A 115,343-nucleotide genomic window follows, 5' to 3' on the forward strand; every position below is an offset into this window, starting at 1 on the left:
ATTATTGTAAAAATCAAAGCCCTTCACAAAAACATTGAGGAAGAGTTACAGTAAAGTATTCTGATTTCTAAAACGTGTATCTGAAAGATAAAGCAAACTCATCGCCCCAAAATCCAGAATAATTGATGATGTTGACGGTCGGTTTCCAGTCTAAACTTATCGCCAAAGGAATTGTTCTTACTTTACCTTCCAACCCCAAAATACCATCTAGTCCCAACACGGTACGTTTGTCGCCAGTCAACCAACTTGGTCTGTCGTCACCCCATGTGTAAACGTGACCACCACCACCAATAAACCAGTTAAAATCTCTAGAATTAAAGGCTCTTCCATGCACCTCGTACAAGCCAGTAAGGCCAAATCCACGATAACGGAAAGTACCAATTGCCTCAAATGCTGCATTTTTGTTTACAAAAGTCTTGAAAGTGATCCCATTGGCAGCACCCAAACGCAGACCTAGCGCCGACTTGTATAATTGGGCATTCGAGCGGTAACTAACTGTAGATACTAAAGCAAATACAAGCGCAATAAATAAGAATTTAGTTTTCATAAAAGTAAGATGTTTAAGCAATAAAATTAAAAATGTACAAAAGCTGAGAGCGTGGAATGATGTTTAAATAAGGATTTCAACAACTCCACTTCTATAAAGGATAAATAGTAAAGATTAGTATATAAAATTGAGTATTCGGACAAAACTAACGCTGTAAAAGCTGTTGATATTCCTTTTCTGAAACAGTCAATAATCCTACTTTGGGTAGTCTCTTGGTCATTTCCAGCCAGTTAGTATCTTTTGCGTAAATCTTTTTCAACATGGCCTTTGCTTTCGCAATTTGATGGCTATTCGCCAAAGCAATTGCTGTCCAATATTGCATTTCTAAGTTATTAGGAAACATTTTCATAGCGGCGCCATATTCCTCCATCGCTTTTTTCATATCGTTTTTTTCCACTGCCAAATCTCCCTCATTCATATGCTCGTAGGCTCGTTGCACTTTCAATAATCGAGCTAATTCTACTAGTGGCAAAGCGTGATCATCTACCCTCAAATCGACTTTATGATTATCATCCCAAGGTTTTCCTGTGTCAGTAGCATTTACGACCAATAAGGCAGCAGATTGTTTTCCACGAATATCACCTCCTACTGCCTGAGCCGCTTCCATAGCTTTTAGCACTCTTTCGGCAAGCGGTAAATTAGCACTTGCTTCAAAAGCTTTTGCCATGGCAGCAGGTACTTTATCTGTAAGCATCATATTACTTTGTACTGAAAACTGAGTCCCCTTTACATGACCTGCAAAATCTACACAATTCTTGCCAGTATGTACAGCCACATTTCCGTTTTTATCGGCAATTCCAACCTGACGAACTTCTTTTCCAGCATCGTCAGATAAAAGAATATCAAGTGTTTCTTGAGCTGTTTTACCAGATTTCAACAAAGTTAAACCTCTTATTCCGAAAGACTTATTAACAAAACTTTGTGTTGCAATAGCTCCAACACCTGCTTCGGCCCAAGATACGGTTGTTCCAACACTAAACCAATGGCTTTGAACTCCAACCGCCATATCACCCGTTTGCGGGTCTCGGGCTACTATCGAAAATGTATGTGCGAACGCTTCGTTGTTTTGTGTTTTTTGAGCTATACCAGCCCCGCTCGTAAGGCAAAAGGTAATTAGGTAAAATAGTTTTTTCATTGTTGTCTGTTATTTGAAGTTAATCTAAAATTTGCTTTGCGAAATGAATTGTCACAAGACACCTGATAGATGGAGAACATTGGAGCATAAAAAAGGTTATCAAAACATTATTGATAACCTGAAGTAAATTATTTCTTAAGTCTTTCCACTGCCTCTTTTAAATCCGCAGGTACATCTATTCCAAAACTATCGTATGGGGTAATGGCAACCTTTATTTTGTATCCATGTGCTAGCCATCTCAATTGCTCTAACGATTCTGCTTTTTCGAGAACTGCCATCGGAAGTGAGGTAATTTTGCCTAAAATATCACTTCGGTACGCATAAATTCCGATATGCTTGTAGAAATTATGAGCATTGAGCCATTCACTTGGCTCTATTCCACGCAAATGCGGAATCGTTTGGCGTGAAAAGTAAATAGCCTCATCCAATTCATTGAAAATCACTTTGGGTGTATTGATATTAAATAAAGTTACTTGATCTTCAATTTTTTTAATCAAAGTTGCCAACTCTGTATTTCCATCCAAACAACCAGCTAAAATTTCAATTTGCCTAGGTTGAATAAAAGGTTCATCACCTTGTATATTAATCACATAATCAAATACTTCTTCAAACTCTGCTTCTACCTTCTGCAAGGCTTCAAAACAACGGTCTGTACCACTAGGATGCTCCGTTGAGGTCATCACTACTGCCCCACCAAACGCCTGAACGTGCTCAAAAATACGCTCATCGTCTGTAGCCACTACCACTTTTGACAATACCTCTGCTGAACTTGCTTGCTCATATACACGTTGAATCATTGATTTCCCTCCAATATCCACCAAGGGTTTGGCAGGAAATCGAGTAGAAGCATATCGTGCAGGAATTATTCCAAGAATTTTCATACCACTAGTTTTCAATAAAATGATCTTAATTTTACATTTCTCTCCGTAATTAAACAAGAGTTTGCCTTATTTGTTGTTACTTAAAAAGTCCTTCGCGACTTACAAAAGTATTATTTAAAACAAGATTTATTCAAAGGCAATCATCATATACGTTTTTGGCATCAGAATTGATTATTAGTTGATATTCTAGATGTTTAAAATCGTTTTTCAATCAGGGCTTTAAATTTAAGGAAAGGGTATTGATAAATAAAGTACTTTATCGCTAAAGTCTTAATTTTGTCGGCAGATGGTCGTATTTCAAATCTTGAGTATTTGTCAAAAAAGCCAATACAGACACTGTCTCGCCAAAAATTAGAGGTATATTATTTATACCTAAAACCTTTTTTCTTCGTTAATCAATTACTTGTTTGTGAAAAAACTATTTGCATTTACATTTCAAGAAAAAATCTGGAATATCCAACTTAGTGAGCACCATTTAGTTGCAGAGCTAAGAAATGAAACACTTCGAAAAGTGGAGCTCATCTGCATAGATTTAGTCAATGCAGCATTGATTTGGAAGCAATCCAGCCCGATCAATACATGGTGGCAAAGTCTTGGAAAACTAAACGATGACCTAGTAGAAATCATTGAGTTTTCGGAAGAGACCAAACCTCAAGTTACCCAAAAACATTATTTAAACATACAAACCGGCGAACTATCAGGGCATATACCCCAAGTATCAGATAATTTTTCCAGCCATCCCTATCGTTATTTGCAACCAGTCCATTATACTGAGCAAAACGAGTATTTTCCAGCAATTCATCGATTCCTTTACCGTTTATTAAATGTTGATATTCAAAAAGGGGTAGATTATTTAGAATATAAAGACAAGATTATTATTTCTTACTATCTTTACCAAGAAAATAGACTCTGGAATTACCTTCTAGTGGTGAACAATCGTAAAGAAGTATTGCTCAACGAATTACTTACTGAATCAGAGGGATTAGGTCTCGGCACCTTCACTGTTAAACCAGAAATTTTACTATATGTTAAGAACAAAAGCCAATTACACGGTTATGAGCTCAATTAAAAAATCCTTAAGTGAATTAACATTTACCTGCTTGGTTTTGACAGGTTCAACTGTTGTTGCCGAAGCCAAAGAGGTAGTAAAAGATTCTTTGGGATTGATTAGAGAAGGAGACAAAACTTTTGTTAAATACAAAGTGGACCCTAAGCAAACTTTGTTCTCAATCGTAAAAAGATTTGGTAGCAATGTGCCAGAATATAAGGCTGCAAACCCCGGTGCACCAGACGGTATCAAAGTAGGGGACATTCTAAAAATCCCATACAACAGAACTCTACGTAACCTTGGAGGTTCTCCTGCTGCATCAGTACCCCCTCGTAAGGTTGATCCAGCACCGCAATATCCAACAACGCCACCACAACAAACCAGCCCAAGTAATACTGGCGGTCCTAAAATGGTTACACACCTTGTGGAGCCAGGCCAAAGTCTCTATGGAATTGCATCAAAATATCACATCGCAGTAGCAGATGTTCGTAAGTGGAATAGCCTTTCTTCTGATAATTTAGAAGTGGGTCAAGTACTCATTATCGACCCCACAGAAGCTAGCAAAAGAAACAATACAGAAGCACGAAATTTTATTCAAAAAGTAGACGTTCAGCCCAATTATCCAACTGCTCCGTCTAACCCTCAACCGACGACGCCAGTAAGTACCTCTGAATCAGACGTGAAACTCTCATCTGAAGTAAGTCGCTCGCAATCAGGATATAAGAAAACTATTGAAACAGGCTTGGCTGAGCTTATTGATGTAGAAGACAAATCAGGAAAATATCTAGCTTTGCATCGTACAGCTCCAGTGGGAACTTTAGTCAACGTAAAAAACGTTGCTAATGGACAAAGTATTTGGGTAAAAGTTATTGGCCGACTACCAGACCTTGGTACCGACAAAGTGGTGATCAAATTATCGCCTCGGGCTTTTGAAAAACTCAATCCCGTTGACAAACGAATCAAAGCAGAAATTAATTATATGACTCCTTAATTCGAGCAAGGGATATTTACGGAAGTAACTATCCCTTGTTTGTTTTTATATTATGCCAAGACAAAAAAGACCACTGACAACTGGAGGAATTATTTTTAATATCCTCTATACATTAGCTTTTCCAGCTATTGCTACTTTTGCTTTTTTATATACTGTACTGGTTTGGATTTTCTCCATACCATCAAAATTCATTGCTTTTATAGCATCAAAAATCAAAAAATAGCAAGCGCTTAAGTATTAGTGTAAAACAAAATTGCATTAATTCGCTATAGGCTGTCAGCTTAAGGCATTAGGCCCCAAAGCTGAATTTTATTTTGCCTACTAACTTAAGTAATCGTGCAGAATTAGATTTGAGGTATGTGTTTAGGCACTAGGCAACAGGCGCAAGGCAAAGAGTGTAAAATGGTTTTTAATAACCACATCCATGCTTTTTACTAAGCCCTCCGCCGAAAGCTGAAAGCTGATAACTGAAAGCCCAAAGAACAATCTTAAATTCTATTTTGCCCACTAACTTAATTACTATTTCCTCAGAATGAACTCATTTGTGATAGAACTCTTGGAAGAAAAATTCCAAGAGTTTAACCAACCCAATTTTATACCCAACGATCCTATCTGTATTCCTCACGCTTTTAGTCTAAAACAAGATATTGAAATTATGGGATTTTGGGCCTCCATTCTTGCTTGGGGACAACGAAAAACCATCATCAATAAATGTAATGAACTGATTACTTTGATGGACGGAGCACCACATCAATTTATCACCCAACATCAATCTTCTGACCTAAAACGTTTCCTTAATTTCAAGCATAGAACCTTCAATTCTACCGACACTCTCTATTTTATCGAATGGTTTAAAGAATATTATGCAAAATATGACTCTCTTGAAGATGCTTTTGCACGATTTTTGCACGAGAATGACCAAACAACAGAAAATGCCCTGATTGGCTTTCATCAGCTATTTTTTAGTTTGGAGGACTATCCGCAAAGAACCCAGAAACACATTGCAACGCCATTACGAAAATCTACTTGTAAAAGAATTAATATGTTTTTGAGATGGATGGTTCGCCAAGATGACAAAGGTGTTGACTTTGGTATCTGGAATCGTATCCAACCTGCCCAACTTATCTGTCCATGCGATGTGCATGTCGACCGCGTGGCACGAAAATTAGGCTTGATACAGCGCCAAAGTACAGATTGGCTGACGGCATTAGAGCTTACGGAAAACTTAAGAATGCTCGACAAAAATGACCCTGTCAAGTACGATTTTGCTTTGTTTGGACTAGGCGTAGAAAAAGAAATGTAGATTTCCGCCACATAATCTACCCTAATTTTATTTAAGTAATAAGACGTTATTAGTTAATTGTATATTAGTTATTCGAAGGTATTCATAATCAAAAGGTTATACCTAAATCACACTTCGGATATACTATTAATATAATCTTTCCTATTACTTAAGTAATCGTGCAAAATTATATTTAAGTTTTTATTTTAGGCACTAGGCAACAGGCACTAAGCAATATGCAAGCAAAAGTATTCCTAAGAGAACCATGAATATATTTTTTGCCTAATGCCCACTGCTTACAGCCTAAAGCATAACAATGCTATCGAAATTGACTTCCTATTTAAAAGTAGTTTAACCATTAATTTTTATGACAGTAAATCCGAACTTATTAACTCCTCTGCTACTCTATTTTGACACAAAAGTGATATATCTAGGCACATAGCGCCTTTCCATATTGATTAAAATAGCTTTAACCACACTTGTAGCATCTAACTTTAATACATGAAACTTATTACAGCCTTATTACTGTTTGGTTCGATGTATGCCAGTGCCCAAAGTATCCAACATGTTGATTATAAGATCGATAATGACCAAGTAGTTGTAGATTATGATCTTGTAGATGGTGGGGCACAAAATATATCTCTCCAGTACAGTATCAATAACTCCCTATGGAAAAGTGTACCATTGCATGCGTGTAATGGCGACCTTGGAGTTGTAGAAACAGGTAAAGGCAAACGTATTGTTTGGCTACCACTTACTCACCTAGAAAACCTTTCGGGTCAATTAAAAGTAAGGGTCTACGGTACCAACCTTCCTCAAAGTATCAATACCTCCATGTTGCTAGTCAAAGGAGGCTTATTTCCCATGGGTAATCTTCAAGGTAAAGAAGATGAGAAACCTATTCGGTACGTAAAAATCAACAACTTTTATATTAGCAAATTTGAAGTAACCGTTAGCGACTTTCGCGCATTTGTAAATGCGACTGGTTATAAAACAGATGCTGAAAAAAAGGGCGGTAGCTACATATTTAATGGCGAAAGATGGGAAACAAAAAAAGGCATCAATTGGAGATTTGACCCATCAGGAAGTCCTCGGTCTGACATGGAAGACAATCACCCAGTAGTACATGTAAGCTGGAACGATGCTCAAGCATATTGTAATTGGCTGAAGAATGCTACTGGAAAAACATACCGACTACCAACCGAAGCTGAGTGGGAATATGTGGCAGGAAACGCCGATAAACACACAAAATTTAGCTGGGGAAATTATCAGCCCTTTAATATCCGAGTGAGTAACCTTGCAGACGAAAACACTGCATCAGTCTTGAAATGGACTAAAAGTAGCGATAGGATTTTTTGGGGTTACCAAGATGGATTTGTATTTACCGCACCCGTTGGCTCTTATACGCCTAATGATTTGGGAGTACATGACCTCACAGGCAATGTAGCGGAATGGTGCTCAGATTGGTATTCGATAAATTACTACAATCAGAACCAAAAAGACAACCCCCTAGGACCATCAAAAGGACATAGTAAAATAGTGAGAGGAGGAAGTTGGGAGTCGTCACCCAAAGAAACATTGACCTCAAGCCGAGACTATCACACACCCGATTTTAGATCATGTTTTATTGGATTTCGTATTTGTTATACCGAACACTAAATTTATCTATCAGCTATAGGAAAAACAGAAATAGGATACCGTATTTATTTGATAACAGATGTGAGCTATATTTACTCATTTTGATGTCGTCGCCTATTAAACATTACCTTACTTCCAGTTTATTTTTAGCATTATTCTAAATCATCCTTATCTCATGAGAATACTGATTTGTTTACAAGTTTTATTCCTGCTCATGCTAGGAAAATATGACTCAGAGGCACAAAATATCTCGATTCAGGGCATTAGTCCTGTTCATGCAGTTAATATTACCAAAAAAACCACTAGCAATAAACAAACTACACCTGCAAGCGCGATGCCAGTAACGCCACTGCCTGTTGTAACAAACCAAGTGATGAGTTCTAATTCCTATCTTACCAACACGCCTATGCCTACTAAAGGACGACGTATTGCTTTATTGATTGGAAATGGCACCTACAATTATGGCGGTAGTTTGGGAGAAAACCCTAAAAATGATGTTCAGGATTTGGGTAAAGCATTGACTGCTTTGGGTTTTGAGGTAAAGATCTTGGTTGACGCAAATTTGCAAAATGTCAAACAAGCTATTAAAGTTTTTCAAGAAAAAATTACTGGCGCTGAAATGGCCACTTTTTTCTACGCAGGTCACGGAATGGAAATTGCTGGCAAAAAATATATTATTCCTGTAGATGCACAACTTAAGCGCCCTGAAGATTTGGATGACTTTGCCTATAATATTGATTTTTTGTTTAGAAGACTCAAAACAGGAGGAGCCAAGCATAATTTGATTGTTTTGGACGCCTGTAGAAATGATCCCTTTCAGATTCAAGCTAGAGCCAATATTGAAACAGAAAGAGCATGGAAGGATGCCAATGTCTTTAGCCCTATTCAACTCAACAGATTTAATGCGGGTAACGTATATCTCGCTATGGCAACCGACTGGGGCAATAAAGCGAAAAATGGATACGGTCGCAATGGGGTTTACACGACACAATTATTGAAATTTCTAAAATCTGGAGAACGCCTTGAAAGAGTTTTTGACTTGACAGGAATCCAAGTTAAAAGAGAAACGCAAATGGAACAAAATCCTCAATTTTTCAAAGAGGTATCCATCGCTGATGAGTTTATTTTTTAGATTTTCCCATAATTCAGTGATTTTTGATTGAATGAATAAGTGTATTCTAGTCCTCGAGACGCAATGCTTTGCATTTTTAACTAAGTCAGACATAACATAATAGCCATCAAAAAGCGGTCGAAAATATTTCTCGACCGCTTTTTTTGATGTAGAGATAGGTCATAAGCATACTTTTAAAATTCAAAATGAGAAAAGTTTCTTCATTGCTAAATTTTGAATTTACTCAAAATATTCTTCCTTTTTGATTCCCTGTTGCATGAGTTTTAGGTCTACATTTGTGCAAAACGTTTGCTTTTATAACGCTCAAAATCAATGGATTTAGCTGCATCGTTATTGCATTTATCTGTTTCTATAAATTCTAAATCTCATGACTCAACATACGCACACGTCACATGGTCATACCTGTTGCCATGACGACGAACACGATACGCATAAGCATCAACATCACGAGCACGAGCATGACCATGCGGGTCACTCGCATGATGGAGACGTTTCTTTTCTACCCGCCATTATCTCCTTCGTTCTATTAGTCATTGGGGTAGTGTTTGACCATTGGATACAACCTACATGGTTTACGGGTTGGATACGTATGACTTTATACTTCGTAGCCTATATTCCAGTGGGCTTGCCAGTTATTAAAGAAGCGTGGGAAAGTATGTTAAAAAAAGACATTTTCTCTGAATTTCTCTTGATGAGTATTGCCACAATCGGTGCTTTTGGTATTGGCGAATACCCTGAAGGAGTGGCAGTAATGCTGTTTTATGCTGTTGGCGAAAGTTTTCAGTCTATAGCAGTAAAAAGAGCTAAATCCAACATCAAAAGCCTCCTCGACCAGCGTCCCGATACGGTGACCATTTTGATAGATAATCAGCCTATTGTCAAACAAGCCATTACTGTTTCAGTAGGAGAAATCATCCAATTAAAAGCAGGCGAAAAATTAGCCCTAGATGGTGAGCTTATTTCTGAAACTGCCACTTTCAACACCTCTGCCTTGACTGGCGAAAGTAAGCCAGATACTAAGAGAAAAGGTGAACCCGTATTGGCTGGAATGCTCAATCTAAACTCGATTGCTTTGGTAAAAGTTACTACAGCATATCAGGATAGTAAATTGAGTAAAATTTTGGATTTAGTGCAAAATGCCACCAAGCAAAAAGCGCCTACGGAGCTATTTATTCGAAAATTTGCCAATATTCATACACCTATTGTGGTCGGTTTGGCGGTAGCGATTACACTACTACCCTATTTGCTCGTTGCTGAGTATCATTTCCAAGAATGGCTATATCGTGCGTTGATTTTCTTGGTTATTTCTTGTCCATGTGCTTTGGTCATATCTATTCCACTAGGGTATTTTGGTGGTATTGGTGCGGCCTCTAAAAATGGCATTTTGTTTAAAGGGAGCAACTTCTTAGATGTCCTAGCGGCTATTCAACATGTTGTAATGGACAAAACAGGCACGCTCACCGAAGGCGTTTTCAAAGTACAGGAAGTCATTATAAAGGATAATTTTGACAAAAATCAACTTTTACAATTGGTAAATGCTTTGGAAAGTAAAAGTACGCATCCTGTAGCCACAGCAATCCATGAATATGTTGGCCCAATTGATTATAGTATCGATATCCAAAATATAGAAGAAATTGCAGGGTACGGTCTCAGCGCGACAATAGAAGGGGAAGAAATTCTTATTGGCAATTTTAAATTATTAGAAAAAAAGGGAATTACTTATGATATTGACCCATCTCAAATAGTTTATACCGTACTCGCAATTGGCTATGCTAGTCAGTTTGTAGGCTATATTACTATTGCAGACAACATCAAACTTGATGCCTCTCTGGCAATACAACAACTCCATAAGTTGGGCGTAAAAACAACCATGTTGAGTGGCGACAAAAATACAGTGGTACAATATGTTGCCCAACAAATAGGTATTTCGACTGCCGTTGGAGACTTGTTACCAGAAGATAAAGTCAATCAGGTAAAAGCCATAAAGACACAGCATGAAACGGTGGCATTTGTCGGTGATGGTGTAAACGATGCTCCCGTAATTGCCCTAAGCGATGCAGGAATTGCGATGGGTGGCTTGGGCAGCGATGCCACCATAGAAACTGCCGATATTGTCATTCAAGATGATCAACCTTTCAAAATAGCTACTGCTATTATCATCGGAAAAGAAACCAAACGTATTGTATGGCAAAATATCACGATGGCCTTTGTGGTAAAAGCCTTTGTTCTGGTACTTGGTGCTGGTGGATTAGCTACGATGTGGGAAGCGGTTTTTGCGGATGTAGGTGTGGCGTTGTTGGCTATTTTGAACGCTATTAGGATTCAGCGCATGAAATTCCAATAGATTTGGTGCTTTAAAGTGACTCTCTTAAATTTGCTTTCTGGTCTTGTCCTAGACCAGAAAGCATCCTTTTTACTTACCTTAAAGTAGGAACAGTATTCTTGAAGGATATAATCCATCAACCCTGCTTACTAACTATTTCAAAAACTCTCATGAAAATCACCCAAAGTACCTTTGGACTATTCAATGAATATGTTCTTCAAAACCCTTCTACCAACGAAGCTGTACACATTTTACCAGAATTAGGAGGCATTATTCATCAATTAGTCTTAAAAACAGAGACTGGTTTGCACAAAATCATCAACTGTGGTAATACTCCTGAAGAACTACTTTCGAGCTTATTATCCTATCCTTCTACTCATTTGTTTCCTTGGGGAAATCGTGTGAAAAGTGGTCAGTATGAATTTGAAGGTATTAGTTATCAATTGCCCCTCAATGAAGTGGGTTTGAAAAATGCGCTTCATGGCTTTGTGTACACTTCTCCTTTCAAAGTGTATGAAACTACCGAATCAGAAACTGAAGCTGTTTTAACCTTAGAATATCTTTATAAAGGCGGTTATGTAGGTTATCCATTTCCATTTCAATTATTAATCAAGCATACTTTAAATACGAAAGGGTTAACACTTAGTTATACAATTAATAATATTGGTGCAGGAAACCTCCCAGTTAGCTTGGGCTGGCATCCATATTTCAGCATTGAAGGTGAAACCAAAAATGATTGGACTGTTAGTTTTCCGTCGACGCACCAATACTTACTTGATGATCAAATGTGTCCAGTAGATAGAACGCCTAAGCATTATGCAGAAGGTTTTAATTTGGATGGGCAGGTTTTAGATGCAGTTTTTGCGGTAGAAAAACAAGAAATCGTAGAGGTTGTTCTTCAATCTAACAAACAAGATTTGTCGATAAAAGTATGGCAACAAGCAGGAGAACAACAATTTAACTATAGCGTCGTATACACACCACCAACAGGCGACCGCATTGCGATAGAGCCAATGACAGCCCCAACCAATGCACTAAATTCGAAAGAAAATTTGTTGATAATCAGTGCAGGAGAATCTTACACCGTGGAATGTGGAGTAATGGTGTTTTAAAAAATTGTGAGTTATGAATTGTGAATCACTCACAATTCATAACTCACAATTCACAATTATTTGTCTCTTTTTCTATTCTGTATTTTTTCGTAAACCATCTGGATAATTCCATCTTTCAATCCTAAATCTGGAACGATAATACTTTTGGCCCCAGCCCATTTCATGGCGTTCAGATAAATTTCGGCCGCTGGTACAATTACATCGGCACGGTCAGCATTCAAACGAAGTTTGTTAATTCGTTCTTCATAAGTAAAACCAGCTACATATTCTTTAATTTTTGTCAATTCCTTCAAACTCATCGACGTTTCGGTATCGTGGTTCGAAGCAATATTAAAGAGTTTGTTTATATTACCTCCAGTACCCACAGCAGTTACCTGAGATTTAGATGGGTCTACGTGCATTTCAATCCACTTACGCATTTTTTCCCAATCACCTTCACGCTCTTTGTGCTCAAGTAAGCGCACAGAACCAATTTTGAATGAACGAGACGCTACTTTCTGACGATTCATGTAGATATTCAACTCTGTAGAGCCACCGCCTACATCGATATGTAAATAATTACTATCGTCCAAAGCTTGAACCACCACATCATTAATCAACTCAGCTTCTTTCGAACCATCGATGATATTAATTTTCATATCCAAAATTTTATGGATACGCGTGATAATAGCCTCAGCATTTCCAGCTTCACGCATGGCAGAAGTAGCACAAATCATGTAATCTTTTACTTCATGTAAGTCCATTAATAACTTGTAGGCATTCAATAATTTGAAAATACGCACCTCAGATTCGGGGCTAATTTCGCCTTCATTAAATACATCATGTCCAAGACGAAGCGCAAAACGAACATATTCTACCTTCTTAAAACTAATTTTTCCGTCATTCTCTAATACCTTCGAGATTTGCATTCGGGCGGCATTAGAGCCTATGTCAATCGCTGCAATTTTCATGCTTTCTTCTTTCTATGCAGTAGCTTTTTGCTTATTTATTAAAAGTAAATCCATTTCCATCCTCCTCAAAATCAAGCTCTACGCCGATTAAGTACATAAGGTGGTGCTTGTTGATAATGAGTTGAATACCATCTATTTCGTATAACTCATCGTGATCCTCTTTTTTATCAAATCCAATCAGATAACTTGCACTACAGGCGCTTCCTCTTAAACCTACTCTCAAGTAATAATCCTCAGGAATTCCTTTGATGGTAAGTGCTTTTAGAATTTCTTGTTGAGCAATTTCAGTAATCGTAATTGGAATTATTGTTGGACTATTCATTATTCGTGTCTAAAAACAATTCGGTTGATATGACTGACTTTGTACACAATTTGCTTCTTCTCAAACGAAGCTATACAGTTCAGGGCGAAAATACTTATTTTTGAAAGATTTTCCACAAAACAACGTTAATAACCCTACATTACAAAATGTATTTAATCATTTGTAAAACTGATGAAGCTCTTGGCAGAAAGTATTACAGATAAACCCCAACTTTATGGAAATAGTTGCCGATTTAATTAAAGTATTAGTACCTGCTAGTTTAGTCCTTTGGGCTATGTACTTGACATTGAGTTCTTTTTTGAGAAAAGAATTTGCACAAAAAAATCTTGAACAGCGTTTGGAGGCTCAAAAAACAGTATTACCCATTCGCTTAGAGGCTTATGAGCGCATTTGTTTATTGCTCGAACGTATGTTGCCCAACAATCTACTCATTCGTTTGTCTAATCCTGAGTTTAATGTTGTAAGCTTTCAACAAGTATTAATTGCCGAAATTCGTGCAGAGTTAGCACATAATTTTTCACAACAATTATACATCAGCGACGACGCGTGGTTGAGTGTAAAAAATGCCTTGAACGAAACCATTTCTATGATTAACCTTTCCGCTCAGGAACTGGACCCGAATGCCCCATCAATTGAATTATCTAAAAAAGTAATCGAAAAGGTCTTACAAAATCAACATTTTAGCACTGAGTCGGCTTTAAATTTTGTCAAAGACGAAGCTCGAAAATTATTTTAGCATATTGTGCATCCATTCTTCCTTTGTAACTAGCAAAGGAATTGCTAAATTAATGTATTGTAAAGAGTAGTATTCAAGCCGAGTTTCTCTTTATGAAGAACAACATATAATCAAGTCCCTAAACTATGCAACAAAATCTTTCTCAGAAAACCAACTTACAGCATCTTTTTAGTATCCCTGTGATTGTAGCCGCCTTGGGCTACTTTGTCGATATTTATGACCTATTGCTTTTTGGCATTGTACGTGTACCAAGCCTTCAAGATATGGGGCTTAGTAAAGAAGAAATCGGTGTTATTGGCAAAAATATTCTTAACTGGCAAATGGGTGGTCTATTATTAGGAGGTATCTTATGGGGTATCTTAGGTGATAAAAAAGGTCGTTTGTCAGTATTATTTGGTTCTATTCTTACTTACTCTTTGGCCAATATTGGTTGTGGTTTTGTCAAGGATCCTACCACTTATGCCCTATTACGCTTTGTAGCAGGTATTGGCTTGGCTGGAGAGCTTGGTGCAGGTATCACTTTGGTGTCTGAAGTATTACCGAAAGAACTTCGTGCTATTGGTACCTCGATCGTTGCTGGCGTAGGTTTGTTTGGCGCCGTGGCAGGATATTTTACTGTTGAGTTGTTTGGTGGCTGGCGCACAGCCTATTTTGTAGGTGGTGGCTTAGGAGTGATTTTGTTATTACTTCGTATTAGTGTTTTCGAATCAGGTATGTTCGAGAATATTAAGCATCAAACAGGGGTAAAAAAAGGGAATTTCTTTGCGCTTTTCACCAATGCCGATCGCTTATCTCGTTACCTCAAATGTATTGCGATTGGGATGCCAACGTGGTTTGTGATTGGCATTTTGGCAACATTTGCTAACGAATTTGGTGAAAAATTAGGCATTGCTGAAGAAATCAAACCTGGGAAGGCTATTATGTTTTGCTATATAGGTTTGGCGATTGGCGACTTGGCCAGTGGGTTTATTTCTCAGTTTTTAAGCTCTCGTAAAAAAGCCGTTTCTTTATTACTTGTCCTTACCTTAATTTGCAGCATTTATTACCTTTACGCAGGGATGAACTCTGCACAAGAACTATATACTGTTTGTGTGTTTGCAGGCTTTTCTGTAGGTTACTGGGCCATGTTTGTGACCATAGGAGCCGAACAGTTCGGTACCAACCTCAGAGCTACAGCTGCTACAACTGTACCCAATATGGTGCGTGGCACTGTGATTGGAATGACATCGATGTATGCTGGTCTAAAACCAAGTTTAGATGTCTTCAATGCCGCAGCCATCGTAGGCATTATTTGTTTTGTATTCGCATTTTATTCAATTTTAACTATTCCAGAAACACATAACAAAGATTTGGACTATTTAGAAGAGTAAAATGAGTGTAGAGTTTTGAATGCGGAGTAAATGATTTAGTGAATGGTGGTTGAGTGATTTAGTGATTATTTCAAAAATCTATATTTCACTAGTAGAGACGCAATGCTTTGCGTCTAAAAATATAGTATCAAAAAGGCGTTCGAAATGAGTTTTTCGAACGCCTTTTTTGATTAACTGTCGAGATATTTCTAGGAAGGTATCTAGGAATTATGTTTGATTAATACACACTATTTAGACGCGAAGTATTGCGTCTCTACAATTAAAACAATCACTAAATCACTCAACCACCATTCACTAAATCATTCACTCAGCACTTCCTAGATTTCTAAGGCTGTTTTGGATTTTATTTCACTCATCACAAATGTACTATGAGTACTACCGATATTATCAAGCGAGGCAAGCCGATTCATCAAAAAGCTCTGATATTCACGCATATCTTTTACGACAATTTTCAACATAAAATCGTATTCACCTGAGATGTTGTAACATTCCATAACCTCTTCTAATTGAACCACATCACGCACAAATCGAGCTCCAGCTTCTTGGGCATGTTCTTTTAAACGAATATTACAAAATACCATTAGGTCTTTCTCTACTTTTTCTCTGTCTACCAATGCCACATATCCTTTGATGACTCCCTCTTTTTCAAGTCTTCTTACCCTTTCATACACAGGTGTAGGCGACAAGTTGAGTCGATTCGAAAGTTCTTTAGTTGTCAGATGAGCATCTTCTTGTAGATTTCTAAGAATTGCTTTGTCAATTGAATCGAGTTTCATAGCCGTTATTTTTTCATTTTTCTGGTAAAAACACTTCAACATTTAGATAAACTCTCTAAAATATTTTTATTTAAAGATAATACATCTAATTTAAAAGAAGCAATAAACAAATATTATCTTTTGATGTAACTTTGTAGAAGTAGATTCGAGTTGTAGGCTTTTAGCTAGAAAAATAAAGTAATACAAGGAACCTATTTCAGGAAAGTATATTCTAAAATAGTCATTCTTTTAGCTTGGAGTTTATTTGAAAACACATTACCGATAAAATTATAATTAACCAGAAAACTGATGCGTCCGAACATCCGTGAAATCTTAAAAGATAGAATCCTTGTACTAGATGGTGCGATGGGTTCTTTGATCCAACAATATAAATTGACTGATGCTGATTACCGTGGTGAAAAATTCAAAGATTTTCCACACGAAGTAAAAGGCAACAACGATATGCTTTCGATTACTCGTCCTGATGTAATCAAAGAAATTCATGCCATGTATTTCGAGGCTGGTGCTGATATTGCTGAAACAAACACGTTCTCGGCAACGTCTATTGCTATGGCTGATTATCACATGGAAGAATATGTGTACGAACTTAATTACTGCTCGGCCAAAATTGCTCGTGAAGTAGCTGATGAGTTTACGGCAAAAAATCCTGCTAAACCTCGTTTCGTAACAGGTTCTATCGGACCCACTAACCGTACTTTGTCTCTTTCTCCAGATGTAAATGACCCTGGTTTTCGCGCAGTAACATTTGATGAATTAGTAGAGGCCTATACCGAGCAAATTCGTGGTTTGGTGGATGGTGGCGCAGATGCATTATTGGTAGAAACAATTTTCGATACCTTAAATGCTAAAGCTGCCCTATTTGCGATTGATTTATTCTTCAAAAATCATCCAGAAAAAGAATATCTTCCTGTAATGGTTTCAGGAACGATTACGGATGCTTCGGGTCGTACGTTGTCGGGACAAACAACTGAGGCATTTTTGACTTCTGTTTCGCACATGCCATTGTTATCGATTGGCTTAAACTGTGCTCTCGGTGCCGATTTGATGCGTCCTTACGTACAGACACTTGCCGTAAATGCTCCTTTCATGGTTTCGGCTCACCCAAATGCAGGTTTGCCTAACGAAATGGGAGAATACGACCAGTCGCCTGAGCAAATGAGTGAGATTGTGGAAGACTTCTTACAACATAGCTTTATTAATATTATCGGAGGTTGTTGCGGAACAACTCCAGCGCATATTAAAGCTATTGCAGATGTTGCGGCAAAATATCCTCCTCGTCAGCTTCCAGCGCTTGAGCCTGTTCAAAAACTTTCAGGTTTGGAGCCTTTGAAAATTACCAAAGAAACCAATTTTGTGAACGTTGGGGAGCGCTGTAATGTAACTGGTTCGAAAAAGTTTGCGCGTTTAATTCGTGACAATAAATACGATGAAGCGATTGCCGTTGCACGTGAGCAAGTAGACGGAGGCGCTCAAGTAATAGACGTGAACATGGACGAAGGGATGATTGATGGTGTACAAGCGATGACCAAATTCATGAATCTCTTGATGGCAGAACCAGATATTGCTCGTTTGCCAATTATGATTGACTCTTCGAAATGGGAAGTGATTGAAGCTGGGTTGAAATGCGTACAAGGAAAGTCTATTGTAAACTCGATTTCATTAAAAGAAGGCGTTGAAAAATTCAAAGAATCTGCTGAAAAAGTTAAACGTTATGGAGCTGCTGCGGTAGTTATGGCATTTGACGAACAAGGTCAGGCAGATTCGTACGAACGTCGTATCGAAATTTGTGAACGTGCCTATCGAATCTTGGTAGATGAAGTAAATTTCCCTGCTGAAGATATCATTTTTGACCCTAATATCTTGACAGTTGCAACAGGTATCGACGACCACAACAATTATGCTGTCGATTTTATCAATGCAACTCGTTGGATTAAAGAAAACCTTCCTTATGCTAAGGTATCGGGAGGTGTTTCGAATATCTCATTCTCTTTCAGAGGAAATGAACCTGTAAGAGAGGCAATGCACACGGTATTTTTATACTATGCAATCAAAGCAGGTATGGATATGGGGATTGTAAATGCTGGTCAATTAGGCGTTTATGACGATATCCCAAAAGATATGTTGGAGCTTTGCGAGGATGTATTATTAAACCGTCGTCCAGACTCAACGGAGCGTTTGGTAACATTTGCCGAAACAGTAAAATCAAAAGGTAAAGAGCAAGTTGTAGATAATAGCTGGCGCCAATTGCCAGTAGGCAAACGCTTGGAGCACGCTCTTATCAAAGGACTTACCGAATTTATCGACCAAGATGTAGAAGAAGCTCGTCAGCAAGTAGAAAGACCTTTACAAGTAATTGAAGGTCCATTGATGGACGGTATGAACGTAGTAGGCGACCTGTTTGGTGAAGGAAAAATGTTCCTACCACAAGTAGTAAAATCGGCTCGTGTAATGAAAAAAGCGGTGGCTTATCTCCTTCCATTTATTGAAGAAGAAAAAGCAGGTGGCGAGAGTACCAGTGCAGGTAAAATTTTGTTAGCAACGGTAAAAGGCGATGTTCATGACATCGGTAAAAATATCGTTTCAGTGGTATTGGGTTGTAACAACTACGAAGTGATTGACTTAGGTGTAATGGTGCCAACTGACAAAATCTTGGCAGCAGCCAAAGAGCATAATGTGGATATCATTGGGTTATCGGGATTAATTACTCCTTCATTAGACGAAATGGTTGGAGTTGCCAAAGAAATGGAACGTCAAGGTTTCACTATGCCATTGTTGATTGGTGGTGCTACCACGTCTCGTATCCATACAGCGGTAAAAATCGACCCACATTATCATGGTCCAGTAATTCATGTATTGGATGCTTCTCGTTCGGTTCCTGTGGCGGGTCGTTTGATGCAAAATGAAAAAACCCACCAAGAAATTTACGACGAAATTAAGACAGAATACGCTCGTCTTCGTGACGAACATGCGGGTCGTAAACGTGATAAAAATTATATTTCTATTGATGCCGCTCGTGAAAATAAAACAGCGATCGATTGGAGTAATTTCCAAGGTACAAAACCTAAATTCTTAGGAACAAAAGTATTTGAAGATTATGATATTGCTGAAATCGCTAAATATATCGACTGGACACCATTCTTCTCAACTTGGCAATTATCAGGAAAATATCCTAAAATATTTGAAAACGAAGTAGTAGGTGCAGAAGCGAAAAAGCTCTATAATGATGCACAACAAATGCTTCAGAAGGTAATTTCGGAAAAGAGCCTCAAAGCACGTGCAGTTATTGGTTTTTATCCTGCCAACTCTATCGAAGATGACATTGTTCTTCATCATTTTGAGGAATATGAGTATGATGCTGCAGGACAAGGCGCATTAAAAGCTAAAGGATACAGAGTGTTGAGTAATACCGCTGTAAATAGCGAAGGAGAATTGATATCTCCACAAGCACAAACGGTATTACATCATTTGCGCCAACAAGGACAAAAAGCTTCTAAGTTGCCAAATATCTGTTTGTCTGACTTTATTGCTCCTGAATCTAGTGGTAAAGAAGACTATATTGGAGCATTTGCTGTTACGGCAGGTTTGGGCATCGAAACATTGTTGGAGCAATACGAAAAAGACCATGACGATTACAATTCGATTATGCTTAAAGCCATTGCTGACCGTTTGGCAGAAGCATTTGCCGAATTGATGCATGAAAGAGTTCGTAAAGAGTTTTGGGGATATGCCAACGAAGAAACCCTCTCGAATGAAGAGTTAATTTCGGAAGAATATCAAGGTATTCGCCCTGCGCCAGGCTATCCAGCTTGTCCAGACCATACCGAAAAACGAGCTCTATTTGATTTATTACAAGCAGAAAGAATTGGCATCACGCTAACAGAAAGTTTTGCAATGTATCCTGCTAGTTCAGTTTCAGGATGGTATTTCTCACATCCAGATGCCAAATATTTTGGTTTAGGTAAAATCGCCAAAGACCAAGTAGAAGACTACGCCAAACGTAAAGGAATGGATTTGGAAACAGCCGAAAAATGGCTAGCTCCAGTGCTGAATTATGAATAGATAGGGTTAATGAGTGAATGGAGATTGAGTGAATGAGTGATTATTCCTTAAATCTAGGTTTCATTGGTCTAACGACATGTTACCATCCAAAGCGGTCGGAAAGTAATTTCTGACCGCTTTTTAATGTTACGGGGCGATGCCTGACTTGGCTTAAGACGTAAAATATTACGTCTCTACGGCTAGAATAATCACTAGATAAAATTGAAATTCCTAGTTCAAGACTTAGTCTTGGACTTACGTTTTTTTCAGTTTAAAACTGTTAAAATAAAATTGACTAACGAAATCAAAACTACTGAATGCTTTTAGTCGTTTTGTCCAGTAATCTCAACTACGACACACTTTCCTTCTAATTATGTGTCAATACAAATAACTGATATACTGTTAGCGAATAAATTTTTCACTCGAAAAAATAAAATGAATTTTTATTCATTATCCTTGAACTCAAATTCACTTTATTTTGTCTGTACTTAAGCGAAGTAATAATTCGTCGATAGCAATGCTTAAAATCAAGTAGTTAAAACTTTTATTACTGAGATATCGAACTCTTTCTCTATGTTACAAAAACTTAAAAAAATGATTATTTACGTATTGGTATTTCTAGTTGTTGTTGCGCTAGGAATTTATATATTTATGCAACAAGCACAATTTGGACAAGAACCACAAGGAAAAAGACTTGAACGTATTCAACAATCACCGTATTACAAAGATGGTGCTTTTCAAAATTTGAGCCCCACTCCGGCTTTAGCTGAGGGAGTTTCTTACTGGGATATCATCAAAGCTCAACTCCAAACTATCCCCAATAAAGAACCGCTACAAACTATTCCGTCTGTAAAAACTGATCTTAAAAACCTATCGAACGATAGCACACAAATTATTTGGTTTGGTCATTCTTCTTACTTGATTCATACCAATGGAAAAAATATTTTGGTCGACCCAGTATTTAGTGGTAATGCTTCTCCTGTTTCATTTTTTGGTAAAAACTACAATGGAAGTAATGTGTACAGTGTAGACGATATGCCCGAAATTGATATATTGTTGATTACGCATGACCACTACGATCATTTGGATTATCCAACGGTTACCGCTTTAAAACCTAAAGTTAAGAAAGTCGTAACGTCTTTAGGTACTGGTCAGCATTTAGAATATTGGGGTTTTAATCCTGACAATATTATCGAACTAGAATGGTGGCAAAATACACAGCCTTTGGAAGGTTTCGAAATCACGTCTACACCTGCCAGACATTTCTCTGGACGTAAGTTTACACGTAATTTGGCTCTATGGTCATCCTATGTTTTAAAGACTCCTACAGAGCAATTATATTTGGGGGGTGATTCAGGATATGATTCGCATTTTAAGCAAATTGGAGAAAAGTTTGGTAATTTTGACTTAGCAATCTTAGAATGTGGTCAGTATAACTATTTCTGGAAATACATTCACATGATGCCAGAAGAAGTAACTCAGGCGGCAAAAGATTTGAATACTAAAGTCCTCATGCCTGTGCACTGGAGTAAATTCACTTTGGCATTGCATCCATGGAAAGAACCCATCGAGCGTGTAACCAAATCGGCTAAAGAGCTAGGATTACCATTTACCAATCCAAGAATTGGCGAACCAGTCATTATAAACGGTTCATTATTACAAAATCCTTGGTGGAAAGAGGTAGAGTAAACCATTGAGTGATTTAGTGTTTGAGTGAATGTGTGATTATTTTTAATCGTAGATACTTAATGCTTTGCGTCTAAATGATGGGAACACATTAATATCAAAAAAGGCGTTCGAAAATCATTTCGAACGCCTTTTTTGATGAAAGCTTTTCTGCCTAATGTCTAGGGCTGACAGCCTAAAGCTTACCCAACATACTTTTCAGTAAAAATACTACATACGTACCTGTACAAATCCATAACCCACAAGCCTCACGGGCTAATTCTTGGTTCATGGTTTTCATCGAAATCCCCTCCCCTTCTGAGAAAAAGCCTTCCCAAGCTGTCATCTGCAACCAAGTATTGAGTCCTGCCACAAAAGACATAATCGTTAGCACTACCAACAACTCTGTATTATATTTTCCTCTAAAGGCTTGTACACATACATACACAGGTACCAAATACACAGGAATCCACAGTATGGGATCAGGATCATTATATTGCCAACCAGCGAATAGCAAAAAAATCAAGGCAAAAAGCAATGCTAAATATTTCATTGTTTTAAGTAAAGGGATATTTGTGAAAATCAGATAGTTTACAATTACACCACATTCATCGACACTTATTGTTAATGATTGTTAAGGACTTTAAAATTAAAAAGATTCCCCTCATATTTCCGAAGAAAAACGAACACAATTTCGTTATAAGAGTAAATTATCATTTTTTAGAATGACACAGCCCATGGAAGTTCAATCTCAATCAGCAACTTTAGCTTTATCTATAGAAAAACCAAACTATGGATATTATCGCTTTATACTTTCGGCTTTACTGATTTTAGTAACGAAAACACTCATTTTTTCGCAGAATAATCAACTCGAAACTGACAAAGGGCTTTTGCAATCTATTGCTCCTTACAGCTCTGAGGTACGTCAATCGATATTGATGGCTAGTCAAAATCAAAATGTTTTAGATAGAGCACAACAAATCCGTACTCGTAGCCAAAAATCTTTTCAAGATTTAATAAAAGGTTTTGGTCAAAAAGAACAAGGGTATTTCTATGAAGTAACTCGCTATCCAAACGTTTTGAACACTTTTGCCACAAACACTAATCTTCGCCGTAATGATGTTGAAGATTTGGTGTCAAATACTAGCTCAATTCTCAAGGATAATGCTTGGTCATTATATCGCAGCAACCGTGATGTGATTGTTCAAATTTACCAGCTCAATCAAAATGCTGACCAAGAGTATCAGCAAATGATTCAAAGCCTCGACCCTAGTACACAATCGGCTTTTCGTCAATTGGCCAATTATCCCGATGTAATGTCATTAATGTCTGATAATAGAGAGTTGACTGCTCGTTTGGGCGAACGCTATACAAACGACCGTGAAGGTTTGAACAAAGAATTAGCCGAATTACATGACTCGATGGTGGCACAACGTCAGTATGATGTGGCTGAATACAAGAAAAAGCTCAATGATAACCCAGATGCAGCCAAAGAACTAGACCAAGCTGCTGAGGAATATGCACAAAGTAATAATTACGTTTTGCCCAATCGTGATCAAGACGTTTATATTACGAATAACTATTACAACACCAATCCTAGTCGTGTATATTATTCAAATCCTTACTCATACTGGTGTGGTTATCCTTACTGGTACACAACACCACTTTGGTACCCAAGCTCTTACTGGTATGATTTCAGATTTTCATTTGGCATAGGAAGCGTTGGGCTTTATGGATATGCCTCTTATGGCTTTGCAGACTGGTTCTATTATGGTGGCTATTATCGTCGTTACCCTGTTCTTTATGGCTCGTTTGGTAATTATTATCGTAATTATGTAAACTATTATTATGGACGCCCTAGTCGTTATTACTATGCTGGTCGCCCTATGCCATACCGCAATTATGACCGTGATAGATATTACAGCAATAACGGTCGCTCAAACAACGGTTATTATCGCAATTCAAACCCAAATTATGGAGGGGGTAACCGTGGCAATGATTACAATTATGGCAATCGTGGTAACTACGGAAACAATAGTCGCTCAAACGGAGATTATAACAATGGCAGAGGTGGAGGATACAGCCCACGCAGTGGAAACGCCGAACGTCCTTCTGATGGTAATGTAAATAGCTGGAGAGACTACAGTAACAATGGTGGCAGTCGCGGAGGAAACAACCCTGACAGAGGAGGAGGTTCTTACGGAGGAAGCAATAGTGCCAACAACGGAGCCTATAATGGCAATGGAGGGAATCCTTACAACGGAAACGGTGGCGGACGTTCAGGCTCAGAAGCTGGACGTGGCAGTGGCGCATACAATGGTGGTGGGTCGTTTGGTGGTGGCGGGAATGGAGGTCGCTCGGGTGCAGAAGCTGGTCGAAGCGGTGGTTCATACAACGGCGGTGGTTCGTTTGGTGGCGGGAATGGAGGTCGCTCGGGTGCAGAAGCTGGACGTAGTGGAGGTGGATCTTACAACGGTGGTGGATCTTTTGGTGGGGGCGGAAATGGAGGCGGTCGTAGCAGTGGCGGTGCAGGAAATGGCGGTGGCCAAAGCTCGAATGGCGGCGGAGGTGGTCGCTCACGAGGACCAAGATAGATAACTGATTAATTGTGAAAAGGCATAGAGGTTCAGAGTTGAAGCATTATTTCTTACTTCAAAAATGAATTTCTATGCCTTTTATTTTTCTCATTTTCATACATTATTGGGCAAAATAAAATTTAAGATTATGCTTAGGGCTTTCAGGTATCGGCTTTCGGCGGTGGGTTTTGGAAAAAAGCATGGCTGTGGGCAATAAAAAACATTTGAACACTCTGTGCCTTGTGCCTGTTGCCTTATGCCTAAAACACAAAAGTCAAATCAATTTTGCACTATTACTTGTTCTACAATAAACCTCTGATTGATAACCTTTATATTTACTCTAAGCTCTTTTAATAGTTCGATATTACAATTTAACAACCTAATAACTGATGAAAACTCCTATTCTACAAACGCTTTCGAAAATGCGTACAATCGCCATTTTCTCCGTTATTTTATCGCTCATTTCTACCTGTCAAAATTGGTCTATTGCTCAAAATGACACAACTTCTGTCGTACTGAGACCAGAGAAAATCTTATTCCAGCTTAACAAAAAAACCTACATTGCTGGAGAGGACATACAACTGGAAGCAACGATTTTTGATGCGGAATCTCTTCAAGCCTCCTCGCTAAGTGTTCCTTTGTATATTGATTTGGTTTATCCTAAAACTGGAACTGTAGTTGACCGATGGATATTCAAAATTAAAAATGGTCAAGTAAAACATACACTTAAAACAGATGCTAAATTGGCCTCAGGTATTTACACGGTTAGAGTGTATACCAATTGGGCCAGAAACTTTTTCATCCCACAGCAAAACCTAACCATATTGAATATCAACTACGAAAAGGATATTTCTACGACCAAGATAGATACCAATATTCGCTTTTTTGACCAGCCCATTGCCCAAACATGGAACAGAATCGCATTTGAGGTAAAAGATAACTTTGGCAATCCCATCGAAGAAAAGGTATGGCTTATGAGCAATCAAAAAGATACTCTAATGGCTATCCAGACCAATAAACAAGGCATTGGCACAATGGAATTTCAGCCATTACTTCAAGATATTTACCAACTTAAATTGGGTAATAAAGTCCTGCCATTACCTCCAACCCTTGCTAGTGGCAATACCATCTTGGTTGATAAAATACCTGAAAGTGACTTGCTTAAAATCAGAGTACAAAATGTAAAGCCTGTTAGAGACAATCTACTTTTACTCATTCACCAGCAAGGGAAAATAATTAATCAACTTTCTGTATTTTCTCCAAAAAACTCTACAAGAATAGATTTCAATACCAAAGACATAGCGCCAGGTATTATCAACTTCTCCCTTGTTGATGCCAACATGGAAGTACTGTGTCAGAAAATGTATTACCTAGAGCAACCTAGCATTGATTCCACAAAGAAAAAATGGTTACTAGATACAGAAACTGGTAGTAAGTTGAGCCATTTATCCAGTGACGATATCAATCTTCAACTCCTCACGCTTGAAAATAAGCTTTACAAAATAGACAAAAACAAACATTATCAATATTTCCCTCAAGATAATATCGAAGTAAAAGGGAAGTTACTATCAAACCCTAAAGTCAACCCCAAAAAGCTTAGTGTAACAATGCTTTTGGAAAGTAATGACATACCTGCGTCCTTTACTTCAGGGATTCATTTTGCAGAAATGGAAGAAAGCGGTTTATTTACCTTTCACCATTTAGACTTTTATAATCAGGCGACTGCTACCATATCTGTTCAAAATCAAAAAGAATCGATTCCCTTTAAAATTGATGAAGACTATATTGCTCCTATCCAGATTGAGGCGCTAGAAATTGATTGGCGCTTATTCAAAGCTCCCAAAATCCAAGAAGAACTGAAGATTGCACAGAAGGAGACTTTTGAGAAGCTTCAAAAAGTAGATATAGAAAAATCTACGGAGTTAAAAGAGGTAATAGTTAAGGGAAAATCCAATACTAAAAAATATGATATGAATCTCTTTTCGAGAGAACCTACACAATCTATTGATATTCAAAAACGCTTTTTAGGACACAGTTTTATGGGCAATTATTATAGACAATTTATAGGACCACACGCTACCAAATATATGCCCAATTTGATTATCAAGTATTTTTTAGATGGATTCGAAATTGGTCCTGATATGCTCGACCAAACTACGCTCCCAATGGGTCATATTGCACGTATGGATGTTTATGATGGCTATGATGCTTCTATTTATGGAGCTCATATAGTGGTTGCCTTCAAATCTAAGGATGGTTCTCAACCAGTAGCAACTACTTCATTTTCAGAAAAAAACAAACAAAATAGGTTTACCGTACAAGGTTATACAAAGCTTTCAGAAACAAGATAAAAGTAGATGACCTGTATTTGTATTGGATTTGGTTATCATAAAACAAGCGATGATTTGATAGAGAATAGTGCATAATTGTATTGCACTGTTCTCTATCAAATCAGTAATCTTCATTTATAGAACCTAAACTATGTTAACAATAAAAACTTCCTAAGATTTTTACCCTAATATGACTATGAAAAATTGTATTTTATTGTTGGTATTTTTACTAACATCTACCCTCGCTATTGCCCAAGGAAAAGTTGAATACAAAAATTTTCCACCCGAAAAAGTCCTGATCAAAGTAGATAAAAGAACTTATGTTGCTGGCGAAACACTTCATTTTTCAGCCTCTGTATATGATGCCAGTAGTTTAAACCCCTCTGCAATGAGCGTTCCTTTGTATGTAGATTTTATCGAACCTAATTCTGGAACAATTCTCAAAAAATGGATTTTAAAGCTCAAAGATGGAAAAGCTCAATTTGACTATAAAATTGATGTCAACCTCCTCACAGGCGTATATGGTATAAGGGCATACACCAACTGGTCCAAAAATTTCACCATTCCCTTTCTGAAGTTTGATGTGTTGGGACTGTATTATGACAAAGAACTAGTCAAAATAAAAGTCGATACGATTGTCAAATTCTATCAACAACCTATTGCAAAAGTCTGGAATCGAGTTCCTTTCGAGGTAAAAGATAATTTTGGTAAGCCTATCAAGGCTACCACTTATCTTGTCAATAGTGCGAACGATACAATTCTGGTTAGCCAAACAAATCAATTGGGAGTTGGCATAATAGAATTGAACCCTTCTTTACATGACCAATTCCAATTAAAGATAGGCTCTAAAACACTAAGCTTTCCTCAAGCCATAGTTGAAGGTTCGCAGCTACTTATTGATAAAGAGGACTCTACCAATACCTTGAGAATTAGGGTGCAAGATACTCATATTATCAAAGACACTTTAACACTTTTAATTCATCAGCGTGGAAAAATGATCAATAGGCTGAAGATTTTTCCACAAAAGAATTCAACTAAAATTAACTTGGAAGTAAAAGATTTGGAGGCAGGCATCATTAATTTTTCTTTGATGAACAAATCAAGCGAAGTTATTAGCCAAAGTATGTACTACAACGATAAATTACTTCTCGACTCTCTACAAAAAGAGTTATTGCTCGACTCAGAAATAGGCGAATCTATAAGTAATGCGAGTGTTGAAGATATTAATCGGAAATTACTTATATCAGAAAATAAAATTTATAAAACTTGGAAATCATCGCACAAGTTTGCCCCACCGCAACAGAGCATTGAGGTATCAGGAAAACTAGACTTACCAAGAAAAGTTAATTTAAAACAGGTAAAAGTATTGCTCCTACTAGAATATCCTGACTCAACGCTTTCAAAGGTTTCAGGAGTTCATATCGGTTCTGTTGAAAAGGACGGGACGTTTTATTTTTCTGATTTAGACTTTTATGACCCAGGAATTTCTACCATTTCGGCTGAAGTTTACAACTACAAGATTCCTCTAACATTGAATCAAGAAATTTCAGAACCTTTTCAAGCGACTGAAAATCTTATCGACTGGCGTTTATATTTAACACCAAAAGCACAAGAGGAAATTGAAAAAATTAGAATCGTTTCTTATGAAGAGTTCAGGCACATGAATATGCAGCAATCAAAGCTTTTAGAGGAAGTTACTATAAAGGCTAAACGAGACCCCAAACCCATGCCAATGGGGCTTTTTTCGGTTGAGCCAGCTGTAATGATAGATCTTACAAGAAGATTTTGGGGCAATAGTTTTTGGAATAATCAATATTATAGAGTTTATGTCATTCCTCGACTATGGCAATGCACCCCGACATGCGTTATGAAGTATTATTTCGATGGCATGGAAATACCATTGGACAATGTAGGAGATATTAATATGTTTACAATCCAAAGAATAGATATCTATGATACTGCCCAAGCCGCAGCTTTTGGAGCTAATATTGTCATATCTTTTGTTTCAAAAGGAGGTACTGGAGGATACAGACCCTCATTTAGCCAATTTAATCGAAAGAATAGATATGTTCTTCAAGGATACTATAAAGCCGAAAAGTAATTGATAGTCAATACAACAAACAGGCACAAAGCATCTGTTATAAGACCACAGATGCCTTGTGCCTGTCCTCTGTTTGACTTACTATTATTTACAATAAGTCTCCAAAGCTGTCTTCGCATCAGCATAACCTAAGCGATTTGCTTGTTTGAGATTCATGCAACTTGCGTCAGAGTTTCCCAATTTTTGGTAGGCTAAGCCCAAACCATAGTAAGCTTTTGCAAATTGAGCATCAATTTTTACGGCTTCAGTAAAATCCTTAATGGCATCTTCTAACTCCGCACTTTGAAATTTGATATTCCCTCTGTTATACAATGCATTGGTATCTTTAGGATCTATTTCAAGCGCCTTATCAAAATCATGAATTGCTTCGTCTGCTTTTTGTAAAGCCGCTTCGATGATACCTCTTTTTACGTACAACTCTGCTTCTTTAGGTGCAAGCTCTATTGCCTTAGTACAATCTTCATAAGCACCTTGCCAGTTGGATTGCTCCATTTTAATTGAGGCACGGTTAAAAAATGGTTTGTAATTGCTAGCATCTAATTTGATAGCTTGCTCGTAATCCAAAAGAGCATTGGTGTAATCTTTCAATTCGAAATATGCAGCACCACGCATATTGAAAGCAGCAGCGCTTTGAGCATCTTTATCAATAGCTTGATTGAGGTATTCGATAGCTTCTTTAGCCTTTCCTTTTTGTAATTCTCCCTTTGCTTTTTCTAAAAAAGCCTCCGCCGAACCTGTACAAGCAGTCATCCAACCCATCAAAACAGGAAAAATCATCGACAAAGCGATTTTTTTTATTACTTTTTTTCTCATTGTAATATGTTATTTAAAAAACTGGTAATCAAACCGTAATAGAACATTTAACTGTTTTTACTCAATTTTTGATAGAAAAATTTTAACAAATTTGCCACCAAGGTTTTGAAAAAACAACAAAACCTGCCATATTTGCACTGGCAAATTACCAGCTCCCTCCGAATCCCCCAGGTCTTGATCGAAGCAAGGGTAGGTTGGTTGAGCGGTGAATTTGCCATTTTTTTTTGCCCTTTCTTAAAGTAATCTTCACAACTGTTCTATACTGTTATAGATAAATCAAAATATTCCTTCTTTTCTTGCCAGCTTTTTATAATTTTGTACTCGGAAAGCTTTATCCCTTACTCTCATGCCAGAGGGTAGCCAAAAATCATAATCAAAAACAGCTATGAAGTTTTTTATTGACACAGCCAATCTCAAAGAAATCCAAGAAGCACAGGATTTAGGCGTATTAGACGGTGTAACTACCAACCCTTCATTGATGGCCAAAGAAGGTATCAGTGGTAAAAACAACGTGTTGAAGCACTACAAAGCTATCTGCGAAATCGTAGACGGCGATGTTTCAGCAGAAGTTATTGCGACAGATTTCGAAGGTATGATTCGTGAAGGCGAAGAATTAGCTGAATTGGATGATAAAATCGTTGTGAAAATCCCAATGATTAAAGATGGTGTGAAAGCACTTCGTTATTTTTCAGAAAAAGGTATCAAAACGAACTGTACTTTGATTTTCTCAGCAGGTCAAGCGTTGTTAGCTGCTAAAGCTGGAGCATCTTATGTATCTCCATTTATCGGTCGTTTGGATGACATCTCTTTCGATGGTATCGAGCTTATCGAACAAATCCGTACAATCTATGATAACTACGGTTTCGATACTGAAATCCTTGCGGCATCAGTACGTCACCCTATTCATATCATCAAATGTGCTGAAATCGGTGCTGATGTAATGACTGGTCCTTTGTCTGCTATCACAGCGTTGTTGAAACACCCATTGACAGACATCGGTTTGGAGAAATTCTTGTCAGACCATGCTAAAACAAATGCTTAATATTTGAAAGCATTTTGATTTGATACTTTCAAAAAGGATAGGCTACGGTCTATCCTTTTTGTTTTATCTGACCATATACCAGATAAGCCTACACAAATAAACCAACCAAAAAGGCTTTTTTGTATATTTGAAAAACAAACCAAATCAACTCGATATGTTCAACGCAGAACCTGTAGTATCCTTACAGAATGCTTTTATCTATCAGAACGACAGAATCGTTTTGAACGATGTGAATTTTACAATCAATAAAGGTGAATTTGTCTTTTTAATTGGTCGCACGGGTAGTGGCAAAAGCTCCCTTCTCAAAACCTTATATGCCGATTTGTGGCTACAACAAGGCACAGCCAAAGTTGCGGGATACCAAATCGAAACTATGAAACTATCTGAACGCCCCTTCTTGCGCCGTAAAATTGGCGTAGTGTTTCAGGACTTTCAGTTGTTCATGGACAGAAATGTAAATGAAAATTTAATGTGGGTATTGGAAGCTACTGGCTGGACAGACCGTGCCAAAATGAAAACCCGTATTGCGGAGGTACTCATGCAAGTAGGCTTGGCTTCTGCTAAAGATAAAATGCCGCATCAACTTTCAGGAGGTGAGCAACAAAGGGTGGTTATTGCGAGAGCCTTATTGAACGAACCGCAAATTTTGTTTGCCGATGAGCCAACAGGCAATCTCGACCCTGAAGTTTCGGCTCAGATTTTGCAACTTTTCAAGGATATCAACAAAGCAGGTACTGCTATATTGATGGCTACGCACGACTTTGACATGATTCGTCAGTTTCCAGCTCGTATTTTGAAATGTGATAACGGATATGTAAAATCTGATGATTTATAGTCATCCTTCATTTAGTGAATAGAGATTGAGTGAATGAGTGATTATTTTTAAAATTTACGGTTCACTTTGCCTCGTTCTTGACCAACGATTCCAATTAGCGGGTGAATTTATTCACCCATGACAAAAAGTTTCAACTATTTATCAAAAAAGCGGTCGAGAAGTAATTCTCGACCGCTTTTTTGATAAATAGTTGAAACCATAAATTAGGAATGACTCATAACTATTTTGCTGTCAAATACACAAACGGAATAATACATTCCTCCAACGAAACCCCTCCATGCTGGAAGGTATTACGATAATGGCTCACATAATGATTATAATTGTTTGGATATGCAAAGAAATAATCTTCCATAGTGAACACATACGTTGTAGACACATTGATTTTTGGAAGGAAGAATCTTTCTGGTTTACGGCAAATCAACACGTGGTCATCTGAATCCCAGTTCAAGTTTCGGCCTTGCTTATATCTCAAGTTGGTATTTACAGAACGGTCACCAACAATTTTGACAGGGTTTTGCACACGAATCATGCCGTGGTCAGTAGTAATAATCAAACGACCCTTTTTCTCCGAAATCTTTTTCACTAAATCAAACAAAGGCGAGTGTGTAAACCAGCTTGCAGTGATACTACGATACCCCGACTCATCTGGTGCTAATTCCTTAATCATGGCCATGTCGGTACGCGCATGCGAAAGCATATCCACAAAGTTATACACAATTACATTCAAGTTATTTTGCATCAAACGATTGAAGTTATCGACCAATGACTTTCCTTGGTTATTGTGAATAATCTTGTTGTATGATGTTTTGTAGTTTAGACGGCTCTTACGAATTTGCTCTTGCAAGAAAAACTCCTCATGTTGGTTAAAGCCCTCTTCGTCTTCATTATCGCCAAGATCTTGCACCCAGTGTTTTGGATATTGCTTTTCGATTTCGGAAGGCATCATACCAGCAAAAATAGCATTACGAGCATACGCTGTTGTAGTAGGAAGAATAGAATAGTACGAGCTCTCCTCTTCTACGGTGAAGTAATCCTGAATTAATCCTTCCAAGATTTTCCATTGGTCATAACGTAAGTTGTCAATCAACAAGAAAAACAAAGGTGAACTTTCATTTACTAATGGAAATACCTTTTTGCGCATCAATTGGTGCGACATCAAAGGTTTGTCAGCACGCGGGTCGTTCAACCAATCTTCGTAGTTTTCTTCAATAAATCTTGAAAAGTTTGAATTAGCTTCAGACTTCTGCATATTCAACACCTCTGCCATTGATTTATTCTCAGTACGGTCGATTTCTAACTCCCAGAATAGCAATTTCTTATAAATTTCTGCCCATTCTTCGTGGTTGATACGATCTTGGTATTGCATAGCCAATTGGCGGAATTCTTGTTGATAAGAAATATTGGTTTTTTCTTCTTCCAAACGTTTTTTATCAAGAATCTTTTTTACCGAAAGTAGAATCTGATTTGGATTAAGAGGCTTAATTAGATAATCGGCAATTTTTGAGCCGATAGCCTCTTCCATGATATGTTCCTCTTCAGATTTAGTAATCATGATTACGGGCAAATTGGGCTTCATCTGCTTGATTTGAGGTAAAACCTCCAAACCAGTCATTCCAGGCATATTTTCATCAAGAAAAACTACATCAAATTTTCCTTTCTCTACCTCTTCTAGTGCATCGGCACCTGAGTTCACAGGTGTAACATCATAACCTTTGCTCTGTAAAAACATGATGTAGGGCTTCAACAAGTCGATTTCATCGTCTGCCCAAAGTATTTGGTATTGCATATTTCTCGTCTCTAGGATTGTTTCTATAAAGATAGTAACGGCAAGCAAAAGTTTATTGTTGCCTCATACTAATTGTATAAAAGGTTTTTAACTTTTTTTAACGTATAACCTGAAAGTATTCATGACGATAGGCTAGTATTGGAATAGAACTTCAAACTATTCCAATATTCAACATCAGAAATCCGAAATTGATAACTTTTCATATCATTCGGACACTATTACATCACATTTTCAAATCTTCAAATTACTAAAATACCCACCTTATTTGTGCTTTTACATCACTCCTATGTGGAACGGGTATCTCGTCAAGACCGCTTCCCACCGTTTCTTGGTTAATATAGTCAGTTCTTGACCATCTTAGCCAAAATGTTAAGTTTTTATTTATATCATACGACAAAACACTGTAATAGCGCCAACCTCGCCCATAATAAGCAGGAAAGGAAAAAGCATATTGTACGTCTTGCTCATAGGTATATTGTCGATTATCGTAATCCTGTGTCGAAAAATAGGCTATTCGCATAGCAAATGACCAAGCTCCCTTGTTCCACTTAGCATCCTGCGATACAGCCCAACCATTGGTTGCATTCTGTTTTTGAAACTTAAAAGCACTCCCCGAAACTCTGGATTGAATAGAAATATTACTGGTCAATTTATGGGTATAGTAACTATTAAAAGTCCAACGATATCGTGGGGTTACTTCGGTAATGGTACGAGTTTTAGTTTTGTTATTTTCGATATAGCTTTCTTTCCAGCTAAAATTTTCTTCTTTATTTTCCAATCTTAATTGCCCTGAAATTCTTGATAATTTAGAAGGTTGATAACTCAGTTTGAGTAATGTTTCAAAGCCTTGTGTACGAGGTTTATCGACTAGATATTTGTACCAAGGAAAATAAAAATAATCAACATAGGCTGTCCATTGCCAACGACGACTAGGCATAAATTTTATGCCCCAATAAATGCCCGTCTCATTGATATTCCGTGTATTTTCAGAAAAAGCATTACCGTAAAAAGAATGAAAATCGGGCGTAAACTTCCGAAAAAGCAAGGACATATCCCAGCGGCGATTAAGGCTACCTAGAGCCCCAAGTACGGCTCCATAACCCCCACTACTAGAGCGAGTTATCTCACCAAAAACTTGAGCAAATGACAAGGTGTAATTGTAGTAAAAACTCAGCAAAATATTTTGAAAACCTGCGAACTCATATTGATTATACGTTTTATTTGCTTTCAGTAATGATTTATCAAAATAGGTGTAATGAAGCATCATTCCCACTCGTGAAAACTCAGATTGATAGCTAAATCCACCTCCTAAGTTTGTTTCGAGTAAGGCATTTCTATCGGCTATTTCTGAAGTAGTTCTATGAAAACCAGAGGTTTGAAGCGAAGAGACATTCACTACGCCAAGTGAGTCAGGCTCTAGTTGATTAGCATCTCTCGATACACGAGATATAAAGCTTAGACCTTGCCATTTTCGCCATTGAAAATTAGTGAGTACTCCTCTAAAAAAGCCAGATTCAAGCGTGGATGTATACGGGCGACCTCCCAGAGTAGGCTTACGGGTAAATAATATCGTTTCGGCACTTTTTCCTAAACTAAACCCTCCTCCTGTGGCTAGTCCTTGCCCCATTTGAAGTTGATAATCCCCTGCTATAAGATTTTTCAGGATACCTTTATTTTGTATTTGCACATGAAATGATGTAAAATCAGTCCAATTGTTTTCTCCTTCATCTTTTTCAATGGTAAAACCAATACTTAAATTCTTGGGGTTGGCGTATTTGTATCGGAGTAAACTTTTGACTGGACTATCCGCATAGCGAACGATAGAAGTCTTAGTGGGTGGGCTAAAGCCTTTCTTTTCTTCCAATGTTTGACTAATACGGAGTAAAACCCAACTTTTAGCCAATCTTAAATCACGCCCGATTGAATTAATTTCCTGACCACAAGTAACAAAAGGTGCTAGTTTCTTCAGCACTTCGAGGCTCAATTCTGGAATAGATTGTAATTCATAAATAGAAACAAAAGGACCGAAGGATTTTCGGTAATCAAAAAATGCCTTTAATTGGATAGTTGATAAGATGCCAAGCCCCGACAGAAACTCATAATCCACGCGATTAATATCAATTGGATTGGACTGGATTTGAAGCCAATTTTCAAAGGTTTCCTCAGAAACCCCTTCGGCTGAAGTACCCAAAATATCCTCATTGGACACCTGTGCTTGTAACTTAGGCGCAATAATGCCTAAAATGAGCAATAATATTACTTGTTTCATGGTGTAGACTCAGTTTTTAGAGCCCCAAAGGACTCATTTAGGAGTAGTTTTCTAAAACAAATATACTATTTTACTCAAAAAAAAAGCGAGAATTATCTCGCTTTTATAAACCTTGGAACTTACGCCCCACTATTTCTAAAAAGTCATTCGCTTCTTCAGCAGCCATTACCCAATTAAATTTAGGTGCTAAGACTTTATTCATTATATTTTTAGCCTCTAAATAACTAGTGCATCTATCCAAATCCTCAACTGCTCGAGTGTAAGCATTAACATCTCCTTCAAACAACTTACCAATAAAGATAAACTTCTGATTTAAGCTAATAGCGTCTGCAATGCTTTTAATTTGACGATTAAAAGCCAAATCTGACAGCGGTGTGCCTTGGCTAATGACCTCTTTTCTTAGCAAATCATTGACAGTCGGTAATTCATCAGTAAAGGCATCATTCAATTTTGAAGGAATACGAATATCAGCAGGCGTACCTTCTTTGTCAATCTGTGCTTGGATGGCTGCTACAGTTGGTAGCGGCTCATGTTCTTCCTCTTCGTTTACTGTTGATACTTCTGGTTTAGCATCATCCTCGTCTTCATGTTCAACATCAAAAAATGACTGTGTCAATCGAGGACTAGCTACATTTGGTGCCGTTACTGTGGCAGATTTCTTATAAAAATCATCACGCTTAAATGCCAAGGTTGCATTTAGCATTTCCAAGTATTTATCTGGATTTTCAAAATCGTGATGATTGGCTAAATCATTCAACCAACCCAGTGCTGTCGTTACATACACGTGGTTTTCATCAGCTATTTTATCTTTCAATCCTTTAGCAAAAACACTGTTAATTTTAGTGTACTTTGCCAAGGTTATTATACGGTCTTTTGTTAGGGTAAACTCTGGTGACTCACGAACAAAGTCATCAAAATACTTGCTTGGATCTAGTAATAGACCGATAGTATTTTTTACAGCATTGATCAACAAGGGCTCAAAATGTTCTCTATCCACCGAAATATGATGAGATACAGTATTCATATAAGCTTGTAGGGCTGCCTTTACCTCTTCATTCTCAAAGTTAAAATAAGGGCTTTTGAAAGATTCTGTATTAGATTTCCAAGTTTCGTACAAATCTCCAATCACAAATGTATTCACCTGAGCAACGTTGCTCAGTTTCATAATTTGTTGGCCTGAAATTGTATTATTTCTATTAAAAAAGTCGTCACAAACTTTGGCAGCATACTGTTTAGCGTATCGTTCTATTGCCTGAAAGTCTAACTTCATATTTTTATGGTTTGGGTTGAAACTTCTAGTTATGAATGTACGAAAGTAAAAGGATAAAAAAGAAATCTTCCCGTGAAAAGTATTTTAACTACCACTAAGAACGCAAATATTACACCAAAGATTATTCTGATGAATGAATAAAAAAAATAAATCGATGTGATTCTCCTTGAAACTTTTCAATTTGCGGTTTTCCAAGATTCTCATTGAGCAAGATGATCAGAAATTGTATTCTTCGAATATTGACTAATCAAATGATAGGCCTCAAAATTATCAAAAAAATAGATGAAGTATGCTATGACAAAAACGGCCTAAGCAGGAATATCGTGCTTAGGCCGTTTTTGGGAACCCTTGGGTTTATTAACTAATTTCTAGTTTTTCACAAGCCTTCATCGCGGCAGTTTGTTCTGCCTTTTTCTTTGAATATCCCTGACCTACCGCAAAAGAATCATCGTCAACATAAATGGTGGCGGTAAATTCTTTATTATGCTTGGCACCTTCTTCAGAAATGTCAAAGCGAATTTGTTTACCTTCACGTTGTGCCCACTCAATCACAAGAGATTTGAAATTAGGGTTATTTGACACAACTGTATCGATATCAAAATGCTGTGTAAGAATAGATTTAACAATAAATTTTCGAGTAAATTGAAAACCTTTGTCGAGATAAATAGCACCAATTAAAGCCTCTAGTGCATCGCCATACATCGATGTACGGGCCAAAACAGTGCGACGATTCCCATCGTATTCAACGAGCTTATCCAAACCAATCTTACGAGCTACTCCATTTAAGGATTCACGGCTAACCATTCTAGAACGAATTTCTGTCAAAAATCCCTCGTCTTTGAATGGGAATTTTTTGAAGAGGTATTCTGCTGTTATCATCCCTAGAACCGAGTCTCCCAAAAATTCGAGGCGTTCATTAGATTCTTTGTATCCCTTTGCTACCGTTTCCTTCGACACTGAGGAATGCATAAATGCCAATCTGTACAGCATAATATTGGAAGGCTTCTGACCAATGATATGTTCTACAGCTTTCTTCAGCTTTTTGTCTTTCGGGTCGCTGGAAAAGAATTCTAAAATGGGTGACAACATATATTCGAAACAAAATCAAACATGCAAACTTTCGTTGTATTATTAAGCAAGAACCTCACAACGAAAGTTTGCAATATTATTCAGATTAGATTTTTCTAAAAATAACTGTGGCATTATGTCCACCGAATCCAAAGCCATTACTCAAAACGACATCAATCTTACGTGACTGAGCTTGATTTAAAGTAAGGTTCAAACGATTATCAACCGTTGGGTCTTCTGTAACGTGGTTGATTGTCGGAGGAACTAGTTGATGTTGCATAGCCAAAATAGACGCTACTGCTTCAACTGCACCTGCACCACCCAACAAGTGACCAGTCATTGACTTAGTTGAGCTAATGTTCAAGTTATAGGCGTGTTCGCCAAATAATTCAACAATCGCTTTCAATTCTTGAGGGTCGCCAAGTGGAGTTGATGTACCGTGCGTATTGATGTAGTCAACTTCTTCTGGCTTGATATTAGCATCATCCAAAGCATCTTGCATTGACAACAAAGCACCATAACCTTCTGGGTGTGGAGCTGTGATATGGTAAGCATCAGAAGAGAAACCACCACCAATCATTTCAGCATAAATTTTGGCTCCACGAGCAACAGCGTGCTCATATTCTTCCAAAATCAATGCTCCAGAGCCTTCACCTACTACAAAACCATCACGGTCTTTGTCATAAGGACGAGAAGCCGTTTTTGGATCATCGTTACGCTCAGACATAGCACGTAAAGCAGTAAAACCACCTACTGATGCAATTGTTACTGGCGCTTCTGAACCACCTGTTACACAAGCTTTCAAACGACCCAAACGGATATAGTTGAAAGCATCGATAATAGCATTGTTTGCTGACGAACAAGCCGAAACAGTTACGTAGTTTACACCACGGAAACCATGACGAATAGAGATAACTCCTGAAGCAGAGTCAGCAATCATTTTAGGGATGAAGAATGGGTTAAACTTTGGCGTACCGTCACCTTTCGCAAAATTGAAGCATTCATCCTCAAAAGTGCGAAGACCACCAATACCAGAGCCCCAAATAACTCCAATTTTATTTTTATCAACTTTTTCTAAGTCTAAGCCCGAATCTTTGATAGCTTCATCAGATGCAACAATTGCATACTGAGCAAAAGCATCCATTTTACGTGCTTCTTGACGTGGAATAAAGTTGTTAACATCAAAATTTTTAATCTCGCAAGCAAAGCGAGTACGAAACTTCTCAGCATCAAATTTAGTGATATAATCACTACCACTAACCCCATTTTTGAGACCTTCCCAATACTCTGGTGCTGTGTTTCCAATAGGAGTCAATGCTCCTATGCCAGTAACTACTACTCGTTTAAAGCTCATGTGGCGAAGTTGAGTTTCAAGTTCTATTAAAAGTGAAGATATTGTTAGGCGCTATTGGTGCAAAATCACCCTGAAAAAAGCATCTTGAAAGAGATAAATTTCCAGTGGCCTTGTTCACTCGAATTTCAAATATAGATGATTTTATAAATCAAACGAAGAAATATATGAATTAAGTTATAAAATCTCGCAGACGACTTATTGATAAAAGGTTTGGAGATGGCACTTAATTACGCCTTTCAAATAAAAATGTGCTAATCTGAACAATGATTTGAGGAAAAACCATCAAACCACTCTCAAATTAGCACATACTGAAAAGTCAATTACTTAGCATGTTCTTCAAGATATGCAATAGCGTGACCAACTGTTTGGATGTTTTCAGCTTGGTCATCTGGAATTGTTACGTTGAATTCTTTTTCGAATTCCATAATCAATTCTACTGTATCCAAAGAGTCAGCACCCAAATCGTTTGTGAATGAAGCTTCTGGAGTTACTTCTGCTGCGTCAACGCCTAATTTCTCGACGATAATGCCTTTTACTTTTTCTGCAATTTCTGCCATTTTTAGAACGATTTTTGGTTAGAAAAACGGTGCAAAGATGATGATTAAAAATTAGATTGTCAAAAAATATTTCTAACAGATATTCCTAATCCTAGAATCTTTTATACTTTTTCTAGAAAGAATAAAATAATTCTTTTACTTGCTCGTTTTCCAAACCCATTTTTAAGGGAATTTTATATTTAGCCCACAAATTTAGACGTTTTTTGCCATTCTTCGAGGCTTGCTTATAGTTAATTTTTTGTACTAGAAGCACAATGAAGCTGCTCCTAACAAACCTGCGTCGTTACCCAAGGTAGCGCGCTTGATTGTTAAATCGCTTGCATGGTACTTTGTCAACCACTGATTTAGCTTGCGTTTCATGCTTGGTAAGATGTAGTCAAACGATGCTGAAAGACCACCACCAATCAATATCAAATTGATGTCAAGAATAGCTACTAAGTGACAAAGGTTTTCGCCTAACAACTCTCCTACTCTTTCAAATACTTGTAGCGCGAGTTTGTCATTTGCAGCAGCGGCAGCCACTAATCCTGTTGTTGAGATAGAACCATCATCTGGCAATTGTGTTTCGCCAGTGTATTCTTTTCTCATATTGTTAGCCAAATCCAACAATTCATTTTTACCGATGTTACGCTCTAAAACTTTACCATTAGCAGATGGTGTATGCCCTGGCTCCATAGCATTACCACGACCACCTGTAAATACTTTTTTACCGATGATAGCAGCGCCACCAACACCCGTTCCTAAAGTGATAAAAATATAGCTTTCGTCGATACGTTCTTCACCGAAATAAAATTCACCTAATGCTGCTGCATTGGCATCGTTTTCAAGATAGAAATTTACTCCTACAAATTTTTTCTCAAGCAAGTCTACCAATGGTACACGGTCAAGCTCAGGAATAGCCGTAATCTCGATTGGAGTACGACGAGTAGAGTCAATCATACCTGGCAAACCAATACCTACCTTCTTGATATGCTTGTGATCAAGTAATTGAAGGGCAATAGCCTCGGCAAGGCGGTCTTCGAAATGACCTGATTTGCGCCAGCTAACAGTATCATGACTGTAAAAATTTGAAATTTGACCAGTTTCAGAGTTAACGATACCCATTTTTACGTTCGTTCCTCCAATGTCAATACCTAAATACTCTGCTGCAGCCATCTAGTAAAATTGTAAGTTTTAAAGTTATATGTATGATTAGTAATTGGGATTACAGTATATTAAAATTTTTTCAAAATTACAGAAAAGTTTGTTTTTTCTATGTTATAACGAAATATTATATAGGTTTCTAGCATGTATTTAATACTAAATCAGTCATTTATTACTTAAGTGTCAATATCTCGTTTGGGGAATACGTAATTTATTACATTAAGTCCTAAAACAGCACCACTTCTGTGAAGATGTTGTTATTTTTAGAAAACAATATACTTACACGATTTTGAGATTTTTCAATTGTTCTACAATTTCAAATACGGCAGGACATACCTTCGTATTTTCGAGCGTCAACTTCATAATGCCTGACATATTTTTACGGTCGGTATGTGGATATTCTCTGCATGCTCTGGGTCTTACTTCATAAATTGAACAATAATTATCTGCTCCCAAAAACGTGCATGGCGAACTATTCAGCACATAGTCTTGGTCTTTGTCCAAATGCAAATACTTATCGATTAACTGTGCAGGACGCATGCGCAAGTGTTTGGCAATTCTTTCAATATCTATATCTGTAAAAATTGGACTTGTCGTTTTACAACAATTGGCACAAGTCAAACAGTCAACTTCCTCAAAAATCTCTTCATGACGAGGATGAAACAATTCGTCAAGGTTTTTTACTTTTTTGGTTTTTAATCTTTCAAAAAACTTTTTGTTTTCGGGATACTTATTCAATGAAGCATCTCTAAACTCGGTGATGGTATCTTGATTGTATAGCATATTCTACAATTTTATCTGACTACGGCTATTTTGCCCATTAATGCCTGATTGCCTTCGTCGGTACTTGTCATTACATAATATATTCCTGTCGGAACTTTGCCTCCTGTTGGATATTGTCCATTCCACACTGCCCTTGAGCCATTTGATTTGGTTTCATAAATCAAGCGACCCGCTACGTCTGTTATTTTTACTACTACATTTTCATATAATCCATCTATGGTAATCAAACCTTCATATTCTGGTCGAACAGGGTTGGGATAAATCAAGGCTTTTCCTGAAATATTGTCACCTGCTTCCATGGCTGTTCCTTGATAAGAAACCATTCCTTGGGAAGTTCGAATATATACTTCTCCTGTAGAAGGCTCTATGCCTATGTACGAAATTTGATTGCTCGGAAGTGGCGAATTTTTGACCGTAAAATTATTCACTAATTCGGTGCCATCTTCGGAAAATAAAAATACCCCATTATTGGTTCCCATCCATTTTCGATTACCCCCATCAATGGCAATGGTCGTGACAGTTTCGTTGGCTAATAGTCTTCTTTTTTCAAAAATTGGTGTATAGGCATCCAAATTACGTCCTGAAACCACACTTGCAGGGTCGTCAAAAACGGCTACACCTGCGGTAGTGCCCACCCATATTTGTCCATATTTGTCCAAAGTCATACTGGCAACCGAGGCACTTGGAAGGTTACCTTGCCCCTTACCAGTGTATAGATAGGTTCGCTTTTGGGCAGGAGTCTCTACCATGATACCTTGATAAGCGCCCAATCGTGTCCAACGATTTTTGTCAGAGTCAAGAATAATAGAATCTTTACGGTATTGAAAAAGTGTATCTTGACTCGTAGGGCTGTAGGATTTGTATGTACCAGAAATATTACTCACTAACCCATTCGCATAATCGGCTATCCAAAACTTTTGTTGACTATCCCAAAAACCATCTTGCAATTGTAAAGCCAAAGGCTCTGTCAGGCGAGAAACTGATTCGTCGGAGGTTTGGTAAACTCTCAGTACTGAGGCATTTTTAATCAGTAAATGTTGTATATCTAAAGCAATAAGTTTGTCGATGCCAGTGGCAAATTTTAGCGTCGAAAGTAGCTGTCCGTTAGTATATCTCCATAAATCACCCTCAGTACTTCCTATCCACAACTGAGTACCTGTTACGCACAGGGCACCTTTTAAGGCTGTTCCACTCGGAGATTTTAGGGTAGTCCAATTACCAAAATACTGCAAATTGACTTCATTACTGAGCGTTGCCTGACGTATTCCGATGGGTGTGGAGATATACAGGATATTTCCAACCACCACACTTTGAGATACTCCTAAAGCATTACCATTTTCACCCAAATACAAATAGGTTTCTTTCACTTCCTTTTTATCCAAATCCAATACCACTAAGCCAAAATCATAAGACATGAAGGCGGTATTTTGGTAAAAACTAATATCTGAAACTTTCTTCGAGTTGAGAATAGTAGTATTTTCTTCGATGAATTTGAGTGTTGTAATCTGAGAAGTTGGTTCAAACTGACTATCTAGCTGTACCAAATCTAAGGCTCCTGAAGTGTATCCAATGATTAGTAGTTTGAGAGAAGTATGAATCTTAATTTGGGCGATTTGGTTATTGCTCAAACCATCTAGTTTGGTCAATATATTAGCCTCATTAGCAGATTTGTCATAATAAAAAAGTCCTTGCTCGGTGGCACAATAAATCAGATTACCTGCTTGTGCCAGCGCTTTTGCTTTTTTATAATTAAAATGCGTCCTCCAAGTGCCAACTGGAGTGGAGAGCTGTGCCATTGCGTTGGTTACAGTCATCTGAACCACGCAAAGAAGCATGAGAAGTTGGAATAAAGCCTGAGAAGCTGTCATTCCAACTTCGTTAGTTTTTTTTATGTATGAAAACATTTGCGACATCTTGCTTCATAACTATCGGTTTCGCCCAATAGTACTTGATTTTGTGCAGGAATTTTACGGTAGGAATAATTGGCAACATCACCACAAACAACACATACCGCATGCACTTTGGTTATATACTCAGCAATGGACATAAGGCTTGGCATTGGCCCAAAAGGCTTACCTTGAAAGTCCATATCTAAACCTGCTACAATGACTCTTTTGCCAGCATCTGCCAATTGATTGGCTACATCCACGACTGATTCCTGAAAAAACTGTGCTTCATCAATACCAACCACATCGCAGTTTCCCGCCAATGAAAGCATTTCTGCTGGATCTTTTAAGGGTATCGAAGAAATAGAAGAGGCATTATGCGAAACGATATCTTCGTTATGATAACGAGTATCTACCGCGGGTTTGAAAATTTTAACGTCTTGCTTGGCGATTCTGGCGCGGTTGAGGCGACGTATCAATTCTTCTGTTTTTCCAGAAAACATTGACCCACAAATTACCTCTACCCATCCAGTCCGCTGACCTGTTTGTTGTTGATTATGATAAGGTTCGATGAACACGATTAAAAAATTTAGTCTAAAAATTACAATTTGAATGAGTACATCAGTAAAAATAGGAGTATGTTTAAAAATTTTATTTCCCTCTCATTAGAAAAACGAAATTGCCTTTCGCCACTTCTTACTTTTCTTGTCTTGACACAAGAAAAGTAACAAAAGAAAGTCAAGAAATCCTAAACTCGCCTACGGCTCAAACAACAGGATTTCAGAAAAAATAAGTGCTCTTTCTTTCTAATGATTAATTAATTTTATACTTATTACTCTGAGTTAATTTTAACTGCAATAAGCCCTAAGCTATACACTGTGAGCTAAAAGGATAAAAGTATTTCTAACAAAATCATAAATACATTTTTTGCCTAATGCCTACTGCTTGCAGCCTAAAGCCTCCTGTTAAGACTGCGAAGATACGACATTTTAGGCTTTCTTGTAGTTTTGAATTTTGTCCATAATGTCAGGGGTAAAACAAATTAGGAACTTGGTGTATTTTCATTTGTAAAGAAGAAATTTGAAATATGACCAGCGACTTTTTTACTTTTTTTATTATATTCGTAAAAAATCACTATAAGCTTTTGATAATTAGGTGATTTTAGTCTTTCCGCTCTAAATGTTAGTACCGACTTTTATCGAGTTTTCATCGACAATATTTTTATACTCGGATAGTACGGTTACAATCAGTCATTTATCATAAAACAATCTTCTTAATCCTTTGAATCATTCGCTCCATCGGAGTGATATTTTCTTGTTGAGTCATTTTGATTAAACAAGGTAATCTTATGCTTCTACCCTTTTAGAAATCAACATTCCAGTATTAAATATAAAGCCTAAGGGCTTGAATGATTATTTACTAGAAACAAAATCCAAACCATAAATTAACTAAGATTACTTAATTCCTAAAATCACTAACACGTTATGAAGACAATTTATCAATGGTTATCAGAGTATGGCGAAAGTCACCAAAACGCCACTAACAAAGCTGTACACTCCATTTGTGTTCCACTCATCTTTTTTAGTATTGTTGGTTTTTTTTACAGTGTAAAACTACCCTTTTTCAATGTGCTGGGGGTTGAGGGGAATCTGGCTATGTTGATGCTAACTTTTACCACGTTTTATTACTTTGTATTATCCAAATCTCTATCCATTGGGATGTTTGTCTTTTCTCTTATCTGTTTACTTCTCTGTTTAGCTATTGAATCTTCTGGCATTGCACCACTTTGGCAATTTTGTTCTACCATTTTCATTTTTGCTTGGATTGGTCAGTTTTGGGGGCATAAAGTAGAAGGGCGCAAACCTTCCTTTTTCAAAGACTTACAATTTTTAATGATTGGACCAGCTTGGTTGTTAAGTTTTATTTATCAACGTTTTGGCATTACGTTTTAATATCATATAAGTTTTAGACACTCTGGCATTCGCTAATGCCATTCATCATATTCGTGAACAATACAGCACCAAATACGCTTATTTGGTGCTGTATTATTTTATAAACCAATCACTTAAATTTAAAAAACATGATACTGATGATTTTGGGGTTAATGTTGTTCATCGCAGGATATATGTTCAACAGTCCCAATGCTAACCTCCAACGTATAGCTCGTCCACTTTCCATTGCTGGCGTTATCTTTTTTCTTATTGGATTTTCAACCTCTGTGATTCGAAAGGTAGGTACAGGTGAAGTAGGAGTTCCTTCGCTTTTTGGTGAAGTTCAAAACAAAACTTTAGAAAGTGGTTTGAATTTTGTTAACCCGCTAGATGAGGTGACAATGTTTGATATTAAAACGCAAAATTATACCATGTCTGCTTCGCATGATGAGGGAGATAAAGAAGGAGACGACGCCATTCGGGTATTGACAGCCGATGGCTTAGAAGTGATTATTGACTTAACGGTGCTTTATCGGATAAGTCCTGCACAAGCACCTGCTATTTTGAAACAAATTGGTGCTGATTACAAAGACAAAATCATTCGCCCGATTACACGTACTAAAATTCGTGACAATGCGGTCTATTATGATGCTGTAGCGTTGTATTCGACTAAAAGAGATGAATTTCAAAATCGTATTTTCAAAGCTATTGACATCGATTTGAAGAATAGAGGGATTGTTTTGGAGCAACTTTTGATTCGAAACATTAATTTACCAGCTTCGGTAAAACAAACGATAGAATCTAAAATCAATGCTGAACAGGAAGCACAAAAAATGCAATTTGTCTTACAAAAAGAAAAACAAGAAGCTGAACGTAAGAGAGTTGAGGCACAAGGGATTGCTGATTATCAGAAGATTATTTCGACAGGTCTGAGTGATAAGCAATTGCAGTATGAAGCTATTAAAGCACAAAGAGATTTGTCGTTATCGCCCAATGCCAAAGTGATTATTATGGGAGCCAAAGGAAATACCCCAATTATCTTAAATTAATTTGAGGATAGGCTAATTTGAAGATTTGAAAATTTGTTTTCAGTGTATCAAAAACCCATTTTCAAATCTTCAAATTGACAAATCTTCAAATTAAAAATACTATCCTTTCAAAATGTTATGTCCCATTTTGTCACGCTTGGTTTGCAAATAGCGCTCATTATGCGGATTTGGTGCAATTTCGATTGCAACAGTTTCTACGATTTCGAGACCATAACCAAAAAGAGCCGCACGTTTTTTAGGGTTATTCGAAATCAATTTGATTTTGCTAACGCCCAAATCACGTAAAATTTGTGCGCCTACACCATAATCTCTTTCATCCATTTTAAAGCCTAATTCCAAATTAGCCTCCACGGTATCACGACCTTGCTCTTGAAGTTTGTAAGCTTTGAGTTTGTTAATCAAACCAATACCCCTACCCTCTTGGAACATGTACAGGACTACTCCTTTCCCAGCTTTTTCGACCATTTCCATCGCATTATGAAGCTGTGCACCACAATCACAACGGCATGAGCCAAAGATATCACCTGTTACACATGAGCTATGAACACGCACCAATACGGGTTCGTCTTTTTCCCAAGTACCTTTTACCAAAGCAAGATGACTTTCGCCTGTGTTTAATTGCTTAAAAGCAATCAAGTCAAAATGTCCATGTTCGGTAGGCATATCAACTCCGATTTCACGCTTAATCAAAGATTCTGTTTTTAGGCGATATTCAACCAAATCCTTGATCGTCACAAGTTTCAAATTGAACTTATCAGCCATACGTCTCAAGTCAGGAAGACGAGCCATGGAACCATCTTCATTCAACACTTCGATAAGTACACCTGAAGGCTTGAAACCAGCCAATTTGGCAAAATCCATAGCAGCTTCTGTGTGCCCAGTACGACGCAAAACACCTTCTTTACGAGCCTTCAACGGAAAAATATGTCCCGGACGACCTAGCTCTTCAGGACGGATATTTTCGTCAACTAATGCCTGAATCGTTTTGGCACGGTCAGGAGCCGAAATACCCGTAGTACAACCATGACCCAATAAGTCTACCGAAACGGTAAATGGCGTCTCGTGTGAGGCAGTATTATTACCAACCATCATTTCGAGACCCAGTTCATTACAACGTTCTTCGGTGAGGGATACACACATTAAACCACGACCTTCACGAATCATAAAGTTGACCATTTCGGGAGTGATTGCCTCAGAGGCACAAATCATATCTCCTTCATTTTCTCGGTCTTCATCATCAGCAACAATGATTATTTCACCATTTCTGATTGCTTCTATAGCCTCCTCAATACTATCTAATTTAATAGCTGACATCTTGTTATTTTTTTGGGGCCGAAACAAAAGCATTAGCAGAGTTTCACGTAGTCATAAACAAGTCTTGTTTTTCAAGTAACCTATTTAGAGCTTTATCATTTGAGAATGTTCTTGCCAACACTTTCGTGTCGAATCAATATCATAAATTTGTATTTCATTTAAAACTCCAAAGTTATACTATTTTGTTCCGAGTCAGTGCAGGCTTACTCACAAAGGTGATATTTTTTGTATATTTATCATAAAATCGCACCTCATTCGTTGATAGATTATCTTCCTTTTCTCCCCTATCTATTTACGCTTATATACATAATTAGCATAGTTATTGCTACTACCTTTATTTAATCTTATCCTAAGTTGATTTTTGAAGATATTAACCATTATGATTCATTCATTTACTACATACTTTACTCGAAATATCTTTTTTCTTTTTCTACTGGTAACTTTTCATGAAGTTGCTTTAGGACAACAATGTCCGAATGCGCCTAGTGGTGACGATGGTGGTAGATTTAGCATTAATAATCACCCCGAAATCATTAAATCTGATGGAGATGGCGCTCTCAACGTTAATAACATTCCTTCTAATTTTTGTAGAGGTGAACAAATAACCTTAGAAGACTTGGTAACAGGTGGAGGCTCACGCTCTTTTGAAATTACTCAAAATGCAACTGTTCTTTCTACCTCCAACGCAATTCCTGTACCTAGCAACACAAACTCAATCACCACAACTTTACCGACTACCCCAGGCATTTACTTTATCAAAAGTTTTGGTAGTAGTGGCGGTTCAGGCTATTATGCTTGTAAGGTTATTCAGATTGTAGATTTTGAAAAACCAAAATACACTGTAAAATTATGTGATGAGCCGGGAACTACTACAATGAAAAAAGTTACTATAACTCTGTTAGATGTCCCATCCAATAAATTGTTTGATTCTTACACTTATTCTATAACCCCTTTTGGTGCCTCCCCTAGAAGTTTTAATGTTTCTACAAGTACTTATCCACGTGAGATAACACAAACTATAAATAGTAGTATTTTGGGTTTCGATTTTGTCATAGAAGGTAAAAGTCAATATGGTAAATGTTCTGAATCTGACCAAAAGAGACTCACCACCGTCTCAACTCCTATAGTCCCCATTATATTCAATGTTGTTATTGATAATGGGATTTCATTAAATGTAGCAGCGACTGCTGGAATAGAGCATAAAATTTGGATGCGTGATCCTATAAGCGAATCAACCTATAATACAACTGGTACACCGGTTTATACTTACACACCTACTGCCTCTCTAGTAGGTGAAATACAAAAATTCTCTGTCCCTGATCCAACCAAACAATATTGCTTTAAAGTCAATGCCTTTGATATTTGCAATGCGAAGACTGTTGAAAGTACCAACGAAATTTGTACCACACCACTCAGGGGCGATACCAAGCAAGGAGGTAACACCATTATTTGGTCAGTAGCACAAGGTAACCTACTTGGCAACACTTTTCGTTCATACGATGTATTCAAAGTAGATGCATCTGGCACTGAATCACTTGTAAAGACCATTACGAGTATTGGTAGTAATTTGTATGATGATACAGATGTTATTTGTGGAGAAGAATACACCTATAAGGTCGTAACTAATTACCAATCCAAATCCATTTCCAATTTACTAAAACTAAAAAACACTTCCGTTCCTCCTACACCTCTAGGTAAGTTAGTTAGTACCGTCATTGGTGGACAATCGATTCGTGTAACGTCTTTGGAAAAAGAGGGAAATGATTTACCAACATTCACAGCTTTCAACTACTACCGTGCCAACAGCATCAATGGCAATTATACTAAAGTACATTCGGGTACGAGTGCTTTTTGGGATGATACTTCGGTCAACCCAAGCGCTCAGCAGTATTGTTTCTATATGACATGGACAGGTGGCTGTGGCGAGTCTCAGCCATCTTCTAAGATTTGCCCCATTTTTGCTCAAATGCAAGGCTCTTCATTAATTTGGTCTCCCGAAAGCTCTTTTACAGATCCTATCATAGAATATAAAATTTTCAGAGTAAATCCCAGTACAGGGCTTCCCATTAATACATCAGGGTCTGGTTTGCCTTATACAAGCACCAAAAATTCGCTCAACCTTACTAACTTAAATATTCCAGAAGCAGAGGGACAAACCATTTATTTAGCAATAGAAGGCTCTACTGGCAATATTCCCACCACGCTTTCTAACTATATAGAATATCAACGTCCTTCGTTGGCGCTTTCAGCACAAGCATTTACGCCTAATGGCGATGGGCTCAATGACACCTTCTATATCCAAGGCCGATTTATCAAGGCTACTAAAATGTCTATTTTTGACCGTTGGGGTAATTTGATTTCATTTATAGAAAACACCAACTATCAAAGTAATCCACAGTTAGGTTGGGACGGAACAAGTTCAAATGGCAATAAAGTACCAGCAGGAAGTTATGTCTTTCAGATTCAAGTCGAAGATCTTTCTGGCAATATCATCACCAAAGAAGGAAGCATTGTGGTAGTTTACTAAGCGGTTTCATTTAGTAACGTTTTTGGTGACTTGAGGGAAGAATTGTAACTTGCAAGTCCAAATGAGCGTAGACTCATGAACTAATTTTTGATTATCCAAAACAAAGCAAATAAGTTATGTTCGACATGATGGGAATGCTTGGAAAGGTCAAAGACCTTCAAGCAAAAATGAAAGAAGCACAAGAAACATTGGGAACAATCGTTGAAACTGGTGAAGCTGGTGGTGGTATGGTAAAAGTAACTATCAATGGCAAAAAACAATTGCTAAATGTTGAAATCGATGAAGATTTATTAAAACCTTCTGACCGTGAAGTAGTACAAGATTTGATTGTAGCAGCTACAAACATTGCCATGGGTAATATCGAAGGCAAAATCAAAGAACACCTACAGCAAGCTACCAATGGACTTCTCCCGAATATCCCAGGTTTAGATTTAGGAGGAATGTTTTCATAAAACATGCAATAAATGAGTGGTTGATTAGTATGTAGAATCAAGATCTGTACTAGTCATTTTACCTAAATTTTTTGTGAATAAATTCACAAAAACACTCATCAATCATTCAACAATACGCTAGAATGTCTATCAAAATTCAAAATCTTACCAAAATTTACGGACAGCAAAAAGCTGTTGACAATATTTCTTTTGAGGTTAATCAAGGTGAAATAGTTGGTTTTCTCGGACCTAACGGTGCAGGAAAATCCACTACCATGAAAATCGCGACTTGTTATATACCTGCCACTGAAGGTTCTGTAGAAGTATGTGGTTATGATGTACAAAAGTCGTCAAAAGAAGTGCGTAGAAATATTGGTTACCTCCCTGAGCACAATCCGCTTTATTTGGATATGTATGTCAAGGAATTTTTGAGTTTTATTGGGGGCATTTACCAAATCAAAGGCCATCAACTGACGCGCAGAATTGAAGAGGTGATTGAGTTGGTGGGTTTACAAATTGAGCAAAAGAAAAAAATCGGTCAGCTTTCAAAAGGCTACCGTCAGCGTGTAGGGTTAGCCCAAGCCTTGATCCATGACCCAAAAGTTTTGATTTTAGATGAGCCTACAACAGGTCTCGATCCCAATCAGCTCGTTGAGATTCGTCAGGTTATCAAAAATATTGGAAAAGAAAAAACAGTGGTATTCTCTACACACATTATGCAAGAGGTAGAGGCTATCTGTGACAGAGTCGTGATTATCAACAAGGGTAAAATCGTAGAGAACCAAGCACTATCGACATTGGTACAAAACGGACAGTCGTTAGAGGATACTTTCCGTAAATTAACGATTTAAGAAGGTTAAAACCTTTAGGGTGGCCAAATTTAGTGATTTAGTGATTGAACATAATCACTAAATCACTAAAATAAAGATGATACATCTTTATTTTAATCAAATATTTCAAATTTATCTGCATCCAAATAGGCTGGAAATTGCGTTCTAAAAGTATTCAAATCTTCTTTTGATAGTGTAATAGTAACGGTAGCTTCTTCATTACTTTTTTCAAAAAGATATTCTCCTTTGAAATTCAACACTGCCGAATCTCCCGAAAAAGCATAATCATTACCATCTTTCCCCACTCGGTTTACCCCAACTACATAGCTTTGATTTTCGATGGCACGAGCTACAAGCAAAGATTTCCAAGGATAAGCCCTCGCAGCAGGCCAATTGGCAACATATATCAGCACATCATATTCTTGAGCAACATTGCGCGACCATACAGGAAAACGTAAATCGTAGCAAATCAAAGGACAAATCTTCCAGCCTTTTAACGTGGCTATTAATCGTTTGTTACCTCCTTCATAGTGGTTATGTTCGTTGCCCATTCTAAACAAATGACGCTTATCATAGGTCTGAAATTGTCCGTCAGGTTGCATCCAAATCATACGATTAAAGACCTTCTCACCCTCCCGAATCATCACACTACCCAGAATCACAGCTTTTGTTTGAGCAGCTTGTTGTTTCATCCACTTGAAGGTGGTCAAATTCATGGGTTCTGCAAGCGTTGTATTCATCGCGAAAGAGGTGCTAAACATTTCTGGTAATACAATCAAATCCGTGTCCTCTTCTATTTGCGCTATTTTTTCTTCCAACATAGCCAAATTCGCTATGGGATTTTCCCAATATAGTTCTGTTTGTATGAGCGTAACTTTAAGGTCTTGCATTTTCTATTTAGATTTGGAATGGGAAACTCTCTTCTTCTTTTTACCGTTGTATTTTCATGCAAAAAGTACTCAAATTTAAAGGAAGTAACCTTGAATCATGACGATATTGGGGAATACTTTTGTGGTAAATGAGTAAAAAAATCTATTTTTTCGGTTTATTGAGAGGAAGATTTAAGTATCCAATCATCAGTTTTAGAGCATAAAAGCGACTTTTCAAAAAATAAGTGTTTTCAAAAACTAACAAATATCAGCTATTTGAGGTTTCTTGAATAATGTTACTGGCTTAGTTGCTAAACCCGCTTGTCTGTTCCAATATTCTTGCCTAATTTTACAGACAGTTTTTTAATATAACAAGAATCTAATTTTTAACGCATAGCGTCCTAAATATCCTAGAATTATCTTAAACAAATGAGAGAAATACAATTCAGAGAGGCTCTTCGTGAAGCCATGAACGAAGAAATGCGTCGTGACCAATCAGTTTTTTTACTGGGAGAAGAAGTAGCCGAATACAATGGTGCTTATAAAGTTTCGCAAGGAATGTTGGATGAATTCGGGCCAGACCGAGTAATTGACACGCCAATTGCCGAGCTAGGTTTTGCAGGGATCGCTGTAGGTGCTGCCGCTAATGGTTTGCGTCCTATCGTTGAATTCATGACATTCAACTTCTCATTGGTAGCTATTGACCAAATTATCAACTCTGCTGCCAAAATGATGTCAATGTCAGGTGGTCAGTATTCTTGTCCAATGGTTTTCCGTGGACCTACAGGTAATGCTGGTCAATTGTCTTCACAACACTCTTCAAACTTCGAAAACTGGTTTGCTAACACGCCAGGTTTGAAAGTAGTTGTGCCTTCTAACCCTGCTGATGCAAAAGGACTTTTGAAAGCTTCTATTCGTGATAATGACCCTGTTATTTTCATGGAGTCTGAATTGATGTACGGTGACAAAGGACTTGTTCCAGATGGCGAATATCTTATTCCTATCGGAAAAGCAAACATTGTGAAAGAAGGTACTGATGTTACAATTGTAACTTTCGGTAAAATGTTGCCACGTGTAGTTATGCCAGCAGTTGCTGAATTAACTAAAATGGGTATCAATGCTGAAGTAATCGACTTGAGAACAGTTCGTCCTATCGATTATGAAACAGTTCTTGCTTCTGTGAAGAGAACCAACCGTTGTGTAGTAGTTGAAGAAGCTAACCCTATTGCTGGTCTTTCTTCTGAGATTGCTTACAATATTCAACGTTGGGCATTTGATTATATGGACGCTCCAGTAATCCGTGTAAACTCAAAAGACTTACCTCTTCCATATGCACCAACGCTTATCGATGAGATTTTGCCAAGCGTTCAACGTACAGTTGATGCAGTAAAGGCAGTACTTTATAAAAACTAATTCCTAAGGATAAAATTAAGTTCGGTAATTAAATTCACTAACTGAATTTTTATTCATAGAATTTTCAAAAAATCTTAGTCTTCGCAGGCTAAGATTTTTTTGTTTTAATACTATTGCAATTATATGTAACAACAGATACCGTTCTGCGATTATAACTAATTTTCATTCACTCATAATTATTTAATACTCTCATACAAAACTACTTTATCATGTTCAACAGACTCTCTATCAATAAAGTGCAAATTTTAAAATATGATTTATATCAATCATAACCATTTTTGAGCACTAATGTATTTGGAATAGTGATTTTCAATGTCTATTTTAGAGTTACAAAGCCCATAAAATTTTATACTCATGAAAAATCACTATCTATTTATTATTCTGCTATCCTCCGTCTTTTTGTTTACACAATGTAGCGAAGACCTATCGATGGAGCCATCGAGCCCTGAGCACAATGGTCTAAAAATTGACCTAAGCTCTATTTACAGAGGGGTATATCTCGACAGTTTGAAATACATTGTCGGCGATCAAGGTAAGGAGAACGCACTATTACAATGGTGCCAATACAACAACTTCACTACGGTAACTTGCTACGATTTGTACACGTTATTAGCAACATCGGCGGGGTATCCCAAAGTAGCGGCGTTTATTCGTAAAGCACGTACACAGTATGGCATCACTACCGTTACCGCCTGCATGGGTTCGGCTAGTGCTTTTACAACGACTATCAATAATTATAATGCTAGCCGTACAGATGCCCTCGAAAAATTTGATTATGCTAACTTGGAACTTGAATGGTGGAATAAAGCTGCAACCTTTAAAAGCTACCTAAAAGAATTACAGGGAATCAATGCTTGGGGAGATGCACAAACAACCCCAGTACCTACTGAAACCTATATTGGATGGTTCCAAAATCCTACGGGTCAGGAGTTGACACAAGCAACAGGAATTGTTACAAATACAGATCGCGTATTAGTCCACGATTATCAAACCACTCCTACTTTTAGCTATATGCAGAGCCGTTTGCAATGGTTAGGAAAGGCCGCTAAAGCCCAAAACAAAATTCAAAAAGTGGTATTCTTATTTAGTGCTGAACCAACATTCTCATTTAACTATTTTGTCAATAACAGCTTTGATAACACCTACTTAAAAGTACTAGGTGAATATCAAGCTGCTTCATTCACAGGAAAAGAAAATCTTGAGATTATTGGTTATCAAATTTTTGCCCAATCAGAAGGACGTGCCGCACGGCCAATGATGATTCAATAGAATTTGAGTATCAATGCTGAATGATGAGTGGTGAATTGTGAATGTAAATTTTTAATTATCAATATTTCACATTTAGGGCAATTTCAACTCTTAAGATAAGATACTGATAAATAACACTTTACATTCACAATTCACAATTCAAAACTCACAACTCTCTAGGTAAATATAAGCTTCAGACAAGCAATTACTAGTCCCAATGCCAGCATATATCGTAAGGTCGGGATATTGAATCTATGACTACCGTAATAAGCCCCAACGGTACCTCCTACTATAGTTGCCATCACTGCATAAATCAAATCTGGCTGAATCACCAACGTTCCTTTTGAGATAGCTCCGATCAATCCCGAAACGGAATTGACAAAGATAAATAATGCCGACACCGCAGCCGTTTGTTTGAGTGTTGCCCAGCCCATTACTAGCATTACAGGACTCAGGATAATACCTCCGCCAATACCAATCATTCCAGATAAAAGTCCAATCACTGCACCAGTCAACAAGGCACCAAACAATGGGATTTCCTTTACCTCATGCTCAGATTTTTCGAATTTCACTAGCATTCTTACAATTGAGATAAGAATACATACGGCTAAGATTTTTTTATAGATACTATCAGGCAGTGTATAAGTTGCCCCTAAAAATGACATTGGGATACTGGCAACAGCGAAAGGCCAAAAAAGCTTAATTTTGAAATGACCCGCACGATAGAAACCAATAAAAGAAAACAATGATACTGCCAAATTCATAATCAGTGCAGAGGATTTCATCAATGCTGGAGCAAAACCCAACAATGCCATCACAGCAAGATACCCACTCGCCCCGCCATGCCCTACCGAAGCATATAAAAAAGCCACTGTTGCCAGCATCGCCAGCATTAAGATCATTTGGGAAATATCCATGAATTCAATTATAAGTTGTAAGCAAGCTTAGCCGTTTCGAAAAATTCTATTAATTTTTCACGGTTACTCGTTTCGCTATTTTTGTAAAAATATAACGTATGGATTAAAAAGACAAGACTTGAAGAAATATAAATGAAAAATGAGACTTGTAGCTAAACGATACCTAAGATGTGACTTTTTTGATTGAAGGCTTCTGTTTCTTGTTTCAAAAAATCTTTAAACCTTTGTTGCAAAGCTTTATATTCGACAATAGCTTTTACTCCTTCATCTGTGACTACTGCCCCACCTCCTCTTTTTCCACCCACTTGGGTAATCACAAAAGGCTTAGAAGACTGGACATTCATCGAATTAATCAATTCCCATGCTCTTTTGTAAGACATATTCATGGCTTTGGCTGCTTGTGAAATGGAGCCATGTTCGATGATCAATTCCATCAACTGGATTCTTCCTTTTCCTAAAAATCGGTCGGTGCCATCAGATTTTTCAATCCAAACAGCCCCCACAACCTGATAAGATTCTTTTTCTTGACTCATATATTGGGTATTAAGTATTAGTGCTATTCGACGAATTATGAATTTGTCGTGTACCTAGCATTTTAAAATCATCCATTGGGTATCAGTACTTTATGAAGGATTATAAAAACTGTTTATATCGGATGTTGGATTTCGGAAGTGTAGTTTTCTATTTTTTGCAAAAAACAAAGGTATTTCACTTTATTTCCGAAATCAGAAATTCCAAATCCGCAATGGCTTACAAATTTTGTTACAGTCCTACTTCACTATTCATCAAAATCACTATTTCATAAATGTATAGGTATTTTTTGAGAAAAATATCTTTTAAAAACACCAAATTATCTTTACAAACTATTATAAAACATGAAAAAAATTACAACTGCTTTATTGTGTTGTTTTCTAGCAACGGCATCCATTTTGGCACAAAAATATGTGCCTAGTCCCGAAAACCTCAAAGCTCGTCAAGAATTTGATGAAGCTCGCTTTGGAATGTTTATCCACTGGGGCGCATCAAGTGTTTTGGGCGATGGTGAATGGGTTATGAACAACAAAAATATTAAAATAAAAGATTACCAAAGACTCCAAAGAGCTTTTAATCCAGTTGATTTTGATGCAAAAACATGGGTCGGTATTGCCAAAAACGCTGGTATGAAATACATTACCCTCATTACTCGCCACCATGATGGCTTTAGTAATTTTCATACGCAATATTCTGACTGGGGCATTGCAAACACCCCTTTTAAAAGAGATATTGTTAAAGAAATCGCAGATGAATGTCATAAGCAAGGTATCAAAATATGTTTTTATTATTCGCTATTGGATTGGTATCGCACCGATTATCCTTACGAAACTGGTAAAACAGGTAAGGGTACTGGACGTACCGAAAAAAGTAACTATGCCAGCTATTTACAGTTTATGAAAAATCAGCTTACCGAGTTACTCACCAAGTATGGAGAAGTGTCAACTATTTGGTTTGATGGACATTGGGACCAGTTAGACAACGATCATGATAAAACATTGCAATCTAAAATAGACTGGAAATACGATGAAATCTATTCGCTGATACACAAACTTCAACCACAATGTTTGATTGGCAACAACCACCATTTGTTACCAATTGATGGTGAAGATTTCCAGATGTTTGAGCGTGATCTTCCTGGCGAAAACAAATCGGGTTTATCGGGACAAGAAATTGGTAAATTACCTCTCGAAACCTGTGAAACACTCAATGGCTCATGGGGATATAATATCAAAGATAACAGTTACAAAACGCCAAAAGAATTAGTTGATTACTTGGTAAGAGCAGCAGGCTATGGTGCCAACTTTTTGTTGAATGTTGGACCAATGCCAAATGGCGAAATACAACCAGAATTTGTCGAAAGGTTAGCCAAGGTAGGTGATTTCATGAAAATATACGGCTCAACGATTTATGGTACGCAAGGCGGATTTGTTCGTCCGCAAGATTGGGGTGCTGTAACCGAAAAAGGCAATAAAGTATATCTTCATTTACTAAAACAAAAAGAAGATAAGTGGATGATTAAAATACCTGTAGCATTCAAAACGGCTAAATATTTTAAATCTGGGGCACCAGTGAAGTTCCAAAAATTAGATAACAACTTCGTTGTTTTTGATATTAATCCAGCTCAAAGAGATGAATTAGACACGGTGATTGAGCTGGAAAAATAAAATTACCTTGTCACATTTAAGCGTTTGATTTTATAGGGAATGGTGTTTTGAGCGCCATTCCCTATTTTTTTAACACAATTAGAGAAAGTATTGTAAAAAGTAGAGCATTTTGATAGATTTTTTTATTTTTACTACAAACTTTTAGTTCTTAATCTATCAAACACCTTATAATGATGCAAGAAGCCTTTTTACACCATGTTTGGCAATTCCAAAAATTCAGTAGCCTTTCTTTGGTAAGCACACAAGCAGAACCAATTCAAGTATTGAAAGTGGGCTATCACAACACTCACGCTGGAGCGGATTTCTTAGAAGCTCATATCCAAATTGGTGTTGTCGAATGGATAGGAAGTGTGGAAATACACCTTAAATCCTCCGACTGGGAACAACATACGCATCAGCATGATCAGTCGTATGGCAATGTTATTTTACACGTAGTTTGGGAAAATGACCGTGAGGTATATCGCCACGATGGCACCATAATGCCCACTTTGGTTGTAAAAGACCTCATTGATGTACGTTTGTTACAATCCTATTCAGCTTTTATGGCAAGACCCACTCAAATTCTCTGTCAGGGACAATTTGAAGAAGTTCCTTTTATCCGAAAACTAGGAATGCTAGATAAAGCCTTGTTACTGAGACTTGAAAAGAAAGCTCATCATATTATGGAGCTTTTTGCTAAGTGTAATCAAGATTGGGAAGATGTAGCTTACAGATTATTGGCTAAAAACTTTGGCTTTGTGGTCAATGCCGAACCTTTTATGAGATTAGCCGAAAATTTACCCCTCAAATGTATTCATAAGCATCGAGATAACCTTTTTCAGATAGAAGCCATGGTATTTGGGGTAGCAGGTTTACTCGAAGTAATCGAGGAAAATGATGATTATCAACAAAGTTTGAAGCAGGAATTCAAATTTTTGTCGGCCAAGTATCAACTCAAACCTGTGATTGAGAGTCATGAATGGAAGTTTTTGAGAATGCGACCTGCCAATTTCCCGACAATTAGGTTAGCGCAATGGGCAGCCTTAATTGGGAAAAATGCGAATCTTTTTTCCTTAATGATCTACTTTAAAGATACCCAAACTATAGAATCACTTTTCAGTATCAACACTTCTCCTTATTGGGAAAATCATTATCGCTTTGGAAAATCTACTGAAACAAGAGTAAAAAGTTTTGGAAAAAGTTCTTTTGAAAATATCCTTATCAATACCGTTGTACCATTGATGGCAGGATATGGCAGATATAAAAACGAGCCAGTATTAGTCGATAAAGCTATCGCTATGTTGGAAGAAATTAAACCCGAGAAAAACCACATTTTAGCTATTTGGCAAGAGTTACACTTACCAATCAAAAATGCGGCTGACTCGCAGGGAGCTTTAGAATGGATGAAAAGTTTTTGCCATACTAAGCGCTGTCTCTCGTGTGAAGTTGGCTTATTTCTTCTTCGCTAGATTCGAGTGCTCTTGATTTGAGTACCGTCTCACGAATAATATCATCTAATTGTTGAGCACTGATTTTAAGCATTTCGACCAATACTTGAATACTGGGTGGAATAATTTCATTTTCTAACAAATCCACAGCCCCAAGGATATTAGCCACAGGATGCCTGATTACATGTGATTGGGTATAGGCAATCTCTTTGAGTTTGGAGTTTTGGTCAATAATAATCTGCTCACGCTCTTTTACTTTACTTATGTCTTGAATAATTGACCAAATACGAGGTTTGCCATGTTTATCAATAACAAGTCTTCCATTTAATAGAATCGGAATGGTATGTCCATCTTTATGGATATATTCTTTCTCATAAGGGCCATAACTTCCTAAGTTATGCAAACCCCTAAGCTGTTCTTGTTCCTGTTCTTGATAAGATTGAGGAGTTAGAGTCCAATAGTCTATCTTCAAAAGCTCTGACTTAGAGTATCCTGTCATGTTAGATAAGGCGGTATTTACTTCCAGAAAATGCCCGTCCATCGAATTCACGGCAATACCTACAGGCGATAACTCAAAAAGGCTACTATATTTATTTTGATGTTCAAGCAACAAAGCATTCATGTTGATAGTTTGCTCGTTTAACTCCTCCACATGGGTGATATCGTGTCCTATACAAAGAATCTCCAGAGGTTCTTTGTTGTCATTTAATTGTAGTGAAAACTCCCATTGTGTCCAAAGAAAACTATTGGCAATATGAGGTTTTCGCAATACTACAGGAAAGGGCTTTTCAGGCTCAGCAAAACATAGCTGAATCACCTCAGCACATTTTTGATGATCATCAATATAGACCGTATCAAGACTAAATACCCCCACCAAATTTTTACCTAAGTACTCAAATCGTTTTTGAAAATATGGTGATACATATGTAATAAAACCCTCTAGGTCTATTTTTACCATGTACAGATAGTTAGAGTTTTTAATAGCATCAACAATGTTAGACATAATATTTCATGTGTTAGTTCTGGTCTTCTATCAAGATAGAAGTGTAAGGCAATTATAATTCATCAATAACATTAGCGGTAGTTTGAAGCTGAGTTGGGAGTGGTTTGTTTTTATAAAAATAAATCTTTCTAACAAATAGTAATACAACCACACTCATTTTCGTGTGAAATATACTAATTAATCAAATTTTTTAGGCAATTTTAGCTCCTTCGCATAGTAAGCGGTAGCATATTGGTAGTTATACTGTAATAATAAATTAAGGTTTTCCAGAAAATCAAACTGTTCGTCGGGGTGTAACTTCTCTACTTTTTTAACTACAGCCTCTGTTCTTTTGGCTAAATATTGTAACAACGCATCTGCATAAGAACTGTACTTTTCAACAATATAAGTATTGTGCTCAAAGCACCCCTTGATGAGTGCCATTGTAAGCTCTACTTCTCCGTATTTGTCCTTCGTAATTTTTAGATGTCGTGTAATGGCACTGCTCATTTTTCGAATTTCATAAAGCAATGCTTTGGGAGATGTTATATGCGAATGATACATCATTTCGAAGGCTTCATGTAAATCTGTCCTGCGTTCTTGCAAGGTTTCTCCTGCTTCTAGTAATTCAAACTCGAATTTTTCAATCAATAACTTATCTTTTCCAATCAAGCGAATCAAAAGTTTGTCTTTTTCCTTTTGGGGTAAATCAAGAATAGCTTGCTGGAGATTTTTTTCAATTTTAGCCATGAAAATACAATTAACTTTACATTTGATGTTTGTAACAAAGTTATAGTCTTACTTGTTTAACCCATATGAACTCACTCAAAAATTATAAAGGTTTATATTATGCCGCACTGATTTTACTCTTGTGGGGTGCAAATCTTTGGTATTTTCTACATTATTCGGTTCGTTTCGATGACCCTTTAATTTATTTGGGGCTATTGATCCAAACACATCTGTATACTGGTGTATTTATCACTGCACACGATGCCATTCATGGTGTGGTAATGCCTCATCGCCCAAAGGTCAATTATGTGATAGGCTGGCTTTGTGCTACGTTGTTTGCCTTCAATAATTACAACAAACTGAGCTCGAAACATCACTTGCATCACAAGCATGCAGCAAGTGAACAAGATCCAGATTATTATGCAGGTAATTTTTTTAGATGGTATCTTAAGTTTGCCTTAGAATATGTTACAATATGGCAAATTGTTCTGATGGCGGTTACCTATAATTTACTCAAATTAGTATTCCCGATGTGGAATCTAATCCTGTTTTGGGAAGTACCTGCTATTTTGAGCACTTTGCAATTATTTTATTTTGGTACATACCTACCACATAGAGGCGAACACGACCCAAGCGATAAACATAAAGCTCGTAGTCAAGGCTTAAATCATTGGATTGCCTTTTTCACTTGTTACTTTTTTGGATATCATCATGAGCATCATGCTTATCCCTATTTGCCTTGGTGGAAATTGGCAGAAGCCAAAGAAAAGACTGAATCCAAGTAGCTGATTTATCCTTGATTGAGTGATTGAGTGATTATTATTGACAGATAATCAAACATGAATCATCCCGAACTTTGGGACTAGTAATATTCTCCATGTTTTATCAAAAAAGCGGTCGGAAAATATTTTCCGACCGCTTTTTGGTACCTCCATGCTAGATATGACTCGGCTTAAGACGCAATCATTGCGTCTCTACAAGTAAAAATCATATAAAAAATAATCACTCATTCACTCAACCACAATTCACTCAACGAAAACTTGTCTATTTAGCTCTTTCTATTGTAAACTGTACTAATCCCGCTAACGATGTACGATAGATAGATTCTGGAAATGATTCCAATATTGCGAGTGCTTCGCGAACAATATTTTGCATTACTTCGGTTGCATATTGCAAGCCACCAGATTTTTTTACAAAATCAATTACCTCAGCTACCTTTTTAGGATTCTCAGAATCATTTTTAATCGTGTTGATTACATGACGCTTAGTACTCCAATCTGCTTGATTAAGGGCATATATCAACGGCAAAGTCATTTTCTTTTCCTTAATGTCAATGCCTAATGGTTTACCTATTTCGGCATCTCCATAGTCAAAAAGGTCGTCTTTGATTTGAAAAGCAATACCAACTTTCTCTCCAAACAATCTTGCTTTTTCTACCGTTTCGGCATTAGCACCAGCCGAAGACATCCCTGCTGCACAACAAGCAGCAATCAAAGTAGCCGTTTTTTGACGAATAATTTCAAAATAAATATCCTCAGTAATATCCAACTTGCGAGCCTTTTCAATTTGCAAAAGTTCACCTTCCGACATTTCACGAACGGCTGTTGAAACGATTTTCAACATCTCAAAATCCCCGTGATCGATAGACAATAGTAAACCTTTTGAAAGGAGATAATCGCCAACTAAAACCGCAATTTTATTTTTCCAAAGCGCATTTACAGAGAAAAAACCACGGCGATAGTTAGAGTCATCTACCACATCGTCGTGCACAAGCGTAGCTGTGTGAAGAAGTTCGATAAGTGCTGCACCACGATAGGTTTCTTCAGTGATTTTGCCAAACACTCCCGCCGACAAGAATACAAACATAGGTCGGAGTTGTTTCCCTTTGCGTTGGACAATATAATTCATGATTGTGTCCAACAGCATCACTTTCGTTTTCATAAACTGGCGAAATTTGCCTTCAAAGGCATCCATTTCGGCAGCGATGGGAGCTTGTATTTCCTTGATTGATAAAGACATTTGTTCAATTGCTGGGCACCTAGTTTGGGTATATTTTATGACAAAGACAGGTACCGTTCTTAATTCCGACGCAAATTAGTCGATTTAGATAAAAAACAGGTCATTTAACCTGACTTTATAACATAAAAACTGTATTTTAGTTTGTTGGAAGTATCTGTTTTTTTCCTTCAAAAACTCATTTGCTATGGTATTTTTCTTGAAAAAAATCATCAGTAACGACAAATTTATTTTAAAAAAACAACAAGTATCCTATTGATTATTAACAAGTTTAGTTATCATTGTTAATTGAACAGAATGAAGCTTTCTCGGTCAAAAACGATTACATTTCCCTATATCCAAAGTTAGCTAATTATTTAACTATGAACCAAGATTATTGAAACACCACTATGAGTAAAATATTAGTATTGGCAGGTGGTTCTGTCAAAGGGGCTTATCAAACAGGAGTTGTGCGTGCGGTATTTGAATCTGGTTTTTATCCTGATGCAATTTATGGCGTTTCGGCAGGCAGTATGAATGCTTCCTATTTGGTAAATGCTATGGGCAGACAAATGCTTGAAAATGGCGTCGTTGACTATACAGAAACAGCCTTAGATTTATGCCAATTTTGGTCAAATAATATCGTAACACCCGATTCTCTGGCATTACGACGAGGTACGTACGAATTAGGCTTGAGTGCTATTCGAAGAAACTTTGAAGGATTATTAGATACAACGCCCCTCAAGGAAATTCTTCATAACAATATTCACCTTCGTAATCTCAATGCAAGTCCTGTACTATTAAAAGTTGGGGCGGTCGATATTATCAACGGTAATATGGTTTATGCCGATCCAAGCTATGAACATTTCTTGGATTATGTGATGGCATCGTCGGCTATTCCGATTTTGATGCCTGTGATCAATATTGGTGATCACAAAAAAATGGCTTTTCTCGATGGCGGTATGCGTGATGTAGCTCCTGTCAAAAAAGCTATTGATGATGGAGCCGATGAAATTGTTTGCATTGCCTGCCATACTCGTAAGCTTGACGGCGGGTATTTTCCTTATGGCAATTTGCTGGCGCTGGTAGACAGGGTGATGGACATTGCTGTAAACGAATGTCTCAATGCAGATTTGGATTGGGCAGAGTTTAGAAACGAATGTTTGCCTGAAGATGGAAGTTGTGCCACTTCTGGCATTTTGAAAGGTCAAAAAAGAATCAAACTCAAAATCATTCGCCCAAAACAGCCCTTGAATATCGACATTCAGTCATTTGATAAAGACGATATAGAAAGACTCATTCTGTTGGGCTATCAACAGGGCAGAGATGAAATGAAGAATTATTAAGAAGAGGTTATTTGTGGATACAGAAATAGCTTTCTCACAAAGAAATGAATCACGCCCAATTGAGTGATTGTTGAATGATTGATTTAGTGATTATTTTAAAATCTTCATTTTACCTGTAACCACGCAATACTTTGCGTCTAAAAAGTGTCATTTGGTAGTATCAACCTGAATCGTCGCTAATTTTAAGATTGGGATTATCCTACAAATTTTCGTAAAAAAGGGGTCGGAAAATATTTCCCGACCCCTTTTTTAGGCTATCATACTAGATTTAATTGGTTTGATTCGCAAAATTTTAACATTATCACTCATTCGCTCAATCACTAAATCGCTAAATTAGGGATGACTCATGTCTAAACAATAGCTTGTCTCACACGTACTAATTTTTCAAGTAAGGCCTCCAACTTGTCTAATGGCAACATATTGGCTCCATCAGATTTAGCGATAGCTGGACTTGGGTGTGTTTCGATAAACAAACCATCTGCTCCCACTGCAATAGCCGCTTTGGCGATAGTCTCAATCAATTGAGGCTTACCACCCGTTACGCCAGTTCCTTGGTTGGGTTGTTGTAATGAGTGCGTACAATCCATCACCACTGGAACACCATGAGCTTGCATTTCAGGAATATTGCGGTAGTCAACCACCAAGTCACCATAGCCAAAAGAGTTACCACGGTCTGTTAAAAATACCTGAGCATTAGGGTTTTCGTGCAATACTTTCTCTACAGCAAAACCCATAGATGGCCCCGACATAAATTGTCCTTTTTTGATATTAACTGCTTTACCTGTCTTGGCAGCAGCAGCCAACAGGTCTGTCTGACGGCACAAAAATGCTGGAATTTGTAATACATCCACATAGGGAGCTGCTATAGCCGCTTCGTCGGACTCGTGGATATCAGTAACAGTTGGAAGGTCATAAAACTCGCCCACTTCTTTCAAGATTTCCAAGGCAGGAATATCCCCGATACCTGTAAAAGAGTTTAGTTTAGTACGGTTTGCCTTACGGTATGAACCTTTAAAAATAAAAGGAATCCCAAATTGGTCAGTAATACCTTTTATTTTTTCAGCAATTTCAAAAGCTAAATCACGATTCTCGATGGCACAACTTCCTGCCATTAAGAAGAAATTATTTTTATCTAAGTTTTTTAATTTGGGAATATTCATGTTGGATATTTGTTTTTGGGAGAAAAACTTTGATTGAGTTCTATTAGTGATCGTATCGTTATAACACTTAATCTTATATAAAATTCACTTCTGGATGTAGCAAAATACCGAATTTTTCGTTAACCGAATCCTGAATTTTATAGGCTAATTCTTTGATAGCATTGCCATTGCCCCCACCATAATTGACTAATACTAGGGCTTGTTTGGCGTGTACTCCTATTTGTCCATCTCTGAATCCTTTCCAACCAGCCTGCTCAATAAGCCAGCCAGCGGGTACTTTAATTAGCTCTGGATTTACACTTGGGAATGACACGATATGTGGAAATTTTTCTTTCAATATATCAAACTGTGCTTTGGGTATTTCTGGATTTTTGAAAAAACTGCCCGAATTACCTATTTCAGCAGGATTAGGCAATTTACTTTGACGAATATGAATCACCGCATCGCTAATGGCTTTAATGCTAAGTTGTTCGATACCCATTTCTTTCAATGTATCTTTAATAGCGCCATATTCGATATGAAAGTTGGGTGTTTTACTAAGTTTAAACGTTACATTAAGAATAACATATTGGTCTTTGTGAGAGTTCTTGAAAATACTTTCTCTGTAACCAAAATGGCATTGTTCTAGAGTAAAAACCTCTATTTCAAGCGTTTTCAAATTGAGTGCTTCGAGTTTTTCGAAAACATCTTTGATTTCAATTCCATAAGCCCCAATATTTTGCATTGGTGCAGCGCCTACCGTACCAGGAATGAGCGAAAGGTTTTCTACGCCCGCCCAGTCATTGGCAATACAGTGTAATACAAACTCATGCCAGACTACTCCTGCTCCTGCTCGCAAATACACATGATTTTCGTTTTCATCGACCTTCTCGATTCCTTGAATATCTATTTTAATCACCAAGCCCTCAAAATCTTTTGTTAGTAAAATATTGCTTCCGCCACCCAAAAACAATTTTGGGGTATCTTTGAAAGTTTCGAGTGATAAAACTTCTACCAATGCTTCAACTGTTTTGACTTCAGTAAAGTATTGAGCCGTAGCATCAAGCCCGAAAGTATTAAAGGCTTTTAAAGAAATATTTTCTTGAATATTCATTAGGTTGTTGTTGGAACGAATGAAAATTTAAAATAAATGTGAAGCAAAGTTACAATGAGTAAAGTGCTTTTCAATTATTTTAATAAAATTGTATCTTTGACAAGACTTCCGTGTGAGTTATCTCTTGCTATTCAGACTCTTTATTTCAATCTTAGGCGATATCGGTAACCTCTCGCAAAAATTAAGTCATTATAATCCTGAGCAAATTATATGAAAAAACACATCGGAATAATAGGTTTTTATGGCATACTGTTGCTGACTTCAGCTTGTGCTTCGCAAAGTCCAACCGCTTCGACCCAAACGGGTATTGCGAGTAGTAAAACCAAAAGTGGAGAAGCCAGTCGCAATGAACATCATGTTTTCCAGCAAGATTTGTCTAGCTTCCGTCCCAAATTCAAGGATCAAGATGACGCAAGTCAAGTGGTAAATTCGGCCAAAGCCTCTAAGATTGTTTTTGACAATCGAGATGTACCCTTATATATCAACAAGCGCTTAGACCCTATTTTGGATACGATTGCTTCGCAAAACAAGAATATTAAGTTTGCGAATGGGTTTCGAATCCAGATATATGTAGGAAATGACCGTAAGTCGGCCGATGATGCCAAGGTATATACTTATCAGACCTACCCAGAAATTTTTCCGTATTTGACATTTCAACAGCCTGTTTACAAAGTAAAAGTAGGAGATTTTTTGAACAGAATGGATGCTGAAAGATACTTTGCCTCTATCAAAGAGACGTATCCAAGCGCCTTAATTTTACCAGATAAAGTAGAAATCAAAAAAGGGATGTTTGTAAAATAAGGTTTTAGGAAAGAACCATATTAGCTTTTTAAAACCTATTTAGTTTCTTAGAAAAGTACTATTTTGTTAGTGACAAACAGATTTTAACTACGTATAAATTTTAACCATCTACTAACCAGTAAGTAAAAACTTTGAGATTGGTGGATGGATTTATTATTTTTGCAAAATGCCTAAACGGCAAATGGCAAAATTGAAATAACGTATTCTAATTTTATAAATGAAAAAAGCCCTAATTACAGGTATTACAGGACAAGACGGAGCCTATTTGGCAGAGTTGCTCCTCTCGAAAGGTTACGAAGTTCATGGTATCAAACGCCGTAGTTCGTTGATAAATACGCAAAGAATCGACCATTTGTATGAAGATTTACACAAAGGTGATGTAAAATTTATTTTGCATTATGGCGATTTGAGTGATTCTACCAATATCATTCGTATTATTCAGGAAGTTCAGCCCGACGAGATTTATAACCTAGGGGCCATGTCGCACGTAAAGGTATCATTCGACGAGCCAGAATACACAGCTCAGGTAGATGGTATTGGTACCTTACGTATTTTAGAGGCTGTACGTTTATTAGGCTTGACAAAGAAAACTAAAATTTATCAAGCATCTACTTCTGAACTTTACGGCTTGGTCCAGGAAGTACCACAATCAGAAAATACACCATTCTATCCTCGTTCGCCATATGCTGTTGCTAAATTATACGGCTACTGGATTACGGTAAACTATCGTGAAGCCTACGATATGTTTGCAGTGAATGGTATTTTGTTTAACCACGAATCTCCTTTACGTGGCGAAACTTTTGTAACTCGTAAAATCACTCGTGCTGTAGCTCAAATTGCTCTTGGTCAACAAGATAAATTATATCTTGGAAACTTGGACGCTCAACGTGACTGGGGACATGCTAAAGATTACGTAGAAGCTATGTGGTTGATTCTTCAGCAAGATACACCAGAAGATTACGTAATTGCGACAGGTATCACAACACGTGTACGTGAGTTTGTACGCATGGCATTTGCTTATGTTGGTATCGAAGTAGAATTTACAGGCGAAGGCGTTGATGAAAAAGGTATCGTTAAATCTTGTTCAAACCCTGCTTACCAAGTAGCGATTGGAACTGAAGTTGTAGCGGTAGATCCACGTTATTTCCGTCCAACAGAAGTAGAATTGTTGATTGGTGACCCAACCAAAGCTCAAACAAAATTGAACTGGAAACCAAAATTTGATTTGAATGCTCTTGTAGACGACATGATGCAAGCAGACGTTGCATTGTTCTCGAAATAGCGTTGAACAATATATTTTAAAAGCGGAAATCAAGAAATTGATTTCCGCTTTTTTTGTTTTATATGCTTGAATGCTACTATCTCACAATTCACCACTCACAATTCATCATTTTTACTTAAACCGCTACAGGAGCTTTAATCGCTGGGTGTGGGTTATAGTTTTCCAACGTAAAATCTTCAAACTTGAAAGAGAAGATATCTTTTACTTCTGGATTAATTTTCATGGTTGGTAATGGACGAATCTCACGTGAAAGTTGTGTAGCTACTTGATCGTAATGGTTTGAATAAATGTGCGTATCGCCACCGGTCCAAATAAAATCGCCGAGTTCCAAATCACATACTTGTGCTACCATCATTGTCAGCAAGGCATACGAAGCAATATTGAAAGGTACACCCAAAAATACGTCAGCACTACGTTGGTACAATTGGCACGAAAGTTTGTTATCTGCAACATAAAACTGGAATAGCGCATGGCAAGGCATCAAGGCCATTTGTGATAACTCACCAACATTCCATGCACTAACAATGATACGACGTGAATCTGGGCTTTTTTTCAAGGTATCAATCACCTCTTTCAATTGGTCGATTACTTTACCATTTGGCGCTGTCCAGCTTCTCCACTGTTTGCCATATACAGGGCCTAAATCGCCGTTTTCGTTGGCCCATTCGTCCCAAATGCTCACACCGTGATCTTTAAGATATTTGGTATTGGTATCGCCCTGAATAAACCACAACAATTCGTGGATAATCGATTTTAGGTGTACTTTTTTGGTAGTTACCATCGGAAAACCTTCTTGAAGGTTAAAGCGCATTTGATAACCAAATACACTTTTTGTTCCTGTACCAGTACGGTCTGTTTTTACCGCACCGTTGTCCATAATATGTTGGAGTAAATCGTGATACTGTTGCATGTGATGATGAATATTTATAGCTGATATTGAAGTCAACCACTATCAGAAGTGCTTTAATTCAATATTTCTAGAATAATTTCTTGTAAATCTTTTCTCAAAATAACCCCAAAATTAGCACAAAACCCTTGCTTGACCAAAGTCAAACAAGGGTTTTGTCGATGGTATTTTTAAGTTAGTGATTCAACTATTTGGCTTTCGGCAAAAGCATATCTGTAGTTGTTAAAACTCTTTGCCTATTGCCAATGCAAACAAGTTAAATCTATTCTGCAAAATCGATGCTATAAGTATGCGTAATAGTAGCCGAAGGGCTCAATTGAGCTGTTGCAGAGCAGTATTTTTCCATAGACAATTCAATAGCCTTTTGAGCTTTTGCCTCAGTGATATTGCCTTTCATAGCAAAATGGATATTGATACTACGGAATGGAGTCATTTCAGTTCCTTCGATTTTGACACGTTCGCCCGATACCGAGATTTTTAGGTCGTCGATACGTTGGCGTTGTTTTTTCAAAATCAAAATTACGTCAATAGCAGTACAGCCACCCAAGCCCATCAATAAAAGTTCCATTGGGCGTGCGCCTGAGTTGGTACCACCAATATTTTCGGCTGCGTCGATATGTACTGGTACTCCTGACATTCCTGATGCCTCAAAATGAAAAGCATCATCTACTCTAACTAATTCTACTTGCATGATTCTCGATAATTAAATGATGGATAGAATTTTCAAAAATCCTATCTCTTTTTGGTATAACAGAAATCGATACCACTTAGTGCCCCACTGCCTTGGTTGAGAGATATTACAAGCTAAAACATTACTATTTCAGTTCGTTAGCATGAATATCTTTTACCCAAACTTGTGTTCCTTTGGTATCGTACACTGTGATTTTCAAGACTCTGTCTTTCAAAGGCCCTGCTACTTCACAGATTGCAAAGTTACGTTCTGTGTATAATGTACCGTCAACAATTGGCGAATTATTTTCGTCTTTAACTGGTTTTGAAGGACCCGACGTCAATGGCGAAATAGTTAGATCATACAAAGGGTAAAGATTTCCTGCTCTTTCTAATTTTTGCAAACAAGTATGGTGGCGATCACCTGTCAAGAAGAACACGCCTGGCACTTTAGCATCAGCGATTTTCTTGAGAAGCTCTGCTCTTTCGGCATCATAAGTTGCCATATTTTCGAATACCTTTGCTGGATTGATTACTTGTCCACCACAAACGATGAATTTAAAAGTCGCTTTACTACCGATTAGGGCATCAATCAACCAATTGATTTGTTTTTTGCCTAAAAAATCGCGGTCGCCAGTGTGGTTATCATTTGGTGTGCGGAACCAACGGTTATCTACCATAAAAAACTGAACGTCATTCCATTGAAAAGTTCCTGTAGTAGCTTCATTTTCAAAAACATAGTTAGGGTTTGCCCAAAATAGTTTGAACATTTCCAAAGACATATTTTTATTCCAAAAAGAGCGATCGGCATCGTTTGGACCATAATCATGGTCGTCCCAGATAGCATAGTGGTGAACGCTTCCCAACAATGGTTGAATTTCAGGAATACTTCTTGAATGAGTATTACGGTGAATCATACCTGTACGTGTATTCCAGTCTGGCTCACGGTAATAGAAGTTGTCGCCACCCCACATCATAAAATCAGGTTGTTTCTGATAAATTGACGTGAAAATTTCAGGATACCCCCCATAGGCACGACCAGGGCGGTCAGTTTCAGCTTCGTTGATGTAATTACAGCTACCAAAAGCAAACTTAAAATTGGCTGGGTCTTTACGATATTGCCACAACTCTTGCGACTGGAAGGAAAGCGGATAATCGCGAGCAACTTTTTTACCATTTACCCAAACCTCATAATCGTATTTCTTACCCATTGTTACTTGGTCGCAAACTAATTTTGCCACATTACCATCATGTTTATTGGTAGTGATTTCGGCGGTACTGTATTTGATAGCGGGATTTTCCTTGTCCCAGTATACAAATTTCACTTTTGAAGGCTTTTGAGTTTGCACCCAAAGCATTACTTCTTTCATTTCAGAATAGCCCACCATTGGCCCACTCTGAATCTGAGCATTAGTTACAAACTGTACTATTTGAAATAATAAAATGAATAATAAGAATTTTTTCATGAGTGATGTTTTTAGTTGGTGATAAGATTGGGGTATCTTTGTATTTAACTTTTATTGAAAACAATGACAAAATAGTATTCTGTATTTCTATCTAAACGGCATATATGTTTTGTTAATTTATCAAAAAGGCACAAATAGAATTTAACAATAGCAAAAAAATGCATTATTACGACATCCAAGGGATTCAATTAACCGAGTTGGCCGACAAGTTTGGTACGCCTTTATATGTATATGACGCCAACAAAATTATCGAAAAAATAGGCATTCTTCGTGATTCATTCAAAGATGTTAATATAAAGATAAAATACGCTTGTAAAGCAAATACCAATTTGTCTATCCTAAAACTCATGCGCAAGCACGGGGTCGAAATAGATGTAGTATCTCCAGAAGAGCTTCGTTTGGCTTTGATGGCTGGGTACGAGGGATCACAAATTACCTTTACGCCAAGTGGTGTTTCGTTTGATGAAATCGAATTGGCGGCTGAAATTGGTGCTCGTATCAATCTCGACAATTTGGATGTATTGGAAGCTTTTGGACAATTGTATGGCAACAAAAAAGGAGCTTTGATTCGTATCAAACCTCACGTATTTGGTGGTGGTAACGAAAAAATCATGACGGCTCATCCAGAATCTAAATTTGGTATTTCGATTCATCAGAAAGAGCAAATTTTAGAAATCGTGAAAAAGTATGATATGAAAATCATCGGTTTACATCAACATACGGGTTCTGATGTCAAAAATGCGGATGCTTTTACGCAAGCAGCTTCAGCGATTTTGGAAATGGCCAAAGATTTCAAAGATTTAGAAATTATAGATTTAGGCGGTGGCTTCAAAGTGGCTTACAAAGACGGCGATATTACTACAAATATGGCAGAATTAGGAGCAGTTTTGAGTTCGGCATTTTTAAATTTCTGCCAAGAATATGGTCGTCCATTACAATTATGGTTCGAACCGGGCAAATTTTTGGTCAGTGAGGCTGGAACATTCTTGACTACGGCAAATACCGTCAAAAAAGACCCAATCAAGACTTTTGTATGCGTAAACTCAGGCTTAAATCACTTGGGACGTCCAATGATGTATGGAGCTTATCACGATATTTTTAACGCATCTAATCAAGATGCTAGTCAGCAAGATGATTACCGTGTGGTGGGTTATATCTGCGAAACAGATACTTTTAGCTGGTCAGCAGAAGGTCAGCAAAGCGAGCGCCGTATGAATACCGTGAATAAAGGTGATATTATTGCGATGAAGAATGCGGGTGCATATTGTTTCTCGATGTCGTCACAATACAATTCTCGTATTCGTCCAGCGGAAGTTTTGGTCATTAATGGCGAAGCAAAACTAATTCGTGTTCGTGAGAGTTTCGAGGATATTTTACGTAATACCGTAGAAGTAGACGTATAAAATGAAGTAGGAATTTAGAGTGAGGAGCTTGATAATTATAAGTCTCACTCTAAATTTTATTTGTTTATCTAAAACCCGTATCCAACTCCAAGCGATACGGTTGTGAAATTGTTAAAATCTTTGATTTTTTTCAAACTGTAATTTGCTCTCAAATCTACAAACCATCGCTTGTCGAAGCGGTATCCTGCGCCTACAATAGCGCCAACTTCTACTTTATCACCAAAAGATAATCCGCTCAAATCAATCGTATTATTGACAGAAGATGAATTCGTACTTGTCAGATAAGAGGCATAAGGGCCTACTTCTATAAAAAAGCTCTTAGCATCATACCCGAAGCGATATTGATATAGCAAGGGGATATTGAGCGTATTGACATGACTGGTTATGTCATTTTTTTTCGTTGCCTTTGATTGATAATTAATCTCAGGTTGAAAACGGCTTCTTGATGTAAAACCAATGTTAGCAAAAGCACCGATTTCAAAAGTTGGGATTAAATCTGTTTGCTCTCCTTCCAAAAGAATTACCTGCCCTATTCCACCTCTTAATCCAAATCTGTCTGGAGCGATTTCTTCTGGCACACCAAAACGTCCGTTTCTAGTAGACATTTTATTGGCTTTGAATCCTTGCAAATTCGATTGTGGGCCTGTCGACTGCTTTACGCTGACGTTGTTTGGCGTGCTTGACGTATTGCTTTGTGTTGTGGCAGTTTTGGACACTTTACTTGTAGTAGTTTTCTTTTTTTGTTGCCCCAAAACACCAAATTGGACAACCATACATACAAAGCAGGCAGTAAGTAGAGATTTTAATCGATACATAGATTTTAGTTTTGTGTGTTAGTAAGAATTTTTCATCAATAAACATTACATCCTTGCAGATATAATTAGCAATAATCAAGCTAAACTAGCTAAATAAGCAACATGCTGTTGGACTTTTATCAAACTTTTTTAGCTCTCAAAATTAACTAGATATGACAATATGTGAGGCACAAAACACCAATCACGACATTATGTTCGCACAAATCAAGTAAAAAAGAGGAAAAAGCGCCAAAATGTCATCATTTTTTTGATTGGTATAGAACTTGTAAAAAAGTTAATACCACCGCAACAGCGTGGTAGTTCTTTTAAAGTGATTTTTCAATTAACAAAATAAAACATTTAAAGCCATGACATTCGTAAGACTAAACCCAGCAGTAAAAAGAAATTCAACTTTTAACAACGACATTAACAACCTTTTTAAACAATTCGATACTATGTTACCTAAAGCTCATTTTCACAATTCATATTACCAATCTATTCCAGCGGTTAATGTAAAAGAATCAGAAACAGGATTCGAAATTGAAGTAGCAGCTCCTGGCTTGAAAAAAGAAAACTTCAAATTGAGTCTACACGAAAATCGCTTGACAATATCAGCGGTTCAAGAACAACAACAGGAGGAGAAAACTGAGAAATATACTCGTCAAGAGTTTAATTACAACCAATTCCAACGCACATTTACCTTACCTAAAAATGTAGATGGCGAGAAAATTGAAGCTACTTATACTGATGGTATTCTTCATGTAGGTTTGCCGAAAAAAGAGGAATTAAAACCAGCAGTAAAAGAGATTGCAGTTTTGTAATGAGTAAAATATAAAGCCTAAAAGAGACTGAGAGTATAGTCTCTTTTTGAACTCAATTTTGGGGAATATCCCTAACTTTTTTTCAATTTCGAGAAACAGTTGGATGGATATTCCCTTCTTTTTTTCTCTGGCGAAATAGCGAAAGTAACAGAATTCTTAAAATATGTTAAAATGCCATTAATGTGTGCACCTTGAATCTTGATTTTACGTTAAATTAGCGTAGTGAAATCAAAAAAACTCGCTCAGTTAGTTTACTGGCAGGAAGCTCAAAAGTTTAAGCCAAGTGTTTTTTTGAAAAAAACTTTTGCTTGACAAACAAGAGCCAACAGCTACAAATTTCAACAAAACAATCTATTCCACTAGACCGTTTAGGAAATAAAGTACGAGTCTGGTTCACATTAAAAACTCTTTATTTAAAAATGGAAATGAACAATAATTTAAAAACCCTTGCCATCGTTGGTGCTTTGAGCAGTGCGACCACGCTCGGAGCCTATAAGTTATTCATCGAAAAGTCTTCATCCGACGCTGTATTTTCAGATACTCCATCTGCCTTTACTCGTATGGTGTCGAATAGTGGAGCAGCGGCAGGTTCATTAACAGAATTTACTTTCGCTGCAGAAAAAGCAACGCCTGCGGTTGTCCATATCAAAACTAAAATGACCCGTCAGGTAAACCGCCAGATGGTAGATCCATTCGAAGATTTCTTCGGATTTGGAGATTTGGGCGGTAGCCGTCGTCGTCAGCCCGAAGCACAAGAAGCTTCTGGTTCTGGTGTAATTATCAGTGCTGATGGTTATATCGTAACCAACAACCACGTGGTACAAGATGCTGATGAAGTAACTGTAATTCTTGGTGACAAGCGTGAATTGAAGGCTAAAGTAGTAAGTACTGACCCTTCTACCGACTTGGCCGTAATTCAGGTAAAAGCTACGAATTTGCCATTTTTAACCTTCGGCGATTCTGATGCCTTGAGAGTTGGCGAATGGGTATTGGCAGTTGGTAACCCTTTTAATCTTGAGTCAACCGTAACGGCTGGTATCGTATCAGCAAAAGGTCGTCAGAACATTATTGATCGTGACAAAGAAGATGTAAACCCGCTTGAATCGTTTATCCAAACAGACGCAGCGGTAAACCCAGGAAACTCAGGCGGTGCCTTGGTGAACTTGAAAGGTGAGTTAATTGGTATCAATACTGCTATTTACAGCCGTACTGGTCAGTTTGCAGGTTATTCTTTTGCAGTACCTGTAAGTATTGTAAAAAAAGTATCAGCTGACTTGATTAAGTATGGTAATGTACAGCGTGGTTACTTGGGCGTGAGTATCCAAGATGTTTCAGCGAAGGTTGCAGAGGAGAAAGGGCTAAAAGTGAACGAAGGCGTATTAGTTGGCGGGTTTGCTAATAATAGCTCTGCACAGTCTGCAGGGTTAAAAGTAAACGACGTGATCGTCAAAGTAGACGGTATTGAAACCAAATCGAATTCAAAACTAATGGAATTGGTAGGTCGTAAACGTCCAGGTGAAACAGTAGTAGTTACTGTAAACCGTGATGGTTCGACAAAAGATTTCAATGTGGTATTGAAAAACAAAGATGGCAACACCAACATCGTAAAAGGTGAATCGGCTGGTGCTGCTATTGCAAGTGAATATCTTGGTGCAAAAATCGCCAACCTTTCAGAAGCTGAAAAAGCCAAATTGAAACTTTCAGGTGGTGTAAAATTAACTGATGTAAATCCAGAAGGTCGTTTGGGTTACCAAGGTGTTGAAAGCGGTTTGATTATCTCAAAAATCGATGACAAAGCAGTAAAAGATGCCAAAGAAGCAGCTGATTTATTACAAAACCGTAAAGGTCGTGTAAAAATCGAGGGTGTAGATATGGACGGCACTCGTTACTACTACGTAATCGTTCTTTAATATTGCAATTTTGACTGATTGTATATTCCCCTACTTGCTCTTGCGGGTAGGGGATTTTTTTGTTATTCGGAATTTGGGATTAGGAGTGTACGTATGATTCTAAAACTGTTTATTTCGGATATCGGATGTTGGATTGAGGAAGTGTAGTCTTCTATATTTTGTAAATAATAAAGGTATTTTACTTTATTTCGGAAAAAAGCAATACTTACAAAGTCAGAAATTGCTTGAAAACTTTCATAATAATGATTATGAAACTATCACTACCACAGAACTCATAACGAATTTTCTTTTTCTAACAATAGGCACAGAAGTACCTATAAATATAAAAGTTTTCGTCATAGAAGCATGAATAGATTTTTGCCAAATGTGTGTTAATATAACTTTATTTAGGCAAGGACAAAGGACAACTCCTCACTCAAAACTCCCAACTCAGCACTAAAAAAAATTCCCCAGTCGAACAACTGGGGAATTTTATTCATTACTAACATCAATTTGTTGTAATTATATAGCTACGCAAGTTTATTTGATCAAACATTTTCAAATTTACAATAGTTACATAATCACCGTACTATCTTGGACGACCACCGCCTCCGCTTGGCATACCGCCACCGCCTTGAGACTGACCGCCACCATTACCACCGCCGTTATTATCACCGCCATCATTTTTCAAGTCATCGTTACTAACTGATTTCTTGCGTTTTGGTGCGTCAAACGACATTTTACCAATACGATAACTGAAGTTAACTTTGAAGTTCATGTTACGCATGGTATTAGTACTGTTCTGAGTAATGATAGGTGAGTTTATTTCGCTACGAATTTTGAAGCCATTTGGTGTGAAGAAGTTTTCTGCACCAAAACCAATACTTCCTTTCTTATCTTTGAAATCTTTCTTAACACTCAAGCTATAGATACCAAATCCTCCTTGGAAACCTTGTAGCTGTACTTGAGTTGAGCGATAGAAACCAAACGCCTGTAAGCCCCAGTTATTACCCAAATTGTAGCTACCAAAAATACGGTAATTAGCTACCCAACCTGAGTTTGAAGCGTTATATAATGGGTTTGGTACATTGTTAGCCAATTTTGCATAATACACATCTCCACCCAAACCAACGGTTAACTTATTCGAGAAGTTAATATTTCCGAATGCATTCATACCATAAGCATCTTGTTTACCAATGTTTTGGTAAGATGTACGAATAGTATCACCAATTACATCACGAACACTTTCGATACTTCCTGTTGTATTACGTACAAAAGTTGAAACCGTCAAGAATGTACCTTTGATAGACGTATTCAATGTCAACTCGTAGTTGTTAGTGTATTCAGGACTCAAATTAGGGTTACCCGATGAAATATTCAATGGGTTTGAAGCATTGATGTTCGGGTTCAAGAACTGAATTGAAGGACGTTGAATACGACGGTTGAAACCTAATTTCAAGGTACTCACACTACCTAATTTACGAGAAATATTCAAACTTGGCACGAATACTCCATAAGATGGAATTGATAAAGTTTGGTCTCCACTCTTGAAGTTTGCAGAAATATCAGTGTGCTCATAACGACCACCCACTTTCAAGGTATATAATTTTGATAAAGTAGCAGTGTATGATAAGTAAGCAGCAGCAATGTTTTGAGTATAATTAAATACGTTTGATGCTGTTGCTGAGCTTGTTGTTGGAACGTAAGCGCCAGTTGCACCTTGAGCAGTAAAATACTGATAGTCTGAGTTTACTGTTCTGAAAATCCCTTTAGCACCTACTTCAACCAGTTGTGTTTTAGTAATTGGTGTTTGATAATCTGCCTGAACTGTTACTTCTTGGTTGTAACTATCGTTGTTGTTTTTCAAACGACTTGTAACGCTATTATCAGTCAAGTTCAACAAATTATTTACAAAGTCATTCGTACGGTTGTTACGGCTAAACTGAGTCAATAAGCTAAATTCTTGTTGAGGCTTTTTGAACGTATGGGTATAGTCGATGTTAGCATCAATCGTTCCTGACAAATCCTTTGTGTCTACATCACGAAGCGTTTTCGACATCAATGATGAACCAGAAAAACTTTGACTCAACAATTTGTCTTGGAAACTATTTTGATTACGTACACCATAACGAACCGATGCTGTGATTGCATTATACTTGTTGATATCCCAATCCCAACCCAATTGATAGCTACCAAACAAACCATTGCTACGAGTATCTGCACTCTGAGTATTCAGGGTTTGTCTTCCGTTGTTAGTCGTAAGTTGGCTGTTTTCGAATGTACCGTTTACGTTATAGTTTGAACGACCAAAGCCTCCTAAAGAGAAGCCCATATTACCTTTACGGTAATTTCCGTTCAATGAAAGGTTAGCGCCACGAATACCTACACTTGAATCCATGTTCAAGGTCAAACCTTGCAAATTGTTTTTCTTCGTAATGATATTGATAATACCTGAAGAACCTTCCGCATCATATTTTGCAGACGGAGAAGTAATTACCTCTACCGACTTAATCATATCTGCAGGAATTTGCTTCAAGGCATCCGCAATACTAGTTGCCACAATCGTCGATGGTTTGTTGTTGATCAATACACGCACGTTCGAGCTACCACGCAACGACACATTACCATCTAAGTCAACTGAAAGCATTGGTACTTTACGCAATACATCAGATGCATCACCACCTTTTGAGGTAGCATCACGCTCCGCATTATACACCAAACGGTCAACTTTATCTTCAATTACTGCCTTTTGACCTTCTACAGTAACTTCTTGTAATACCTGATTCGACTGACTCAAACGAATTACGCCTAAATCAATCTCATCGTTTTTGTTTTGAATTTTAACTGGGATTCTCTTAGATACATATCCCAAAAACGATACAGAAATCACATAATCTCCTGTGGCAATTTTGTTTAAGGTAAATTTACCTTTTTCATCTGCAACAGTTCCGTCGATAGGTTTATTAGTAGCTTTGTTAATTAAAGCAACACTTGCAAACTCGACTGCTTTAGTTGCAGCAGAGTCAATCACAAAACCCACAATCTTTGCAGAACCTTTTGGTGCAGCTTGTGCTGTACCCGGAATAGCCTGCTGCTGTGGTTGCTGACGCTGTCCTCCTCCCATTCCCATGCCTGCGCCAGGGAACTGCGCCATAGTATTAAACCCGATAAAACTTAATACTGAAAACAATAAAACTTTTTTCATGATGATGTTTTAGAAAGCCCTGAACTTTATGTTCAAATAGATGACAAAGTTGTTGATAAGTTATTCTTTTATAAAAACAAAAAGTATCAGTGGTTCGTAATAAAGATAAGTGGACTACTGTCCAAATGTTAACTAATGATAGATTTACAACACAAAAGTTGCACTGAAAGATGGGACACATGGCCACTTTTCGACCAAACAAAATAATTCGTCGGTGAATAACATTAATCAAAGGACTTGTTATTCTGCCTATGCAAGGTGTTTATTTTCAGGCTATACTATCCTAGAATCTTCAAATTTAATATACTTTTTTTCCTTTTATGTCCCTCATTACAGGGGTATTCTTTACAAAAAAATCACGCTTTGTCTCTTTGATAAGAAATCTTAAATTCATTATTGGTGGGATATAATTTGGACGATTACTAAACACTTTAAGAATATTGACCAGAAACTCTTGAGACATTATAGCTAAATTTGTATTTCACTTTAGCATAAAACGCCATGTCTATTATCCATACCTCCAGACTTCGACTCCAAGCTTTAAAACACGATGATTTATTGATTTGGCATAGGCAAGGAAGAGAGGAACTCGAAAAGCACCTTGGCTTAATACCTTCGTCTTGGCAAATAGAACCTTTTTTTGAAGCCGAAACCCTCGAAGCTCTTGAACATTTCTGGATTCCGATGGCACAAATATTCCCTTGGGATTTTGCTTGGTATTCCAATTGGGAAATTATTCTCGAGGAAGAAAATCGCTCGATAGGTGGTATTGGGTATTCGGGCTTACCAGACGATAACGGCTGTACCATGGTGGGTTATTTCATAGATATGCCCTATCGTAATAAAGGATATGCCTCTGAGGCTTTGCAAGGGCTTATTGATTGGGCAAAACAGGATACAGCACTCATTCAAATTTTGGCAGATACGCCTATTGATAATATTAGTTCGGGAAAAGTATTAGAAAAAAATAGCTTTCAGCAATTTGGGGAAATCGAAGAAGTAGAGCATATAGAAACAATCTTAGTAAGGCATTGGAAATTGAATATTAGTCGTTAGGGCTGTGTGAAGGATTTCGAAAATAAAGTAAAACATCTTTGTTTTTTACAAAATACAGAAGATTACAGTTCCGAAATCCAACATCCGATATCCTAAATAAATGGTTTTAATCCTTTGTACAACACTAACTAGTCGCTAGTAGCGTTTTTCACTAGGCTCTCCTAATACTTTTCAAAAAAAAATCTTTTACTTAGCAATCTGATTCAACCCATCTTTCGTATGTCTGAGTAAATCCAAGGGATTCTAGAATGTGCTTTTTATATTTTTCAAAAAAAATCTAAAAATATTCAGATATACTGTGACTTCTCTCAGTTTCATACGTTAAATGAGTAGTTTTCATAGTAGAAATAGGTTTTGTGAAATAGTATTTCAAAAATCTAATAAGCAAAACTATATTTTGGTGTGTTAGTGATACAATCTTGGCGGGCTCTAGTAGAGTTCGCCAAATTTTTTGCCCCTCCTCCAACTGCTTTTTCGTATTTCTGCAAAAAAATCCTTTAAAAATGACAATAAGCCATTAAAATCAAGGAGTTTTACAAAAATCCTAACGTGATTCTCATATTTAGGAATAACTTTGTAGCTTGAATTCAAGACAATCGCAATGTCGAAGAATTATCTTTCAATCAATTGTTCCATTTAAAACTTGCAACGAACTGCTATCGGATATTTAAAAAATGAGAAACTTCCTTTCAGTTAAAGATGCTGTTGATGTTCAGGCTCTAGTTAAAGAAGCCCTTTTATATAAAAAAACACCTTATGCTGACAAGCATTTGGGCAAAAACAGGACCATGGGTCTCTTGTTTTTTAACTCAAGTTTGCGAACACGCTTAAGTACACAACGTGCCGCTCAAAACTTAGGGTTGGAACTAATCGTAATGAATGTCGGACAAGATAGCTGGGGGTTGGAGTTTGAAGATGGTGCAATTATGAATGGCAACAAAGCTGAGCACATCAAAGAAGCTGCACCCGTAGTAGGTCAGTATTGTGATATTGTTGGTATTCGTAGTTTTCCTGGCTTGGTTGACCGTGAAGAAGATTATTCTGAAAACGTGATGAATCAGTTTGTAAAACACACTGGTCGTCCGATTTTGAGCTTAGAATCTGCTACTCGTCACCCATTGCAATCTTTAGCAGACTTGATTACCATCGAAGAGCTAAAGACAAAACCTCGTCCAAAAGTGGTTTTGACATGGGCACCTCATGTAAAAGCGCTTCCTCAAGCAGTACCAAACTCGTTTGCTGAGTGGATGAATGCCGCTGATGTAGATTTTGTAATTACTCACCCTGAGGGCTACGAACTAGCTCCTGAATTTGTGGGTAATGCCAAAGTAACTTACAATCAAGAAGAAGCTTTTAAAGATGCAGATTTTATTTATGCTAAAAACTGGTCATCTTATTCTCAATATGGTCAAATTCTAAACCAAGACCCATCATGGATGGTAACTATGGACAAAATGAACTTGACAAACAATGCCAAATTTATGCACTGCTTGCCAGTTCGTCGCAACGTGGTAGTTGAAGACGCCGTATTAGATTCACCCAATTCGGTGGTTGTACAGCAAGCAGGTAATCGTGTATGGTCAGCACAGGTTGTTATCAAACAAATGCTCCTGAGTATTATTCGAGAAGAAAGCCCGTACTTATTCTAATGGTGATTGAGTGAATGAGTGATAATCATTTTCGCCCACTCTTCCACTACTCCATCAATCTATCATATTTTCGAATGTACAGGTCTTACGGTCTGTACATTTGTTGTTTAATAGCGCTATCTCGCCAAAAGGCGAAGGCAACATTTCTGTTTAACCAAATCAAAATAATCTTTATGAAGCTCACTGTTGTGAAAATTGGGGGTAATGTAATCGATAACCCAACATTATGTAGTCAATTTTTGTCTGATTTTGCTCAAATCGCTGGTCCTAAAATTTTGGTTCATGGTGGTGGTAAAATCGCTACGCAAATTGCTGAAAAATTAGGGATCGAAACAGTAATGGTGGAAGGTCGTCGTATTACCGACCAATCTATGCTCAACGTGGTAACAATGGTGTATGGTGGTTTGGTAAACAAAAACCTCGTAGCCCAACTTCAAAAGTTTGGTACTAATGCCATCGGCTTAACAGGTGCTGACGGTGGGGTTATTCTTTCTAAAAAACGTCCTGTAAAAGAAATAGATTACGGTTTTGTAGGCGATATTGAACGAGTAGATGCTGGTCAAATTGCAGGAATGATTTCGCAAGGACTTACACCCGTGTTTGCTCCTTTGACGTATGACCTTGATGGCAATATGCTTAACACTAATGCCGACACACAAGCACAAGCTGTAGCAACGGCCATGTCTCAAGAATTTGAGGTAAACTTGGTATATTGTTTTGAGAAAAAAGGCGTACTTTCGAATCCTGACGATGATGATTCCGTAATTCCACAATTACAACCAGAGGCTTATGCCGCATATAAGGCTTCTGGCGCTATCAATAAAGGAATGATTCCTAAACTAGATAATGCTTTCAAAGCACTAGGCGAAGGCGTAAAACAGGTAACTATCTGCCATGCAAAAGAAGTCCTAGCCGCTGTCAGTGAAGGTAACGCAGGGACAAAGCTAACAATATAAATTTTGGCGTTGATTCATCGGCTTTGTGCAATTAGATATCTGATGGCATAAACCCGATGGCTCAATACTACATTATTATTCATTTTATTTCTATGAAAAGCAAAGGTCTACTTTTTGGCATTGCTATTGGCGACTCCCTTGGTGTCCCTGTCGAATTTATGAGTCGTAAGCATCTTAAAGCTCATCCAGTAGTGGATATGCGTGCTTATGGGACCCATCACCAACCCGCAGGTACTTGGTCAGACGATACCTCTTTATCTTTTTGTTTAGCAGAACAACTAGTTGAAGGTTTTGACTTAGATGGTCTAGCCAAAAAGTTTTGTGACTGGTACGATAATGGCTATTGGACCGCACATGGGGCATTTTTTGATGTAGGTATTGCCACGCGTAATGCTATCGACCGTTTGCTTAAAGGAGTCTCACCTCTCAACTCTGGTGAATGTGATGAGTATTCGAATGGAAATGGCTCATTGATGCGTACACTACCTATTGTTTATTACACCCAAAATAAATCTATTGAAGAGCGCTGTAGCATCATCAAAATGGTGTCGGGTATTACGCACGGGCACACACGCACTTTGATAGGCTGTTTTTTTGCTACGGAGTATTTGCTCAACTTAATGAAAGGCAAAGAGAAACATGAAGCATATAGCCTTACGCAAAATACAGTAAGAGATTACTTGTTGTCGGTACAAGTAAAACCCGCTGAATTAGAATTGTATAGCAGACTTCTCTTTGACGATATTTCTAAAACTGACGAAAGCGAAATCTTTTCTTCTGGTTATATCTTGCATACTTTGGAGGCTTCGCTTTGGGCATTTTTGACAACTGATGATTTCAAATCGGCGGTATTAAAAGGTGTAAATTTGGGGGATGATACCGATACTATCGGAAGTGTAACAGGTGGAATAGCAGGCTTTTATTATGGCTTTGAGCAAATTCCGAGTGATTGGATAGAACAACTCGCACAAAAAGATAAGATTGAAGATTTAGCTACTAGATTCTCGGTAAAATTTGATCGATAAATACAACATTTTAACATAGTAAGTAATCGTGTAGAATAAGATTTGAGTTATTTGTTTAGGCACAAGGCAAAGAGTGTTAAGATGTTTTTTAATAAACACAGCCATGCTTTTTCCAAAGCCCACCGCCGAAAGCCGTTACCTGACAGCTCAATGCCCAATCATGCAATCTTACTTAATAAGCAAATATTGACAGGCTTGTTACCTCAAAAGTCGATGCATTTTTGAATTCTTTTGTTGGATGTTTGCTTAACAAAAGTGTTCATGATAATTTCGACCTAATATTTTTATTTTTTATCTCAAACGGGCTGATTCCAATGACCCTACAAGAACAATTAACCCAAGATGCTATTGGGTTGTTAAAACAATTGATTGCTACGCAGTCATTTAGTCGTGAAGAGGACAAAACAGGTGATATTCTTGAAGAGTTTTTCAGAGAAAGAAATATCCCTTTTAGAAGAAAAATCAATAACCTGTGGGCACGAAATCAGCATTTTAATCCCGAACTTCCTACCGTATTACTCAATTCCCATCATGATACTGTAAAGCCTAATCCTAAGTGGACGCTTGACCCTTTTGAGCCAGTAGTTCAGGAAGGGAAATTGTTTGGTTTGGGTAGCAATGATGCAGGTGGTTGTTTGGTAAGTCTTTTGGCAACCTTTTGTTACTTTTATCATCGTAATGACCTAAAATATAATGTATTGTTTGTAGCGTCGGCCGAAGAAGAGATTTCTGGAATAAATGGTTTGGAATTGTTACTCAAGGACAATGACTTGCCAGAAATAGATTTTGCTATCGTTGGCGAACCTACACAAATGCATTTGGCAATTGCCGAAAAAGGTTTGATGGTTGTAGATTGTATTGCACACGGAAAAGCTGGACATGCAGCTCGTGAAGAAGGTGACAATGCTATTTATAAAGCAATCAAAGATATTGAGTGGATTAAAAACTATCGGTTTCCGAAAGTTTCTCCAGTACTTGGTCCTATCAAAATGTCGGTAACGGTCATCAATGCAGGTAAGCAACATAATGTAGTGCCAGATAGCTGTACTTTTACCATTGACTGTCGTGTAACGGAACAATATACTTTAGAGGAAATATTAGAAACCATTCGTCAAAATATTGAATCAGAGGCTAACCCTCGCTCTATTCGATTGAAGCCTTCCTCTATTGCAAAAGAACATCCAATCGTTCAAGCAGGATTGGCATTAGGTCGTGAAACCTACGGTTCGCCAACTACTTCAGACCAAGCAGTTTTGTCTTGTCAATCTCTAAAACTAGGACCAGGACATTCGGAGCGTTCACACACAGCAGACGAATTTATTTACCTTTCTGAAATAGAAGAAGGAATTGATTTGTACATCAAAATGTTGAAACAAACTATTATATAATTAGTGAATGAATGAATTGTGAATGAATGCTGTACGAAGGATTTTCAATAATTGCGGATTTGGGATTTCTGATTTCGGAAATAAAGTAAAATACCTCTATTTTTTACAAAACATAAAAGATTATAATTCCGAAATCCAACATCCGATATCCGAAATAGACAGTTTTAGAATCCTTCGTACAGTTCTGATTGTGAATTGTGAATTAGCCTAATTGGTTATTGTTTAGCCCAATGGATGCCAAAATTGTATTAATATCAAAATTAAACCCATAAGGCTTCCTAATAATTGTGAGTAGAATTTTTCAATTTAAAATTCACAATTCACTCATTCACCATTCACTAACTAACTCATCCCCATTCCAACACTTAAAACTCAAGATTAAAAATGAGTAAGCTTTGGCAAAAAGATAATACTTCTGTTAACGAGAAAATAGAAAAATTTACCGTAGGTCGTGACCCAGAGTTTGACCTATTATTAGCTGAATTCGATGTATTGGGCTCTTTGGCACATACACGTATGCTCGAAAGCATTGGCTTGCTCGAAGCTGATGAGTTGGCTCAGGTACAATCTGAATTGAAAAATATTTATCAAGGTATCCAAAACGGTGAATTTGTCATCGAAGAGGGTATCGAGGATGTTCACTCGCAAGTAGAATTGATGCTTACTCGTCAATTGGGTGAAGCTGGGAAGAAAATCCACTCTGGTCGTTCTCGCAATGACCAAGTTTTGGTCGATTTGAAGCTTTTCACAAGAGCACGTTTGCAAGAGTTAGCAGAATCAACTTTTCGTTTATTCGACTTGTTGACAGAACTTAGTGAGCGCTTCAAAAGTGTTTTGTTGCCAGGCTATACACACTTGCAAATTGCCATGCCATCGTCATTTGGTTTGTGGTTTGGCGCATATGCCGAAGGTTTGGTTGACGACATGGAAATGTTGCAAACTGCCTATCAATTAGCCAATAAAAATCCACTTGGTTCGGGCGCAGGATATGGTTCTTCGTTTCCATTAAACCGTACCATGACAACGCAATTGTTGGGCTTTAATCATTTACATTACAATGTGGTATATGCTCAAATGTCGAGAGGAAAAACTGAGCTTTTTGCAGTAACAGCTATCGCTCAAATTGCCTCTACGTTATCTCGTTTGGCAATGGATATTTGTTTGTACAATTCTCAGAATTTTGGTTTTATCAAACTACCAGATGAAATGACAACAGGTAGTTCAATTATGCCTCATAAGAAAAACCCTGATGTGGCAGAATTGCTTCGTGGAAAAACCAATAGACTGAAAGGATTACCAAATGATATTATGCTCGTAATGAGCAACTTGCCTTCTGGATACCACCGTGAGATGCAGATTTTGAAAGAAGTATTAATGCCTGCTTTTGACGAAATTTTGAGTTGCTTGGATATGACACATTTTATGTTGTCAGGTATTCAGGTAAAAGAAGGTATCTTGGACGATTCAAAGTATGATTTATTATTTTCGGTAGAAAGAGTCAACGAATTGGTACTGCAAGGTGTGCCTTTTAGAGAAGCTTACAAAATTATCGGAAACGAAATCAACTCAGGGGAATACAGCCCAAATCGCAATTTACAACACTCACACGAAGGAAGTATAGGCAACCTTTGTACAGCAGAAATCACTGCGATGATGGAAGAGGTAAAACAAAAATTTGGCTTTGAAAAAGTAGAAAAAGCAATAGCAGATTTACTCGCTTAAATCATTTAGTGATTTAGCGATTTGTGATTGAGTGATTATTTTAAAGAAGTTAATAGTTAACCGTATATCAGTTATTGGTATATACTACCAAAGTGAGTCAGAGATATATTATTAATTTAATACCTTCTTTTATCTATTAAAATAATCACTCAACCACAAATCACTAAATAAGTCTTCTTTGTTTTATCAAAAAGAAAACTACACCTGCAATATACAGCAACCAAGCTACTAGGGCTACTTTTGTACCCATACTCACATAAGGTGCCTCATACTGAAGCGATATTTGGTGATTTCCTGCTGATAATGGAATACCTATAAAACCAAAGCTCACTTTCTCGATTTTCTGCTCTTTCCCATCTACCAAAGCTTTCCAGCCAATGTCAAACGGAATACTCCAATACAACAACTGTGGCGTTTGTAACTTGATATTTCCTTCGATATGATTATCCGAAAATTGAGTCATGGCAAAAGGATTAGCTTTTCTGGCAACAATCGCATCATTATATTCTACCCCATTCAGCGTACTCGTTGTATCTGCTTGTTGGTAAAGCGACAAGCCTAATTCCTTACCTTTTTCTTGACTCAAAACACAAGCATGTAATAATACTTTTTGTCTGGCAAATGGCGAAAGTTGTTCAAATGTCTTTTCGTCGGCATATTGGTTATAGGTAAAAGCCAAAGGCAAAGCATTATTATTTTTCAATACCTTCACCTCTCCTACTGTGTCAACTGGTGTAAAGCCTTGCGGACGCAAATCCATTGTTGGATTTTTAATCAGGACATATTTCACTGCATTTACACTTTCCAGCAAGGTGTTTCCTCCTAATCCATTTACCCATCTTGTGCTAAATTCATCACCCTTTTTCACTAAACCCATGCCTAACAAAAAGCGTACATAATTAACTTGGTTGAACGAAGAATAACACGAAGTCCCATAGTAATCTTGTAGCTTGGCATCATTCAGCCCCGCAAAAATCGCAGGACTTGAGGCGTAATCTTTATCTATTCGGTAAAAAGAGGTATCTGATTTTTTGAGACGAGCTACAGCTTCATTGGTAGCATCTTCAAACAACGAGCTTTTATCTTTATACTCGGAGACCGAAGCAGCATTACGGCGATTAAGTGCTGGATTATCCAAAAACAGTATTTCTGCAATGACCAATACTAAAGCCCCAATTTGAGCCATATTTTTTAGAGAAGGACGACTCAATAAATACAAAATACCAGCTTGTAATACCACAAAAAAGCTCACCAAAGTACGTAAACGACTATTTATATTTTCTTTTGGTATTTCATACGGAGCATACAACACAAAGAGTAATACCACCAAAGTTGCCACTAACACCACAAGATTAATTTCTGATTTTTGTACAATTTGGGAAATACTACGATACGCCAAAAACAATAGGAATATTACAATAAAAAAGCCTGCTGTACGATAGTAATCACCCGAAAACAACCAGAAGGCATATCGAAAATAGGGAAAAGTCAGTATCAGAAAACAAGCGAAGGTGATAGCACCATAAATAATTGTCTGTCGGCGATTGGCTAAGGCAAATGCCTGCGGTGCAGCCACTAGCGTCAAAATGCCACAGTATAAAACAGGTGCTTCCATGTAGTTTTGCCATCCTCGATAATCCGAGCCTGTACCCAAAAGGTCATTTGAGAAAAAGCGTAGAAATGCAGAGGCCGTCTGTACGCCATCTGACATATCGAATGGCGAAGCCGCCGAAAGGGTATCAAAATAAGATACGCCACCAGCCACACGTGGACTTTCGATAATTTGATAAATATTACTCGGTAAAATAAAACCAGCCAAAGCTAAGCCCAAAATACCAAATCCTACCAAACCGAGCAGTTGTATCAGTAATTGAGATACAGGTTTTGAAGCATCTTCAAAATGGCGAACCAGGGTATATATCAAAATCAAAACACCGTACAAATACAAATAAAAAGGTTGATGAATGGCAATCAGGGCGATACTCAAAGGGAAAAAGTACCATTTGCTTTTCCCAATCCATTGTTCCAGCGCAAAAAGTAAGAACGCTGCTTGATATACTTCGGTTGGATATTTGTTTAAATCCCATGTACTACAAACAATCAAATAGCCACAAAAAGCATAGCTCAACGCACCTATTGTTGAAGCAAACTTATGTAAATGAAGACTTTGTAAAAAAGCATAAAAGAAAGTAGCAGCTAAAAAGATCTCTATCACTACTACCAACACCAAACTACCTGCCATGTTCTCTTTTCCAAATAAAAACAAAACACCAGTAGCAATTGGGTCTAGCCAAAATGGATTGATATTTTGTCCCATCCCAGCCTTAAACGACCATGCAGGCATACCTTCAGACTTGATATAATCGGCATAATGCATCAAGTTGGTATAAATAATATTGATAGAGTCGGCGCCAAGGTCGAGAAACAAAAAGTATTTTTTGTGAAAAAGATAGTCCTTGAAAAGAATAACCGAAATCAGAAGCACGCAGCCCCAAAGTAAACCAAACCCTTGCCAAACAGATATTTTGTCAAAAATTGAAATGACTTCGGACCTAATTCTAGGCGCATCTTTGGGCTCGGTTACAGATTGAATTTTAGTTTTAGAAGTTTTAGATTTTGCCATCAGCGGATTGAAAATAAATGAGTTGAAATTGTAATATTGGTCAATGCATAGTGTACTAATAAACTAGAAATACTTGCGCCAAATTTATGCCAAAGTAGGAATAATTGACCCTTTTTTCAGTATTTTGCGTTGTGGAGTTAGCTTGAGGTGAAATAAGAAAGAGAATTAGAATTTACAAGCTAGGAAATTAAATAGTCTCAAAAATCGTTTCTCTCATAAGGCTTAAAAAAGGTGTATTAATCAGCCATGTAACCAAAGTGCCCAAATCTATTAAAGAAATTACCCATACAAAATGAATCAATCACCTCAAAATCCCAATAAATTTCAATCTTGGCTCAAAAAATTGGGTCTAGCAGGTTTTCTTTTTTTCCTAATCAAAGGGCTTCTTTGGTTGATTATTCCCTACCTGATAGCAAAAGGATTTTTTAAATAAGGTGTGTTATTTGCAATAGGCTTTAGGCCTTAAGCTATATGCTAAAGAATGTGCTTTCGACTTTCAGCAATGGGCTTTCGGCAAAAACATATCTGTAGTTAGTCAAAAAATGTTAAAAATCTTTGCCTTGTACCTTCGGCTTGCAGGTACTAAAATATACATAAGATTCATCCCGAATGTCGAGATTAGGATAAGTCTCCCATTTTTATCAAAAAAGCGGTCGGAAAACAATTTCCGACCGCTTTTTTGATACTATTCTGCTAAATATGGCTTTGCTAAAGACGCAAAACATTGCGTCTCTACAATTAAACTAATCACTCAATTAGCAATAGCTCAAAGTCCACAGCACTCGTCTGTATTTTTACTTTTTCTCGTAAACCTCAACAGGCAAGATATTTCCATCAGCATCAAAACGCATTGGAGAAATACAAGTTTCTCTGTTATATCCATTACCATTCGGAATAATAAAACGGTGATAAACAATGTACCATTCGTCCTTGCCTGGCACTTGTACTACTGAGTGATGACCAGCGCCTTTTACCTCATCATGCCCTTTTAGAATTGGATTATTTTGAGCTTTCACAAACGGTCCCATTGGCGAATCCGAAACACCATAAGCTACCGAATAACGTGGGTCACGGGTGTCGTATTCTGACCACATCAAGTAGTATTTTCCTTTTCGTTTAATCAAAAAAGAACCTTCGTTATAACCTTCAGGCTTGTAAGAAACGATTGATGCTTCATTAATCGAAATCATATCTGGGTTCAACTTTGCAATATAACATCTTCCTTGTCCGAAATAAATATAGGCTTGTCCATCGTCATCTACAAAGACCATTGGGTCAATAATCTGCGCTTGATATTGTCCTTTTGTAATCAAAGGTTTGCCCAATGCATCCTTAAAAGGCCCTGTTGGCTTGTCGGCTACTGCTACACCAATGTTGGTATCTGCCGAAAAATAGAAGTAATATTTATTGTTTTTAAAAGCAATCGCTGGTGCCCAAGCACGCTCCTTTGCCCAAGTAAGATCCTTTTTGAAATCAAGAATTGTTCCTTCTTTTTTCCATTTCTTCATATCTTTTGAAGACCATACCGTAAAATAGTCAGATGACCAGCCTTCAAATCCATCGGTAGTTGGGTAGATATAATATTTGCCATTAAAAACAGCTACGTGCGGATCGGCAAAAGCGCCAGGCAGTGCAGGTGAAGGAGCTTTTTGTTGAGCAAATATTGGACTCATGCCACAACAAGTCAATAAAGTAAATAGGATTTTTTTCATGAAGATTAAAAATAGAATTGATAGTTTCTGAAAATTGGTGAATAAACACCCAAGAACAAGAGCTTTTTTAAATTCAGATATACTCAGATGATTCATTGATTTTTCAACTCTTCTAAAAACAAAGTAGCCGTCAAACAAAGTTCGACGGCTAAATTCACAGGCGCAAGGCCTGATAATCAAACACTATAATCAATTCCTTTTTCCAAATTCGGATGTGCCAATGTTTAATTTTTCTCTGAAAAATCTTCTATTTTAACATCCTGTAATAACTTATAAAGCTTGGCGCTAGCGCCAAGCTTTTTCTAATTAGAATTTCCAACGTACGAAAGCTTCCATTGCTTCATATTCTGCTAGACCTAACTTGTTGTACAAGTCTGCTGTACTTGCGTTACGGTCTTCAGCTCTTTGCCAGAATTCGCGTGAGTCTGTTCCTTGGAATGGTACCCCATCTTTTTGTGATTGGTGTTTGAAGATACCATAACGTTTCTTCAATACTTGGTCTGGTGACATTGGAACAGCCATTTCAATTTGGTCGATGTCCCACTCTTGCCAAGCTCCTTTGTACAACCATACCCAACAGCTATTCATGTATTCGCGGTGTTTCAAACGAGTTACAGCATCCATGATAGCATCCAAACATACTTTGTGAGTACCATGTGGGTCAGCTAAGTCACCTGCTGCATAGATTTGATGAGGTTTTACTTCTTCAATCAAATCCATTACAATTTGAACGTCAGCTTCGCCAATTGGGTTTTTCTGAACTTTACCTGTTTCGTAAAATGGCATATCCAAGAAATGTACATTTTCTTTTGGAATACCCACGTAGCGACAAGTATTTTTAGCTTCTCCTCTACGAATCAAACCTTTGATATAACGTACCTCAGAAGTATCTACTTCCGAATCTTTCTTATTCTTCAAGAATTTTACCGCTTCACGATAGATGCGGTTTGCTTTTGGATTGTTTGCTTCAAATTTCTCGTTGAAGTCAACCACAAATTCAGCAAAACGAAGCGCTTCGTCGTCCGCAACAGCAATGTTACCTGATGTTTGGTAGGCTACGTGTACGTCGTGACCTTGGTCATGCAAACGTTGGAAGGTACCACCCATTGAAATAATATCATCGTCTGGGTGAGGAGAGAAAATAATTACACGTTTCTTGGCTGGATAAGCGCGCTCAGGACGGTTAGAGTCATCAGCGTTTGGCTTACCACCTGGCCAACCTGTAATAGTATGTTGTAAATAGTTGAATACTTCGATGTTAATATCATAAGCCTGACCATACAGTGCTAACAAATCAGATAAACCATTTTCGTTATAATCTGAGTTTGTCAACTTCAATACTGGTTTACCTACCTGTAAAGCAAGGTGAGTAACAGCCTTTTTCACCATCGGACGATCCCATGTTACTGCATCGACCATCCATGGCGTACGAATACGAGTCAATTGAGAGGCAGCCGAATTATCTAATACGAAAGCTGCATTGGTATGATGTTGCAAATAAGATGCTGGTACATCAGCAGATACCGAACCTTCTACCGCACGCGCTACGTTTTCGGCTTTGTGTTCACCCCAAGCCAACAAAATTACGCGCTTCGCTTCCATAATCTTGTTGATACCCATGGTAATAGCTTTTTTAGAAACTTTAGCCAAACCACCAAAATCACCAGCAGCATCGATACGGGTAGTAAGATCAAGGGTCATCAAACGAGTTTTTGAGTTCACCAATGAACCAGGCTCGTTGAAACCAATGTGACCATTACGACCAATACCCAACAACTGAAAGTCCAATCCACCATAGCGTTCAATTTGCTCTTCGTAATCATGGCAAAAATCAGCAACCTTTTCTAAAGGCAATGTACCATCTGGTAAATGCCAGTTACCCGAAGGAATATCTACGTGATCGAACAACTGTTCGCGCATGAAGCGTACGTAACTTTGTACCGCATCTGGCTCCATCGGATAGTATTCGTCAAGGTTGTATGTAACTACATTTTGAAAACTCAAGCCCTCCTCTTTGTGCATACGGATTAGCTCTTTATACACTTTTTTAGGAGACGACCCTGTGGCCAATCCTAAAACAGCAGGCTTGCCTTCACCAGCTTTTTGACGGATGATAGAAGCAATTTCTAGCGCGACTGAGCGAGAAGCTTCGTCTGAGTTTGCGTAAATTTTTGTAGGGATACGTTCGTAGCTGATGGCCTGTTCCATAGTTGTTTATGATGCACGACTTAATGCCGTGATTGGTTTTCGTACTTAAATATTTTTATATGAAAATTGGGAATAGTTCTTCTTAATCTTTTTTGCTTACTACAATTAGCTCCAGTCCTAATACACCAAGTACCTTATCGAGGGTCTTAAGCGATGGGTTGGCTTTGCCAAGTTCAATTGAATGAATGGTCTTGATAGCAACATCGCTCTTATCGCTCAGCACTTCTTGACTATAGGAAAGTTCGTTACGTCTCTCCCTAATTATATGGCCTAATTGTTCGAAGTTCATATTACTTGATAATATATTACTTATTTCATGACAAATATAGAAACAAAATATTAAATAAAAAATTTTAATAAGTATTATATTGCCGAATTGATAAAATTTTTTAAATATTTTTTACAAATCCCTCAAATATCTCTATTAAAGCCACTTTAGCACTTTTTTTATCAGTAATATTTTTCTTGTGATTTTTCAAAAATACAGTTTTAAAGTACTTTACTGTTAAGAGTAGAATTTTCAAAAACAGAAATCGGCAATATTTTACCTACAAAATCATTTCAATATTATGTTTTTGGAAAATATACATATTAATACAGTTTCTATAGGGGCATAGCGTTTTAAGCTTGTCAAAAATAGAGACGGGTCAAAAATTATTATTTGAAAAAAAATTATAAAACAGAAAACAAAATTACTTTTTGGTAGTTATTCTATTAAAATCAATACATTTTAGTATAATTTTGAACCATAAATCACACTTTTATTGAGTTGAGCATAAAAACTTTCCACCGTTTTTTATGTTACTTTCTTTTTACAATCAATCACTTAAACACTTATCCATGAATGCATTTTTAAGAAACATTTGGGTAGTCCTCTTATTATTTCCTCTTTGCCTACAGGCACAAAATCAAAAATTAACCGTTAGCGGTTATATCAAGGACACTAAAAACGGAGAAGGTCTTATCGGCGCATCTGTTTTTGTAAAAGAACTTATGACGGGTACTACCACCAATACGTATGGTTTTTACTCACTCACAGTGCCAAAAGGAAACTATACTTTAGTGGTAAGCTCAGTCGGTTATCGTAAGAGTATCCGTGAAATTAAACTCACTGAACAAAGCGTAAGCCTTAATCTTGAACTACAAGAGGATGGACAAGAACTAGAAGAAGTTGTTGTAAAAGCAAAAAGAGAAGACGATAATGTAAAATCGATGGAAATGTCGGTTAACAAAGTCGAAATGAAAACCATTAAGAAAATTCCTGCTCTTTTGGGTGAAGTAGACTTAGTGCGTGCGATTCAATTTTTGCCAGGCGTTACAACAGTCGGCGAAGGGGCTTCGGGCTTCAATGTGCGTGGGGGCGGTGTCGACCAAAACCTTATCCTCCTCGACGATGCACCTGTTTATAATTCATCTCACTTATTTGGTTTCTTCTCAGTATTTAATCCCGACGCAGTAAAAGACGTAAAACTCATCAAAGGGGGCGTTCCTGCACAATATGGTGGTCGTGCATCATCTATTCTGGATGTAAAAATGAAAGAAGGTAATGCTAAAAAATTAGAAATCAACGGTGGTATTGGTGTAATTTTTAGCCGTTTGTCTATTGAAGCTCCCATTGTGAAAGATAAAGCTTCTTTTATTGTGGCGGCTCGTCGTTCTTATATCGACATTTTAGCAAAACCTTTCCTCACAGGAAACAATGCTGGTTCGAGTTTTAACTTTTATGACTTAACGGCTAAGGTTAACTACAATATCGATAACAAAAACACGGTATTCCTTTCAGGCTATTTTGGTCGTGATGTTTTTGGACAAGATTTTGGTTTTAACTGGGGTAACAGTACGCTTTCTGGTCGTTGGAACCATGTATTTAGCGATAAGTTATTCTTGAATACTACGGCATTTTATAGTAACTACGACTATGCGCTGGATTCTGACCTAAAGAATAAACGTCCGAATAATGCTTTTAAATGGTCTTCGAATATTACCAATTTAAGTATTAAGCCAGATTTTACGTATTATATATCTCCTAATAACACCCTTACTTTCGGAGGACAGGTATTAACTTACAGTTTCAAACCTGGCTCTGCTACAGCAACCTCAGAGGGAGAAGCTCGTTCGTTTGGTCAAGAACGTAAAAATGGTATTGAGTCTTCTATTTATGTGGGTGATGAATGGAAAATTTCACCAAAATTCTCGGTACAATATGGCTTGCGCTTTTCAAGATATGACTATTCGAGCCAAGAAGACTTTTATTATCAGAGAAAATATGTAGGTGTAAGTGCAGATTTCCCTTCAGGATATGATTTGACATATATTCCAAATACAAAGGGTAAAACGATTCAAACCTACCAAAATCTAGAGCCACGTTTCTCTATGAACTACAACACGGGTGACAACAGCTCAATCAAAGCTAGTTACAACCGTTTGGCACAATATGTTCACTTAATGTCTAACACGGCGGCCTCTACTCCTTTGGACGTATGGACATCGAGTACGAATAACATTAAACCACAAGTAGCCGATCAAGTAGCATTGGGCTATTTCCAAAACTTTGGCGATAATATGTACGAAGCATCAGCGGAGGTTTTTTACAAAGAAATGCAGAATCAAATTGACTATGCAGACCGCGCCAATTTGTTTTTAAACCCATATTTCGAAAAGGATTTATTGTTTGGAAAAGGTCGCGCATATGGTCTTGAGTTGTTTGTAAAGAAAAATCGTGGTAAGTTGACAGGTTGGGTTAGCTATACGCTACAACGTTCGGAGAAGAAAATAGATGCGCTTAACAATGGAAATTGGTACTTCAGTCGTTATGACCGTACTCATACGTTGAATATGTTGGCTCAGTACGAAATCAACAAAAAATGGTCATTCGGAGCAAACTTCGCCTATATCACAGGTGTACCATACACCTTACCTGAGCAACAGTTTGTGGTTGAGGGACAAGTTTATCCATATATTCCAGCAGGTACACGTGGTAATTTCAGAGTTCCAGCATACCACCGTTTAGACGTTTCGGCTACCAAGAAAAACAAGAAAGCGCTATTTGGAAAAGGCGAGTCTGAGTGGGTATTCTCGGTTTATAATCTCTATAATCGTCGTAATCCATTCTCGATTTATACTCGTCCAAACGAAAATAACCCTGCGCAAACGGAAGCAGTTCAATTGTCGATTATCGGTTCTTTCGTTCCTGCTGTAACATATAACTTTAAGTTTTAATCATGATACTTTAATCCAAATTGGAAAAGGTAAAAATGATGTTTAAAGAATTTAACTTGTACTTAAATCATGAAAAAATATATTTTAAATACTTTGATTGCACTTGGTACTTTAAGCCTAACAAGCTGTGAAGATGTCATTGATTTACAAGGTATTACCAATGCTCCGTCGATGTTAGTGGTCGACGGAAATGTAACCGATGTATCTACTAGTCAAGTCATTACGCTTACGCAATCACAAGATTATTTCACCAATGCTACTGTCAAACCTGTTTTGGGAGCGTCGGTTACCGTGACTGATAGTGATGGAAAAATTTTCACGTTCAACGATCTCAAAGGAGATGGCAAGTATGTTTGGACTCCAACTACTGCAGTACCCAAAATTGGTCAGGTTGGAAAAACTTACACGCTCAAAATCACAGCAAATGGAGAAACCTATCAGGCAGTTTCAGAGCTAAAAAGAGTTCCTAAAATTGATTCAATTGCCTATCAATTTGACGAAGCTCGATTAAACCAAAGAGACGACGACAAAGGATATCCCAAGGAAGGATATGACGCACAATTTTATGCACGTGATTTTACAGGTATTGGCGACTGTTACAGAATTATAGCTTATAAAAATGGAAAGATGCTCGAAATGAGCAATACTGTAGCTATTGCTTATGATGCTGCAATCCAGAAAAGTAGTGGTGCCGCAGATGGATTAATCTTTAGCTTACCTGTACGCTCGACGATTTCTCCACAACTCTACTTAGCAGGCGACACGATTAAAGTTGAGCTACGTTCAATTACTGAAGGACATTTTGACTTTTGGACACAAGCTAGACTTGAAGTAAATAACGGTGGCTTATTTGCTAGACCTTCAGCCAATATTCCCACCAATGTCAACAATGTCAATGCGGCTTCTTCCAAAAAGGCGATTGGCTGGTTTGGAACATCAGCGGTAAGTTTTTCTCAAACCATTGTAGATCCGAAAAAAGCTCAAAAAGGGTTGAGATAGACGTTAAGTGAACGGTAACAAAGGCAAAGAGGCACAAAGTGTTTAAAATAAATCACTTTGTGCCTCTTTGCCTTTGTTACTTTGAACCTGTACCTAAGAAAACTTCTGCTCAGACTCGATACCGTATTTATACTTTTTGCCTTTCAGCTTTTCGTTTTGAATGGCTTTGATGAGCGAATTTACGACAGTCTTTTTTACGGCTACAAATGCCATAAAATCTTTGAGTTCAATTACGCCAATATCATCTTTTTGTAGATTACCTTTTTTAGCCAAAAAACCTAATACATCCCCTTTGCTTAATTTATCTTTTTTACCACCATTGATATACAAGGTTGTAAATTCAGAAAACGCGGGAGGAGTAGTATTTTCAGGGAAAATAAATTCTTCTATTTCTTGGTTCAAATACTCTGGTTGGTGCTCATTTCTGTGCAAAAGTAAGTAAGCAAACCCTTCTGCATTCATACGAGCGGTACGTCCGTTGCGATGCACAAAATCTTCATTTTTGAGTGGCAAATGATAATGGATTACATGCTTCACAAATGGAATATCCAAACCACGTGCTGCCAAATCAGAAGCTACTAAAAACTTCACACTTCCATTTCTGAAACGAATCAACGCTTTTTCTCTATCAAGCTGGTCCATTCCTCCATGAAAAAAGGCATTTTCAATCCCCATTTGCCAAAGCAAATCGGAAGTTCGCATGGTTGTTTCACGATGATTACAGAAAATAATACTTGGCTCAGAACCCAAATGACAAATCAATTCGAATAGGCGATCTATTTTGTCTTTTGACTCTGAAATAACTTTGTATAATTTCAAATCTGGTTTTTCGTCCTCATCTCTCGTAAAATTCAGCACCCAAGGTTGCGTAATTTTCGTAAATTCAGGAATCTTAATTTTAGAAGTAGCCGATACCAAAACTCTTGTTTTGAGTTTACGCAAATGACCATAGATAAACTCCATTTGGTCATGAAAACCTAAACTCAATGATTTGTCAAACTCATCCAAAACTAGCGTCTGAATACCCGACAAATCAAATGTTTTACGAGTGATATGGTCAGCAATACGCCCAGGCGTACCAATCAACACGGCAGGAGGCTCGCTCAAGTTCTGAATTTCGACTGCCATGTTGTGACCACCATAACAGATATTCACTTTGAAACCTGTGCTCATTTTGCGCCAAACCTGCTCGATTTGTAAAGCTAGCTCACGCGAAGGCGCCAAGATCAAACATTGTACTCGTTTTTCCTCTGGTTTTAATTTGGTAAAAATGGGTAATAAAAAGGCAAGCGTTTTACCCGAACCCGTAGGCGCAAGTAACAGGGTATCAGGTCGATTCTGAATACTACGGAAAGAATCCTCTTGGATTTGATTGAGCTGTTCAATTTCTAAATTGTTTAACAGCGATTGAATTTTATCATCTAATTGCATAATACAAAAGTACAAGCAAATGAGGAGAAGTGACTTGATAGACCTGAAAATATATTGGAAGGAAACTGTAGCATCAGGCAATTTTCAGGTTGGAGAATGAAAAAGATTTGAAAAATTGTCACAGTACATGACTCATTTTCAAATTTTCAAATCTTCAAATATTAACCTTACATCTCTCCTAACTGATTTTTATCGATAAACTCTTTAAAAGCTCGGCGATAGGTATCACTAATAGGCAAATAGGTCTGTCCTATCAATACTTTTTCTTTATGAATAGCATCAATGGCATCCAACGACACGATATAGGAATTATGGATTCGAATAAATTTCTGTTCGGGCAGTTGTTCCTCCAAAGTTTTCAAACGCTGTAAGGTTACCACCTTTTGGGTTTTGGTAAAAATAGTCACATAATCCTTCAAGCCCTCCACATAAAGGATTTCGTTGAGTCTGATTTTGACCAATTTTGTACCATCTTTCACAAAAATATAAGCTGGGCTATGATCCATGACAGGTACTTTTTCATGAATAATTCGCTCAACTGTAGTAGGAATCGAAACATTAGAGTTTTCGTTACCTCCTAATCGCTGGCTCGCTTTTTCGACAGATTTCAAAAAACGTTCAAAAGTGATAGGCTTAAGTAAGTAATCCATGACATCAAGCTCATATCCTTCTAAGGCATATTCAGAATAGGCCGTAGTAAGAATTACCAATGGCTTTTTTTGTAAAATTTTGAGCAGAGTAATACCTGTAATTTCGGGCATTTGCACATCCAAAAACAATACATCTACGGAGTTTTCTCTCAAAAACTCAATCGCATCCAAGGGATTTGAGCAAGCTTTCAATAGGTTTAAATAGGGGATTTTTTTAACGTATTCTGTCAAAAGATTGCGTGCTAATGGCTCATCTTCAACAATCATGCAGGTGATATTCATGCCAAATTGAGGGTTAAATGTACACGATAATGAGTTGGGGTATCCTCAATGATTAGTTCATGTTGATTCGGATAGCTTAATTCCAAACGGCGTCTCACATTTTGTAATCCTATCCCTGACTTTTCTTCATTATTAGTATTTTTCGGAATTTTGGGATTTTCTACAGTATAAGTACAAGTCTGATTTGTGAGCTCTACTACTGCGTACACAAATGAATCAGACACATTATTACTCACGCCATGTTTGAAAGCATTTTCCAAAAAAGTAATCAAAATAAGTGGCACAATCATTACACCAGTAGTTTCACCTTTAACCTCTAGCCGAATGGGTATCTCATTATTCAACCGTAGCTCTTCCAAACTGATGTAATTCTGCATGTACTCTATTTCTTTCGACAAGGGCACCTTTGTGTGGTTCGAATCATAAATCATGTAGCGCATCATTTGCGATAACTTAGCAATTACCTCGGTAGTATTCGGAGAATTTGTAAATGCTAAATAGTATAAATTATTAAGCGTATTGAATAAGAAATGAGGATTGATTTGGGCCTTCAAAAATCGTAACTCTGCCATCAAGCCTTCATTCTCGATTTCCTTCTTTTTAGCCTCTAACTCAAACCAATCTTCCACAAATTTTAATAAGCTTACAAATGCACATATAAACAACGTCGAAAGCGTTGAACTTACCCAAAATCGGTCGGTATACAAAAACCAAGCCTCATGACGATACCCATCTACAATCCAACGTTTACCATGTACCAATATCTCGACAGAAAGCAAAAGTGGAAGTATGATACTCGCAAAGTAGGAACTCCACTTCTTATTCGCTAGAAACTTTGGCAATAAGACAAAGTAATTGAAATAGGCCATAGCGGCTATACAAATAGCTTGGAAACCAGCATCAACAAATGCTTTGAGCAAATCTGGTTCTTGCCCATGTTTGGGATAGGTGTACTGATAATAAAAGAAGGAAAAATACACGCACCAGAAGGCTATGTGTATATATAGTATTCGTTGTTTTTTCGGAGGATTCATTATAATGAAGTATAGTTTTGGTACCTAATCAATCGACTTGAGCCACTAAGGCTGGGAAAAGAATCATTTTTAAAACTTCACCTTTACGCTCGTATTATCTTTATTTTCAAATCTCGACAGAAAGTTAAAAGATTCGGCATATAATCCCTTTAAACAAGCCCTTTTATTCTACCATTTGACTTTTGTGACAGATAATCCCCCCTATTTTCTCCATCATTCGGCAAAATCGAGTAATCTCCCGAGTTGTCGAGTCGATTGTCGGAAAGGTATAATACAAAAAATTAGTCCAATTTTTTGTATTTGTTTTGTTCCATCAAACAACACAAAGGCACTTAAGATTTATAATCTCTCAAAATATGAAATCATTATTCACTTTCCTAGCGTTTGTCATAACCATCCAGTTGGCACAAGCGCAATTTCCAGGAGCAGGCGCTGAAGGACAAGGTCGCCAGCGTACTGCAAACGAAAATAACGCTGTAGCAAATCCTGCACCGAAAGGCAATGCCAAAATCACAGGATATGTGATTGACTCGGCTGCGACACAAGCTGTAGAATTTGCCAACATTGCGCTTTTCAACAAAGCTACCAACAAAATTATAGATGGGGCAGTTGCCGATGACAAAGGTAAGTTTACCATGAAAGGCTTGGCACCTGGCGATTACAAAATTCAAATTTCATTTGTTGGTTTCATCAATAAAACCATTGATGATATCAAACTCAAAAAAGGTGATGACCTAGATTTGGGCGTTATCAAATTGAATCCTCAAATGAAAATGCTTCAGGAAGTAACCGTAACAGGTCAAAAAGCACTTATCGAAGAAAAAGTCGACCGCTTGGTTTTCAATGCTGAAAAAGATTTGACCTCGAAAGGTGGCGATGCGTCGGATGTATTGAAAAAGGTACCTATGCTTACCGTGGATTTGGACGGTAACGTATCGTTGAGAGGTAGCTCGAATATCAGAGTTTTGATTAATAACAAACCTTCAACAATTATGGCAAGTAGTGTGGCTGATGCCTTGAAGCAAATCCCTGCCGATATGATTAAAACCGTTGAAGTAATTACATCACCATCTGCCAAATATGATGCTGAAGGTTCGGGAGGTATTATCAATATCATTACTAAGAAAACAACATTAGAAGGTCTTACACTCAATGTGGATTCTGGTGTAGGTAACCGTTCGTCCAACTTAGGCTTGAATGGCAACTACCGTAAAGGAAAGCTAGGCGTTAGCTTGAGTGGTTTTGGACGTGCATTTTATAACCCTGCTTCAGGTACTTTGACACAATCTACTTTACAAGGAGGCTCTACGATTACGACAAAACAAAACACTGATGCGCAAGACAATGGTTTGTTTGGACAATATACTTTAGGTTTTGATTACGATTTAGCCAAAAATCAGTCTCTATCGGCAAGTGCTCGTTTTGGGGTTAGAAACTTCAAACGTGATCAAACACAAGCAACCTCAATTTTCGCAGATGAAGCTCTAAAAAGTACTTCGTTGAGAGGCATCAATTCTCAGGACTTATCCAACTCGGTTGACTTAAACATTGACTATCTGCATACCTTCAAGCCACAGCAAGAATGGTCTATTTCGACGCAGTATAGCCAGAACAATTTGACCAACAATTTTACATCTGATTTACTAGGAACTGGCAACAATATTCTTTCACGTCAGAAAAACATCAACTTGAATACCAATAAAGAGTTTACAGTACAGACAGACTATACTACTCCATTGACTAAGAATCAATTACTAGAATTCGGCGTTAAAGGAATTTTTAGACAAGTAAATAGTAATTATGAGTATTTAGCTGCAACTGGCAACTCTTCTATATATTATAACGACGCAACTCGTCCAGCAGGTTTGTTGAATTATCAGCAAAATGTAGCAGCAGGTTATCTGTCTTATACCTATACGACAAATAACAAATATACCTTCAAAGTAGGTAGCCGTTACGAATACACTAGTATTACTGCAAACGATGCAAAGAGTACCATTTCGATACCAGATTATAGCAACTTAGTACCAAGTATCAATGTTTCAAAAACCTTTGCTGGGACTACTTTAAAAGCTGCTTACAATCGTCGTATTCAGCGCCCAGGGTTACAGCAATTGAACCCTAACTTTAATGCAGCTAACCCGCAAGATATTAGAATTGGTAACCCCAACCTAAGTCCTGAATTGACTGATAACTTTGAATTAGGCGCAAGTACCAATATTAATAAGACGTATATCAATGCCTCAGTATTTGCTCGTCAAACCAATAATTCGATTTCGCAAATCAGAGTATTATCAGATACTTTGTCTGGAGCTTTGATTACGACGTATCAAAATATCGGTAAGCAACAAAATTATGGTGCCAATGTATTCGCCAATATATTTATCACACCAAAATGGAGTTTGAATGGCGGAGTTGACTTATTGCATACCTACCTTGAAGGGCAGGCACAGAGCTTAAGTGGAACTTCATACACAACAAGCAATTCAGGATTTGTAGTGAGTGGACGTATCATGACCTCGTTGTCTTTGACAAACGGATGGGGAATACAAGGATTTGGATTTTTCCGTGGACCACAGATTCAATTACAAGGTTCACAAAGTGGATTTAGAATGTACTCGCTGGGTATCAAAAAAGATTTGCCAAACCAGAAAGGAAGTATTGGGATAGCAGCCGAAAATTTCATGACGAATGGCTTTGTTATGGCGACGAATTTGAATTCAGAAACTTTTAAGCAGACCAGTGAAAATAAAATATATAACTCGAGCGTTAAATTAACATTCAGTTATAAAATTGGCAAAATGAGCTTCTCTAGCCCTAAAAAAACCAAATCGGTTAGTAATGATGACGTAAAAGGCGATGGAGGTGGCGATAACAGTGGTGGCGGACAAGCTGCTCCTGCAAGTGGTGGAAATAGTGGAAATCGCCCAAGATAATTTTGAGTATAATTCGGTAATATTATTCTTTATTAGTAAATTTGCAACCGATTTAATTCCAACATTGTTCTCTGGAAAAGAATCAATTAAAGGCAAAAGCATTTTGGACTATTTTCAGATTCTTTCACCTTTGAGCAAATGAACTTCGATTGTATTATTGAAGCCATAGCTTCAAGCAACGATATAACCCCAGGAAAGACAAACTACGAGTTTTCTGATCCTCTTATCTAGGGCACACAATCTATATAATTGTGTTTTTTGGATAATAATCTAGAAAGGCTCGTCCTATTCGAGACGAGCCTTTTCTTTATCATATCATTTTCATCGACCAAACGATTGACGTACTTTTAGTTAATAGCGAAGCTGTTTAAACTTTCGTAAAATTGCTTGCGTCAGCAATGAATTTATACTGTTTGAGCGAAGCGAGGTGGTACGCCACTCCGATTATAAATTCTTGATTTTTTTGCGGCCGCCGCTGCGGTTACTTTTTGTATCAAGGCGGGAACGCCTAGTTAAAAAGTAAGACGAAGAATTAATCTAAAAAATATGTTTAAAAAAAGTTTAAACAACTTCAACAATTAATTACAAGACTTCAAATTATATAAAGAATTTCCTCTAAATCCCATTAATTCTGTTTCACTCTCAAGATTCATTTATAGAATTATTAATCACAATTTTTAGCAGATTTTTAGCTTCATTTCATTTAGAATTTGTATCTCTTAAAATTTTCAAGGGTAGTAAAGCGTTCGTTAATCACCATACGCTATAATCTATTAAGCCTATTTGTCAAGTATGAGAAAAATACCGTCGTATATACCTTTATTTTAGGCTTATAGCTAAATTTTAGAAACCCTTAAATATATTTTTTTAAGTTGAGGACAATTGAGTCAGTTCATTGATATTGGCTAATAAGCAAGCTTTTTAGTACTAATTATTTTCTTTTTATACTTTATCTATTTTTAACCCCAAAAACTTTCATTACCATGAAAAAAATCACTATTCTCTCTCTCCTTTTGGTAGCATCGTTAAGCACATTTGCACAAAAATGGTCTGTAGACAAAGCGCACTCTAAAATCGGATTTAGCGTTGTTCACATGATGCTTTCTGATGTGGATGGCTCATTCAAGAAATTTGATGCTTCTATTACTTCTTCAAAAGAAGATTTCTCAGATGCAGTATTTGAATTTACTATCGATGTAAACACCATCAATACAGATAACGATACAAGAGATGGTCACCTAAAAGGTGATGGTTTCTTCGATACAGCAAATTACCCTAGTATTACTTTCAAAAGTAACTCAGTACAAAAAGGAAGTGGTAAAGCTTTGAAAGTAACAGGTGATTTGACAATGCACGGCGTAACAAAACCAGTAACTTTTGATGTTACATTGAATGGTATCGGCGAAAACCGTCAGAAGAAAAAATTAGCTGGTTTCAAAGTAGTAGGTAATATCAAACGTTCTGACTTTGGTGTTGGTGGCAAAACTCCTTCAGCAGTAGTTAGCGACGAAATCGAATTGAAAGCAAACGGCGAATTTGTTCAAAACTAATTGAGGATATGTTTAAATATTGTACTTGGCATTTGTAAAAGAAACAGAATTTCCATTTGACACTCCTTACTTTTCTTGTCTTGACACAAGAAAAGTAACAAAAGAAAGTCAAGAAATCCTAATCGGAGTGGCGACCCACCTCGCCTACGGCTCAAACAATAGGATTTCAGAAAAACAAACATCAACTTTTTCATTTTCTTTTACTTATGAAATTTAAACATCCTCTGATTGAGATTTTCTAAAAATATTAACTGCGCTAGTGTTTTGAATTTAAACACTAGCGCAGTTTTTTTTATAGTAAAATTTCATACTTGAGAAATTCCTCAGGACTAACAATTATCACTCAACCCTCCTCCACTCATCACAAGATATGACGTTTTGACACAATCTATTATGCCCGAAAAGTAATAAACGCCCAGAATCTTGTATATTTGAGCAAAGCGCCCTTAGCTAATACTTTCTGAGTCCATACAACATGCACATACAAATTCCGTTGTAGGAACAAATTGAGCCTTTGTTCGCTTCAAGAACTTTAATTTTTTATTCAATGAAAAAAACTATTTTGACGCTCTGCGCACTCGTTATGTGTGTTGGGTCTTTTGCGCAAAAAGTTACCCAAAATGCTTCGTATCAATTCTTTGTTGACTTGACTACTGTCAAAAATGATAAACTAGAAGTATCATTAATTGCACCTAAAATCAATAAGGACGAAATCACGTATAACCTCCCAAAGATTGTCCCTGGGACTTATGCCAACTATGACTTTGGTCGCTATATTACCGATTTCAAAGCTTTTGATGCTGCTGGCAAAGCTTTGAAAGTTGAAAAACTTGATAAAAACAGCTACAAGATTGCTAAAGCTAAAAGTCTTTACAAAATCACTTATTTGGTAGATGACACTTGGGATTCTCCCGAAATCAGTGGTGAATATGTGTTTGAACCTGCTGGAACAGATATCGAAAAGGATACATTGTTTGCGGTCAATACTCACGGATTCTTTGGCTATTTCGATAATTTGAAAAATGTAACCTACAACGTCAATTTCTCGAAACCAAAGGGTTTCTATGGTGCCACGTCTATGATTGCTAGCAAAAGCGATGCAAGCAGTGACTTGTTTTCGGTGGGTAACTACAATGACTTGGTGGATGCACCAATCATGTATTCAAAACCCGATACAACGGTATTGAAAGTAGGTGGTGCAGATATCTTGATTTCGGTATATTCTCCTAATAAAAAAGCAAATTCTGCTGAGATTGCAGCCAATGTAAAAACTTTGTTGGAAGCACAAAAAGAATATCTGGGTGGCACTTTGCCTATCAAAAAATATGCGTTCTTGATTATTTTGTCAGACAATTTGAAAAATGGTAGCTATGGCGCACTCGAACATTCGTATTCGTCTTTCTACTATTTGCCAGAGGCTTCTGCTGAAGAATTATCTCAAACCGTTAAGGATGTTTGTGCCCATGAGTTTTTCCACATCGTAACGCCATTGAGTATCCACTCTGAAGAAATTGGAGACTTCGACTTCAACAAGCCAAAAATGTCTAAGCACCTATGGATGTACGAAGGTATGACCGAATATGCGGCGGGTCACATGCAAGTGATGTATGATTTAATTCCATTGGGTCAATACTTAAATATGGTTCGTAACAAAATCAACAGTATGTATGATCGTTATGACGAAAAAGTACCATTTACCGTAATGAGCGCTGATGTGTTGGAAAAATACAAAGACCAATATCCAAACGTGTACGAAAAAGGTGCATTGATTGGTTTGTGCTTGGATATTAAACTTCGTCAGCTTTCGAAAGGAGCTTACGGAACACAAAATTTGATGCGTGATTTGTCTAAATATTATGGTAAAGAAAAATCATTCAAAGACCCTGAATTGTTCGACAAAATTACGGAGATTACAAAATTCCCTGAATTGAGACAATTCTTTGCGAAATACGTAGAAGGCAGTCAACCTTTACCTTTAGAAGAAATCTTCCAAAGTGTGGGAATTGAATTCCAAAAAGAAGCGAAAGTGCGTGAGAAGTCGATTGGTGTATCGGTATATAGCTTAGGGCTAAATCAAGAATCAAAAGCGATTTATATCCTTGACGATGAAGGCATTGATGCTTTTGGCAAAAAATTAGGATTAAAAGCTGGTGACGAATTTGTATCCTTGAATGGTAAAGCTTTGGATTTGGCGAACTTCCGTAATACTCGTACTGACTTTATGCAAAACGCTAAAGAAAATGATACTATCAATATGGTTGTAATGCGTAAAGAAGGTGACAAAAAAGTAGAAGTAAAACTCTCAGCGCCATTATTTATTCCAGAAATTACGGAGAAAAACTTGCTTAAACCAGTAGCTTCCCCTAGCGAGGCTCAAGTTACTTTGTTGAAAGCATGGTTGTCGCCAGCTAGTAAATAATCATTGACTTTTGCTATTTAATTAGCTATTTTCAAGTCTAGCATTTTCAAACAATGCTAGACTTTTTTTATGCAAAAAATCTACCCTATCAAATACCCAAAGCTATCAGATAGTTATTGGGTTCGTGGTTTCTGTTTCTTTCTGACCACGCTGTTTTATGCCTGTTCTTCATTGGATTCGACAGAACTACAACCTAACATTTTATCCACAAGAGACTACCTCATGCAAGAAAAAGGGCAGTTTTGCGTTTTTTCAGTTCACCAAATATCTTACACGCTCAATCAAAAAGCGACAGAATCTCTTTTTTTCGAAAAACATATTGTCATCGACTATCCTAACAATGAAGGGGTTTTAGTTGCTATTTTTCGTAAAAATCAAGAAAACACAAATTGGATTGAAACTGGCAGGAAATTGGTAGTTTTACAGAACGGCAAAATTATAGAAATTCAAAGCAACCAAACCCAATGTATTTTGGTCAATCCTATTGAAGTTGGTACTCGGTGGAACTTTCAATTATATAGCCCAACAAAAGCACAGCAAGCTCAGATTACTCGTTTGCTACCTCCAATGACCTACTCTCATAAAACGATGTCAAATCTGGTAGAAGTGGAGCTATTTAAAGATTCGAGTGCCTTGAGTTTACAAAAGAAACAAGTCTTTTTTGCACCTAATTTTGGTATTGTTTTCTCAAAAGAATCGAATGTTTCTTATTGCTACGAGGGCAAATGTTTGGGCAAAGGACAAATCAATTACGGCACAATTATCACTTATGAATTGATAGATTATGGCAAAGAATAAACATTTTTTATTGCTCTTTTTCCTGGTAATTAGCCTTTCAAGTTATGGACAAGGAGCCCTTAAATATCTGGTTTTACTAAAGGATAAAAGTAATTCAACCTATCAAATATCTCAGCCTAATCAATTTTTGTCGGCAAGAGCAATTGCTCGGCGAACAAAACAAAACATTGCTATCACCACGCAAGATTTACCTGTAAATCTTACCTATATCAATCAAATCAAACAAACTGGCGCAAAGGTCTGGTACACTTCTCGTTGGATGAATGGCGTAGTCATAGAGGCAACTTCCGAACAACTTTCTAAGGTGTTAGCATTGAGTTTTGTAAAAGGTTTAGAAGGCAAAGAACCTCTACGAAACTATGCCAGTATTCTATCAGCCGCCCGAAGGGTATCCAAATTTGCGATGGAGGATAGCCCATCCCCAACAGGCTACGGCCTATCCGAAACTCAAAACCTTATGCTTGGTGTCGATGCCATGCACAATAAAGGTTTTCAAGGGCAAAATATGCTCATTGCTGTATTTGATGCGGGTTTTACTGGTGCAAATACCATTCCTGCCTTTAGCCATTTATTCAATAATAGCAGGGTGGTTCAAACCTATGATTTTGTTGAAAATAATACGTTTGTGTATGACTATCACTCTCATGGTACCAATGTGCTTTCGTGTATGGCATCGCTTCAAACAGGCAGAATGATTGGCACAGCACCACAAGCCTCTTATGCGCTATTCAGAACTGAAGACGATGAAAGTGAGTCTATTTTAGAAGAAGTCAACTGGCTTATCGCTGCTGAGCGTGCAGATAGCCTAGGCGTAGATTTAATTAATTCTTCATTAGGATACACAGTGTTTGAAGATTCCAATACCAGCCATACCTATCAGGATATGAATGGTAAAACCACGATTGCGGCAAGAGCAGCCAAATGGGCAGCGCAAAGAGGCATTATTTGTACCATTAGCGCAGGTAATGAAGGCGCCGATGCGTGGAAGTATATCTCTACCCCAGCCGATGCCGACTCGATTATTGCGGTTGGAGCCGTTTCAAGCACACGTAATGTTGCCTCATTTAGCTCGCGCGGACCAAGTGCCGATGGAAGAATCAAACCAGATTTATCGGCAATGGGACAAAGTGTTGCCGTCTTAAACACCGCTGGAAATGCCACAGTTTCGAGTGGAACGTCATTTTCCTCCCCTATCCTTTGTGGTATGGTAGCAGGTTTGTGGCAAGCTTTACCCAATAAAAAAGCGCAGGAAATCATCCAATTATTGAAAGAATCAGCCAGTGACTATAGCGCACCAAACAATACGATTGGTTATGGCATTCCTAATTTTAATATTGCTTATTTAAAAGCACAAATACCATTATTTGAAGGAATATCTCTGGCTTTTCCCAATCCTATCAATGACCAATTAAAAATAGCATTGTCAGATTTTTCGGCTCAAAAAATCTATTCATATCAAGTTTTCAACATGCTTGGCAATCCCATTTCTCAAGGAAGTATCGCTAATGCCATAACATTTGTGGATAGTAGTAATTGGCCAGCAGGAGTTTACATTCTCAAACTTCAGGTAGATCAACAAACGATAGAACATAAAATTATAAAGATGTAACGATTGAATAGGCCATGATTTGGCAAATTAAGAGGGCTAGACTAGCTGAAATCTGTATTTCAAAATCCAATCTATCCAAAGATTTATTTATATTTATCGAATGTTTATTCCCCACTATAGCATGAGGTCAATATTATACAAAAGTCTTTGTTTTCTTGCTGTCATAATTTACTCATTTTCATCGTATTCTCAGTTTCATCGTGAAGCTCGATGGATCAGTGTGACTGAACCAACCAAAGCAAATCAATGGATTTGTTTTAGAAAAAAAATCACACTAAAAAAAGCCATGGCAACCGCCATGACCAAAATCGCCGTGGATTCCAAATATTGGTTGTGGGTCAATGGACAACTGGTTGTGCGTGAAGGCGGACTCAAACGTGGTCCCAATCCGCAAGATACCTATTATGACAATCTTGATTTAGCGCCGTATTTGAAAGTTGGAGAGAATACTGTCGCTATTTTGGTTTGGTATTTTGGTAAAAAAGGATTCAGTCATAACAGTTCTGGACAAGCAGGACTCTTATTTGATTTACCTACCCCAAGCGGAAACAATTGGGTTAGCAATGCTTCTTGGCTATGTAAAGTTCATCCTGCCTTTGGCGAAACACAAGCGCCTTTTCCCAATTATCGTCTAACGGAATCTAACATCCATTTCAATGCTCAAGAAGATATCGAGGGCTGGTTTGAACCCAAGTTTGATGACTCACATTGGGAATCAGCTACTGAGTTAGGAGCCGCAGGTGATGCGCCATGGAATCAACTGATAGAACGACCTATTCCTCAATGGCACTTTAGTAATTTACAAAACTATACCAATACTCCTCCACTCCCACTTGTCAGTGCTGGCGATACATTGGCGTTACAGTTACCACAAAATTTAGCCATTACGCCCTATTTTAAAATTGAAGCAAAAGCTGGACAAAAAATAGATATTCGTACCGACAACTATTATGGCGGTAGCGAACCCAATATTCGTACTGAATATATGACCAAAAATGGCGTTCAAGAATTTGAAAGTCCCGCCTATTTTAACGGACATATTGTTAAATATTTTTTTCCAAAAGGTATTAAAGTTTTAGCGGTTCAGTACCGAGCCACACGCTACAATTATGAGCTTCAAGGAGATTTTACTTGCAATGATGCTTTTTTGAATAAACTAAAAGAAAAAGCACTGACTACACTCAACCTCAATGTACGTGATGTCATATCTGACTGCCCTGACCGTGAGCGAGCGCAGTGGTGGGGTGATGTGGTTATCAATGAAGGTGAAATGTTTTACTACTGGAATCAAGCGGGGCATCAATCTTTACAAAAAGCCATACGAGAATTAGTAGCTTGGCAAAAACCTGATGGATCGCTCTTTTCGCCAATTCCTGCGGGTAATTGGGATCGCGAACTACCTGCTCAAATGTTAGCAAGTATTGGAGAATATGGTTTCTGGAACTATTATCGCTATACGGGCGACTCAGCGCTGATAGCCGAAGTATATCCTGCCATCAAAAAATATCTTTCTCTTTGGAAAATAGATGAAAATCATTTGGTAAAACACCGCGCTGGAGGTTGGATGTGGCATGACTGGGGACAAAATGTAGATGTGGCACTATTGGACAATGCTTGGTACTATTTGGCCATGAAAGGACTGTGTAAAATGGCACATTTACTTGGTTTAGAGGAAGATGTAGCTGCCTATTCTTACCAGATGCAAGAACTCAAAGATGCATTTAATGAAACCTACTGGCGAGGTAACTTTTACAGAAGTCCCAACTACAAAGGTATCACCGACGACAGAGGTAATGGCTTGGCTGTTGTAGCAGGATTGAGTAGCCCTGAACAATATGGCTCGATAAGCCTATTTTTAAGTCAGGAGTTACATGCTAGTCCATACATGGAGAAATATATTCTGGAAGCCTTGTTTCTGATTGGAGAAGACAAAAAAGCCATTGCTCGTATGAAAACGCGGTACAAGTCTATGGTAAATAGTCCGATTTCAACCCTATGGGAAGGTTGGGAGCTCAATAGCGCTACCTATGGTGGAGGAACCTACAATCATGGTTGGACTGGCGGACCAGCGACTCTTCTTTCACAATATGTGGCAGGTATTAGTCCTTTGGCAAATGGATTTAAGACTTATAAAATTCAGCCGCAAATAGGTCTATTGACATCGATTAAAGCCCAAGTACCCTGTCCAGCGGGTTTGATAAAAGTCAATATTCAAAATACTCCTCAGCAATTTACCTTAAGCGCAGAGGTACCCACAGGAATGCAAGGTGTTATTTCAGTTCCCATATTAGCCGATATTTACTCAGAAATTACCTGCAATGGAACCGTTATTTTTGCCAATGACAAATACATCAACGCCCTACCATGGCTAGACCTAGTACCAGGCAATGAGCATTACCTCAATTTTGAGGTAAAAAATGGAGGGAAAATAGTTTTTGTGGGGAAGAATAGGAAATGAGGGGTTAGGTACAGGTAGGGATAAGGCACAAAGTAGCAAAGGCACAAAGGGAAAATGTATAAATTACTCCCTTTGTGCCTTTGTTAGTCTATACCTTTATGTCTTTGTCACTTTGTGCCTTTATGCCTTTGCCACTTTGTGCCTTTCTTACTCCTATACCCTACTTTTTCCTCTTCTTCTCCTCTGCATTAATCAAATTCAAATACTGCTCTGTATCTAATTTTTTATTGGCAAGTATTTTATAGTTTGCATCCAGCAAGAATACATTTGGATATGTTTGGGTATTGTAATCATTCGTAAAGTCAATACTCGAAGCATTGTCGTATCCGTGAATAAACTTCTGAGCTTTAAAATCCTTGATAAATTTCTTCCAATCTTTTTTATCTTTTTCTTGTCCACGTACCCCACAAGCCATAAAAACCTTCACGCCTTTTGCTTGTAGTTTGGGATAATCCTCTACCAACTTTTTAGTTGTTTCTTGACAATGATGGCAATTCGGGTCATAAATCATGACCAAAATATATTTCGATTTTGTCTGATAAAGACTTACAGGTTTACCGAGAGTATCGCTCATAGGTAAATCTTTGAGCGTATTACCTATCAGTACCTTTTTCATACGATACACATACTCAAAATTGCGAACCACCGTAGCAGAGTCCCAAAGAGCCATATTTTTGATCATGTATTTCTCCGCTACGTGGGTATACACAACCTCTTTTCCTAAATAATCTGTCGAAAGAAATTTCTGTGCTATTTTACTAAACACATACTTTCGTTGGTCAGACTTTGGAGGCGTCCGGTCAAGTAACCTATCAGAAATCTGAATTAAGGTATCAGGCGAATAAGGTCCTTCAACGGTTTTGAGGTAGTTTTCCAGCACAGGCCCTAGAAATGGCGTTCGCATCATACGTTCGTCTTCGAGCGCTACATTGTCAAAATAATGTTTAAGTACATATTCATTATGTTTGATTGTATCCTCGGTGGTAGGTTTTGCAGGATATGGTGGAGCAGGAATCTCAGTATTGATACGCACTATATTAGCGGCCAAAGACTCCTTGCCATATTTTTGAACAAATGTTTTTTTGTAAGCATCAATATCGGCTATCAGTTTGGGACGTTCATTGGCTGGAGCATTTTGAATTTTAGCCCCTTTTTCGTTAACCG

The 115,343-nt window shown here is 37.5% G+C and carries 86 protein-coding genes and 1 pseudogene (2 of these 87 running past the window's edge); 47 read left to right on the forward strand and 40 right to left on the reverse strand.

Going from position 1 to position 115,343, the window contains the following annotated elements; genetic code table 11:
* Positions 1 to 54, forward strand: the end of a protein-coding gene (locus QM524_RS07820; RefSeq protein WP_283344138.1) for a hypothetical protein. It extends 648 nt beyond the left edge of the window; 54 of the gene's 702 nt are visible here — the last part of the coding sequence; the start codon falls outside the window, past its left edge; it ends in the stop codon at positions 52 to 54.
* A gap of 13 nt (positions 55 to 67) precedes the next feature.
* Here QM524_RS07820 and QM524_RS07825 read toward each other — a convergent pair whose 3' ends face one another.
* From QM524_RS07825 to kdsB, 3 genes are all read right to left on the reverse strand, one after another.
* Positions 68 to 547 (reverse strand): hypothetical protein, encoded by a 480-nt coding sequence (locus tag QM524_RS07825; protein ID WP_205749673.1) that lies wholly within the window; start codon positions 545 to 547, stop codon positions 68 to 70.
* A 145-nt stretch (positions 548 to 692) separates the two neighbouring features.
* Positions 693 to 1,682 (reverse strand): DUF1028 domain-containing protein, encoded by a 990-nt coding sequence (locus tag QM524_RS07830; protein WP_283344139.1) that lies wholly within the window; start codon positions 1,680 to 1,682, stop codon positions 693 to 695.
* A gap of 128 nt (positions 1,683 to 1,810) precedes the next feature.
* Positions 1,811 to 2,563 carry a 3-deoxy-manno-octulosonate cytidylyltransferase gene (kdsB, locus tag QM524_RS07835; protein WP_283344140.1) on the reverse strand — a complete coding sequence of 251 codons (753 nt, stop codon included), beginning with the start codon at positions 2,561 to 2,563 and terminating at the stop codon, positions 1,811 to 1,813.
* A gap of 409 nt (positions 2,564 to 2,972) precedes the next feature.
* Between kdsB and QM524_RS07840 the strand changes: the two genes are divergently transcribed.
* The 7 genes from QM524_RS07840 to QM524_RS07870 all read left to right on the forward strand — a co-directional run bounded on the left by QM524_RS07840 (position 2,973) and on the right by QM524_RS07870 (position 12,089).
* Entirely contained in the window at positions 2,973 to 3,632 is a 660-nt protein-coding gene (locus tag QM524_RS07840) for a DUF4905 domain-containing protein (RefSeq protein WP_166579346.1), read from the forward strand.
* Complete coding sequence (locus tag QM524_RS07845) at positions 3,589 to 4,602, forward strand: septal ring lytic transglycosylase RlpA family protein (RefSeq protein WP_283344141.1); 1,014 nt, start codon at positions 3,589 to 3,591, stop codon at positions 4,600 to 4,602. Before QM524_RS07840 ends, QM524_RS07845 begins: the two co-directional genes overlap by 44 nt.
* Before the next feature lie 532 nt (positions 4,603 to 5,134).
* A complete protein-coding gene (locus QM524_RS07850; RefSeq protein ID WP_166579348.1) occupies positions 5,135 to 5,905 on the forward strand; it encodes a TIGR02757 family protein in 771 nt (256 codons plus the stop codon).
* A gap of 480 nt (positions 5,906 to 6,385) precedes the next feature.
* Positions 6,386 to 7,543 (forward strand): formylglycine-generating enzyme family protein, encoded by a 1,158-nt coding sequence (locus QM524_RS07855; RefSeq protein ID WP_283344142.1) that lies wholly within the window; start codon positions 6,386 to 6,388, stop codon positions 7,541 to 7,543.
* A 154-nt stretch (positions 7,544 to 7,697) separates the two neighbouring features.
* Entirely contained in the window at positions 7,698 to 8,654 is a 957-nt protein-coding gene (locus QM524_RS07860) for a caspase family protein (protein WP_095160309.1), read from the forward strand.
* 367 nt (positions 8,655 to 9,021) lie between these two features.
* Positions 9,022 to 10,998 carry a heavy metal translocating P-type ATPase gene (locus tag QM524_RS07865; RefSeq protein ID WP_283344143.1) on the forward strand — a complete coding sequence of 659 codons (1,977 nt, stop codon included), beginning with the start codon at positions 9,022 to 9,024 and terminating at the stop codon, positions 10,996 to 10,998.
* Between the two features lie 149 nt (positions 10,999 to 11,147).
* Positions 11,148 to 12,089, forward strand: coding sequence for an aldose 1-epimerase (locus QM524_RS07870; RefSeq protein ID WP_283344144.1), 942 nt, complete (start codon positions 11,148 to 11,150; stop codon positions 12,087 to 12,089).
* A gap of 56 nt (positions 12,090 to 12,145) precedes the next feature.
* On the opposite strand, the gene QM524_RS07875 is transcribed toward QM524_RS07870, so the two are convergent.
* The gene (locus tag QM524_RS07875; RefSeq protein ID WP_166553321.1) at positions 12,146 to 13,039 is read right to left on the reverse strand and encodes a Ppx/GppA phosphatase family protein; all 894 of its coding nucleotides are present in this window, start codon (positions 13,037 to 13,039) and stop codon (positions 12,146 to 12,148) included.
* 31 nt (positions 13,040 to 13,070) lie between these two features.
* Positions 13,071 to 13,361 carry a HesB/IscA family protein gene (locus tag QM524_RS07880; protein ID WP_095160306.1) on the reverse strand — a complete coding sequence of 97 codons (291 nt, stop codon included), beginning with the start codon at positions 13,359 to 13,361 and terminating at the stop codon, positions 13,071 to 13,073.
* Between the two features lie 214 nt (positions 13,362 to 13,575).
* On the opposite strand from QM524_RS07880, the gene QM524_RS07885 reads away from it, so the two are divergent.
* Together QM524_RS07885 and QM524_RS07890 are read left to right on the forward strand one after the other, a co-directional pair.
* Positions 13,576 to 14,097, forward strand: a complete 522-nt coding sequence (locus QM524_RS07885; protein WP_166579351.1) for a DUF7935 family protein — start codon at positions 13,576 to 13,578, stop codon at positions 14,095 to 14,097.
* Between the two features lie 125 nt (positions 14,098 to 14,222).
* On the forward strand, positions 14,223 to 15,467 hold the full coding sequence (locus QM524_RS07890) for an MFS transporter (RefSeq protein WP_283344145.1): 1,245 nt from the start codon (positions 14,223 to 14,225) through the stop codon (positions 15,465 to 15,467).
* Between the two features lie 317 nt (positions 15,468 to 15,784).
* Here the strand turns inward: QM524_RS07890 and QM524_RS07895 are convergent, their stop codons facing one another.
* Positions 15,785 to 16,243, reverse strand: a complete 459-nt coding sequence (locus tag QM524_RS07895; RefSeq protein WP_095160303.1) for an Lrp/AsnC family transcriptional regulator — start codon at positions 16,241 to 16,243, stop codon at positions 15,785 to 15,787.
* Between the two features lie 288 nt (positions 16,244 to 16,531).
* Between QM524_RS07895 and metH the strand changes: the two genes are divergently transcribed.
* Both metH and QM524_RS07905 read left to right on the forward strand, forming a co-directional pair.
* Positions 16,532 to 20,302, forward strand: a complete 3,771-nt coding sequence (gene metH, locus QM524_RS07900) for a methionine synthase (RefSeq protein ID WP_283344146.1) — start codon at positions 16,532 to 16,534, stop codon at positions 20,300 to 20,302.
* 552 nt (positions 20,303 to 20,854) lie between these two features.
* Positions 20,855 to 21,970, forward strand: a complete 1,116-nt coding sequence (locus QM524_RS07905; protein WP_283344147.1) for an MBL fold metallo-hydrolase — start codon at positions 20,855 to 20,857, stop codon at positions 21,968 to 21,970.
* A gap of 172 nt (positions 21,971 to 22,142) precedes the next feature.
* Here the strand turns inward: QM524_RS07905 and QM524_RS07910 are convergent, their stop codons facing one another.
* The gene (locus QM524_RS07910; protein ID WP_095160302.1) at positions 22,143 to 22,499 is read right to left on the reverse strand and encodes a transmembrane 220 family protein; all 357 of its coding nucleotides are present in this window, start codon (positions 22,497 to 22,499) and stop codon (positions 22,143 to 22,145) included.
* A gap of 184 nt (positions 22,500 to 22,683) precedes the next feature.
* Here QM524_RS07910 and QM524_RS07915 point away from each other — a divergent pair, with 184 nt between their 5' ends.
* The 3 genes from QM524_RS07915 to QM524_RS07925 all read left to right on the forward strand — a co-directional run bounded on the left by QM524_RS07915 (position 22,684) and on the right by QM524_RS07925 (position 28,953).
* Complete coding sequence (locus QM524_RS07915) at positions 22,684 to 24,540, forward strand: hypothetical protein (protein WP_283344148.1); 1,857 nt, start codon at positions 22,684 to 22,686, stop codon at positions 24,538 to 24,540.
* Positions 24,541 to 24,911: 371 nt separating this feature from the next.
* Positions 24,912 to 26,873 carry a hypothetical protein gene (locus QM524_RS07920; protein ID WP_283344149.1) on the forward strand — a complete coding sequence of 654 codons (1,962 nt, stop codon included), beginning with the start codon at positions 24,912 to 24,914 and terminating at the stop codon, positions 26,871 to 26,873.
* A 175-nt stretch (positions 26,874 to 27,048) separates the two neighbouring features.
* A complete protein-coding gene (locus tag QM524_RS07925) occupies positions 27,049 to 28,953 on the forward strand; it encodes a hypothetical protein (RefSeq protein WP_283344150.1) in 1,905 nt (634 codons plus the stop codon).
* Between the two features lie 84 nt (positions 28,954 to 29,037).
* Here QM524_RS07925 and QM524_RS07930 read toward each other — a convergent pair whose 3' ends face one another.
* The gene (locus QM524_RS07930) at positions 29,038 to 29,766 is read right to left on the reverse strand and encodes a tetratricopeptide repeat protein (RefSeq protein WP_283344151.1); all 729 of its coding nucleotides are present in this window, start codon (positions 29,764 to 29,766) and stop codon (positions 29,038 to 29,040) included.
* A gap of 385 nt (positions 29,767 to 30,151) precedes the next feature.
* On the opposite strand from QM524_RS07930, the gene fsa reads away from it, so the two are divergent.
* Both fsa and QM524_RS07940 read left to right on the forward strand, forming a co-directional pair.
* Complete coding sequence (gene fsa, locus QM524_RS07935; RefSeq protein WP_095160298.1) at positions 30,152 to 30,808, forward strand: fructose-6-phosphate aldolase; 657 nt, start codon at positions 30,152 to 30,154, stop codon at positions 30,806 to 30,808.
* Between the two features lie 154 nt (positions 30,809 to 30,962).
* Entirely contained in the window at positions 30,963 to 31,643 is a 681-nt protein-coding gene (locus tag QM524_RS07940; protein WP_095160608.1) for a cell division ATP-binding protein FtsE, read from the forward strand.
* Positions 31,644 to 31,863: 220 nt separating this feature from the next.
* Here QM524_RS07940 and porX read toward each other — a convergent pair whose 3' ends face one another.
* The 10 genes from porX to QM524_RS07990 form a co-directional block, all read right to left on the reverse strand.
* Positions 31,864 to 33,429 carry a T9SS response regulator signal transducer PorX gene (gene porX / locus QM524_RS07945; protein ID WP_283344152.1) on the reverse strand — a complete coding sequence of 522 codons (1,566 nt, stop codon included), beginning with the start codon at positions 33,427 to 33,429 and terminating at the stop codon, positions 31,864 to 31,866.
* Between the two features lie 247 nt (positions 33,430 to 33,676).
* Entirely contained in the window at positions 33,677 to 35,698 is a 2,022-nt protein-coding gene (locus QM524_RS07950) for a helix-hairpin-helix domain-containing protein (RefSeq protein ID WP_283344153.1), read from the reverse strand.
* A gap of 103 nt (positions 35,699 to 35,801) precedes the next feature.
* Entirely contained in the window at positions 35,802 to 36,968 is a 1,167-nt protein-coding gene (locus tag QM524_RS07955) for a hypothetical protein (protein WP_283344154.1), read from the reverse strand.
* A 357-nt stretch (positions 36,969 to 37,325) separates the two neighbouring features.
* The gene (rnc, locus tag QM524_RS07960; RefSeq protein ID WP_095160295.1) at positions 37,326 to 38,057 is read right to left on the reverse strand and encodes a ribonuclease III; all 732 of its coding nucleotides are present in this window, start codon (positions 38,055 to 38,057) and stop codon (positions 37,326 to 37,328) included.
* An 85-nt stretch (positions 38,058 to 38,142) separates the two neighbouring features.
* On the reverse strand, positions 38,143 to 39,390 hold the full coding sequence (fabF, locus tag QM524_RS07965) for a beta-ketoacyl-ACP synthase II (RefSeq protein WP_166579361.1): 1,248 nt from the start codon (positions 39,388 to 39,390) through the stop codon (positions 38,143 to 38,145).
* 320 nt (positions 39,391 to 39,710) lie between these two features.
* A complete protein-coding gene (locus QM524_RS07970) occupies positions 39,711 to 39,947 on the reverse strand; it encodes an acyl carrier protein (protein WP_095160293.1) in 237 nt (78 codons plus the stop codon).
* Positions 39,948 to 40,190: 243 nt separating this feature from the next.
* Positions 40,191 to 41,102: an ROK family protein gene (locus QM524_RS07975; RefSeq protein ID WP_095160292.1), complete on the reverse strand. Its 912-nt coding sequence runs from the start codon at positions 41,100 to 41,102 to the stop codon at positions 40,191 to 40,193.
* Between the two features lie 267 nt (positions 41,103 to 41,369).
* Positions 41,370 to 41,873: a YkgJ family cysteine cluster protein gene (locus tag QM524_RS07980; protein ID WP_283344155.1), complete on the reverse strand. Its 504-nt coding sequence runs from the start codon at positions 41,871 to 41,873 to the stop codon at positions 41,370 to 41,372.
* Between the two features lie 11 nt (positions 41,874 to 41,884).
* On the reverse strand, positions 41,885 to 43,777 hold the full coding sequence (gene porZ, locus QM524_RS07985) for a type IX secretion system anionic LPS delivery protein PorZ (RefSeq protein WP_166579038.1): 1,893 nt from the start codon (positions 43,775 to 43,777) through the stop codon (positions 41,885 to 41,887).
* Positions 43,762 to 44,337 carry a thymidine kinase gene (locus QM524_RS07990; protein WP_095160607.1) on the reverse strand — a complete coding sequence of 192 codons (576 nt, stop codon included), beginning with the start codon at positions 44,335 to 44,337 and terminating at the stop codon, positions 43,762 to 43,764. Before QM524_RS07990 ends, porZ begins: the two co-directional genes overlap by 16 nt.
* Positions 44,338 to 45,243: 906 nt before the next feature.
* Between QM524_RS07990 and QM524_RS07995 the strand changes: the two genes are divergently transcribed.
* Together QM524_RS07995 and QM524_RS08000 are read left to right on the forward strand one after the other, a co-directional pair.
* Complete coding sequence (locus QM524_RS07995; RefSeq protein ID WP_283344156.1) at positions 45,244 to 45,711, forward strand: Mpo1 family 2-hydroxy fatty acid dioxygenase; 468 nt, start codon at positions 45,244 to 45,246, stop codon at positions 45,709 to 45,711.
* A 128-nt stretch (positions 45,712 to 45,839) separates the two neighbouring features.
* Complete coding sequence (locus QM524_RS08000) at positions 45,840 to 46,739, forward strand: prohibitin family protein (protein WP_283344157.1); 900 nt, start codon at positions 45,840 to 45,842, stop codon at positions 46,737 to 46,739.
* 99 nt (positions 46,740 to 46,838) lie between these two features.
* On the opposite strand, the gene QM524_RS08005 is transcribed toward QM524_RS08000, so the two are convergent.
* Complete coding sequence (locus QM524_RS08005) at positions 46,839 to 48,053, reverse strand: bifunctional 3,4-dihydroxy-2-butanone-4-phosphate synthase/GTP cyclohydrolase II (RefSeq protein ID WP_283344158.1); 1,215 nt, start codon at positions 48,051 to 48,053, stop codon at positions 46,839 to 46,841.
* Positions 48,054 to 48,432: 379 nt separating this feature from the next.
* Between QM524_RS08005 and QM524_RS08010 the strand changes: the two genes are divergently transcribed.
* From QM524_RS08010 to gldA, 3 genes and pseudogenes are all read left to right on the forward strand, one after another.
* Positions 48,433 to 50,580 (forward strand): T9SS type B sorting domain-containing protein, encoded by a 2,148-nt coding sequence (locus QM524_RS08010; protein WP_283344159.1) that lies wholly within the window; start codon positions 48,433 to 48,435, stop codon positions 50,578 to 50,580.
* Between the two features lie 116 nt (positions 50,581 to 50,696).
* Entirely contained in the window at positions 50,697 to 51,032 is a 336-nt protein-coding gene (locus tag QM524_RS08015) for a YbaB/EbfC family nucleoid-associated protein (RefSeq protein WP_095160286.1), read from the forward strand.
* Between the two features lie 122 nt (positions 51,033 to 51,154).
* Positions 51,155 to 51,811, forward strand: a pseudogene (gene gldA / locus QM524_RS08020) (gliding motility-associated ABC transporter ATP-binding subunit GldA); the annotation flags it as partial.
* Positions 51,812 to 51,954: 143 nt separating this feature from the next.
* Here the strand turns inward: gldA and QM524_RS08025 are convergent.
* Positions 51,955 to 52,731 carry an amidohydrolase gene (locus QM524_RS08025; protein ID WP_283344160.1) on the reverse strand — a complete coding sequence of 259 codons (777 nt, stop codon included), beginning with the start codon at positions 52,729 to 52,731 and terminating at the stop codon, positions 51,955 to 51,957.
* Between the two features lie 408 nt (positions 52,732 to 53,139).
* On the opposite strand from QM524_RS08025, the gene QM524_RS08030 reads away from it, so the two are divergent.
* Positions 53,140 to 54,123, forward strand: coding sequence for a pyruvate dehydrogenase complex E1 component subunit beta (locus QM524_RS08030; RefSeq protein WP_283344161.1), 984 nt, complete (start codon positions 53,140 to 53,142; stop codon positions 54,121 to 54,123).
* Between the two features lie 354 nt (positions 54,124 to 54,477).
* Positions 54,478 to 55,392: a hypothetical protein gene (locus QM524_RS08035; protein ID WP_283344162.1), complete on the forward strand. Its 915-nt coding sequence runs from the start codon at positions 54,478 to 54,480 to the stop codon at positions 55,390 to 55,392.
* A 155-nt stretch (positions 55,393 to 55,547) separates the two neighbouring features.
* Here QM524_RS08035 and QM524_RS08040 read toward each other — a convergent pair whose 3' ends face one another.
* The gene (locus tag QM524_RS08040; RefSeq protein ID WP_283344163.1) at positions 55,548 to 56,288 is read right to left on the reverse strand and encodes a sulfite exporter TauE/SafE family protein; all 741 of its coding nucleotides are present in this window, start codon (positions 56,286 to 56,288) and stop codon (positions 55,548 to 55,550) included.
* Positions 56,289 to 56,440: 152 nt separating this feature from the next.
* Positions 56,441 to 56,821, reverse strand: a complete 381-nt coding sequence (locus QM524_RS08045) for a winged helix-turn-helix domain-containing protein (RefSeq protein ID WP_166553459.1) — start codon at positions 56,819 to 56,821, stop codon at positions 56,441 to 56,443.
* 342 nt (positions 56,822 to 57,163) lie between these two features.
* On the opposite strand from QM524_RS08045, the gene QM524_RS08050 reads away from it, so the two are divergent.
* Positions 57,164 to 58,486, forward strand: a complete 1,323-nt coding sequence (locus QM524_RS08050) for an alpha-L-fucosidase (RefSeq protein ID WP_283344164.1) — start codon at positions 57,164 to 57,166, stop codon at positions 58,484 to 58,486.
* A 170-nt stretch (positions 58,487 to 58,656) separates the two neighbouring features.
* Entirely contained in the window at positions 58,657 to 59,934 is a 1,278-nt protein-coding gene (locus QM524_RS08055; RefSeq protein WP_283344165.1) for a DUF2851 family protein, read from the forward strand.
* Here the strand turns inward: QM524_RS08055 and QM524_RS08060 are convergent.
* On the reverse strand, positions 59,888 to 60,916 hold the full coding sequence (locus QM524_RS08060) for a PAS domain S-box protein (protein ID WP_283344166.1): 1,029 nt from the start codon (positions 60,914 to 60,916) through the stop codon (positions 59,888 to 59,890). The two genes, QM524_RS08055 and QM524_RS08060, sit on opposite strands and share 47 nt — an antisense overlap.
* Before the next feature lie 177 nt (positions 60,917 to 61,093).
* Positions 61,094 to 61,645 carry a hypothetical protein gene (locus QM524_RS08065; RefSeq protein WP_283344167.1) on the reverse strand — a complete coding sequence of 184 codons (552 nt, stop codon included), beginning with the start codon at positions 61,643 to 61,645 and terminating at the stop codon, positions 61,094 to 61,096.
* Positions 61,646 to 61,710: 65 nt separating this feature from the next.
* On the opposite strand from QM524_RS08065, the gene QM524_RS08070 reads away from it, so the two are divergent.
* Entirely contained in the window at positions 61,711 to 62,409 is a 699-nt protein-coding gene (locus QM524_RS08070; RefSeq protein ID WP_166579049.1) for a fatty acid desaturase, read from the forward strand.
* Between the two features lie 259 nt (positions 62,410 to 62,668).
* Here QM524_RS08070 and QM524_RS08075 read toward each other — a convergent pair whose 3' ends face one another.
* A complete protein-coding gene (locus QM524_RS08075; RefSeq protein ID WP_095160274.1) occupies positions 62,669 to 63,643 on the reverse strand; it encodes a polyprenyl synthetase family protein in 975 nt (324 codons plus the stop codon).
* 386 nt (positions 63,644 to 64,029) lie between these two features.
* Here QM524_RS08075 and QM524_RS08080 point away from each other — a divergent pair, with 386 nt between their 5' ends.
* Positions 64,030 to 64,965, forward strand: coding sequence for a patatin-like phospholipase family protein (locus tag QM524_RS08080; RefSeq protein ID WP_283344168.1), 936 nt, complete (start codon positions 64,030 to 64,032; stop codon positions 64,963 to 64,965).
* A 350-nt stretch (positions 64,966 to 65,315) separates the two neighbouring features.
* Here QM524_RS08080 and kdsA read toward each other — a convergent pair whose 3' ends face one another.
* Together kdsA and murB are read right to left on the reverse strand one after the other, a co-directional pair.
* Positions 65,316 to 66,125: a 3-deoxy-8-phosphooctulonate synthase gene (kdsA, locus tag QM524_RS08085; RefSeq protein WP_283344169.1), complete on the reverse strand. Its 810-nt coding sequence runs from the start codon at positions 66,123 to 66,125 to the stop codon at positions 65,316 to 65,318.
* A 73-nt stretch (positions 66,126 to 66,198) separates the two neighbouring features.
* A complete protein-coding gene (gene murB / locus QM524_RS08090) occupies positions 66,199 to 67,218 on the reverse strand; it encodes a UDP-N-acetylmuramate dehydrogenase (protein ID WP_283344170.1) in 1,020 nt (339 codons plus the stop codon).
* Positions 67,219 to 67,428: 210 nt separating this feature from the next.
* Here murB and QM524_RS08095 point away from each other — a divergent pair, with 210 nt between their 5' ends.
* Together QM524_RS08095 and gmd are read left to right on the forward strand one after the other, a co-directional pair.
* Entirely contained in the window at positions 67,429 to 68,019 is a 591-nt protein-coding gene (locus QM524_RS08095) for an SPOR domain-containing protein (protein ID WP_095160267.1), read from the forward strand.
* A gap of 217 nt (positions 68,020 to 68,236) precedes the next feature.
* A complete protein-coding gene (gene gmd / locus QM524_RS08100; RefSeq protein ID WP_095160266.1) occupies positions 68,237 to 69,301 on the forward strand; it encodes a GDP-mannose 4,6-dehydratase in 1,065 nt (354 codons plus the stop codon).
* Positions 69,302 to 69,416: 115 nt separating this feature from the next.
* Here the strand turns inward: gmd and QM524_RS08105 are convergent, their stop codons facing one another.
* The 3 genes from QM524_RS08105 to QM524_RS08115 all read right to left on the reverse strand — a co-directional run bounded on the left by QM524_RS08105 (position 69,417) and on the right by QM524_RS08115 (position 72,343).
* Positions 69,417 to 70,211 (reverse strand): thymidylate synthase, encoded by a 795-nt coding sequence (locus QM524_RS08105; RefSeq protein WP_283344171.1) that lies wholly within the window; start codon positions 70,209 to 70,211, stop codon positions 69,417 to 69,419.
* 259 nt (positions 70,212 to 70,470) lie between these two features.
* Positions 70,471 to 70,899, reverse strand: coding sequence for an OsmC family protein (locus tag QM524_RS08110; RefSeq protein WP_166579053.1), 429 nt, complete (start codon positions 70,897 to 70,899; stop codon positions 70,471 to 70,473).
* 124 nt (positions 70,900 to 71,023) lie between these two features.
* Positions 71,024 to 72,343, reverse strand: a complete 1,320-nt coding sequence (locus tag QM524_RS08115; RefSeq protein WP_283344172.1) for an alkaline phosphatase D family protein — start codon at positions 72,341 to 72,343, stop codon at positions 71,024 to 71,026.
* A gap of 158 nt (positions 72,344 to 72,501) precedes the next feature.
* Between QM524_RS08115 and lysA the strand changes: the two genes are divergently transcribed.
* The gene (gene lysA, locus QM524_RS08120; protein ID WP_166579055.1) at positions 72,502 to 73,746 is read left to right on the forward strand and encodes a diaminopimelate decarboxylase; all 1,245 of its coding nucleotides are present in this window, start codon (positions 72,502 to 72,504) and stop codon (positions 73,744 to 73,746) included.
* 68 nt (positions 73,747 to 73,814) lie between these two features.
* Here lysA and QM524_RS08125 read toward each other — a convergent pair whose 3' ends face one another.
* Positions 73,815 to 74,561: a porin family protein gene (locus QM524_RS08125; protein ID WP_283344173.1), complete on the reverse strand. Its 747-nt coding sequence runs from the start codon at positions 74,559 to 74,561 to the stop codon at positions 73,815 to 73,817.
* Positions 74,562 to 74,908: 347 nt separating this feature from the next.
* On the opposite strand from QM524_RS08125, the gene QM524_RS08130 reads away from it, so the two are divergent.
* Both QM524_RS08130 and QM524_RS08135 read left to right on the forward strand, forming a co-directional pair.
* Positions 74,909 to 75,361: an Hsp20/alpha crystallin family protein gene (locus QM524_RS08130; RefSeq protein WP_374761197.1), complete on the forward strand. Its 453-nt coding sequence runs from the start codon at positions 74,909 to 74,911 to the stop codon at positions 75,359 to 75,361.
* A gap of 425 nt (positions 75,362 to 75,786) precedes the next feature.
* On the forward strand, positions 75,787 to 77,271 hold the full coding sequence (locus QM524_RS08135; RefSeq protein ID WP_283344174.1) for a Do family serine endopeptidase: 1,485 nt from the start codon (positions 75,787 to 75,789) through the stop codon (positions 77,269 to 77,271).
* 568 nt (positions 77,272 to 77,839) lie between these two features.
* Here the strand turns inward: QM524_RS08135 and QM524_RS08140 are convergent.
* Entirely contained in the window at positions 77,840 to 80,455 is a 2,616-nt protein-coding gene (locus tag QM524_RS08140; RefSeq protein ID WP_283344175.1) for an outer membrane beta-barrel family protein, read from the reverse strand.
* Between the two features lie 501 nt (positions 80,456 to 80,956).
* Between QM524_RS08140 and QM524_RS08145 the strand changes: the two genes are divergently transcribed.
* The 6 genes from QM524_RS08145 (at position 80,957) to argH (ending at position 88,251) form a co-directional block, all read left to right on the forward strand.
* Complete coding sequence (locus QM524_RS08145) at positions 80,957 to 81,511, forward strand: GNAT family N-acetyltransferase (RefSeq protein WP_283344176.1); 555 nt, start codon at positions 80,957 to 80,959, stop codon at positions 81,509 to 81,511.
* Positions 81,512 to 82,185: 674 nt separating this feature from the next.
* Positions 82,186 to 83,160 carry an N-acetylornithine carbamoyltransferase gene (locus tag QM524_RS08150; protein WP_095160257.1) on the forward strand — a complete coding sequence of 325 codons (975 nt, stop codon included), beginning with the start codon at positions 82,186 to 82,188 and terminating at the stop codon, positions 83,158 to 83,160.
* A gap of 173 nt (positions 83,161 to 83,333) precedes the next feature.
* Positions 83,334 to 84,116, forward strand: coding sequence for an acetylglutamate kinase (gene argB / locus QM524_RS08155; RefSeq protein ID WP_166579060.1), 783 nt, complete (start codon positions 83,334 to 83,336; stop codon positions 84,114 to 84,116).
* Between the two features lie 56 nt (positions 84,117 to 84,172).
* The gene (locus tag QM524_RS08160; protein ID WP_283344177.1) at positions 84,173 to 85,141 is read left to right on the forward strand and encodes an ADP-ribosylglycohydrolase family protein; all 969 of its coding nucleotides are present in this window, start codon (positions 84,173 to 84,175) and stop codon (positions 85,139 to 85,141) included.
* Between the two features lie 314 nt (positions 85,142 to 85,455).
* Positions 85,456 to 86,529: a M20 family metallo-hydrolase gene (locus QM524_RS08165; protein WP_283344178.1), complete on the forward strand. Its 1,074-nt coding sequence runs from the start codon at positions 85,456 to 85,458 to the stop codon at positions 86,527 to 86,529.
* A 384-nt stretch (positions 86,530 to 86,913) separates the two neighbouring features.
* Complete coding sequence (argH, locus tag QM524_RS08170) at positions 86,914 to 88,251, forward strand: argininosuccinate lyase (RefSeq protein WP_095160254.1); 1,338 nt, start codon at positions 86,914 to 86,916, stop codon at positions 88,249 to 88,251.
* A gap of 163 nt (positions 88,252 to 88,414) precedes the next feature.
* Here argH and QM524_RS08175 read toward each other — a convergent pair whose 3' ends face one another.
* The 4 genes from QM524_RS08175 to QM524_RS08190 form a co-directional block, all read right to left on the reverse strand.
* Positions 88,415 to 90,874, reverse strand: a complete 2,460-nt coding sequence (locus QM524_RS08175; protein WP_283344179.1) for a YfhO family protein — start codon at positions 90,872 to 90,874, stop codon at positions 88,415 to 88,417.
* 794 nt (positions 90,875 to 91,668) lie between these two features.
* Positions 91,669 to 92,586 (reverse strand): family 43 glycosylhydrolase, encoded by a 918-nt coding sequence (locus tag QM524_RS08180; RefSeq protein WP_283344180.1) that lies wholly within the window; start codon positions 92,584 to 92,586, stop codon positions 91,669 to 91,671.
* Between the two features lie 306 nt (positions 92,587 to 92,892).
* Positions 92,893 to 94,794, reverse strand: a complete 1,902-nt coding sequence (nagB, locus tag QM524_RS08185) for a glucosamine-6-phosphate deaminase (RefSeq protein ID WP_166579063.1) — start codon at positions 94,792 to 94,794, stop codon at positions 92,893 to 92,895.
* An 82-nt stretch (positions 94,795 to 94,876) separates the two neighbouring features.
* On the reverse strand, positions 94,877 to 95,083 hold the full coding sequence (locus QM524_RS08190; protein WP_095160250.1) for a helix-turn-helix transcriptional regulator: 207 nt from the start codon (positions 95,081 to 95,083) through the stop codon (positions 94,877 to 94,879).
* Positions 95,084 to 95,634: 551 nt separating this feature from the next.
* Between QM524_RS08190 and QM524_RS08195 the strand changes: the two genes are divergently transcribed.
* On the forward strand, positions 95,635 to 98,013 hold the full coding sequence (locus tag QM524_RS08195; RefSeq protein ID WP_283344181.1) for a TonB-dependent receptor: 2,379 nt from the start codon (positions 95,635 to 95,637) through the stop codon (positions 98,011 to 98,013).
* A gap of 69 nt (positions 98,014 to 98,082) precedes the next feature.
* On the forward strand, positions 98,083 to 99,012 hold the full coding sequence (locus QM524_RS08200) for a DUF4249 domain-containing protein (protein ID WP_283344182.1): 930 nt from the start codon (positions 98,083 to 98,085) through the stop codon (positions 99,010 to 99,012).
* Positions 99,013 to 99,105: 93 nt separating this feature from the next.
* On the opposite strand, the gene QM524_RS08205 is transcribed toward QM524_RS08200, so the two are convergent.
* The 3 genes from QM524_RS08205 to QM524_RS08215 all read right to left on the reverse strand — a co-directional run bounded on the left by QM524_RS08205 (position 99,106) and on the right by QM524_RS08215 (position 102,409).
* Positions 99,106 to 100,443 (reverse strand): DEAD/DEAH box helicase, encoded by a 1,338-nt coding sequence (locus QM524_RS08205; protein WP_283344183.1) that lies wholly within the window; start codon positions 100,441 to 100,443, stop codon positions 99,106 to 99,108.
* A gap of 167 nt (positions 100,444 to 100,610) precedes the next feature.
* Positions 100,611 to 101,375 (reverse strand): LytR/AlgR family response regulator transcription factor, encoded by a 765-nt coding sequence (locus QM524_RS08210; RefSeq protein ID WP_283344184.1) that lies wholly within the window; start codon positions 101,373 to 101,375, stop codon positions 100,611 to 100,613.
* Positions 101,372 to 102,409: a sensor histidine kinase gene (locus QM524_RS08215; RefSeq protein WP_095160245.1), complete on the reverse strand. Its 1,038-nt coding sequence runs from the start codon at positions 102,407 to 102,409 to the stop codon at positions 101,372 to 101,374. Before QM524_RS08215 ends, QM524_RS08210 begins: the two co-directional genes overlap by 4 nt.
* Positions 102,410 to 102,765: 356 nt before the next feature.
* On the opposite strand from QM524_RS08215, the gene QM524_RS08220 reads away from it, so the two are divergent.
* The 6 genes from QM524_RS08220 to QM524_RS08245 all read left to right on the forward strand — a co-directional run bounded on the left by QM524_RS08220 (position 102,766) and on the right by QM524_RS08245 (position 114,179).
* Entirely contained in the window at positions 102,766 to 105,345 is a 2,580-nt protein-coding gene (locus QM524_RS08220; protein ID WP_283344185.1) for a TonB-dependent receptor domain-containing protein, read from the forward strand.
* Positions 105,346 to 106,328: 983 nt separating this feature from the next.
* Positions 106,329 to 106,895, forward strand: coding sequence for a YceI family protein (locus QM524_RS08225; protein ID WP_283344186.1), 567 nt, complete (start codon positions 106,329 to 106,331; stop codon positions 106,893 to 106,895).
* A gap of 547 nt (positions 106,896 to 107,442) precedes the next feature.
* A complete protein-coding gene (locus QM524_RS08230) occupies positions 107,443 to 109,314 on the forward strand; it encodes a M61 family metallopeptidase (protein WP_283344187.1) in 1,872 nt (623 codons plus the stop codon).
* 69 nt (positions 109,315 to 109,383) lie between these two features.
* A complete protein-coding gene (locus QM524_RS08235) occupies positions 109,384 to 110,112 on the forward strand; it encodes a hypothetical protein (RefSeq protein ID WP_283344188.1) in 729 nt (242 codons plus the stop codon).
* Complete coding sequence (locus tag QM524_RS08240; protein ID WP_283344189.1) at positions 110,099 to 111,721, forward strand: S8 family serine peptidase; 1,623 nt, start codon at positions 110,099 to 110,101, stop codon at positions 111,719 to 111,721. The genes QM524_RS08235 and QM524_RS08240 overlap by 14 nt, the downstream gene beginning before the upstream one ends.
* Positions 111,722 to 112,007: 286 nt before the next feature.
* A complete protein-coding gene (locus QM524_RS08245) occupies positions 112,008 to 114,179 on the forward strand; it encodes an alpha-L-rhamnosidase-related protein (protein WP_283344190.1) in 2,172 nt (723 codons plus the stop codon).
* A 160-nt stretch (positions 114,180 to 114,339) separates the two neighbouring features.
* Here QM524_RS08245 and QM524_RS08250 read toward each other — a convergent pair whose 3' ends face one another.
* Positions 114,340 to 115,343: the 3' portion of a thioredoxin-like domain-containing protein gene (locus tag QM524_RS08250; protein ID WP_283344191.1), read on the reverse strand. 364 nt of this gene lie beyond the right edge of the window; 1,004 of the gene's 1,368 nt are visible here — the last part of the coding sequence; the start codon falls outside the window, past its right edge; the stop codon is at positions 114,340 to 114,342.

Source organism: Flectobacillus roseus (genome assembly GCF_030056595.1).
GTDB classification, from domain to species: Bacteria; Bacteroidota; Bacteroidia; order Cytophagales; family Spirosomataceae; genus Flectobacillus; species Flectobacillus roseus.

Excerpts from the sequence above, each read along its gene's own strand:
- QM524_RS07825 (WP_205749673.1), bottom strand. The coding sequence starts at position 547 with ATGAAAACTAAATTCTTATTTATTGCGCTTGTATTTGCTTTAGTATCT.
- QM524_RS07915 (WP_283344148.1), top strand. The coding sequence starts at position 22,684 with ATGGAAGTTCAATCTCAATCAGCAACTTTAGCTTTATCTATAGAAAAA.
- QM524_RS08125 (WP_283344173.1), bottom strand. The coding sequence starts at position 74,561 with ATGTATCGATTAAAATCTCTACTTACTGCCTGCTTTGTATGTATGGTT.
- QM524_RS08095 (WP_095160267.1), top strand. The coding sequence starts at position 67,429 with ATGAAAAAACACATCGGAATAATAGGTTTTTATGGCATACTGTTGCTG.
- QM524_RS08115 (WP_283344172.1), bottom strand. The coding sequence starts at position 72,343 with ATGAAAAAATTCTTATTATTCATTTTATTATTTCAAATAGTACAGTTT.
- QM524_RS08230 (WP_283344187.1), top strand. The coding sequence starts at position 107,443 with ATGAAAAAAACTATTTTGACGCTCTGCGCACTCGTTATGTGTGTTGGG.
- QM524_RS07860 (WP_095160309.1), top strand. The coding sequence starts at position 7,698 with ATGAGAATACTGATTTGTTTACAAGTTTTATTCCTGCTCATGCTAGGA.
- QM524_RS07885 (WP_166579351.1), top strand. The coding sequence starts at position 13,576 with ATGGAAATAGTTGCCGATTTAATTAAAGTATTAGTACCTGCTAGTTTA.
- QM524_RS08240 (WP_283344189.1), top strand. The coding sequence starts at position 110,099 with ATGGCAAAGAATAAACATTTTTTATTGCTCTTTTTCCTGGTAATTAGC.
- QM524_RS07970 (WP_095160293.1), bottom strand. The coding sequence starts at position 39,947 with ATGGCAGAAATTGCAGAAAAAGTAAAAGGCATTATCGTCGAGAAATTA.
- argH (WP_095160254.1), top strand. The coding sequence starts at position 86,914 with ATGAGTAAGCTTTGGCAAAAAGATAATACTTCTGTTAACGAGAAAATA.
- rnc (WP_095160295.1), bottom strand. The coding sequence starts at position 38,057 with ATGTTGTCACCCATTTTAGAATTCTTTTCCAGCGACCCGAAAGACAAA.
- QM524_RS08145 (WP_283344176.1), top strand. The coding sequence starts at position 80,957 with ATGTCTATTATCCATACCTCCAGACTTCGACTCCAAGCTTTAAAACAC.
- QM524_RS08050 (WP_283344164.1), top strand. The coding sequence starts at position 57,164 with ATGAAAAAAATTACAACTGCTTTATTGTGTTGTTTTCTAGCAACGGCA.
- QM524_RS08225 (WP_283344186.1), top strand. The coding sequence starts at position 106,329 with ATGAAAAAAATCACTATTCTCTCTCTCCTTTTGGTAGCATCGTTAAGC.
- QM524_RS07830 (WP_283344139.1), bottom strand. The coding sequence starts at position 1,682 with ATGAAAAAACTATTTTACCTAATTACCTTTTGCCTTACGAGCGGGGCT.
- QM524_RS07925 (WP_283344150.1), top strand. The coding sequence starts at position 27,049 with ATGAAAAATTGTATTTTATTGTTGGTATTTTTACTAACATCTACCCTC.
- QM524_RS08130 (WP_374761197.1), top strand. The coding sequence starts at position 74,909 with ATGACATTCGTAAGACTAAACCCAGCAGTAAAAAGAAATTCAACTTTT.
- QM524_RS08245 (WP_283344190.1), top strand. The coding sequence starts at position 112,008 with ATGGCAACCGCCATGACCAAAATCGCCGTGGATTCCAAATATTGGTTG.
- QM524_RS07895 (WP_095160303.1), bottom strand. The coding sequence starts at position 16,243 with ATGAAACTCGATTCAATTGACAAAGCAATTCTTAGAAATCTACAAGAA.
- QM524_RS07980 (WP_283344155.1), bottom strand. The coding sequence starts at position 41,873 with ATGCTATACAATCAAGATACCATCACCGAGTTTAGAGATGCTTCATTG.
- QM524_RS07870 (WP_283344144.1), top strand. The coding sequence starts at position 11,148 with ATGAAAATCACCCAAAGTACCTTTGGACTATTCAATGAATATGTTCTT.
- lysA (WP_166579055.1), top strand. The coding sequence starts at position 72,502 with ATGCATTATTACGACATCCAAGGGATTCAATTAACCGAGTTGGCCGAC.
- QM524_RS08075 (WP_095160274.1), bottom strand. The coding sequence starts at position 63,643 with ATGTCTTTATCAATCAAGGAAATACAAGCTCCCATCGCTGCCGAAATG.
- fabF (WP_166579361.1), bottom strand. The coding sequence starts at position 39,390 with ATGAGCTTTAAACGAGTAGTAGTTACTGGCATAGGAGCATTGACTCCT.
- murB (WP_283344170.1), bottom strand. The coding sequence starts at position 67,218 with ATGAATATTCAAGAAAATATTTCTTTAAAAGCCTTTAATACTTTCGGG.
- QM524_RS07850 (WP_166579348.1), top strand. The coding sequence starts at position 5,135 with ATGAACTCATTTGTGATAGAACTCTTGGAAGAAAAATTCCAAGAGTTT.
- kdsB (WP_283344140.1), bottom strand. The coding sequence starts at position 2,563 with ATGAAAATTCTTGGAATAATTCCTGCACGATATGCTTCTACTCGATTT.
- QM524_RS08110 (WP_166579053.1), bottom strand. The coding sequence starts at position 70,899 with ATGCAAGTAGAATTAGTTAGAGTAGATGATGCTTTTCATTTTGAGGCA.
- QM524_RS07930 (WP_283344151.1), bottom strand. The coding sequence starts at position 29,766 with ATGAGAAAAAAAGTAATAAAAAAAATCGCTTTGTCGATGATTTTTCCT.
- QM524_RS08000 (WP_283344157.1), top strand. The coding sequence starts at position 45,840 with ATGATACTGATGATTTTGGGGTTAATGTTGTTCATCGCAGGATATATG.
- QM524_RS08235 (WP_283344188.1), top strand. The coding sequence starts at position 109,384 with ATGCAAAAAATCTACCCTATCAAATACCCAAAGCTATCAGATAGTTAT.
- QM524_RS08080 (WP_283344168.1), top strand. The coding sequence starts at position 64,030 with ATGAGTAAAATATTAGTATTGGCAGGTGGTTCTGTCAAAGGGGCTTAT.
- QM524_RS07890 (WP_283344145.1), top strand. The coding sequence starts at position 14,223 with ATGCAACAAAATCTTTCTCAGAAAACCAACTTACAGCATCTTTTTAGT.
- kdsA (WP_283344169.1), bottom strand. The coding sequence starts at position 66,125 with ATGAATATTCCCAAATTAAAAAACTTAGATAAAAATAATTTCTTCTTA.
- QM524_RS08055 (WP_283344165.1), top strand. The coding sequence starts at position 58,657 with ATGATGCAAGAAGCCTTTTTACACCATGTTTGGCAATTCCAAAAATTC.
- QM524_RS08195 (WP_283344181.1), top strand. The coding sequence starts at position 95,635 with ATGAATGCATTTTTAAGAAACATTTGGGTAGTCCTCTTATTATTTCCT.
- porX (WP_283344152.1), bottom strand. The coding sequence starts at position 33,429 with ATGCAATACCAAATACTTTGGGCAGACGATGAAATCGACTTGTTGAAG.
- QM524_RS08135 (WP_283344174.1), top strand. The coding sequence starts at position 75,787 with ATGAACAATAATTTAAAAACCCTTGCCATCGTTGGTGCTTTGAGCAGT.
- nagB (WP_166579063.1), bottom strand. The coding sequence starts at position 94,794 with ATGGAACAGGCCATCAGCTACGAACGTATCCCTACAAAAATTTACGCA.
- metH (WP_283344146.1), top strand. The coding sequence starts at position 16,532 with ATGCGTCCGAACATCCGTGAAATCTTAAAAGATAGAATCCTTGTACTA.
- QM524_RS07920 (WP_283344149.1), top strand. The coding sequence starts at position 24,912 with ATGAAAACTCCTATTCTACAAACGCTTTCGAAAATGCGTACAATCGCC.
- QM524_RS08140 (WP_283344175.1), bottom strand. The coding sequence starts at position 80,455 with ATGAAAAAAGTTTTATTGTTTTCAGTATTAAGTTTTATCGGGTTTAAT.
- QM524_RS08035 (WP_283344162.1), top strand. The coding sequence starts at position 54,478 with ATGAAAAATCACTATCTATTTATTATTCTGCTATCCTCCGTCTTTTTG.
- QM524_RS07880 (WP_095160306.1), bottom strand. The coding sequence starts at position 13,361 with ATGAATAGTCCAACAATAATTCCAATTACGATTACTGAAATTGCTCAA.
- QM524_RS07875 (WP_166553321.1), bottom strand. The coding sequence starts at position 13,039 with ATGAAAATTGCAGCGATTGACATAGGCTCTAATGCCGCCCGAATGCAA.
- QM524_RS07950 (WP_283344153.1), bottom strand. The coding sequence starts at position 35,698 with ATGAAACAAGTAATATTATTGCTCATTTTAGGCATTATTGCGCCTAAG.
- QM524_RS08210 (WP_283344184.1), bottom strand. The coding sequence starts at position 101,375 with ATGAATATCACCTGCATGATTGTTGAAGATGAGCCATTAGCACGCAAT.
- QM524_RS07905 (WP_283344147.1), top strand. The coding sequence starts at position 20,855 with ATGTTACAAAAACTTAAAAAAATGATTATTTACGTATTGGTATTTCTA.
- QM524_RS08005 (WP_283344158.1), bottom strand. The coding sequence starts at position 48,053 with ATGTCAGCTATTAAATTAGATAGTATTGAGGAGGCTATAGAAGCAATC.
- QM524_RS08150 (WP_095160257.1), top strand. The coding sequence starts at position 82,186 with ATGAGAAACTTCCTTTCAGTTAAAGATGCTGTTGATGTTCAGGCTCTA.
- QM524_RS07865 (WP_283344143.1), top strand. The coding sequence starts at position 9,022 with ATGACTCAACATACGCACACGTCACATGGTCATACCTGTTGCCATGAC.
- QM524_RS07955 (WP_283344154.1), bottom strand. The coding sequence starts at position 36,968 with ATGAAGTTAGACTTTCAGGCAATAGAACGATACGCTAAACAGTATGCT.
- QM524_RS07940 (WP_095160608.1), top strand. The coding sequence starts at position 30,963 with ATGTTCAACGCAGAACCTGTAGTATCCTTACAGAATGCTTTTATCTAT.
- QM524_RS08010 (WP_283344159.1), top strand. The coding sequence starts at position 48,433 with ATGATTCATTCATTTACTACATACTTTACTCGAAATATCTTTTTTCTT.
- argB (WP_166579060.1), top strand. The coding sequence starts at position 83,334 with ATGAAGCTCACTGTTGTGAAAATTGGGGGTAATGTAATCGATAACCCA.
- fsa (WP_095160298.1), top strand. The coding sequence starts at position 30,152 with ATGAAGTTTTTTATTGACACAGCCAATCTCAAAGAAATCCAAGAAGCA.
- QM524_RS08060 (WP_283344166.1), bottom strand. The coding sequence starts at position 60,916 with ATGTCTAACATTGTTGATGCTATTAAAAACTCTAACTATCTGTACATG.
- QM524_RS08015 (WP_095160286.1), top strand. The coding sequence starts at position 50,697 with ATGTTCGACATGATGGGAATGCTTGGAAAGGTCAAAGACCTTCAAGCA.
- QM524_RS07845 (WP_283344141.1), top strand. The coding sequence starts at position 3,589 with ATGTTAAGAACAAAAGCCAATTACACGGTTATGAGCTCAATTAAAAAA.
- QM524_RS07995 (WP_283344156.1), top strand. The coding sequence starts at position 45,244 with ATGAAGACAATTTATCAATGGTTATCAGAGTATGGCGAAAGTCACCAA.
- QM524_RS08190 (WP_095160250.1), bottom strand. The coding sequence starts at position 95,083 with ATGAACTTCGAACAATTAGGCCATATAATTAGGGAGAGACGTAACGAA.
- QM524_RS08205 (WP_283344183.1), bottom strand. The coding sequence starts at position 100,443 with ATGCAATTAGATGATAAAATTCAATCGCTGTTAAACAATTTAGAAATT.
- QM524_RS08180 (WP_283344180.1), bottom strand. The coding sequence starts at position 92,586 with ATGAAAAAAATCCTATTTACTTTATTGACTTGTTGTGGCATGAGTCCA.
- QM524_RS07855 (WP_283344142.1), top strand. The coding sequence starts at position 6,386 with ATGAAACTTATTACAGCCTTATTACTGTTTGGTTCGATGTATGCCAGT.
- QM524_RS08200 (WP_283344182.1), top strand. The coding sequence starts at position 98,083 with ATGAAAAAATATATTTTAAATACTTTGATTGCACTTGGTACTTTAAGC.
- QM524_RS08215 (WP_095160245.1), bottom strand. The coding sequence starts at position 102,409 with ATGAATCCTCCGAAAAAACAACGAATACTATATATACACATAGCCTTC.
- QM524_RS08045 (WP_166553459.1), bottom strand. The coding sequence starts at position 56,821 with ATGAGTCAAGAAAAAGAATCTTATCAGGTTGTGGGGGCTGTTTGGATT.
- porZ (WP_166579038.1), bottom strand. The coding sequence starts at position 43,777 with ATGTTTTCATACATAAAAAAAACTAACGAAGTTGGAATGACAGCTTCT.
- QM524_RS08030 (WP_283344161.1), top strand. The coding sequence starts at position 53,140 with ATGAGAGAAATACAATTCAGAGAGGCTCTTCGTGAAGCCATGAACGAA.
- gmd (WP_095160266.1), top strand. The coding sequence starts at position 68,237 with ATGAAAAAAGCCCTAATTACAGGTATTACAGGACAAGACGGAGCCTAT.
- QM524_RS07975 (WP_095160292.1), bottom strand. The coding sequence starts at position 41,102 with ATGGCTGCAGCAGAGTATTTAGGTATTGACATTGGAGGAACGAACGTA.
- QM524_RS08165 (WP_283344178.1), top strand. The coding sequence starts at position 85,456 with ATGACCCTACAAGAACAATTAACCCAAGATGCTATTGGGTTGTTAAAA.
- QM524_RS08040 (WP_283344163.1), bottom strand. The coding sequence starts at position 56,288 with ATGGATATTTCCCAAATGATCTTAATGCTGGCGATGCTGGCAACAGTG.
- QM524_RS08175 (WP_283344179.1), bottom strand. The coding sequence starts at position 90,874 with ATGGCAAAATCTAAAACTTCTAAAACTAAAATTCAATCTGTAACCGAG.
- QM524_RS08025 (WP_283344160.1), bottom strand. The coding sequence starts at position 52,731 with ATGCAAGACCTTAAAGTTACGCTCATACAAACAGAACTATATTGGGAA.
- QM524_RS08160 (WP_283344177.1), top strand. The coding sequence starts at position 84,173 with ATGGCTCAATACTACATTATTATTCATTTTATTTCTATGAAAAGCAAA.
- QM524_RS07910 (WP_095160302.1), bottom strand. The coding sequence starts at position 22,499 with ATGAAATATTTAGCATTGCTTTTTGCCTTGATTTTTTTGCTATTCGCT.
- QM524_RS08070 (WP_166579049.1), top strand. The coding sequence starts at position 61,711 with ATGAACTCACTCAAAAATTATAAAGGTTTATATTATGCCGCACTGATT.
- QM524_RS08065 (WP_283344167.1), bottom strand. The coding sequence starts at position 61,645 with ATGGCTAAAATTGAAAAAAATCTCCAGCAAGCTATTCTTGATTTACCC.
- QM524_RS08105 (WP_283344171.1), bottom strand. The coding sequence starts at position 70,211 with ATGCAACAGTATCACGATTTACTCCAACATATTATGGACAACGGTGCG.
- QM524_RS08220 (WP_283344185.1), top strand. The coding sequence starts at position 102,766 with ATGAAATCATTATTCACTTTCCTAGCGTTTGTCATAACCATCCAGTTG.